General features: G+C 37.5%; 97 protein-coding genes, 2 tRNA genes and 3 pseudogenes (1 of these 102 running past the window's edge). 48 read left to right on the forward strand and 54 right to left on the reverse strand.

Features of this window, described 5'->3' with window-relative positions; all coding sequences use genetic code 11:
* The 10 genes and pseudogenes from B3209_RS10825 to B3209_RS10870 all read left to right on the forward strand — a co-directional run.
* Nucleotides 1–227: pseudogene (locus B3209_RS10825) on the forward strand (hypothetical protein); the annotation flags it as partial.
* Between the two features lie 105 nt (nt 228–332).
* Nucleotides 333–405, forward strand: a tRNA-Met gene (locus tag B3209_RS10830).
* A gap of 185 nt (nt 406–590) precedes the next feature.
* The gene (argF, locus tag B3209_RS10835; protein WP_296663174.1) at nt 591–1,541 is read left to right on the forward strand and encodes an ornithine carbamoyltransferase; all 951 of its coding nucleotides are present in this window, start codon (nt 591–593) and stop codon (nt 1,539–1,541) included.
* 22 nt (nt 1,542–1,563) lie between these two features.
* Complete coding sequence (locus B3209_RS10840; protein ID WP_296663177.1) at nt 1,564–2,007, forward strand: hypothetical protein; 444 nt, start codon at nt 1,564–1,566, stop codon at nt 2,005–2,007.
* A 95-nt stretch (nt 2,008–2,102) separates the two neighbouring features.
* Nucleotides 2,103–3,086: a DHH family phosphoesterase gene (locus B3209_RS10845; RefSeq protein ID WP_296663180.1), complete on the forward strand. Its 984-nt coding sequence runs from the start codon at nt 2,103–2,105 to the stop codon at nt 3,084–3,086.
* 352 nt (nt 3,087–3,438) lie between these two features.
* Nucleotides 3,439–4,353 carry a hypothetical protein gene (locus B3209_RS10850; RefSeq protein ID WP_296663183.1) on the forward strand — a complete coding sequence of 305 codons (915 nt, stop codon included), beginning with the start codon at nt 3,439–3,441 and terminating at the stop codon, nt 4,351–4,353.
* A gap of 60 nt (nt 4,354–4,413) precedes the next feature.
* On the forward strand, nt 4,414–5,064 hold the full coding sequence (rdgB, locus tag B3209_RS10855; RefSeq protein ID WP_296663186.1) for an RdgB/HAM1 family non-canonical purine NTP pyrophosphatase: 651 nt from the start codon (nt 4,414–4,416) through the stop codon (nt 5,062–5,064).
* Complete coding sequence (locus B3209_RS10860) at nt 5,061–6,092, forward strand: glycosyltransferase family 4 protein (protein WP_296663189.1); 1,032 nt, start codon at nt 5,061–5,063, stop codon at nt 6,090–6,092. The genes rdgB and B3209_RS10860 overlap by 4 nt, the downstream gene beginning before the upstream one ends.
* A 59-nt stretch (nt 6,093–6,151) precedes the next feature.
* Complete coding sequence (gene wbaP, locus B3209_RS10865; RefSeq protein ID WP_296091711.1) at nt 6,152–7,591, forward strand: undecaprenyl-phosphate galactose phosphotransferase WbaP; 1,440 nt, start codon at nt 6,152–6,154, stop codon at nt 7,589–7,591.
* A 3-nt stretch (nt 7,592–7,594) separates the two neighbouring features.
* Entirely contained in the window at nt 7,595–9,214 is a 1,620-nt protein-coding gene (locus B3209_RS10870) for a hypothetical protein (protein ID WP_296663192.1), read from the forward strand.
* A gap of 1 nt (nt 9,215) precedes the next feature.
* Here the strand turns inward: B3209_RS10870 and B3209_RS10875 are convergent, their stop codons facing one another.
* The 18 genes and pseudogenes from B3209_RS10875 to B3209_RS10960 form a co-directional block, all read right to left on the reverse strand.
* Entirely contained in the window at nt 9,216–10,331 is a 1,116-nt protein-coding gene (locus B3209_RS10875; protein ID WP_296663194.1) for a tetratricopeptide repeat protein, read from the reverse strand.
* Nucleotides 10,332–10,335: 4 nt separating this feature from the next.
* Complete coding sequence (gene ispG, locus B3209_RS10880; protein WP_296663197.1) at nt 10,336–11,433, reverse strand: flavodoxin-dependent (E)-4-hydroxy-3-methylbut-2-enyl-diphosphate synthase; 1,098 nt, start codon at nt 11,431–11,433, stop codon at nt 10,336–10,338.
* 168 nt (nt 11,434–11,601) lie between these two features.
* Nucleotides 11,602–12,024, reverse strand: a complete 423-nt coding sequence (locus B3209_RS10885; protein ID WP_295799227.1) for a V-type ATP synthase subunit K — start codon at nt 12,022–12,024, stop codon at nt 11,602–11,604.
* A gap of 70 nt (nt 12,025–12,094) precedes the next feature.
* On the reverse strand, nt 12,095–14,026 hold the full coding sequence (locus tag B3209_RS10890; protein WP_296663200.1) for a V-type ATP synthase subunit I: 1,932 nt from the start codon (nt 14,024–14,026) through the stop codon (nt 12,095–12,097).
* A complete protein-coding gene (locus B3209_RS10895; RefSeq protein ID WP_273466703.1) occupies nt 14,026–14,637 on the reverse strand; it encodes a V-type ATP synthase subunit D in 612 nt (203 codons plus the stop codon). Before B3209_RS10895 ends, B3209_RS10890 begins: the two co-directional genes overlap by 1 nt.
* 24 nt (nt 14,638–14,661) lie before the next feature.
* Nucleotides 14,662–15,957, reverse strand: a complete 1,296-nt coding sequence (locus tag B3209_RS10900) for a V-type ATP synthase subunit B (RefSeq protein WP_296663203.1) — start codon at nt 15,955–15,957, stop codon at nt 14,662–14,664.
* A complete protein-coding gene (locus B3209_RS10905; RefSeq protein WP_296663206.1) occupies nt 15,957–17,726 on the reverse strand; it encodes a V-type ATP synthase subunit A in 1,770 nt (589 codons plus the stop codon). Before B3209_RS10905 ends, B3209_RS10900 begins: the two co-directional genes overlap by 1 nt.
* Nucleotides 17,723–18,271 carry a DUF2764 family protein gene (locus tag B3209_RS10910; RefSeq protein WP_296663209.1) on the reverse strand — a complete coding sequence of 183 codons (549 nt, stop codon included), beginning with the start codon at nt 18,269–18,271 and terminating at the stop codon, nt 17,723–17,725. The genes B3209_RS10905 and B3209_RS10910 overlap by 4 nt, the downstream gene beginning before the upstream one ends.
* A gap of 131 nt (nt 18,272–18,402) precedes the next feature.
* Nucleotides 18,403–19,008 (reverse strand): annotated as a pseudogene (locus tag B3209_RS10915) (V-type ATP synthase subunit E); the annotation flags it as partial.
* Between the two features lie 36 nt (nt 19,009–19,044).
* The gene (locus tag B3209_RS10920; protein WP_296663212.1) at nt 19,045–20,085 is read right to left on the reverse strand and encodes an aldose epimerase family protein; all 1,041 of its coding nucleotides are present in this window, start codon (nt 20,083–20,085) and stop codon (nt 19,045–19,047) included.
* A 99-nt stretch (nt 20,086–20,184) separates the two neighbouring features.
* Nucleotides 20,185–20,712: a hypothetical protein gene (locus tag B3209_RS10925; RefSeq protein WP_296663217.1), complete on the reverse strand. Its 528-nt coding sequence runs from the start codon at nt 20,710–20,712 to the stop codon at nt 20,185–20,187.
* A gap of 58 nt (nt 20,713–20,770) precedes the next feature.
* The gene (locus tag B3209_RS10930) at nt 20,771–21,109 is read right to left on the reverse strand and encodes a hypothetical protein (RefSeq protein WP_295798419.1); all 339 of its coding nucleotides are present in this window, start codon (nt 21,107–21,109) and stop codon (nt 20,771–20,773) included.
* 103 nt (nt 21,110–21,212) lie between these two features.
* Nucleotides 21,213–22,508, reverse strand: a complete 1,296-nt coding sequence (locus B3209_RS10935) for a hypothetical protein (RefSeq protein ID WP_296663220.1) — start codon at nt 22,506–22,508, stop codon at nt 21,213–21,215.
* Between the two features lies 1 nt (nt 22,509).
* Nucleotides 22,510–23,298, reverse strand: a complete 789-nt coding sequence (locus tag B3209_RS10940; RefSeq protein WP_296663222.1) for an outer membrane lipoprotein-sorting protein — start codon at nt 23,296–23,298, stop codon at nt 22,510–22,512.
* A gap of 49 nt (nt 23,299–23,347) precedes the next feature.
* Nucleotides 23,348–24,634, reverse strand: a complete 1,287-nt coding sequence (locus B3209_RS10945; RefSeq protein WP_296663225.1) for an ABC transporter permease — start codon at nt 24,632–24,634, stop codon at nt 23,348–23,350.
* Nucleotides 24,634–26,055: an ABC transporter permease gene (locus tag B3209_RS10950; RefSeq protein ID WP_296663228.1), complete on the reverse strand. Its 1,422-nt coding sequence runs from the start codon at nt 26,053–26,055 to the stop codon at nt 24,634–24,636. Before B3209_RS10950 ends, B3209_RS10945 begins: the two co-directional genes overlap by 1 nt.
* 108 nt (nt 26,056–26,163) lie before the next feature.
* Entirely contained in the window at nt 26,164–27,846 is a 1,683-nt protein-coding gene (locus B3209_RS10955; protein ID WP_296663231.1) for a 2-isopropylmalate synthase, read from the reverse strand.
* Between the two features lie 234 nt (nt 27,847–28,080).
* Nucleotides 28,081–30,309, reverse strand: coding sequence for a DUF4954 family protein (locus B3209_RS10960; RefSeq protein ID WP_296663234.1), 2,229 nt, complete (start codon nt 30,307–30,309; stop codon nt 28,081–28,083).
* Nucleotides 30,310–30,392: 83 nt separating this feature from the next.
* Between B3209_RS10960 and B3209_RS10965 the strand changes: the two genes are divergently transcribed.
* Nucleotides 30,393–33,158, forward strand: coding sequence for an insulinase family protein (locus B3209_RS10965; protein ID WP_296663237.1), 2,766 nt, complete (start codon nt 30,393–30,395; stop codon nt 33,156–33,158).
* On the opposite strand, the gene B3209_RS10970 is transcribed toward B3209_RS10965, so the two are convergent.
* Nucleotides 33,134–33,757, reverse strand: coding sequence for a 5-formyltetrahydrofolate cyclo-ligase (locus B3209_RS10970; protein ID WP_296663240.1), 624 nt, complete (start codon nt 33,755–33,757; stop codon nt 33,134–33,136). The genes B3209_RS10965 and B3209_RS10970 overlap by 25 nt on opposite strands.
* Before the next feature lie 77 nt (nt 33,758–33,834).
* On the opposite strand from B3209_RS10970, the gene B3209_RS10975 reads away from it, so the two are divergent.
* The 3 genes from B3209_RS10975 (at nt 33,835) to B3209_RS10985 (ending at nt 36,255) form a co-directional block, all read left to right on the forward strand.
* Nucleotides 33,835–35,118 carry a deoxyguanosinetriphosphate triphosphohydrolase family protein gene (locus tag B3209_RS10975; RefSeq protein WP_296663243.1) on the forward strand — a complete coding sequence of 428 codons (1,284 nt, stop codon included), beginning with the start codon at nt 33,835–33,837 and terminating at the stop codon, nt 35,116–35,118.
* A gap of 14 nt (nt 35,119–35,132) precedes the next feature.
* Complete coding sequence (locus B3209_RS10980) at nt 35,133–35,573, forward strand: YkgJ family cysteine cluster protein (protein WP_296663246.1); 441 nt, start codon at nt 35,133–35,135, stop codon at nt 35,571–35,573.
* Nucleotides 35,574–35,754: 181 nt separating this feature from the next.
* Entirely contained in the window at nt 35,755–36,255 is a 501-nt protein-coding gene (locus tag B3209_RS10985) for a carbohydrate binding domain-containing protein (RefSeq protein WP_296663248.1), read from the forward strand.
* A gap of 66 nt (nt 36,256–36,321) precedes the next feature.
* Here the strand turns inward: B3209_RS10985 and B3209_RS10990 are convergent, their stop codons facing one another.
* Nucleotides 36,322–36,498 carry a hypothetical protein gene (locus B3209_RS10990; protein WP_296690606.1) on the reverse strand — a complete coding sequence of 59 codons (177 nt, stop codon included), beginning with the start codon at nt 36,496–36,498 and terminating at the stop codon, nt 36,322–36,324.
* 47 nt (nt 36,499–36,545) lie between these two features.
* Here B3209_RS10990 and B3209_RS10995 point away from each other — a divergent pair, with 47 nt between their 5' ends.
* From B3209_RS10995 to B3209_RS11005, 3 genes are all read left to right on the forward strand, one after another.
* Nucleotides 36,546–36,836, forward strand: coding sequence for a hypothetical protein (locus B3209_RS10995; RefSeq protein WP_296663251.1), 291 nt, complete (start codon nt 36,546–36,548; stop codon nt 36,834–36,836).
* A gap of 83 nt (nt 36,837–36,919) precedes the next feature.
* Nucleotides 36,920–37,096 (forward strand): hypothetical protein, encoded by a 177-nt coding sequence (locus B3209_RS11000; RefSeq protein WP_296663253.1) that lies wholly within the window; start codon nt 36,920–36,922, stop codon nt 37,094–37,096.
* A gap of 101 nt (nt 37,097–37,197) precedes the next feature.
* A complete protein-coding gene (locus B3209_RS11005) occupies nt 37,198–38,433 on the forward strand; it encodes a glycoside hydrolase family 53 protein (RefSeq protein WP_296663256.1) in 1,236 nt (411 codons plus the stop codon).
* Between the two features lie 290 nt (nt 38,434–38,723).
* Here B3209_RS11005 and B3209_RS11010 read toward each other — a convergent pair whose 3' ends face one another.
* The 7 genes and pseudogenes from B3209_RS11010 to B3209_RS11035 form a co-directional block, all read right to left on the reverse strand.
* A complete protein-coding gene (locus B3209_RS11010) occupies nt 38,724–40,796 on the reverse strand; it encodes a caspase family protein (protein WP_296690611.1) in 2,073 nt (690 codons plus the stop codon).
* Between the two features lie 348 nt (nt 40,797–41,144).
* Nucleotides 41,145–41,831: pseudogene (locus B3209_RS11760) on the reverse strand (WD40 repeat domain-containing protein); the annotation flags it as partial.
* 82 nt (nt 41,832–41,913) lie between these two features.
* Entirely contained in the window at nt 41,914–43,908 is a 1,995-nt protein-coding gene (locus B3209_RS11015; RefSeq protein ID WP_296690617.1) for a caspase family protein, read from the reverse strand.
* Between the two features lie 4 nt (nt 43,909–43,912).
* A complete protein-coding gene (locus B3209_RS11020) occupies nt 43,913–46,564 on the reverse strand; it encodes a damage-control phosphatase ARMT1 family protein (protein WP_296690627.1) in 2,652 nt (883 codons plus the stop codon).
* A gap of 8 nt (nt 46,565–46,572) precedes the next feature.
* Nucleotides 46,573–47,607, reverse strand: coding sequence for a DUF4384 domain-containing protein (locus tag B3209_RS11025; protein WP_296664921.1), 1,035 nt, complete (start codon nt 47,605–47,607; stop codon nt 46,573–46,575).
* A gap of 12 nt (nt 47,608–47,619) precedes the next feature.
* Nucleotides 47,620–49,401: a hypothetical protein gene (locus B3209_RS11030; RefSeq protein WP_296664919.1), complete on the reverse strand. Its 1,782-nt coding sequence runs from the start codon at nt 49,399–49,401 to the stop codon at nt 47,620–47,622.
* 47 nt (nt 49,402–49,448) lie between these two features.
* The gene (locus B3209_RS11035) at nt 49,449–50,543 is read right to left on the reverse strand and encodes a hypothetical protein (RefSeq protein ID WP_296664917.1); all 1,095 of its coding nucleotides are present in this window, start codon (nt 50,541–50,543) and stop codon (nt 49,449–49,451) included.
* A 116-nt stretch (nt 50,544–50,659) separates the two neighbouring features.
* Here B3209_RS11035 and B3209_RS11040 point away from each other — a divergent pair, with 116 nt between their 5' ends.
* A complete protein-coding gene (locus B3209_RS11040; protein WP_296664915.1) occupies nt 50,660–50,977 on the forward strand; it encodes a helix-turn-helix domain-containing protein in 318 nt (105 codons plus the stop codon).
* Nucleotides 50,978–51,127: 150 nt separating this feature from the next.
* Here the strand turns inward: B3209_RS11040 and B3209_RS11045 are convergent, their stop codons facing one another.
* The gene (locus B3209_RS11045) at nt 51,128–51,889 is read right to left on the reverse strand and encodes an ATP-binding protein (protein WP_296664913.1); all 762 of its coding nucleotides are present in this window, start codon (nt 51,887–51,889) and stop codon (nt 51,128–51,130) included.
* 43 nt (nt 51,890–51,932) lie between these two features.
* Nucleotides 51,933–53,249, reverse strand: coding sequence for an IS21 family transposase (gene istA / locus B3209_RS11050; protein WP_296664910.1), 1,317 nt, complete (start codon nt 53,247–53,249; stop codon nt 51,933–51,935).
* A gap of 808 nt (nt 53,250–54,057) precedes the next feature.
* Here istA and B3209_RS11055 point away from each other — a divergent pair.
* Nucleotides 54,058–54,816 (forward strand): DUF4469 domain-containing protein, encoded by a 759-nt coding sequence (locus B3209_RS11055; RefSeq protein WP_295800396.1) that lies wholly within the window; start codon nt 54,058–54,060, stop codon nt 54,814–54,816.
* Nucleotides 54,817–54,887: 71 nt separating this feature from the next.
* On the opposite strand, the gene tkt is transcribed toward B3209_RS11055, so the two are convergent.
* From tkt to B3209_RS11070, 3 genes are all read right to left on the reverse strand, one after another.
* Nucleotides 54,888–56,858 carry a transketolase gene (tkt, locus tag B3209_RS11060; RefSeq protein ID WP_296664908.1) on the reverse strand — a complete coding sequence of 657 codons (1,971 nt, stop codon included), beginning with the start codon at nt 56,856–56,858 and terminating at the stop codon, nt 54,888–54,890.
* Between the two features lie 102 nt (nt 56,859–56,960).
* Nucleotides 56,961–57,437 (reverse strand): PTS sugar transporter subunit IIA, encoded by a 477-nt coding sequence (locus B3209_RS11065; RefSeq protein ID WP_295800405.1) that lies wholly within the window; start codon nt 57,435–57,437, stop codon nt 56,961–56,963.
* Nucleotides 57,438–57,464: 27 nt separating this feature from the next.
* Nucleotides 57,465–58,985, reverse strand: a complete 1,521-nt coding sequence (locus B3209_RS11070; RefSeq protein WP_296664906.1) for a hypothetical protein — start codon at nt 58,983–58,985, stop codon at nt 57,465–57,467.
* 163 nt (nt 58,986–59,148) lie between these two features.
* On the opposite strand from B3209_RS11070, the gene B3209_RS11075 reads away from it, so the two are divergent.
* Nucleotides 59,149–59,673, forward strand: a complete 525-nt coding sequence (locus B3209_RS11075) for a nitroreductase family protein (RefSeq protein WP_296664904.1) — start codon at nt 59,149–59,151, stop codon at nt 59,671–59,673.
* Between the two features lie 102 nt (nt 59,674–59,775).
* Here B3209_RS11075 and ilvB read toward each other — a convergent pair whose 3' ends face one another.
* Nucleotides 59,776–61,512, reverse strand: coding sequence for a biosynthetic-type acetolactate synthase large subunit (gene ilvB / locus B3209_RS11080; protein ID WP_296664902.1), 1,737 nt, complete (start codon nt 61,510–61,512; stop codon nt 59,776–59,778).
* Between the two features lie 150 nt (nt 61,513–61,662).
* Between ilvB and B3209_RS11085 the strand changes: the two genes are divergently transcribed.
* A complete protein-coding gene (locus tag B3209_RS11085; protein WP_296664900.1) occupies nt 61,663–62,295 on the forward strand; it encodes a DUF4912 domain-containing protein in 633 nt (210 codons plus the stop codon).
* An 11-nt stretch (nt 62,296–62,306) separates the two neighbouring features.
* A complete protein-coding gene (locus B3209_RS11090) occupies nt 62,307–63,896 on the forward strand; it encodes a 1,4-alpha-glucan branching protein domain-containing protein (RefSeq protein ID WP_296664898.1) in 1,590 nt (529 codons plus the stop codon).
* Nucleotides 63,897–63,993: 97 nt separating this feature from the next.
* Here the strand turns inward: B3209_RS11090 and B3209_RS11095 are convergent, their stop codons facing one another.
* Genes B3209_RS11095 through B3209_RS11105 form a run of 3 tightly spaced genes read right to left on the reverse strand, consistent with a single transcriptional unit; the run spans nt 63,994 to nt 66,835 of the window.
* Nucleotides 63,994–65,349: a CotH kinase family protein gene (locus B3209_RS11095; RefSeq protein ID WP_296664896.1), complete on the reverse strand. Its 1,356-nt coding sequence runs from the start codon at nt 65,347–65,349 to the stop codon at nt 63,994–63,996.
* Nucleotides 65,350–65,398: 49 nt separating this feature from the next.
* Complete coding sequence (locus B3209_RS11100; RefSeq protein ID WP_295798727.1) at nt 65,399–66,073, reverse strand: DUF4956 domain-containing protein; 675 nt, start codon at nt 66,071–66,073, stop codon at nt 65,399–65,401.
* Nucleotides 66,074–66,121: 48 nt separating this feature from the next.
* Nucleotides 66,122–66,835 carry a polyphosphate polymerase domain-containing protein gene (locus B3209_RS11105; protein ID WP_296664894.1) on the reverse strand — a complete coding sequence of 238 codons (714 nt, stop codon included), beginning with the start codon at nt 66,833–66,835 and terminating at the stop codon, nt 66,122–66,124.
* A 226-nt stretch (nt 66,836–67,061) separates the two neighbouring features.
* On the opposite strand from B3209_RS11105, the gene B3209_RS11110 reads away from it, so the two are divergent.
* The 3 genes from B3209_RS11110 to B3209_RS11120 all read left to right on the forward strand — a co-directional run bounded on the left by B3209_RS11110 (nt 67,062) and on the right by B3209_RS11120 (nt 70,084).
* The gene (locus tag B3209_RS11110; protein WP_296690629.1) at nt 67,062–68,228 is read left to right on the forward strand and encodes a CotH kinase family protein; all 1,167 of its coding nucleotides are present in this window, start codon (nt 67,062–67,064) and stop codon (nt 68,226–68,228) included.
* Nucleotides 68,229–68,324: 96 nt separating this feature from the next.
* Nucleotides 68,325–69,026, forward strand: a complete 702-nt coding sequence (locus B3209_RS11115; protein WP_296090936.1) for an iron-sulfur cluster assembly scaffold protein — start codon at nt 68,325–68,327, stop codon at nt 69,024–69,026.
* Between the two features lie 11 nt (nt 69,027–69,037).
* On the forward strand, nt 69,038–70,084 hold the full coding sequence (locus B3209_RS11120; protein ID WP_295798744.1) for a GGGtGRT protein: 1,047 nt from the start codon (nt 69,038–69,040) through the stop codon (nt 70,082–70,084).
* Between the two features lie 82 nt (nt 70,085–70,166).
* On the opposite strand, the gene B3209_RS11125 is transcribed toward B3209_RS11120, so the two are convergent.
* The 4 genes from B3209_RS11125 to B3209_RS11140 all read right to left on the reverse strand — a co-directional run bounded on the left by B3209_RS11125 (nt 70,167) and on the right by B3209_RS11140 (nt 75,263).
* Complete coding sequence (locus B3209_RS11125; protein WP_296664889.1) at nt 70,167–70,889, reverse strand: DUF6675 family protein; 723 nt, start codon at nt 70,887–70,889, stop codon at nt 70,167–70,169.
* A 3-nt stretch (nt 70,890–70,892) separates the two neighbouring features.
* Nucleotides 70,893–73,298, reverse strand: a complete 2,406-nt coding sequence (gene lon, locus B3209_RS11130) for an endopeptidase La (protein ID WP_296690631.1) — start codon at nt 73,296–73,298, stop codon at nt 70,893–70,895.
* 49 nt (nt 73,299–73,347) lie between these two features.
* Nucleotides 73,348–75,078 carry an adenine deaminase gene (ade, locus tag B3209_RS11135; protein WP_296690633.1) on the reverse strand — a complete coding sequence of 577 codons (1,731 nt, stop codon included), beginning with the start codon at nt 75,076–75,078 and terminating at the stop codon, nt 73,348–73,350.
* A 103-nt stretch (nt 75,079–75,181) separates the two neighbouring features.
* Nucleotides 75,182–75,263 (reverse strand) — tRNA-Leu (locus B3209_RS11140).
* Between the two features lie 132 nt (nt 75,264–75,395).
* On the opposite strand from B3209_RS11140, the gene B3209_RS11145 reads away from it, so the two are divergent.
* Nucleotides 75,396–77,051 (forward strand): hypothetical protein, encoded by a 1,656-nt coding sequence (locus B3209_RS11145; protein ID WP_296690635.1) that lies wholly within the window; start codon nt 75,396–75,398, stop codon nt 77,049–77,051.
* Between the two features lies 1 nt (nt 77,052).
* Here B3209_RS11145 and B3209_RS11150 read toward each other — a convergent pair whose 3' ends face one another.
* The 5 genes from B3209_RS11150 to B3209_RS11170 form a co-directional block, all read right to left on the reverse strand.
* Complete coding sequence (locus B3209_RS11150; protein ID WP_296690636.1) at nt 77,053–78,117, reverse strand: NAD-dependent epimerase/dehydratase family protein; 1,065 nt, start codon at nt 78,115–78,117, stop codon at nt 77,053–77,055.
* Entirely contained in the window at nt 78,114–78,824 is a 711-nt protein-coding gene (locus tag B3209_RS11155; protein WP_296031894.1) for an IspD/TarI family cytidylyltransferase, read from the reverse strand. Before B3209_RS11155 ends, B3209_RS11150 begins: the two co-directional genes overlap by 4 nt.
* A gap of 3 nt (nt 78,825–78,827) precedes the next feature.
* Nucleotides 78,828–79,649, reverse strand: coding sequence for a LicD family protein (locus B3209_RS11160; RefSeq protein ID WP_296690638.1), 822 nt, complete (start codon nt 79,647–79,649; stop codon nt 78,828–78,830).
* A 66-nt stretch (nt 79,650–79,715) separates the two neighbouring features.
* A complete protein-coding gene (locus tag B3209_RS11165; RefSeq protein WP_296690639.1) occupies nt 79,716–80,162 on the reverse strand; it encodes a hypothetical protein in 447 nt (148 codons plus the stop codon).
* Entirely contained in the window at nt 80,162–80,614 is a 453-nt protein-coding gene (locus tag B3209_RS11170; protein ID WP_296690643.1) for a DUF3990 domain-containing protein, read from the reverse strand. The genes B3209_RS11165 and B3209_RS11170 overlap by 1 nt, the downstream gene beginning before the upstream one ends.
* 84 nt (nt 80,615–80,698) lie before the next feature.
* Between B3209_RS11170 and B3209_RS11175 the strand changes: the two genes are divergently transcribed.
* The 11 genes from B3209_RS11175 to B3209_RS11225 all read left to right on the forward strand — a co-directional run bounded on the left by B3209_RS11175 (nt 80,699) and on the right by B3209_RS11225 (nt 90,631).
* Entirely contained in the window at nt 80,699–81,295 is a 597-nt protein-coding gene (locus B3209_RS11175; protein ID WP_296690645.1) for a recombinase family protein, read from the forward strand.
* Between the two features lie 31 nt (nt 81,296–81,326).
* Nucleotides 81,327–82,286, forward strand: coding sequence for a glycosyltransferase family 8 protein (locus B3209_RS11180; protein ID WP_296690647.1), 960 nt, complete (start codon nt 81,327–81,329; stop codon nt 82,284–82,286).
* On the forward strand, nt 82,286–83,263 hold the full coding sequence (locus tag B3209_RS11185) for a glycosyltransferase family 8 protein (protein ID WP_296690649.1): 978 nt from the start codon (nt 82,286–82,288) through the stop codon (nt 83,261–83,263). The genes B3209_RS11180 and B3209_RS11185 overlap by 1 nt, the downstream gene beginning before the upstream one ends.
* Nucleotides 83,264–83,271: 8 nt before the next feature.
* Nucleotides 83,272–83,694, forward strand: coding sequence for a glycosyltransferase family 2 protein (locus B3209_RS11190; protein ID WP_296690651.1), 423 nt, complete (start codon nt 83,272–83,274; stop codon nt 83,692–83,694).
* Nucleotides 83,695–83,834: 140 nt separating this feature from the next.
* Nucleotides 83,835–84,209 (forward strand): hypothetical protein, encoded by a 375-nt coding sequence (locus B3209_RS11195; RefSeq protein ID WP_296690653.1) that lies wholly within the window; start codon nt 83,835–83,837, stop codon nt 84,207–84,209.
* A gap of 91 nt (nt 84,210–84,300) precedes the next feature.
* Nucleotides 84,301–84,726, forward strand: coding sequence for a DUF6078 family protein (locus B3209_RS11200; RefSeq protein ID WP_296690657.1), 426 nt, complete (start codon nt 84,301–84,303; stop codon nt 84,724–84,726).
* A gap of 147 nt (nt 84,727–84,873) precedes the next feature.
* Nucleotides 84,874–86,319, forward strand: a complete 1,446-nt coding sequence (locus B3209_RS11205) for a flippase (protein ID WP_296690659.1) — start codon at nt 84,874–84,876, stop codon at nt 86,317–86,319.
* A 51-nt stretch (nt 86,320–86,370) separates the two neighbouring features.
* Nucleotides 86,371–86,706, forward strand: a complete 336-nt coding sequence (locus B3209_RS11210; protein ID WP_296690661.1) for a DUF2442 domain-containing protein — start codon at nt 86,371–86,373, stop codon at nt 86,704–86,706.
* Nucleotides 86,707–86,719: 13 nt separating this feature from the next.
* Entirely contained in the window at nt 86,720–87,769 is a 1,050-nt protein-coding gene (locus tag B3209_RS11215; protein ID WP_296690663.1) for a capsular polysaccharide synthesis protein, read from the forward strand.
* Nucleotides 87,766–88,902: a glycosyltransferase gene (locus B3209_RS11220; RefSeq protein WP_296690667.1), complete on the forward strand. Its 1,137-nt coding sequence runs from the start codon at nt 87,766–87,768 to the stop codon at nt 88,900–88,902. Before B3209_RS11215 ends, B3209_RS11220 begins: the two co-directional genes overlap by 4 nt.
* Nucleotides 88,903–89,005: 103 nt before the next feature.
* The gene (locus tag B3209_RS11225) at nt 89,006–90,631 is read left to right on the forward strand and encodes an AAA family ATPase (protein WP_296690670.1); all 1,626 of its coding nucleotides are present in this window, start codon (nt 89,006–89,008) and stop codon (nt 90,629–90,631) included.
* Nucleotides 90,632–90,731: 100 nt separating this feature from the next.
* Here B3209_RS11225 and B3209_RS11230 read toward each other — a convergent pair whose 3' ends face one another.
* Together B3209_RS11230 and B3209_RS11235 are read right to left on the reverse strand one after the other, a co-directional pair.
* Nucleotides 90,732–91,757, reverse strand: a complete 1,026-nt coding sequence (locus tag B3209_RS11230) for an acyltransferase family protein (protein ID WP_296690801.1) — start codon at nt 91,755–91,757, stop codon at nt 90,732–90,734.
* Nucleotides 91,738–91,869, reverse strand: coding sequence for a hypothetical protein (locus tag B3209_RS11235; protein ID WP_296690805.1), 132 nt, complete (start codon nt 91,867–91,869; stop codon nt 91,738–91,740). The genes B3209_RS11230 and B3209_RS11235 overlap by 20 nt, the downstream gene beginning before the upstream one ends.
* 102 nt (nt 91,870–91,971) lie before the next feature.
* On the opposite strand from B3209_RS11235, the gene B3209_RS11240 reads away from it, so the two are divergent.
* The 7 genes from B3209_RS11240 to yidC (B3209_RS11270) all read left to right on the forward strand — a co-directional run bounded on the left by B3209_RS11240 (nt 91,972) and on the right by yidC (B3209_RS11270) (nt 100,375).
* Nucleotides 91,972–93,702 (forward strand): ArnT family glycosyltransferase, encoded by a 1,731-nt coding sequence (locus B3209_RS11240; RefSeq protein WP_296690674.1) that lies wholly within the window; start codon nt 91,972–91,974, stop codon nt 93,700–93,702.
* A gap of 31 nt (nt 93,703–93,733) precedes the next feature.
* Nucleotides 93,734–94,867: a dTDP-4-amino-4,6-dideoxygalactose transaminase gene (gene rffA, locus B3209_RS11245; RefSeq protein ID WP_296690676.1), complete on the forward strand. Its 1,134-nt coding sequence runs from the start codon at nt 93,734–93,736 to the stop codon at nt 94,865–94,867.
* 17 nt (nt 94,868–94,884) lie between these two features.
* On the forward strand, nt 94,885–95,811 hold the full coding sequence (locus tag B3209_RS11250) for a glycosyltransferase family 2 protein (RefSeq protein WP_296690679.1): 927 nt from the start codon (nt 94,885–94,887) through the stop codon (nt 95,809–95,811).
* Nucleotides 95,798–96,163, forward strand: a complete 366-nt coding sequence (locus B3209_RS11255) for an EamA family transporter (protein WP_296690682.1) — start codon at nt 95,798–95,800, stop codon at nt 96,161–96,163. Before B3209_RS11250 ends, B3209_RS11255 begins: the two co-directional genes overlap by 14 nt.
* Nucleotides 96,164–96,167: 4 nt before the next feature.
* Nucleotides 96,168–96,512, forward strand: coding sequence for an EamA family transporter (locus B3209_RS11260; protein ID WP_296690684.1), 345 nt, complete (start codon nt 96,168–96,170; stop codon nt 96,510–96,512).
* 52 nt (nt 96,513–96,564) lie between these two features.
* Nucleotides 96,565–97,572, forward strand: coding sequence for a glycosyltransferase (locus B3209_RS11265; RefSeq protein WP_296690687.1), 1,008 nt, complete (start codon nt 96,565–96,567; stop codon nt 97,570–97,572).
* Nucleotides 97,573–97,672: 100 nt separating this feature from the next.
* Nucleotides 97,673–100,375 carry a membrane protein insertase YidC gene (gene yidC, locus B3209_RS11270; protein WP_296665043.1) on the forward strand — a complete coding sequence of 901 codons (2,703 nt, stop codon included), beginning with the start codon at nt 97,673–97,675 and terminating at the stop codon, nt 100,373–100,375.
* A 353-nt stretch (nt 100,376–100,728) separates the two neighbouring features.
* Here the strand turns inward: yidC (B3209_RS11270) and B3209_RS11275 are convergent, their stop codons facing one another.
* The 3 genes from B3209_RS11275 to B3209_RS11285 all read right to left on the reverse strand — a co-directional run bounded on the left by B3209_RS11275 (nt 100,729) and on the right by B3209_RS11285 (nt 104,478).
* Nucleotides 100,729–102,783 (reverse strand): TRAP transporter permease, encoded by a 2,055-nt coding sequence (locus B3209_RS11275; RefSeq protein WP_296690690.1) that lies wholly within the window; start codon nt 102,781–102,783, stop codon nt 100,729–100,731.
* 214 nt (nt 102,784–102,997) lie between these two features.
* Nucleotides 102,998–103,513, reverse strand: coding sequence for a DUF1850 domain-containing protein (locus tag B3209_RS11280; RefSeq protein WP_296665046.1), 516 nt, complete (start codon nt 103,511–103,513; stop codon nt 102,998–103,000).
* A 14-nt stretch (nt 103,514–103,527) separates the two neighbouring features.
* Entirely contained in the window at nt 103,528–104,478 is a 951-nt protein-coding gene (locus tag B3209_RS11285; RefSeq protein ID WP_296665048.1) for a TAXI family TRAP transporter solute-binding subunit, read from the reverse strand.
* 177 nt (nt 104,479–104,655) lie between these two features.
* Between B3209_RS11285 and yidC (B3209_RS11290) the strand changes: the two genes are divergently transcribed.
* Together yidC (B3209_RS11290) and B3209_RS11295 are read left to right on the forward strand one after the other, a co-directional pair.
* The gene (gene yidC, locus B3209_RS11290) at nt 104,656–107,364 is read left to right on the forward strand and encodes a membrane protein insertase YidC (protein ID WP_296665050.1); all 2,709 of its coding nucleotides are present in this window, start codon (nt 104,656–104,658) and stop codon (nt 107,362–107,364) included.
* A gap of 28 nt (nt 107,365–107,392) precedes the next feature.
* A complete protein-coding gene (locus tag B3209_RS11295; protein WP_296665052.1) occupies nt 107,393–108,625 on the forward strand; it encodes a CDP-glycerol glycerophosphotransferase family protein in 1,233 nt (410 codons plus the stop codon).
* A gap of 142 nt (nt 108,626–108,767) precedes the next feature.
* On the opposite strand, the gene B3209_RS11300 is transcribed toward B3209_RS11295, so the two are convergent.
* From B3209_RS11300 to B3209_RS11315, 4 genes are all read right to left on the reverse strand, one after another.
* Entirely contained in the window at nt 108,768–109,742 is a 975-nt protein-coding gene (locus B3209_RS11300) for an extracellular solute-binding protein (RefSeq protein ID WP_296665054.1), read from the reverse strand.
* Between the two features lie 98 nt (nt 109,743–109,840).
* Nucleotides 109,841–111,481: an ABC transporter permease gene (locus B3209_RS11305; RefSeq protein WP_296690692.1), complete on the reverse strand. Its 1,641-nt coding sequence runs from the start codon at nt 111,479–111,481 to the stop codon at nt 109,841–109,843.
* Between the two features lie 37 nt (nt 111,482–111,518).
* On the reverse strand, nt 111,519–112,262 hold the full coding sequence (locus tag B3209_RS11310; RefSeq protein ID WP_296690696.1) for an ABC transporter ATP-binding protein: 744 nt from the start codon (nt 112,260–112,262) through the stop codon (nt 111,519–111,521).
* A 23-nt stretch (nt 112,263–112,285) separates the two neighbouring features.
* The gene (locus B3209_RS11315) at nt 112,286–113,173 is read right to left on the reverse strand and encodes an NTP transferase domain-containing protein (RefSeq protein ID WP_296690699.1); all 888 of its coding nucleotides are present in this window, start codon (nt 113,171–113,173) and stop codon (nt 112,286–112,288) included.
* 183 nt (nt 113,174–113,356) lie between these two features.
* Between B3209_RS11315 and aepX the strand changes: the two genes are divergently transcribed.
* Together aepX and aepY are read left to right on the forward strand one after the other, a co-directional pair.
* Nucleotides 113,357–114,658, forward strand: a complete 1,302-nt coding sequence (gene aepX, locus B3209_RS11320; RefSeq protein ID WP_296690702.1) for a phosphoenolpyruvate mutase — start codon at nt 113,357–113,359, stop codon at nt 114,656–114,658.
* A gap of 126 nt (nt 114,659–114,784) precedes the next feature.
* Nucleotides 114,785–115,343, forward strand: the beginning of a protein-coding gene (gene aepY / locus B3209_RS11325) for a phosphonopyruvate decarboxylase (RefSeq protein WP_296665064.1). 581 nt of this gene lie beyond the right edge of the window; 559 of the gene's 1,140 nt are visible here — the first part of the coding sequence; it begins with the start codon at nt 114,785–114,787; the stop codon falls past the right edge of the window.

The following is a 115,343-nucleotide window of genomic DNA, read 5'->3' on the forward strand; positions in this document are numbered from 1 at the left end:
CAAAGAACATGGCTCAAGATATTGCAAAAAACATGGCTCAAGATATTGCAAAAAACATGGCTAAGGACATGGCACAAAATATTGCAAAAGAAACTATTGCTAAAAATTCGACTTTAACTGCAAAAAAACTTATAGAGATGAATCTTTCTATCGAAAATATAGTAAAAGCCACAGGACTTCCATTAAAACAAGTACTAGAACTAAAAAAAGAATCAGAAGCATTTTAAAATGCATAAATGATAGATATTTTACTTAACTTTTACAAAAGTTGATAAAATTTAAAAACTGGTATTGACATATTTTTAGTGGCGTGCTATATTCTGTTCATTCGTGGTGGCATAGCCCAGTCGGTAGAGCAATGGACTCATATTCCATGTGTCATAGGTTCGATCCCTATTGCCACTATAGAATTAAGCACTTCAGTTTTCTGAGGTGCTTTTTTTATTTGGGCTAAAAACAGCTTAGCGCAATCTGTTTCAGCATAGAATAAAAGATGTATAAATATACATAAAAACTGTACCATTTTGCATAAACAGTTGATTTTATACACAATTAATCTTATAATCATAATTCAAAATGGAGGAAGCAAGATGAAGGCAGAAAAATTCAAAAGCCCTTTCAAAGGAAGAAGCCTTTTAAACTGGATAGACTGGAAGCCAGAGGAAATCAGCCAGATTTTAGACTGGGCCTTTCAAGTAAAAAAAGAATCCCATGCAGGCGAAGTCCACCAGAGATTTTTAGGGAAAACAATCGCGCTCATTTTTGAAAAACGCTCAACACGCACAAGATCTTCATTTGAAACTTCATTCGGCGAAGAAGGCGGCCATCCTGTATTCATGTCAACTGACGATATTCAGCTCGGCGGAAAAGAAAGCGTGCAGGACACAGCGAGAGTTCTTGGAAGAATGTTCAGCGCGATAGAATTCCGCGGATTCAAGCAGTCCCATGTTGAAGACCTTGCAAAATATTCAGGGATTCCTGTTATAAACGGACTTACAGACGACTTCCACCCTACTCAGGTTCTTGCAGATATTATGACGCTAAAGGAAAATTTTGGGCATTTAAAAGGACTTTCACTTTGCTTCTGCGGAGATGGACGAAACAATATGGCTCGTTCTCTTATGCTGATTTGTTCTAAGTTCGGAATTAATTTCAGCGTATTTGCGCCAAAAGAACTTTCGCCTGATAATGAAATACTAAAAATCTGCGCGCCATTTGCAAAGGAATCTGGAGCAACTATAACTGTTTCTGATAAAATTTCAGTTGTCAAAAATGCAGATTGCCTTTATACTGATGTTTGGGTTTCCATGGGTGAAGAATCGCTTAAAGAAGAGCGCGTAAAATTGCTTCAGCCATACCAAGTGAACAAGGCGCTTATGGAAGCAACTGGCAAGCCTGAAACTATATTCCTGCACTGCCTCCCTGCTGTAAAAGAACAGGAAGTTACAGAAGAAGTCTTCGAAAGCAGCGCAAGCAAGGTTTGGGATCAGGCGGAAAACAGAAAGCATACCATAAAAGCCATTATGCTCGCGCTTATATAATAGAATAAATTCGGAGGAATTCATGAAGAAGTTTTTTGCCGCGGCAGTTCTTGCTCTTGCAGTTATGTTGCCAGTAGTTTCACAGGAAAACAACGAGCAGACAAAGCAGCCTGTATGGAATCACGGAGACAATGTATCTACAATTTCTTATCAGAATGTAAGAATCTTCAAAATTTATGACCAGAAAGACGCTTATGTTGTGCTTTACGAAAAACAGGGCATAGACATCGGAACTGCGGTTCTTCCAAAAAAATGGTTCAAAAATGAAGACGGAGCTAGAAAGCTCAATTTCAGAACTATGCCAAAAGGTCTTTCTCCATACATGACTGTAATAAGCCAAAACGGTGAATTCCTAAAAGTATGGATTACAGCTCCTACAAACCGTTTCAATTCACTTTGGGCAATTGCACCTAGCGGAATGCAGATTGACGGAACTGACGCAGACTCGCTTACTCTTGACTACTAGAAAAATTAGCAAGTAGAAAAACACATTTTTTAGTAAGGAGACTTGATTCTGGAAATTTCAGGGTCAGGTCTTTTTTAATTTCAGGCAGGAAAAATATGATTCTTATTTCAAAAGACCAAATTTCAAAATTTAAAAGTTTTTTAGATTCCCATGAGAGTTTCATTATTGCAGGACACAAAGAACCGGACGGCGACTGCATTTCAAGCTGCATAGGACTTTCATTTATTCTGGACAAATTCAACAAGCCTTACATAATGCTTAACGCCGGACCTTTTAAAAGAAACGAAATAAAGAAATTCGCGCCAAAATTTAAAAATGCACTGCCCTTTATGACGCAGAACGAAAGAAATTCATGCGGACTTATAATCGCGGACTGTTCGGAACTTTCAAGGCTCGGCGATATTGATGGAGATTTAAAAGGATTCAGCACATTTATAATCGACCACCACAAAACAGCCGATGTAAAAAATTCAGACAACATAATAGACCCGACTTCACCGGCGGCAGCTTGCCTTGTCCAGCAGCTTTTTGAAGCGATTGTCGGAAAACCTTCGAAAGAACAGGCGGATATTTTTTTCTTTGGAATGGCGACTGACACAGGATTTTTCAAGTATCTTACAGAAGACAGCGCAGAAGTTTTCAAGGGAACGGCAAGGCTTGTTGAATCCGGCGCAAACCCAAGAAAAATTTATCAAGAAATGACAGGCGGAAAGCAATGGAACACAAGAAAACTTCTGGGAATTATGCTAGACCATGCGGAACGGCATTTCAACGGAAAACTTGTTGTAACTTTTGAAACAATGGACGATACAAGAAAATTCGGGCAAGACGGCCGGGACAGCGATGCTTTTTACGCGCTCATGCTTGAAGTTGAAAATGTAGAGGCTATTTTGTTCATTCGGCAAGAAACAGAATTTTCATGCACACTGGGATTCCGTTCAAAGGAAAAATGCGACGTTAGCGCAATTGCTTCTAAATTCGGCGGCGGCGGACACAAAAATGCTGCCGGAGCGAGCACAGAAGGAAAAATTGAAACATTGTTGCCTTTAATCCTAAAAGAATTCTCAAAAGTGCTTTAATTTTTCTTCCATAAGATAATAAGACAAAAGAAAAAGCTTCCAGAAATGGAGGCTTTTTTGTTAGTTTTTCTGCAATATTTTTTTATCAAATAACAGAAAATAACAAAAATCCTGTTATATTTTGAAAAAACTTACAGCCGCTAGTTATTTTTTCAGCTATAAAATAGCAAAAAATCAAGCAAAACACGCAAATTTCACGTAATTTCACTTGGCATAAATATTGCTATTTTTCTTTCACAAGTTTGCGTCGCAAACTTCCTTATCAACTGCATATTCTCATTTCATTGCGAATATGCTTAAAAAGTCAAATCGGAAATTGGAATTTCCTCATTGACTTTTTATAGGAGAAATTATGAGTGAAAAAACTACGGCGGAAGTAAGAAAAATCTGGAAGGATTTCAGCGAAAAAAAGACAAGTGAAGAGGAAGCAAAGAATTTGCTTTTGGAATTTATGTTCAGGCGGAAATTTGAACTGGGACTTGCAAGCATGAGCGAGGATGATTTTTCAGATTTTCTTGTTTATATGGCAGAACATTTCATCCATATCCTAAAAAAGTACAATCCAAAAATAAGCGATTTTTCCACTTACATTTATGGAGTTTTGCAGGCATCGGCTTTTTGGCGAAAAAGGAAACAGTTCTTGGCAAACGAAAAAAAATCTTTTTGCGAAACTTTAGTTGTCGAAGAATCTAGTTTCATTCTTGAGAATGAAGAAATTTATTTTGAAAATGAAATGACAACAGAAGAACTTTACAAAGTTGCAAAGAAAAATCTTGAATATTCGGCTTGTTCAAGGCATTCTGAAAGAAAAACAAAAATCAGCGAAAGTTTTACAAAAGAACTCTGTCTTGTTCTTGCGCTAAAATCTTGTTACAGCATTACGGATCCGCTTGTTGAAAAAGTTTCCGCCGCCACAGGATGCAGCAAGGAAAAACTTAGAAAAATGATTATGAGCGCAAAAGAATCAATTGAAAAAAAGGAAATGCGTTTTCATAATTTATTTAAAAGACGAAATTTTGCATATTATCATAGAAAGAAATTTTCAATGCAAAAACAAAGAGAAGCGCAAAAAGAATCAGCATGTACTGAATACGAACTGCAAAAATTCAACTCGCATGACCAAAGATGGCGAAAATCGATTGAAGAACTTTCAAGGCAAATTCCTGTTCCCACAAACATAACGGTTGGCAGGCTTCTTTCAATGAGTCCGCGCCATGTTGCTTTCCTTGTCTCAAAGGCAAAGGAAATTTTCAACGGAGACGAATAGAAAACTACAGAAAACTGCCATTCTCTCGACAACAAGCATTTAAAATGCTATTCTTTTGGAATGAAAATTTATCTTGCAACCGGAAATTTTAATAAAAAACGTGAAGTCTCGGAGCTTTTTCCAGAGCATACAATTGTAATTCCAAAGGACGAGGGAATTGACTTTGATCCAGAAGAGACCGGCTTGACTTTTTACGAGAACAGCCTTATAAAAGCAAAAGCCTTGTGGGAAATTGTGCGCTCCCCTGTTCTTGCTGACGATTCTGGAATTTGCGCAGATGCACTGAACGGTGCTCCAGGAATTTTTTCTTCGCGTTATGCAGGACCGGATTTTATGAAAGGAAAACCTGATGGAAAGAAAATTCCTCAGGAAGATCAGAATAAATTTTTAATTCAGCAAATAACAGATTCAATTTCCTCTGGAAAATTTCAAAAGCGGACAGCGCATTACACTTGCTCAATGGTTCTTTACATGGGAAATGACAGGCTTTTTGTTGTGCAGGAAACAATGGAAGGTGAAATTGTTGAGAAACTTGAAGATGCAAGAGGAACTGGCGGATTCGGATACGACCCGATTTTCTATCTTCCTGAACTCGGAAAGACTGCCGCAGAACTTACAGCAGAACAAAAAAATGCGATAAGCCACCGCGGAAAAGCTTCACGCCTCATAAAAAAAATAGCAGAAAATATTATTTGCGACGAGGGAAAATGAAAATTGCAGTTGACTGCCGAATGAGCGGAAAAAGCGGAATCGGAACTTTTTTAGACGAAATTCTTCCATATTTGAAGAGCAGCGAAAACGAATTGTTTTTATTCGGCACAAAAGAAAGTACTCCTTGCAATGTAAAAACTTTTTCACTGAAAGAAATGTTTCTATTTCCGAAAGAACTTTTAAAAAAAATAAATTTGTGCGATGTTTATTTTTCGCCATATTGCAATATTCCGGGCGGAATAAAAATTCCTGTTTTTTCAACAATCCATGACATCGTTTTTCTTGATGTAAAAGGACTCTGCGGAAAAGCTGGAGTTATTGCAAGAAAATTTTTCTATAAACGCGCTATAAGAAAATCCAAGGAAATTTTTACAGTTTCAAATTTCAGCAAGGAAAGAATTGAAAAAGTTCTAAAATGCAAGAAAAAAATTTCGGTTGTCTACAACGGTCTTCCAAGTTATATGGAAAAAAAATGTTCAAATGTGAAAAAGGACAACTCCATAATTTTTATCGGAAACATAAAAAAGCATAAAGGACTTTCTGTTCTGCTTGAGGCTTTTGAAAAGTTTTATCAGCTTGAAAACATTGCGGAAAAGCCAAAACTTTTAATCGTTGGCTCTCAGGACAATTTCAGAACAAAGGACAACAGCATTTCAGAAAAAATCAGCGAGCTGAATTCAAAATATTCTAATTCAATTGAATTCACTGGATTTGTTGAAAATGAAAAATTGCTGTTGCTTTTAAGCCAGGCAAAATTCTTAATTCAGCCATCGCTTTATGAAGGATTTGGAATTCCGCCGTTGCAAGCACTTTACTGCGGAACAAAAGCCGTTATTTCTGACATTCCAGTTTTCAAGGAAATTTATGATGGATTTCCAGTTGTCTTTTTTGAAAGCGGAAACAGCAATGATTTATGCGAAAAAATGCAAAGAACTTTTTGCGATGAAAGTCCGCTTGGAGAAATTCCTGAAAAATATTCCTATAAAAAAACAGCATCTTTGATTTTAAGTGAAATAACTAGAAAATAATGCGTTTTTATGTGTAACAATAGACAATTTCGCTTTTTTCCTTTATATTAGATAGACTTATGATTTCTAGTATCAACGCAGACGAATTAGAAAAATACTTAAAATCTCAATATAGGCACACAAGTTCATTCGTTTCTGGTGTCTCACTTGGCTTTATAGATGCATTGCTTTTTATGCTTTCAATCTGCATTGGATTTTTTATTGTAAATGCGTTCGACCCTTCCTGTATAAATTTCAGATCTTTTTTGAAATATTCAGTTTTCTTGCCAGCAGTTTTCATTGTTTTCTATTTAAATGGACTTTACCCAGGAATTCTTTTAGCTCCAGAAGACGAAGTAAGAAGATTTTCACTTTCATCATTTTTCATTCTTATTGGAGAAGCTTTTGCGCTTACAACTATAAAGTCCACAAAAGACCTTATTCCAATTGCAGTAGCACTTGTGCTTTCATGGCCGTTTGCAACAATTTTACTTCCGCTTGGAAGAGAATTAAGCAGAAGATATTTTGCAAAATTCTCATGGTGGGGAGTTCCAGCGGTAGTTTACAACAAAGATGACAGGGCAAATTTAATCGTAGAGCGGCTTTTGAAAAAAAAATATCTTGGCTATAGACCGATTCTCATTGTAACGGACTCAGTCATTCACAAAGATGAATTTCTTGGAATAAAAATTGTTGAGCAGTCTGCTGAAATTTCCGCAGTTTTAAAAAAAATCAACATAAAAGTCGGGATTCTATGCGGATTCAATAAAAACCTTGAAGAACTTCAGACAAATTACAGATATTTAATCCGTGTGCCAAGAGAGCAGTTGAACACAACAATGTCTTTGCACATGAAAGATTTCGGCGGAATTCTTGCGTTCTCTTCAACAAACTATCTTACAAAAAAAAGTTCCTTGTTTTTAAAAAGAGCAATCGATATTCTTGCCTGCATTTGCGTTGCGCCGATTTTGCTTCCGCTTACGTTAATTATTGCAATCGCAGTAAAAATAAGTTCGCCAGGACCAGTTTTCTACGGACATAAAAGAGTCGGAAAAAATCATTCAGTTTTAAAATGCTGGAAATTCCGTTCAATGTGCATTGACGCAGACAAAAAGTTAAAGGAAATTCTTGAAAATGATCCTGTAAGAGCCGCGGAATGGGAAAAAGACAGAAAATTCACAGATGATCCGCGTGTAACAAAGCTTGGAAAATTCCTTAGAAAAACCAGTCTTGATGAAATTCCGCAGCTTTGGAATATTTTTGTCGGAGAAATGTCCTTAGTCGGCCCGCGCCCAGTTACAGAGCCTGAACTCATAAAATACGGAAAATATTCAGACTATGTGCTTTCTGTAAAGCCTGGATTAAGCGGAATGTGGCAGATTTCAGGACGAAGCGACACTGGCTACGAGGAAAGAATCAATTTAGACACTTATTATATCCAAAACTGGTCTGTGTGGCTTGACATTTGGATTTTGATAAAAACAGTCGGAGTTGTAATAAAAGGCAAAGGAGCCTATTGATTTATGCTTAAAAATTTAAAAAAAATACTTGTCTTCGTTGTGCTTTATTGCGCATCAGCAGTTTTTGCACAGGAAGAACTTTTTCAAATAAAAAAAGTTGACTTTATTTCAAAAGGAAAAACAAAAGAGTCTGCGTTAAGAAAAAATATCTCAGATATAAACTACAAAAGAGTTTTTACATCTCAGGAAGAACTTGAAGAATATCTTCATGACATATATCAGAATATAGAAAACACAAGGCTTCTTACAGACATTGAATATTCATACAACATAGCGGAAACAACAGACGACGGAATAAATCTTATTGAAGCGCAGTATACTTTTAAAGATTCCCATTCAATGCTGATTTTTCCAAAGCCGGCTTTAGACACGAACTCAGGAATAGAAATCAAGCTCAAGCTCAAAGACAATAACTTTCTAGGACTTATGAATGATCTGAATGTTGATTTGAATTTGAACTTTGGAGATGATGACGAGCCAGACAATTATTCAAAAGTAACAACAGGATTCAATTTTAGCTATGATTATCCTTTTGACATTGGAATTACCGAAAACACTTGGAGCAATTCTTTTGATTTCAATTGGACAATAGGAGACAACGCTCCGGAATACGACTACACAACAGGAATTGCCGTTGTAGTTCCAATCGGTCAGCATAAAATTAAATTTGAATTTTCACAGTCAATAATAAAAAATCTTGACTATGAAAAATATGACGATGAACTTTACTTTGTAGAAAATGCGACAATTTCAGTTCCATTTTCAATTGGTTACATAGGAAACACAACAGAAGTTACTTATACGCCTTCTATAAATTTTACGTATAACTGGGATAGAAACGGAATCAACAAAAGCAATGACGACTTGAACCAAACACCGATGATAAAACCGGGGCAAACAATAAGTTTCAGTAATATAAACTGGGTGGGCGTAAACAACTTTAGAACTGGATATTCATTTTCTGCATCTCAATACATGGGCTGGGACATAACAGCAGATACAATCGATGAGAAAGTAGTTCCATCAGTTGAAGCAAATTTAAAATTATTCAAAAGTTTCAAATATGTTGGCTTTGCAATCAATGCAAACGGATTTGCAGGCTATAACACAAATTTTTCAATCGGCGAATACTTAAGAGGCGCGCCAGACAAACAGGAATTTGATGACTACGAAGTTGACGCAGATAACTACGCATTAAAAACTCCAGCTGCGATAGTTTTCAACTTTGATATGCCGATTCACATTGTTACCGTCCGTTGGCTTGACTGGAGCTATGCATTGTTTGGAAGTTATGACACAAAGCCTAAAGCTGTAAAAGCAATTGCATTTTTACCACATAAAATTTTCAAGTACCTGAACTTTGAATTTCAGCTAAGCCCATTCTTTGATGCCGCATTGATAAAAAACAGAGGCACTGGCTCAAACTTGAACTACAAAGAAGGAATCTATACGGGCGGTCTTGAAGCCCTTGTTTATCCTGAAAAATGGAAGAGTTTTGTTGTGCGCGCAAGTCTTGGCGTAGACCTTTCCAAAAAGATTCTCAATGGACGCATGGACTTTGACAGCTCATGGAGAAAAGGAAAGGCTTGGGAAGCGTATTTTGGTTTAGGACTTCAATTCTAATTCAATTTTCAGCTTTTACAATTTTTTCTGAAGCGTAAGATTTCCAATATTCAACAGGTGCTGATTCTGAAAGAGACTCAAAGAGAGAACGTGAAAAAACAATTCTTCCAGAATTAGCAGCAGAGTCCGCAAGATCACAAAACAATTCCCACACATCGTTTTTTATGCCCCACTCCACAATATCGCTGTAGTTGGAAGATTCCGCAAGAAGTGTCTTAAAATTTAAATATTTAAAGCCGTTTATTCTTTGCATTAAAACGGATTCAATTTTTGTTACAGCCAAAATTCCTGCAAAAGCATTAAATTTCAACGCCTTGTCAGTTTCAGCTTCTGACATATACAGTTTGCCGAGTTTAACAAATGCTTTTAGCCCTGTTGCATCTTCTGCGCGGTACAAAAGAAAAAATTTTTCAAGACTGTCAGAAGAATCAGAATTAACAATATGAAGGAGCGCATCTATATAGCTAGAATTCGTAAAAACAGAATCATCGCTTGCAATAACAAGAAGATATTTTTCATAATCATCTTTGTTTCCCAAGTCATAAGAAAGCTCGGCAAGTTCATAAAGCAAATCATATTTTTCCATTGGAATATCAAGATTCACTGAATAATCATAAGCATCTTTCATATAATCCAAGGCAACAGAATACTCACCTTCAAGCTTATAAATTTTTCCAAGAAGAAAATCAGCCTCTGGATAGTGCGCATAAACTGAAATAAACTCAATCAATTTTGAATAGCTTCCGTTGAAAAAATCTGCGCCATGTTTTTCAATATGCATTGAAACAATTTTTGAGGCTTCTGTAAATTTCAATTCATTTAAAACTTGGGAAACACGTTCAATTGAATCTCCCGCCCGTCGGACTCTTGAATTTTTTAAAGTTTCATCAAGAATATAAGTTTGCCACTGGGCATTTTGAGAACGTATAAACTTTGCTTGCTCTGCAAATTTTACAGCAGTTCCAAAGTCATTTTTTTCAAAAAAATCTTTGGACTTTTGCAATGCCCTCCAATCTTCCTGCCCCTTTTGAGGCTTTTTAGGAGCGGCAAAAATATCAAAGCAAAAAAACAAAGCAAACGAAAAAACAGCAATAAATTTTATAGCAAACTTTCTCATTGAATTAAAGATTCTCCAAGACCTTTTTAAATTCTATATCGGCATCTTTTTCATCAATTGTTTGCACTATTTTTCCTTTTTTGAAAATTATGCACTTTCCGCCGCCGCCAGCAATTCCTAAATCAGCGTGCTTACCTTCACCAGGTCCATTAACAATGCAGCCCATTACCGCAACCGTAATATTTTTATCAAGTGCAAGCAATTTGTTCTGCCATCGCTCCATAAAGCCATGGACATCAAAGCCCAAACGTCCGCATCTAGGACAGCTTATCAAGGTAACGCCGCCATTTCTAAGTCCGCATTCATGCAGAATTTCCCTTCCTGCAATAACTTCATTCTCTGGGGAAGATGATAGGCTGACACGGATTGTAGAGCCAATGCCTTCATTTAAAAGATGAGAAAATGCCAGTGTGGATTTCACAACGCCAGTAATCAAAGGACCTGCCTCTGTTACTCCAATATGCAAAGGAATATCTGAGTGACGAGCAAAGGTTTCATTTGCATCAATTGTTTCCTGAACAGACGAAGCTTTCATGCTGACTGCAAAATTTTCAAATTTAAGCGACTCAAAAACTTCAGATTCCCTTAATGCAGTTTCCGCCAAAGCTTGAGCCCTCGTAATTTCTGAACTTTCAACTTTTTTTTCCAAGTCTTTTGGCAAAGATCCTGTGTTCACACCAATTCTTATGGCCGTGCCTTTTTCTTTGCAAGCCTCTACAACAGCTTTTGTCTTGTCAAAGCTTCCTATATTTCCAGGATTGATTCTTATTACAGAAATATTCCCCTTTAAGCACTCCAATGCAAGCCTATAGTCAAAATGAATATCAGCAACAAGCGGAACATCCGTGTTCTCGGCAATTTTGCACAAAGAACGCGCGCTTTCCATGTCAGGAACAGCAAAACGAATAATATCGCATCCAAGTGATTTCAAATTGTCAATGCGCTTTATAACTGAATCCAGACCGGTTTTGTCAATTTCAGTTATTGGCTCTTTCCACATTGTCTGAACTGTAACAGGATTTTTTCCGCCAATATATATTTTTTTTGTTCCGTTATTTCCACCGATTTGAATTACACGCGGGATTTTAAAATTTTCTTCCATAGAATCTATTATATCATATTGGAGACTTGTGTAAAAGCATTTATTTTTTATAAGTTTGCTCAGAATCTTGAAGCAGGCGTTTTTACAATTTAGCATAAATTCCTGAACAAAAAAAAGCCCGGAAGCAATCAAGCCCCGGGCATTTTAGTTTCTATAGAATGAAAAATTTTAGCAAACAATCATTCCGAATACCATAGAGAACAAAGCGATTGTTTCGCAAAGACCTACAACCATAATGTACTGTGCAAATCCTTTTCCTGTTTCCGCCAAAGCATCAGAACCAGCAGCGCCAGCTTTTCCCTGAGCAACAGCAGACATGCACATTGAAAGACCGCAAGCAATTCCAAGTCCAAGAAGGAACAAAGGATCAGCTGAAGAAGTTCTCATTGTGTTCATAAGAAGGAAACCGTAAATTGTCTGTGTAAGCGGAGCACCTGCAAAAACAACCAAAAGGAAAGGCGCAGGCTTATTGTTCAAGTAGCACCTTTTCCAAGCTCCAATTGCTCCCTGACCTGCAATTCCAATACCGATTGCGCTTCCAATCGCAGCAATTCCCATTACAACACCAGCACCAATCATTCCCCAGTTCATAAATACTCCTTTACGCAAATTTGCGTTGTTAATCTAATTTTTTAGGCAGAAAACTGCCGTAATTCAAATTTTATTTTTCTTCACGGAACGGAGAATATTTTGTTCCGCTCCATGACATTCCAAGATGCTGACTGAATTCAAGAGTATTCAGACGCACACCGTGAACAATAACAGACAAAAGGTTCAGCACAATATTCAGTCCATGGCCAAAGCACAAAAGAATAACGCCAAAACCAACCATAATCAACTTGCCAAGCATAGGACCAGCCATTGTATTTATCGTACTGCTTATAGCCGCACCTGCAAGCGCAACTGCCCACAAACGTATATAAGAGACAATGTCGCTGAAAACATTTACAATTCCCAAAAGCACACTGATAATGTTCTTTAGACTTTCAAAAATCGAATCCTTAATACTTCCGTCATAATTTGAAAATACAAAATTCAAAATAAATCCAAAGAAAAGCACACCAAGCGCAACATAAGGAATTGGAAGCCAGCCGATTCCAAAGAAATACAAAGTTTCTTCTGTAATTCCAAGCGGATATTTTACAGCATCAACAACCATGTCCATTACAACGTAGTACATTCCCCAAAGCTCAAGCAAAGAGCCAAGTTCTCCAAGGCACTTTAAGGATTTTCTGTAACGAAGAATTCCTTTTATATGGGCAATGCTAAGCTGAATAATAGCAAGGATAAAACAGAAAATCTGCTGGTTAGTATTAGAAACATCAGATCCCACTTTTGCGGGTGAAATTGGTGCAAAAGACAAATTCACCATCCATTTTGGAAGTCTTGTTGAATCTATTCCAAACCAAGTGCAAGTCAAAACACCCCAGCACATTGTACTGAATCCAAGCAAAAAGACAAGCACGTTTACAGATGAAAATGCCTTTCCATTTTTTGCGCCTTTAGCCATAAGTCCAATTGAAAGCGCACAGATTAATGCTCCATATCCTGCATCGCCAAAAATCATCGCAAAGAAAATGCAGAAGAAAAGCAAGAACCAGCCCGAAATGTCATATTCATGGTAGCCCGGCGTAACATCAAGAAAATTTGTAAGCGGATAAATAAGTTCCACAAGCTTATTGTTCTTTAACTTTGTCGGAACAGGATCATCATCCGCAGGATCAGAAGCCACAAATGCCCAGCCGTTTTCTGCACATACAGATTTGAAACTTTTCATTGAGTCAACTGGAACATATCCTGTAAGCCATGCAAGCTTTGTCTCTTCATCATCGGAAGTTTCATTTGAAGATTCTGATTCCATGCCGCTGTACAAATTCTCAAATTCAATATCAGAGGCAAGCTTCTTTTTATAATCAAGCAAAGCAGTTCGGAATTTTTTCTCTGCAAAAATCTTCTTATTGATGGCTTCAATTTCATGCTCGTCATCTACGATGTTTTTCTTCATCTGGCGAGTAGAAGATTCAGGCAAAGGAACAGCATAAGCTTCAGCAGGAAGACCAGCAGGACGCTCTTCAAGTTGTACTTCTGATTTCAGCAAAAACCTAGAAACTTTGTTCAAGGAATTTACAAGAACAGTTTTGCAATCCTCTCCAATCAACTGGTACTTTTCAGAAGGAATTTCATACATATATAGGAAAATTCCTTTTTCTGCAAAAGCCTTGAATTCTTCAGGATTAACGTCACCCCATTTTTCAAGCCGAGCAAGCTCATTTTTATTTTGGGAAATCAAATCAAAAAGTGTCTTTTTTCTATCACTTAAAGATATTATTTCCTTTACTTTTTCCCGGGCAGCATCTTTATCCAGTTTTTCCTGAATCAAAGCAGAAGACTTTTTTGGCTCTTTTATTTCATCAAGAATAGAAATAGCTTTATCAGTTTCCGCAGCCGATTCTTTGTAAGCAGAAAGGGTTGGACTAGAGCCTTCCACAGCTTCCAAATGCAAAACTCCAGCTTTTCTAAGCTGCTTTAAAGAAGCCTTTCTTGTTGAATCAAGAATAACCAAAGAGACTTTTTTCATCTGCACAATAGCCATTATTCAGCCTCCTTAGCATCAGCCTGAAGTTTTTTCTTGGAAATTTTTGAGCGTACAACCGCATTGACCTGTTCGTCTCCAAGAAAAATTCCTATGCGCTTGATATTAGCTTTTGTTTCAGGAATTTTTACTTTTTCAAACAGATTTACACGCTGAGTTGTTGTACGAAGTTCTTTTGCTAAAAGCCTTACTTGCTCATCCAGAACTTCCGCCTCCAAATCAAGCTCAAGGGCTTTTTCCATTCTATCCGCAGCCATATCAATCCAAAGCGGTGTTGAATAAAGATTATAGTCGCCACGTCCAAAATCTGCGCCTTCATAAACAGGAATCTTTACACCGGCAATATTGCCCCAGCCCTTTTTGATGTTTTTTACAGTAACCATATCAGGCTTAAAGGCATCTTTTTCACCGAAAACCGAAATCCATTTTTCAAAATCCTCTTCCAAAGCCTTTTTTTCAGCCCTGACAGATTTTGCTTTTTCGTCTATGGCGCGGATTTCTGACTGCAGTTGCTGCTTTTTAAGCGTAAGAGTCGGAAGATAACGCTGATACATTTTAAGCGCATCTTTTTGAGTCTTTTGCTCGTTTTTAGTCAGTTTTAATTTTGCCATAAAATAAATCCTTAATATTCAGGTTTAGTTTTTTGGCCAGAACTGCTCTATCAATTCAGACTTCAAGCCAGTTTCCGCCTTGTCAAAACATTCCGCAAGAATTTTCCATCCATTGTCCAAGGCTTCTTCAAGAGGAATGTTTACCGTAAGATCCATCATCTCTGATTCAAAAAGCTCTCCATATTTCAAAAGCTTTTCGTCCCAAGCACTCATAATAAAGCCCATTGACTTTTTTTCAAGAGTATCTTTGTACTGGGAATAAAGACGAATCATCGCATCCATAAGAGAACGGTGATCTTTGCGTGTTTTGCTGTTAACCTGCTGCTTTAAGCGAGAAAGAGAACCAAAAGGCTCAATGTGTCCGCCCTTAAGATAATACTGACCTTCTGTAATATATCCAGTGTTGTCAGGAACAGGGTGAGTAACGTCATCGCCAGGCATTGTTGTAACAGCCAAAACCGTTATAGAGCCTGAATCAGCAAAGTCAACAGCCTTTTCGTAACGGCTGGCAAGCTGAGAATACAAGTCTCCTGGATAACCACGGTTAGAAGGAACTTGCTCCTGAGTAATTGCGATTTCCTTCATTGAATCAGCGAAGTTTGTCATGTCTGTAAGAAGAACAAGAACGTCCTTTCCCTGAAGCGCAAACTGCTCTGCAACAGCAAGCGAAAGATCCGGAATTTTAATGCATTCAACAGTTGGGTCAGCAGCAGTATGAACAAACATTACAGTTTTGCTCAATGCGCCGCCTTCTTCCAATGTTTTTTTAAAGTAAAGATAGTCATCGTATTTCAAGCCCATTCCGCCAAGAACAATAACATCAGCCTGAGCCTGCATAGCAATACGAGCCAAAAGTTGGTTGTAAGGCTCACCGGAAATTGAGAAAATCGGAATTTTCTGACTAACAACCAAAGTATTGAAAACATCAATCATTGGAATGTTTGTACGCATCATTCTATTTGGATTAATACGTTTTGCAGGGTTTACAGAAGGTCCTCCGATTGCAACAAGATTTTCAGTCAATGCAGGTCCATGATCTCTTGGTTCTGCTGAACCGTTGAAAATGCGACCAAGCAAATTTTCACTAAAAGAAACACGCATTTCGTGTCCCAAAAAGCGGATCTGGTCATTTGTAGCAACACCGCGTCCGCCCGCAAAAACCTGCAACGAAACAGTTTCGCCATCAATCTTATTTACTTCAGCAAGGGATTTTCCAAACCTTGTGTTTATTTCAGCAAGCTCATTAAGCTTTACACCTTTTGCTTTTACAGTAATAACGCTTCCGTTTATGCTTTCAATTTTGCTATATACTTTATTCATTATTCACCGTCCTTGAGAAGCTTCTTTGCCTCGTTAGATACCTGCGCATTTTTTGAAGCCAAAGTACTTTCTATGACTTTTTCAGCTTTTGTAAAGTCTGCGCTCTTGAATTCCTTATAGTTCATATCAATGAAATTCTGGCGCAAAGTATTAAAGAAATTGCGGGCATCGTCTTTCTCTTCAAAGTCAAAGTCAGATCCAAGAATTTCAACAATTTTATTGAAAACGTATTTCTGACGTTCTACAGAAGATGCGCCTTCAATTTCATCAAAGCTATCCTGCTGCATATAGACGGCATCAAGAAATTCACTCTTCAAGTAAATAACAAAATCTGAAAGGCTTGTTCCTTCTTCGCCAACAACTTTCATCATTTGGTTGACTTCTGCGCCTCTTTTATAGACATTACGAGCAAATTCAACAAGATTGTGTCCAATTGTAGATTTGTACTTTGACCAAGAATCAAGAGGATCAATAGAAGGATAACGGCGCGCATCGGAACGTTCTCGGCTAAGACCATGGAATGCGCCAACAACTTTCAATGTTGCCTGAGTTACAGGCTCTTCAAAGTTTCCACCTGCAGGAGAAACAGTTCCACCAATTGTAACAGAACCGACATTTCCATCGCGAAGCTTTACAATTCCCGCACGTTCATAGAAAGAAGCGATTGTTGACTCCAAATATGCAGGGAAAGCCTCTTCACCAGGGATTTCTTCCAAGCGGCCAGACATTTCACGCATAGCCTGCGCCCATCTTGAAGTAGAATCCGCAAGAAGAAGAACATTAAGTCCCATCTGACGGTAATATTCTGCAAGAGTAACGCCTGTGTAGCACGAAGCTTCGCGGGAAGCAACAGGCATAGAAGATGTATTGCAAATTATGATTGTGCGCTCCATAAGAGAACGTCCAGTGCGAGGATCCTTAAGCTCCGGAAATTCTGTAAGAGTCTCTACAACTTCACCAGCGCGTTCTCCGCAAGCAGCTATAATTACAATGTCAACATCGGCATTGCGGCTTGTTGTGTGCTGAAGAACAGTTTTTCCAGCGCCAAACGGACCTGGAATACAATATGTTCCACCTTTTGCAACAGGGAAAAATGTATCAATCAGGCGGACTTTTGTAACCATAGGCTCATCTGGACTAAGACGTTCTGCATAGCAATTTACGGCTCGCTTTACAGGCCATTTAAAGCTCATGCTAATATTTATAGATTTTCCTTTTTCATCAGCAAGAGTTGCAATGGTATCATGAATTTTATATTCACCAGCTTTTGCAATTTTTTTGATTGTATAAGTTCCAAGGAATCCAAAAGGAATAAGAATTTTATGAGTAAAAGGTCCTTCTGGAACAGATCCTATGCTGTCTCCTGCAAAAACTTTGTCGCCTTCTTTTGCAGTAGGAGTAAATTCCCATTTTTTATTTTCATCAAGAGCAGGAAGATAAACACCGCGCTCAAGAAAGTAGCCGGATTTTTCAGCAAGAAGAGGAAGCGGATTCTGCAATCCATCATAAACCTGACCTAAAAGACCAGGGCCAACTTCAACGCTAAGCAAATCTCCAGTAAATTCTACAGAACAATCTGTTGAAATACCATTTGTCATTTCATAAATCTGCATCTGCGCTGTATTTCCGCGGATACGGATTACCTCTCCTTTCAGGCTTTTTCCGCCAACTTTAACGTAGCCTACTTCATTGAGAGATACCTTTCCATCGAATTCAACAGAAACCATGTTTCCATTGACAGCAACAACTTTGCCTTTTGTATCAGTCATTTCTTTTCTCCAAGAATTTCATCATAAATTTTGTGGTAAGAAGCCAAGCCCTCATCCTTGTTAAACTTCTTCATCCGCTCGGCAAGCATCAGTTTTAGTCCATAGCTATAGACCGCATCAGCCGAAAAACTGTCCATAGGCGCAATCCGATCCAAAATTCCAAGACGGTACTGATTCAGATACTGTTCCGCTGCCAAAGGACTGTCCATTCCAGTAGCAGTCCGCGCGGCCTGAACAGATTCACCATCACTTGCAGAAGGAAGATCCTTTATATCTTTCTTCATTTTTAAAGCCCTGATTTGGGCCAATGCAAGTCGAAGGCATCTTTCTTTTGCGTACCATTCATCAAGGAATACGGAACCTGTCGAAACAGGTTCAACAGGAGGTTCCAGCGTAAGTTTTTCAGCAAGCTTCGCAGATTTTTCAGACATAAAACGGCTGCACAAATCCTTGAAATATCCAACTGTAAGCGGAAGTTTTTGAGAACTGTCATCATTTACAGAAATTGCCGGAAGCTGGGCAACCAAATAATAGAGATGTTCCACTATTTTGTTTCCTTTGTAGTTTTTGCACGTGATTTTGCCGCCGGCTTTGCAACAGTTTTCTTAGCTTTTGAAGCCGCTGGTTTCTTTTCTTCTATTACAACAGGCTTTGGCTCTTCCTCTGCAATTCCTGCAGCCGCCTTTTTCATAATTTCTGTTGTTTTTGGATTCAAATAGGCACTGAACAAAGCCGCAACTTCTTCCGCGCTGAAATCATAAAATGCAGAGCCATTCTTCGATCCAATTCTAAAACCTGCTGAAAGAGAGGCGTCGCTTTTTATTACAAGACCTTTTGAAATTTTTGCTTTTAATGCAGTTTTAAGGCTTGCTTCAAGAACTTTTAAATCCTTTGCAGGCAAAAGAACAGAAATATTATCCGCATCTGGATTGGCAGACCAAGCTTTTACAGTTTCAGGAATCAATTTTTTGAGCAAATCCTTATCCATTGCTTTTTCTGTTTCGGAATTTACAATAGCAGAAAGCTCCTTGTTTATTCCATCACGGAATGAAATGATAAGGTTTCGTCCAGCCTGAGCAATAGCATCTTCGCTGGCCTTTTCCATGCGTTCTGTTTCAGCCTTTGCAGTTTTTATTATGCTGTCAGCTTTTACTTCAGCATCGCTTACAATTGAAGCGGCTTTTTTTTCCGCATCGGCAATAATCTTGCGGGCGGCAGATTCGGCACTAGAAACACCGTCCTTTTTGATTTTTTCGATTAATTCCTGTAATTGAATGTCCATCACAACCTCTTTATATTTTTCTATAATTGCTGAAAACTAAAAACCAAATTTATAAACCGTAGTTTCATGGTACGGCTTTTCTGGAGTTACTATGCAGCTTGGAAAATTCTCATGGTTCGGAGCGTCAGGATAAGCCTCGGTCTCCATGCAAACAGCATCATGAGATTTTAAAGGATAACCGTTCTTTCCAAATCCATCAATGAAATTTGCTGTATAAATCTGGCAGGCAGGCAACGTTGTAGAAACAGTCATTGTACGTCCGCTAGCAGGATCTTTTAACACGGCAAATTCAACTAAACTTCCATTGTGCGAATCTATGCAATAAGCGTGATCATATCCAGAGCCAGTTTCTTTCATATCTTTGCCGATAAGCTTTGGAACTCTAAAATCAAAAGCTTTTTTTTCATCAACAGAACAAAGTTTTCCAGACGGAATGAGATGCTCGTCAACTTCAACAAATTTTGAACAATCCATCTTGAGTTCCTGATCTTCAATAGAACCGCCATCATAGCCTTTCAAATTGAAATAGGCATGGTTTGTAAGGTTTACTGGAGTCGGAGCATCTGTCTTGGCAGAATAATCCAAAGTAAGCTCATTATCTTCATTTAATGTGTAGGTAACTTTTATTTTTAAATTGCCAGGCATATTTTGCTCGCCTGCCAAACTTACTCTTGAAAATTCAATTCCAAGTCCTTTGTCAGTACGGATTTTTTTTGCAGACCACAGCTTCTTTTCGTATCGGTCAAATCCGCCGTGAAGACAGTTTTCACCGTCATTTTTATCAAGCTGGTAAGTTTTTCCATTGAGAGAAAAAGATGCGCCGCCGATTCTGTTTGCAAAGCGACCAACTACAGTTCCAAAGCAACTTCCACTAGAAGCATAGCCTTCCAGAGTTGAACAGCCCAAAAGAACATCAACTTTTTTTCCGTCTTTTGCAGGTAAAAGAATGCTTGTAATTGTGCATCCATAATCTATAACAGAAAAGCTCATAGAGCCGTTTGAAACTGTGTACAAATGAACTTTTCTTCCATCATACAAAGTTCCAAATTTGACCTTTTTAAATTTCAAATTACTCATAGATAAAAATATACTCTGATTCTTTTCAAAGTTCAAGAAAAAAAAGCTGTTTTGAGAAAATATTTATTAAAACAAGTCCGTAAAAAGTACAAAAAAAAATCAAGAAAACTCGATTACAAGTTTTACTTCCTGAATGCTTCTGCCTGTTTTTCTTGCAATTTCTTCTGATGGAATTCCAAGGGCGCGAAGTTCCAAAACCTGAGCTTTAAAGTCCTTTTTAGGAACAATTGGGTTTTCAGCCATAAAAAGCTCAGGCTCAACTACAGGAATTTTTCTAACTTCAACTTCCGGCTTAGGCAAATTTTTTATTCCAAGCTCATTTTTTGCCTTTTCTGTAAAAAACAAGTCGCCTTGCATAAAAGAATTTTTTGAAGCCGAATCCAGTTTTTTTTGAAATGATTTTGATTTTTCAGCAAGAGAAAGCTCTTTTTTTAACATTCCGATTTTTCGTTCGGCTTCCGCAGAAATAGCCTTAAGCTGCTTAATTTTATCTTCTATTAAATCAATGCTTCTTCCTGCGTTGAAATTTATGCTTTTGATAATTTCTTTTGCCTTTTCATTAGTCTCTTCAATAATTTTATCTGTGGAAAAAAAAGTGTTAAACTTCTTAAAAAAGACAACCCACATGAGTATATTGAAAAATATTATAAAAACAGCAATGGTCAACGCAAACGGCATTTTTTTTTCAACTTGTAATATCAATATGCTGTCCAAGATTTGGATCTTTTATTTCATAGACAGTAGGCTTTTTAATTTCCGGCTCTTGCTTTGCGGATTTTCCATCTCCCTGCAAAAGTCCTTGTCCAGCGCCTCCGCCCTGACTCACATCAGCCTTGATTTTTGCAGAATCCTCGCTTTGTGAAGTTTCTGTAACAGTCTGGGCTTTTTGAGTTTGCTGTTGGGCTGTTTTTTCCAGATGCTGCCTATTCGCCATGCTTGCATTCTGGACTTGCGAAGCATTAAACTGCCCAATCTTATCCATCTGAGAATAAATGGTAGAAAGATCTATAGGCTGAACAGCCATAAGCACCTCGCATTTTATAATGTAGAAAATCTGAAAAAAAAACAGAAATATTCTATAAAATAATATTATATATATTTCCGCAGAAAATCAACACAAACACAGTTTAATAGTCCATTTTTACTTGAATTGAACTTCCAAGCCGGATCATGTAAATTTTATTTTCATAGTTTGCATCAAGCTGATGATAGCGCACTTCAATTCCTGTGTTCCATTCCGCGTTCGGGAAAAGCCCTGATTTTATAAAACCAAATTTTACAAGGCCGCTTTTATCGTCTTCTGTTTCACTTTTTATAATATGCTGCCACTGCAAGCCAAGCTTCATGTCTTTATTTTTTCCAAGCCGTTTTAAACCCAGATCAAGGTAAATGCGGCAGCTGTTTTTTTCAAGTTCTTTGTTATAAGAATCCTGAAATTCAAAATTCAAGCCAAAATTCGGATCATGTCCGTCCCACAAATGATAAAATCCGCCCGTAAAAACATACTTTGAAATATCACGGTGGTCATCTGTAAGTTTTCCGATTCCCTGAACATAAAGGTCTGTTCCAAAAATGGTCCGTTTTGCTTCTGCGCCGACAGTTACCGGTGTTGAGCCTGTTTCTAGCTTTGGATTTTTTCTTCCGAAAATATTAAAAGTCGTATGAAAAAATGTCATTTCAAGAGAGCCAGCCGCCGAAATGTCTTCAAATGCAGGCTGCGTTGAAGTTCCGCCGTATAAAATAATTCCAGACAAAGTTCCAGTCCAAAAAGGAATGCGCAAAAGTCCGGAAACAGCATCAGAACTGTCGCTTAAAATATTTGTGTAAAGATAACCTTGCTTTTCAATTTCCTGCCGTATTTGCTCCTTTTCTTCTTCGGTAAGCTTGTCATAGTCAGTATCTGTATAAAGGCTATATGCGTTTTCTCCGCTGAAAAGTCTTGTATATCCCCAGGCGGTCGCTTTTTTTCCTGCCGTAATATAAATTCTATCCCAAATCAAATAGTCAAAATAAAGCTCGTCAAGTTTTATGGCATCTTTTTTGGGCGGAAATTTTACGCTGGTTGTTCCGCGCACAGAAAGTGTTTTGTCAAGACGCGCCATAAAATAAATATAATTCGCCAAGTCAAAATAAACTGAATTTTTAAATTCATCATTTTCAGAATTCTGATTATGCTTGGTTCCGTAGTATCCAAAGTCAGACTCAAAATGGCCTGTAAATTTCAAAGGAATAAAATATTCAGAAGTTCCAATTTTCACCGACTGCTTGGAAGAAACAAATTCCGACGCATCGGACTGCTCAACAACAATGTCTTCTGAATCTGAAAAAAGCAAATCGTCATCAAACGAAATATCGTCTTCCGCCTGAGAAAAAGCAACCGAAATGCAAAAGCAAATCGCCGCTATAAAAAAAATCCGCTTCATTTTACTTTTCACTCATCATTTCAAGATAAGGCTTTGTATAAACAGAATTTTCCAGACGATCAAAAGTTATATTTGTAATCGTAATCTGCGTGCGCTCGAACTGAGTTTTTTCACCGATTTTCTTTCCGCGCAAATTGTCCGTGATAAGCATTTTTACAGGAATATAATAATTTTTATTTGAAGTCTGAACTATCTGATATGAAGGAATAGCAGTTGTTCTAAGTTTTTGCCCTGAAAGGCTGTAATCTTCCTTTTTGCGCACAAGCCCGTCATTTTTTGTAACCCAAAGACGTAATTCAGGATAATCCACATTTTGAACTTTTGCCTTTAGAACAAACATTACGCATTCAAGTTTTCCAAGCATTACTTCTGAAGAACTTTCTATTGAATAATCCCTGTAATAAAACTGCGGCGCAAAGTCTGAATTGTTCGCATTTGTATTCTGAAATTTGTCCCGTGCACTTGTAAATGTGAATCTGTGGTCAGCAGGATCGTAGAACCAAATATTGTTGTCATACTGAAGATAACCTTTTCCCTTGTCTTTTGCAGGACCTGTAACAAGAATTGTCCATTTTGCCTCGCTGTCCCTACGATACATAATTGCCTCTGTAGCATTTTTTCCTTCGCCAGGCTTTTCCTGAACAACTGAATAAAATCCTTTAAAGTCAGTTCCGTAAAAAGCTGTATTTTCCTGCGCCTGCTTTAAAAGCTCATCATGGGAAAATGAAAAAGCAGAAATTCCTGCAGAAACAAAAAAAACAAAGCTGACAATTTTCTTAAAATTTTTCATAGCACATCCATAAAATATCTTAACTTTTTAATTATTAACAAGCAAAAATTCATTCTGTTACAGTCAATGCCTGGACCGGAGTAATTCTTATAGCGGTTCTTAGCGAAAACAAGATTGCAGAAATTGTAGTAAAAATTATAACTGCAAAAATCAGCATTGCACCGCCAAAAGAATTCATTGGAACAATATATCCGTTCGTCAAAAACATATCAAACGCAGGAATAAAAGAAAAATTGAATTGTCTTACAATAAATTCCAAGAGCAAACAAAATCCCCAGCCGCATACACAGCCGGAAATTAAAAGCACAAGAGCTTCGCTAAGCAAAAGCAAAATCACAGAGCCGCGCTCCATTCCAATTGCCTTGTAAATTCCAATTTCATTTATGCGCTTCATTACAATAACTTTGTAAGTGCTGCTGATTCCAACAACAATTATTATTACAAGAGCCGCAATTACAAGAGAAGTTATTATTTTCATTGCGTCAATTATAACACCCAAATCTTCCATGTTTGCGTCCAGAACTATAAACGCGTAAATCGGCTCGCTAAATTCCCCGGCTAAAAGCGGCTCATAAAAGTCATACTTATCATTAACCAGCTTGTACATATTGAATTTTTTTTCAAGAAGAGACTGATATTTTAAAGTGTCTTTTGAAGATGGCAGTGAATCAGGGAAAAATATTCCAATTCTATTTGCATAAAATTCCGGAGAGCAATAAGCCTTCCGCAGAAAATCAATATCAATATAAGAAGTGTAAGTTCCAAATACGCTTGAATCTTTGAAAATGCCTTTTACAACAATCTGAACAGTATTTATGTAGCCGGGACCTGTTCTAAGCATAAAGGTTATAGAATCTCCAGTTGAAACTTCCAGCATGGATGCAATTTTTTCTGAAACCAGAACGCCATTTGTTCCTGCAATTCCGTCTGCACTTCCCTGCACATAATTGAATTTTGAAAATAGAATTTTTTCTTTTTCAAAGTCAACACCTTTTATTACACGCTGACGGACTTCAACGCCTTCATAATAAAAAGAAGCGGAATCCGCATCAAAATCAAATCTTGGGGAAATAACAGTTTCAGCTGGAAAAACATCAGAAAGTTTTTCAACAAATTCCCGGCAGTCATAAAATTCCAAATTGCTTCTTCCGCCTAAGAATTGATAGTTTCCACCGTAATAAATTTCAGCCTTCGTAGAAAGAGAATGCAACATTCCGTTTATTAGAAAAAAAGAAAAAAGTGAAACTCCAGCCCCAATAGCGCAAACAAAAAAAAGAGAAATGTACTGACGCCACCTTAAAAGCAATGAGCGAACCGAAAGCTTAACATAATTCATTAGACTGCCCCCTGCATAGCCTGAACAGGATTAACTTTTAAAGCGGTTCTAACAGGATAAATCCAGCCCAAAAGCCCAAGTAAAACAGAAAGAATCATCGACTTACACATAATTGAAAATGATGTAGAAACAACAAGATGGTCAGTTCCAAAAAGTTGAATCAGAAAAACATTTTTAAATTCAATATTCATGGAAGACAATGCGGCTGTGCATACAGTTCCCAAAATGCAGCCCAAAATTCCAGCCGTTATTGTAAGCATAAAAGTTTCGGTCATGCACTGAAGCGAAACAAAAGCTCTTGAAGCTCCCTGCGCTCTTAAAGTTCCAATTTCCTGCGTTCGGTTCAGGACATTTACAACAAGCGTATTGTTTATGATTATAAATCCTGCCACAAGAATAACAATTACGCCCGCATTAAAAATTACCCGCATCCAGTAAAGATACAAAGCCGTGCTTCCGGCGGCAGTTCTCCAAGCAACAGCACGCACTGGCCAGGAATTCTTCTTAAAAATTCTATTTAAATTTCTTATTGCCTTTTTTGGATTTTCACCTTGAGCAAGCGAGCAAACCATATAGTTCCATGAAGAACTGTCAATCGTTTTTTGCTCTTCCAAGGCAGGCTGAATTTTTTCAAACGGATTTTCAACAACAACTGCGCCTACATCTTCCGCATCATCAAAAAGAGATTCTATATCCAAATCGCTTTCAAGCAAATCTGTTTTTTCTTCTCCGATAAATGAAGTGTCCGCGACAGATTCAGACATATCCATAAGCGAACGGACTGTAAAAGCATCGGCAAGAACAATTCTGTCCAGCGTGGAATTCTCAACAGGATATTCATAAATGCAGGAAAGTTTTGCAGCACGGATTCTAAAAGTAGGACCGTCAACAACAAGAAATTGGACTGTGTCTCCAATAGAAATATTCATTTCCTGCGCATATTTTTTTGAAAGCATCACGCCTCTTTCAGAATCTGGAAATGGAGAGCCTTCAAGAATTTTTATAGAAGACATGCATTCAAAATACTTTGCGGCAGGAACTCCAAAAATCCAGACGGGCGTTCTTTCCCCGTTAAATTCCAAAGCGGCTGTTCCTGTTACTTGCGGAACACTTTTTTCTATTTCGGGAATTGAATTCAGGCAATCGGAAATTTCATTGAAAGGAACAAGCGCATTTATTTTTGTAAGAGTTCCCGTTACTGGAGTTTCATCCCCAAAAAGGCTCATCGGAATATCGCTTTTAGGAAAAATCGCAAGATCGCCTGTAAAGCTTTTGGAAAAAACTTTTTCAATTCCGTTTTCAGTGCTATCAAAAACTGAATTTATAACAGCCATAAGCATAATGGCAAACGCAATAAAAAGAACAATAACAAACGAGCTTTTTCTTGATACAATATTCTTAAAAGCCAAATAAAAAAGCATTTTCAGTCCCAGAAAAAAAATTACAGCCGCCCCAAAATAAGAGCGACTGTATTATAACAGATTTTTCTATGCAATTCAATGAAGAAAAGTTTTTGAGTTCTCTAAAATCTATTTTATCTGATTCAAGGCGCTTACAACAGCATCAACACCGGCGCGTCCAACGTTAGTTGATTTTCCAGCTCCCCAGTACTGGTTGCCATCTTCGCACGTAATCTGGACATAGGCGACTGCAGAAGTATCATTTCCTGTTCCAATGCTATGCTCATGGAATGCCGTTATGCTGAATTTAGGAGCCGGAATTTCAGAAAGCGCGCCCGCAAATGCATCAAGAGGTCCGTTTCCAGTTTTTCCGATTGAATAGCGTTTTCCTTTCCATTCAACAACAGCGCGGCAAGAAGTAGATTCTGAATTTTCTTTGCCTTCAAGATGAGTTTCAGCCAAATCAACAATCGAAAGATTTCCTTTCGCTTCAAGCCAATGTTTAACAAAAAGATTGTAGATTTCAGATTTGTCAAGTTCACGCTGGGATTCATCGGCAGCTTTCTTTATCAGCTCGCCAAGAGCAGGGTGCATTGCCTTTGGAAGACAAATTCCGTACTCCTGCTCAAGAATGTAAGCCGCACCTCCTTTTCCAGACTGGCTGTTGATTCTGATAATTCCCTCATACTGCCTTCCAATATCGTGCGGATCAATGAGAATGTAAGGAACATCCCAAATTGCGTTTTTAGGCATTTTTGTACGTGCTGCCATACCTTTTCTGATTGCGTCCTGATGGCTTCCGCTGAACGCAGTAAACACAAGCTCGCCAACATAAGGACTGCGCGGATTTATTTCCATTTCTGTAAACTTTGTATAAAGCTCGCCGACACTCTGAATGTCATGAAAGTCAAGCTGAGGATCTATTCCTTGGCTGTACATATTCAATGCAACATTCACGATGTCAAGGTTTCCAGTCCGCTCTCCGTTTCCAAAAAGGCAGCCTTCAACTCTGTCTGCTCCGGCAAGCAAAGCAAGCTCACATGAAGCAACACCAGTTCCCCGGTCGTTGTGGCAATGCGTGCTTATAATTATATTTTCTCGGTCTGAAATATGCTCTGAAAAATATTCAATCGCATCCGCATAAACGTTTGGTGTGTAACATTCAACAGTTGTCGGAAGATTCATAATTATCTTGTTATCCGCAGAACAGCCCCACTCATTTTTTACAGCCTCGCAAACTTCAACTGCATAGTCAATTTCAGTATGCGAAAAACTTTCTGGAGAATATTCAAGACGGATTCTTTTTCTGTCCTCATCGGAAAGGCAGGACTTTATGCACTTTACGCCGTCAACCGCAATCTGCTTGATTTCTTCCTTGGATTTATTGAAAGTATATTTTCTCTGCGCCGGTGAAGTTGAATTATAAATATGAAAAATCGCCTGTTTGCAACCTTTAAGAGATTCCATAGTTTTCTTTACAAGAGCCTCTCGCGCCTGGCACAAAACCTGAATCGTAACATCATCAGGGATGTGGTTTTCTTCAATAAGACGGCGAATAAATTCATATTCAGTGTCGCTTGAAGCAGGAAATCCAACTTCAATTTCCTTGAATCCAAGCTTTACAAGCAAGTCAAAAAATGCAAGCTTTGTATCAATTCCCATTGGATTTACAAGAGCCTGATTTCCATCTCTTAAATCAACAGAACACCAGACAGGAGCCTTGGTTATTTTGCTTGAAGGCCATTTTCTGTTCGGAAGGTCAATGTCGCCAACGCGCGCATACTTTCCGTTTGGATTCATACTTGCATTCATAAATACCCCTTGTTTTATAAAAAAACGTTTTAATATAAAAAAAGACCTGCCGCCAAACGACAGGTCTGTAATTTACAATATAAGCAACTTACTAGCAACCGTCAGCTCGGCAAACAAAAGAGAAATCTAGTGCTAGTAGAAGAAGTGCTTTTTTCATATAAATAGACTTTACAGCAAAGCGCATAACGATGTCAAGAGAATGAAAAAATTTACAAATATTGACTAAAACAAAACTCAATGCATAAGCACAAAAAGCTTATTCAGCGAGTTTATAAAATCCTCAGTTGATGCCTTAAGTTTCTTAAGAAACTCATCATCACACAAAGTTCCAAGCACAGCATTTTTTTCCTCTTCATTTCTAAATGTTATAGAACGGAAATAATCTGTAAAATCTTTTTCACGTATAGAAATTGAAGACTCAAGCATATTCATTGCAACAAAAGCAACATCCTGCAAAATATCTTCAAAGTCATCCGAATTAAATTCTGTGATTTTCTTGGAATAAAGAAATTCTATTATGTAAACTGAATAGCGTGCCTTATAGTCTGTATAGTTTTTTTGGCACTCATCGTAGTAAGCGTGAACTTGCTGCCAATTGTTTATGCAGCGTGATTTTATTTTTGCAAAAAGCTCTTCAACCTTTTCTTCCGGAATCAACTGGCCGCCAACGTTGAACCATTTCGTGTAAAGCGGAATTTCTTCAATCGTTTCAAAATCAACCATGCAAAGACTTTCGCGGTTGTTTTTTAAAACGTATTCCATCAAGCATTCAGCCGCAAAATATTTTAAAACACGGCGGTATTCCTTGTAGCCTTGCGCAGGCTTGTAAATAATCGCTCCAAATTTTTTCTGGCAGCGGTCATCAGTAAGAAGAAATTTGGAGTCTGGATTCTGGTGAAGATAATCTTTGGCAATCTGAAGAAGAGATGCCGAATCTTTTGCAGACTTTGCCAACTCCCGGAATTTTTCAAGAAGCTCAGGATTGGAATTTTCCTTTGTCATCTTCCGGCAGTCATCAGACGGAAGCTTTAAATATCTTGAAGTAAGCTCAACAAGCCTGTTAACAGAAAAAATAATTTCCTGCACAGTATCCGGGGCAAGCGGATTCGTTTCAATATGCTGAACTTTTATAAATCTTTTGTCACGCGCCTGAAACTTATATTTATTGCGGACAATTGCAAACATATTATACAAAAACCAGTAAGCAGGAATAATGTGAACAGTACAGTCTTCGTAGCTTGGAGCAACCAAAGAAAATGGATAAGTTATATTCAGTTCATTTACATAGCTTCCTTTTGAAGCAAGAACAAATGAAGCGAATTTTGAATCAAACTTAAAATCCGAGCAAAGTCCAGGCCAGAATCCGCGGCCAGCAATCATTTCGCAGTCAGGGCTTCTTGAATTGTGGTTAGAGCCAATTGTCGCAGCCGAAGCTATATTGCTCTGCCCCATTACAGTTGAAGCAATCAAGAACGAAGAATTGTGATGCTGCTCATGGAAAGGAAAAATCAAGTTATTTAAAAGCTCGCAGCATGAAACAGTGGAATTGTCTCCAAGCACAGAATTTAAAAGACGCGCGCCATATTTCAGGTGGCAGTTTCTTCCAATGACAAAACGGACTGCTATAGCCTGATAAAAAACATGGCTTCCAAAGCCCATTATTCCATTGACCATCTCCACGCCTTCTCCAATCTGGCTAGGCTCGTCCTCCGAAGAAAGAATGGTAATATTTTTAAGTTTAAGAGCGCCTTTTATGTAAGCGCATGAACAGACTTTTACATCTTTTAAAAGCGTTGAATTTTTAATGACAACATCATCTTCTACAATTCCATAAGTTCCAAGCTCTTTTGATTTTTCAAATTCAGTGAGCTCAACAAAACGCTGCATAAGTTCTTTGTCTTCACGGAATCTTGACCATAAAAAAGCGTCAGCCGGAATCATATCAGAAAAAGGAAGAACTGCACGTCGGTTATTTTCGTTGCCAACACCAATCCATATCCTATTTAACTCAGGTTCACCTTCCTTTAAAAGCCCTTCTCCAAACTTTGAATGCTCCGTGCAGGACATTTCCATTATATTGAAGAGAATTACACGTGATCCGATTTTGTAATTTTCAAGATACCTTACATTTTGAACAGCGCAGTTATCACCAATGCAAACATTCTTTAAATTTGAACTGTAAATTCCTGTCCGCAACTTTAAATCATGGAACGAAATTTCAGAATCGAAAAGTTCTCCAATAATAACAGTTCCAGAAAAATCGCTTTGCCGAATTTGAGATGGATTAAATTTTCCATATTCAGAACTTACAAAAAAATTTTTCCATTCAGGATCGGATGAAGAGTTTCCATTTTTTTCCAGAATTGCAATTTCTTCAGATGTAGGATTTCGCTTTCCTTTTATAAAATCAGGATTTATTTTTTTTAAATTATCTATTTTAGAAGCCGGAGTTATTTTTAGCATAAATTCTATTATATACGACAAGTTAAGAAAAGCCAAGAAATATTTCAATTGGAAAAAGCAAGCATGAATGTTATAATAAAACCATGATAAAAAAGTATTTTTTATGCGCCGCATTTTTTTTCTGCATTGAGTTTGTTTTTTCCCAAGCCGAATCAGCAAAGGGAAACAAGCCGGTACTCAGTATTTCAACACTTCAAAACGGACTCACAGTTTTTATAATCCCTGACGAAACAAGCGCGCTTTTAAATGTTGAGCTTGTTGTAAAAGCAGGCTTTTCAAGTCAAACTTCATCCACTGCAGGATTTTTTCCATTGTACACAAGGCTTTTTTCAAAATCCGGAAAAGCAAAAGAAATATTAAAAGCGTTTTCAATGCAGTCAGAATGCAACGCGGATTCTTCTATATTTAAAGCAAAAGTTCCGCCTGAAAATTTAAAGCTTTATTTAGAGCAAATTGCACAATGCGCCTATTTACCAAATTTCAGCGACAAAGACATTGAATATGAGCTAGCGCAAATGAAAAAAGAAAGCCTTGCATATTCAAAAAGCACAACAGGATTTATAAACAGCGCAATTGACTCGCGTATTTTTTACGAAGAGCCATGGAAACACGACTCTGGAATTTACCCGGCAATTTTTTCAGGCTACAATGCAAAACAAGCAAGAGCAATTTTATATAATTTTATCTTGAAAGAATTTTACACACCATACAACAGCGCGCTTTTTATCACAGGAAATACAACAGAAAAAAAAGTGCTAGAAATTTCTCAAGAAGCATTTAAAGACTGGAATTCAAAAAGCACAGATTCAGCCTTTAAAAAACTCAAAACTGAAGATTCGCAGCAAAGCAAAAGTAAAAAATTTGTTCTTGCAGCAAATGAGTTTTCACCAGAACTTACGCAGATTGTTGTTCAATACACTTCACTTTCTCAAAGCCAGGCAGATATTTTATCATGCGCTTTCAACAATGAAAAATCAAAATACAAAACAACAGTTCCACAAATTCCAGAACTAAACATAAGAAGCGCAGATTTTATAACAGCAGCCTCTGCAATAAAAAATGGAAACACAAGATTTATTTTGCAAGCATTAATCGAAGAGCCTCCGAAAGAAAAAAACATTGCAGACCAAGCGCAGAGTTTTTTAGCTGGAACAGCAGAATGCGCAAGTCTTACCGAAGATGAAATAGAACTTGCTCAAGATGAAATAATAAAAAAATACCAAGAGCTTGCAGGAAATTCCAGCAATTTAATTTCCAAACTTGCAGAATTCTGGGCAATGAATAAATTTGAATCACCTGAAACTTTTTATCAGAACTTTAAAAAATCCGTTTTTCAAGTAAAAAATGAAACATCGGAGAATATTTTTAAAACAATTTCAAAAGAAGAGCCTTATATTTTTTTGCTCGTAAACAACACTGTTTATAAAAAAAACAAAAAATCATTTGACGAAAACGGATACGAACTTGTAACACAAGAAAACGCTTCCTGGTATACAAATGAGCTTCTTGCAAAAAAAGCAAAGCAAGAAATGCAAACAGCACTTGAAAAATCCAAAGCAGACAAAAACCCAACGATAGAAATAAGGCCAGCAGATTTCTTTTATTTTAACAATATAGAAACCATAAAACACCAAGAATTAAAAAACGGAATTCCTGTTTCAGTTAAAGAAAATCCAAACTCAAAAACTGTCGCGGTTTGCATTTCAATTTCAGGTGGAAAATCGGCATCTCCAGAATCAGAAAAAAATTTAAGAGCTGTTTTAATTTCTGCACTTGCAAAAAACTCTAAAATAGAAAAAATAGCAAGTCAAACAAACGAAGAGACTTCTTACATTTCATTTGAAGTATTTAAAGAAGAACTAGAAAATGCACTCAAAAAAATTTCAAACGCACTGATTTATGAAACAGTTTCTCCAGTTCAAGCTGATTTGCTTTTTAGAGAAGAAGAATATGAACAGCGTATGAAAAATGCAGATTTGGGCTTTCAAATGAAATCAAATGCACTCTCATATCTTTACCGCTCAACTCCATTCAGCAAACTTTTTAAAATAGATGAAAAAGAACGCAGCTCATCGTCGTACCAAGCATTGCTTTTAGAATACACAAAGCTTTTGGACGCTTCATTGTATTCGATAGTAATTTGCGGCGATATTGAATTTGATAACGCCATAAAATATTGCCAAGGCACATTTGAAATTCTAAAAGAACAGTCCGAGCGAAAAACACAAGAAATTCCAAAGCCTTCATTCAAAAACAAAGAAAGAAAGGTTCAACTCAAGCACATTTACACAACAAATCTTCCTGCGAAACTTGCGCCCAAAGAATCTCCAAGACTTGTTCCAACAAAAAACTTTTTTGACCCAGCTCAGATTTATTTTAACTCGCCAGACAACACAGATGAAGATGTAGAAATTTTCAACTCGCTGCTTTCAACGCTGTGCACAGAAATTCAGTCTGTTCTTGGAAACGAAATTTTATGCAAGACAGAAGAAGCTTCAATAAAAATTCCAGTCGGAATAATTCAAGCAGACAAACTAAAAAGGACAGGAATATTTTTTGACGCTTACAAAATTGCAAGAAAAAAGCTCATCAAAGAACTTTCTGAAGAAGAACTCAAGAAATGGGCTTGCGAAAAAATAAAAATTCAGTGGAAGCAAAAAAATCTTTCCGCAACACAAACCAACAGCGGAACAGCAAAAGCCATGGCCATGTTTCAGAAAAAAGAACAGTACTTGACAAATTATCTTTACATTGAAAATTCTACGCCGCAAGACTTTTTAGATGCAATGGAAAAATATTTTCCAGAAGAGCCATTGATGAAAGTTTATTCCGCGGACTCAAAGAAATAGCATTTTCTATCTGAAAAAACTGAATCCATAAAAGTATCATTTTCATCAACAGGGATATTTTCCTTAATCTGAAAATCGAAGCAAAATCCAGCTAGAAAAAGCTCACAATTATTCTGGGCGCACTTCTTTTTTAAACTAGAAAGGTAAATATCGTAAAACCCCATTCCATGCCCAAGCCTCTGTCCATTTTTTCCAAAAGCCACGCCCGGAACAACAACGCATATTTTCTTTTGCGCAAAGTTTTCAACATTGAACAAGTTTTGTTTTTTTTCAATCGGCTCGCTAATTCCAAATGCTCCAGTTTCAAGCTGTTTAAGAATTTTTATTGAATTGTCAAGAATGTAGAAATTCATCTTTTGAGTTTTAGGAACAACTTTTGGAACTGCAACGATTTTATTTTTCATCATAAGCGCGCAGTTCATTTCTTGTGGAGAAATTTCATTTTTTAAATCTATATAAGAAAGTATAATATCAAAATTATTTTTCAAGACAAATTTAAAAAGCAAGTCGCATGCTTTTTTTGACGCGGCAAACTTTTCATCTGCGCTTACTGTAGCCAATTCAGTTTTCAAAAACTTTCTAAGTTCATTTTTTGTCATGCCAAAATATTAAACTATTTAAACATAAAAAGTCCAGTTTTCTTGTAAAAATCCAAAATAAAATATAAACTTTTTTTATGAAAGATTCTTTTGCTTCTGTAAAAACCGATGAAAAAAATCAAAAGTGGCAGCAATGCATAAAACGAGAAAACACACTTTACAACCGCGGAAACGACATAAGATCAGAATTTGAGCGCGACTACACAAGGCTTCTTCACTGCGAAGCATATCGCCGCTTAAAGCACAAGACACAAGTTTTTTACGCTCCACAAAATGACCATATCTGCACAAGAATTGAACACGTAAATCACGTTGCCAGTGTAAGCGCAACAATTGCAAAATACTTGGGACTGAACCAAGAACTGACGGAAGCAATTGCAATTGGACACGACATAGGGCACGCTCCGTTTGGCCACACGGGAGAAGATATTTTAAATTCTCTCATAAAAAATCAGAAGGAAGGAAAAAACGCTCCAAAGAAATTTTGGCATGAACGCAATAGCCTTTTTTTTGCAGACTTTATAGAAACACTTCAAGATCCCGACGGAATTTCAAAAAACCTTGACTTGACTTATGCAGTGCGCGACGGACTTATTTGCCACTGCGGAGAAATTGACCAACAAGGACTCAAGCCGCGAGAAGAAGCAATTGACTTGTATTCAATAAAGCGGCCGGGAATTGTGCAGCCATTCACTTGGGAAGGATGCATTGTAAAAACAAGCGACAAAATAGCATTTCTTGGCAGAGACATAGAAGACGCACGGTCATACCATATTTTGGACATGGCAGCATACAGGCAGCTACGCGAAATTGTAGGCGCAACGCTCGGTCTTGGTCCAAACAAAAAATATTCCCTGCATACAACAAATGGAGCATTCAGATCAGGCAGAGCCGTAAACACAACAGTTTTAATAAACGACATGATTGTAGACTTGTGCGCGCAAAGTTCCCCAGAAAACGGAATTTGCTTCAGCGAGCCGTATTTTAAATTTATACATGAACTTAAAAGATTCAGCCTTGCAAACATTTACAGCAACTGGCGGCTTTTGGAATTTCAGCGTTATGCGGAAAACGTGCTTTCGTGCATTTACAGAACGCTTATAAAAATTCAAGTTTACGCCCAGAACAGACGAGTTGAAAATGTCCTGCGCTATTCCCCGGAACTTCAAAAAACTTTTTCGGACTGGCTTGTAAAATACACAAACTACAATCCGCAAAAAAAAGAAATCATGCGGTACAAGACAAAAGAAGTGTTCGATGTAAACGACAACGAAAGCTGGGAAAAGTGCATTGTCGAATACATAAGCGGAATGACCGACCAGTACGCAATAAAAGTTTTTGAAGAAATAATTTCATTTTAGAGCATAAAAATAAAATGGCATACACAGAAAATTTAAAATTCAAATGCGCGCAATGCAAAAACTGCTGCTGTCTTGAAGGCGGAGTTGTTTTTTTAAGCAGAAAAGATCTTGAAAAACTTTGCAAATGGGCTGAACTCACAGAAGAACAATTCACAAAAGTCTACTGCCGCAAGTTAGAAAATGCAGACGGAAAAACATACTTGTGCCTAAAAGACAAAAACAAAACTGAATGTATTTTCTGGAACAAGGAAAAAGGCTGCGAAGCATACAACGCGCGTCCGGTTCAATGCAGAACCTACCCTTTTTGGACAAAAATCCTAGAGACCAAATCCTCTTGGAAAGCTGAAAAAGTTTTCTGTCCTGGAATAAATAAAGGCAATGAGATTCCGCAAGAAGAAGCATACATCCAGTTAAAATTATATGAAGAAAACAAAAAACATCTGATTACAACTTAACCTACCAGCCAACACTAAAAAAATTGCAAAAAAAATTGAAAATTTTTCTTGACAGCACAAAAAAGTGGATTTACACTTTTTATATCAACACGTGTAAACAAACCGTGCACAATTACTCAATCAAACTGTTCCTAGTGCACTCACTTCACAACTTCAACTTCATTTTTTTATAGGAGGAAAAATGAAAAAAACACTTACTGCCATTCTGACGCTCTTTTTCGCAGCAGAACTTTCCTTTGCTCAGAATTTTTTAAACGACAGTTCCTTTGAAAGCGGAAATTTAAGCACCTGGAACTTAACAGGAGACAGCGCAGACTGCTATGCTGAAAAAAACAAAGGAAATGCGCATTCAGGCGAATGGAGCTACCACTACTGGAAAAAAACAGCATTCACGGCTTCACTCGAGAAAAAAGTTACAGGACTTTCCAACGGAACTTACAAGCTTTCTGTGTGGTCGATGGGCGGCGGCGGCGAAAACACAATAAAACTTTTTGCCCGAGGATTTGACAATTCCCAAAAAGAAATTTCAGCGCAGATAAAAAACACTGGCTGGAAAAAGTGGAAGCAATATTCAATTGAAATTCCAGTCCAAAACGGAGAAGTCGAAATTGGAATTTTTGTTGACGCGAATAAAGAAAACTGGGGAAATTTTGACGACATAGAGCTTGTAAAGCTCAACTAATTTTTTTTAACAAGGAAACAGACTATGAAATCTATAAAGAAAAACATTTTAACTGCGGTATTTTTTTCAGCCCTTACAATTCTTCTGGGGGGGGGCACTCATTTCCTGCAGCAACGGAAGCTCAAGCAGCGATGATGATGACGAAAGCTCATATGGAACAAAAATATACAGCGAAAGCGTAATATTCAATGCGGAAACACCAGCGCAAATAGTTTCAGCTGAAAAACTTGCAGACCTAAGCATAAAATCACTTACAATAAAAGTAATAAACGTAAACTATTCAGGAAGCGATGACTGGTGGTTCACGGCCTGCTCTGACGTTTCCTGGAGCAATGAAGCAAAACTTGAATGGCAGTCAGGCGAAGGAACAAACTCACTTTACCTTGCGACAATCACAGACGCAGCAGCAATCGCCGCATACAAAGCAAATGGAATCTACATCGCAGGAACAAACAGCGCAACAGCCAGCGTTTCAGTATTCTATATTGAAGGAGAAGCAGAGGAATCTGGTGATTCTGGAAGTGAAAACAGTATTACATTTGACGGAGAACCAAAAGAACTTGTTACAAAAAGTAATTTAGAAAATAAAACAATTTCATCCATTACTATAAAGTTATCAGAATTAACATATTCTGGTTCTGAATCAAGTTGGTGGATTAGTATTATGACTGATACATCTTGGAGTAATGAAGTAAAAATTTCAGACAAAGGCACATGGGATAACAATAATGTAACTTACACAACAACAGACTCAACAGAAATTAACTTATATAAAAAGAATGGTATATTTATTGCAGCTCTTGAAGGTCTAACAGGCACAGTAACAGTTTTCTACGAGTAAAGCAGATTTTTCATTCCCATGTCATTCCCCGGCTTGACCGGGGAATCCATTGAAGCAACTTCAGTTTGAATCTATAATCACAAACACTTTAGAGGTAAAAAATGAAGTTCAAAAGTATTTTTTCAGTTTTTATAGCACTGGTTTTATTTTTATCACTAGCCTGTTCAGCTCCTTCCGAAAGCGCAGATGAAACTCTCTGTCTTAGCTCAGACTTCATGCGCGGATTCGATGCGTCCATGGTTTCACAACTAGAAGAATACGGAAGCAGTTTCTACAATGAAAACGGAACAAAAGAAGACATATTTAAAATTCTAAAAGCGCACGGAGTAAACTGGATTCGCCTTAGAATCTGGAATGCGCCTCAAAACACAACTCCGGGACAAAATAACTACGAGCGCACACTCGCAATGGCAAAGCGCATAAAGCAACACGGCTTGAACTTCCTGCTTGACTTTCATTATTCAGACAATTGGGCAGATCCTGCAAAACAAAGTCTTCCCGCTGAATGGGACAACGTTTCAAGCATAGAAGAACTTTGCAGCAAAGTCAGCGAGTATACAAAGAAAATTCTTACAGACTTAAAAAGCGAAGACTGCGCGCCAGATTTGGTTCAGATTGGAAACGAAATAAATTCTGGAATGTTTCTTACAAAATCAGACGGAACAACAACTTCCAGCATTGACTGCTACTCTTGGACAGAGCACACACAAGGAAACAAAAATCTCCTAAAAGTTTTGCAGTCCGCATCCAGCGCAGTTTCAGAAATTGATTCAAGCATAAAAAAAATGATTCATCTTGCAAGCAGCAAAGGAGACAACTTTGACTGGTGGTTCAAAAACCTGCAAAACCTAAAAGGCATAGACTACGACTACATAGGCTTAAGCTACTACCCTTTTGAAGAGCACGGAACATTAAAGCAGCTGCGCGAAAACATAGCATACTTAAAAAAGACTTACAAAAAGCAAGTTCTAGTTGCAGAAACTTCATGGGCATGGTCAATGGAAGCCTATGGAGACAGCACAAACAACATAGTATGGTACGAACCTGCCGGAATACAAGCTGCAAAGAATCTTGTGGACTCCAAAAGCACACAGCTCAAGAATTTAAAGACACAGACTTACAGCGGAAAAAAATGTGTTCAAGCTTCTGCGCAAAACCAAGCAACAGTTGTAAAAGCAATAATGGAAGCCACTTCCAATGCAGGAGGCTGCGGAGTCTTCTACTGGGGCGGCGACTGGATTCCAAATTCAAAAATCCAAGACACTTGGGAAAACCAGACTCTCTTCGATCTTAAAGGAAAAGCCCTAGAAAGCCTGAATGTGTTTTTAATAGAATGACATTGCCATTGCCGGAGGAACATCCGGATTTTTTTTACTGAATTTACAGAAAGGACTTCACACTCTCTTTTTTTTATTGTTAGGCTCAATTTCGAGTTTTAAATTTTAGTGTCATTACGGGCTTGACCCTGCGATGTTTCTGAAAGAAACTCGATTGATAATCCGTTGGAAAAATTGCTAACCGAGTTTGCTATGCAAACATCGCGGTGTCAAGCACGGCAATGACAGCCTTGTTAGCATAGGAACAACTGTTTAGTATCTGTTTTTATTAAAACTCAACATGCGACCTGTTAGTCTGACAACTTTTCTGCAATAGGGAAATCCTGCCGGCGCAGCTCTTTCTGCGGAACCTGCTCGTAGCCCCATTTTTCATAGCTTAACTCAGGGACTTGATTTTCCACATAGCTTGAAAGTTCTGTCAAAGTTACAAAACCGTCGCTGTCAGAATCCGCTTTTCCTGCAAGTCCGTCCAAGAGAACATAAGTAAAAACACCATGTCCGTTGTAGCCTTCCATTGCAGACTGACTATCCGAAGCCGCCGCCAAAATTGCGTGTCCAGTTGCCCTTGAAAGACGCTCGAATATTCCCTTGTCTCCCATTCCACGTTTATTTGAATCTGCAAAGAACGCGCCAGAATTGCAAGTGTCCAGCATCATCAGAGTTTTGCCAGCTTTTATAAGCGAAAGATTTTTCGTCAAATCGCTCTTTGAAATTGCCTTGAGCGGAATGTCGCTTTTATTCGTGTAGCGGAAATTAACAGGAATAAAATAATAGTCGCCGTCATCATAAGCCGTTCCGTGTCCTGAAACAAAGAAAACAAAAACATCATCGGCAGTTACAATTGAAGAAAGCTCCTTGAACTTTTGCTCCAGACCTTCTTTTGTAACCTCGGCATCTTTTAGCGAATAAACGCAAACATTCTGATAAAGCCCGCTTTGCTGTTTTTTAAACGATTCTTCAATTGAAGTAGCATCCGGCACGCAATAATTAAGCCACAAATCTTTATCGCGGTATTTGTTCACGGCAACCGTAAGAACATACAAATTCGGCTTGGAAGTTTTTCCCTGCCAACTTACATCTGCGCTAGCACGACGGCTTTCTATCATTCCTGCAGAATTCATCGCAAAAGCTTCAATTTTATTCTGCCCATTTTGCAATGTAACTGTATGCCTGAATATTTTATGCTCGCCTTTGCTTGACACAACGCCTTCAGAAAGCCGGATTGTTTTTCCGTTCAAGACAATGCTGACATTCCCGATTCCACCGCCTGTATTCTGCACGCAAATATCAAAAGTAACATCGCGGCTATCAGACAGTTCCGGCAGATTTTCTATTGCAACAGCAGGAGCATTTCCGCTACGCACAATCGAAGCAAGATTCACTTCCTTTGCATATTCTGAAATATCCTCGCCACGCATTTTAGCCGCAACCAAGTCCGGGCGGTAAAGCTTGTCATAAACCTGATCAATGCCAATTACATCCATGCCATCAACAATATGAACAAGATTCTTCATAGCCCATTCCGTGCCAGTAAAGAAACCTTCGGGCGTGTATGTGATGTAGTCATAATCAGTCCTTACAAGATGATAATTAGCACCCCAGTTTTCAACAAAAAATGTATCAAGTAAATTATTTTTATCTATTTCATAATTCCATATTCCAGTTTTATTACATAGAATAGTTGTATATTCTAGCTTACCCGTATAATAATTCCAAAATTCTATAGAAGTATCTTTTTCTACAGCAATATATGGATTCTCTCTTAAAAAAATACAGTCATCAAATATATCAACATTATCTATAAAACAAACTTGTTTATCTGTTGAAACTTCTTTTACAGAAATTTGACCAAACTCATGAATAAAAAAATATTTTCCATCAGGGCTATAATTTTTTTCATATGCACTATTACTACTTATAGATTTACATAAATTTTGAGTTTCTCCTGAATAGTTAGATAAAATTTTTCCTGTGGCAGAATCAACTAAAAAAAAACGAAACTCACCTTTATCATAGTATCTTATAACAAACTTCTCTCCATTCGAAACAAATCCTAAAATTGATGCATCATCAGCATAAAACATAGCCCATTCTATTTTTTCTTTTTCTATATTTATGGAAAAAAAACGATTATGATCACGAAAAAACACTCTCTTTCCATCAGGTGAAATCCAATTCTGACCACCTTGCCAATCATCTACATCAAAATGTAAAGTTTTTTTTATTTTTCCTTGTTTTATATCAAAAATAGAAATGTCCGATCTACCATTAGAAGAAAACACAAAATCAGAATCACAAGACAATATATTACTTATAAGGCTACTAAGATAAGTGCCTTTTGTAACAACTATTTCAGATATCAAGTTCCCACTAAGATTAAAAATAGAGATTGTATCTATACTTGCTTTTGAATTATAAATCAAACAAATAATTTTTTTTCCATCTGGACTTAAAACAGATTTATAAAATCTTAAACTTTTTTTCCACTCATTGATTGTCTTTTTAGTTTTTAATTCAACAAGTTTTAATAAAGTTCCTTCATTATCATAATTAAAAGTTATAATATGTTTTCCATCTATACTAAAAATACCATAATCAAATTGTTCTTTATTTTCTAATTTTATTTCATCATCTATTTTTATATCATATATTTTACTTTTGCCGAATCTAAAGTTTATTAATAAACGACTATTCAATACATTATAATATATACTTTCCACAGGTTCTTCATAAATAATTTTTTTCATTTGTTTATTTTTTTCTATATTTAAAATTACAACAGTTCCATTTTCAGCACCGATAACTAAACATTTTCCATCAGGAGTATATATTATAGAGTTTATTTCTGTCTCATATTCATCATTTGTGTTAAATATACAAACTTTGCATTCATTTTGAATATTCCAAATTTCTATGAAACCATTATAATTTCCTACTGCTACAAAATTTCCCTCAGGACTATAAGCAATAGACTTCACCATAGAGCTGATATAAAATCTCTTTATTTCTTTACTTTTTTTTATATCCCATATTCTAATAGTAGAATCCTTACTTCCACTTGCTATAAATTTACCATCAGAACTGTACGTAATAGAACTTATCTCATCTGTATGACCTTTTAAAATCCTCACTTCTTTTTTATCTAAAATACTCCAAATTCTAACAGTTCTATCCTTACTTCCACTTGCTACAAATTTTTCATCAGGGCTGTATACGATATTACTAGTAATATCATAATTGTGCTTAGAATCAAAGAGCACAACAGGCTCTTTGCATTCTTTAATTGTCTTATTATCAATCTTTTCCGCAGCAATTCCTCTCGTTGTATTTTGGGCAGAACAAATATTTGCTATCGACACAAAGAAAAACAATGTCAGCAATACTTTAGAAATCTTCATCTTTATACTCCAATTTAACTTCTGAACTTAGTTCTGCATAAAACAGCCAAGGCAAACTTTCTTTCTCAAGAAAAAACTAAAGCTACAAACGTAAAAAATTGTATTGGACACCAACATTCACAGCATTTGATTTTATGCAATAATCTCCATAGAGTAGGAATTTATTGTTTATTCTTAATTCCAAATTCAATGGAAAATATATCGAAGTATGTTGCACAGATATGTCTCCACCCACACCAGCAGAAAACGCAATACGCTTATTATTAAATAAATAAATTTCACCACATGGTGAAAACTCAAAAACACTTTCTGCATTATCATTTATATAATAATTAAATCCACCTTTTACCTTTAAAAAATTAAAATATTCCAAATAAACTCCTGCATTAAATCCTACATTATCATTGTCAAGACTAGTTCTATAACCGCCAAATACTCCAACTCCAATAGAAAGAGTTGCCCAAGAATAAGAGTCCACATTAAAGAAAGAATCGTTTTTATAATCCTTTAGCTTAACAGAATATGACTTTCCGCTTATATACGAATTGCTCCAGTTTCTTGTTTTTCCAGATACAACTTCTATATTATGCTTTCCCTCAAACAAAGGAGAGTCAACCTCAAAACTTCTATTTTTAGTTACATAGCCACAGTAAATGCCGTCAATATAAAGCCTTCCATCAATAAGGCTCTCAACAGTAAGTTTTGTAGTCTTGAAGTTTATTTCAAATGAACTTTTATTAGCAGTAGAAATTTTCTCTTCTTTAGGCTTTTGTTTTCCAATAGTAAAAGAAAACTTATATTCACCATTAGGCAAAAGAACAACCTTATCTTTTTTTATTTCTCCAAAGTCTTTTCCATTTATAGTCAATTTTCCAAGACTGCTTACCTGAACAGTAGCTTTTGCTGCCTGAATCTGCACAGAAGTTTTCTCACCAGTTTTTACCTCTGCATTTTTTGTAAAGATAAATCCATCAGCAGATTTTATTTCAACCTTATAGATTCCAGAACCAAGTTTTGAAAGTTCCAGTTCCTTTTCTGCCTCTACGTATCCATATCGTTTTCCGTTCAAATAAACTTCGCCAGAAACATTGCTTAAAAGATTAATTCCTCCTGACTTTACAAAAACATCCAAAGTCTTGTTAGCCTCTACCAAAATATTCTCAAAGAATTTTTTTTCACCAGCACGGATTTCAAGATAATATTTTCCAGACTGCAACTCTTCTATTTTTTGAGGACCGTTTTCCCTTATATGACATTTAAAATCACTGTCAAGATATAAATCACCCTCGATGTCGCTAGTAACAATTATGCTGCCTGTCTGCTTAACTAAAGAACTTGAACGTCCTGCAAGATAAACATCACTTACAAGCTGGCGGTATTCTCCTGGAAGCTGCTGACCTGCCGTGGTTCTAAGAACATCATTTCTAACTTCCTTTAAGACTTCTTCAATGGACTTGCCTTTCTCCGTAATCCTTTTTGTGAGCGCGGGAGTGTAAACACCGTCAAGGGCTGTTTCTCCAGCTTCGGCGGAATAAACGATAATCGAATTCTTGGGTTTGCGGCTTACGGCTGCAAGTCCTCGGGTGTCTCCGCCACGATGTTTGCCGTTCGGAAACGGATCATTTCGGCACGAGTCCAAAACAACCACATTGGATTCCCCAACCATAAAGTCCATGACTCTATTAAGGTCAACACTGCTATCGGGAATCTGCTCTTCATCATTAATCATTTCATTAACAGGAATAAGGTAATTTGCTCCCTGAATCTGAACCGCATGACCACCATAATGAAAAAAGGAAATTCCACCTTCTTTTTCTACTTTATTTTTAAATTCACGTAAGCTAGCAAACATTTCATTTCTGTTTGCATTTTTTACAAATGTTACAGAAAAACCGATACTTTCAAGCGCAGCTTTCAAATCCTCACCTTCCGGCACAGGCTGGCTCAAAGATTTTATCTCGCTGTAATCACCGTTGGCAATGAGCAAAGCGTTTTTGGCTTCTTGAGAGAAACAAGTACCAACTGCTATTCCAAATATGCATAATTTTAATAAAGTTTTCATAATCTTTCTCTTCATCTTTCTACTCCAATTTGAATTCTGCGCTTGGCTCTATATAAAACCGTTCGTTTTTAAAATCTTTTTCTTTACCGTTTAAATCTTCTTTAGAATATATTTCTTTGCAGATTTTAAACTCATCATCTTTTTTAAAATTTCCTTTGCTAGATACACCGTGCATTTTTATCTCGGCAATTGCCGCTTTCAAGAATTTCTTGTATTGCTTTGAATATTTTTCTTCATTGCAGTAACGAGAAATTTTAAACAGTTCCTTAAAAAGATTTTCTTCTTCACTCAAATCCATTTCGTTTCTTTCTTTTTCAAAATATTTTAAAAACGAAACCACTAAATATCTTGCAAAGCTCCCTGCATAAAAAGAAACAGAATTTGCAACAGTTTGAATTTCAGAATCAACTTTTGAACAAAGAGAATTTGTGTGCATAAAAAATTCAACATCAACAATGTCTTTTAAAGCTCGCAATGCAGGACGAACAATGTCAGTTTCTTTGTACTTATCAGCTTCTGTTTTTAAATATTCTTCAAAAACAAGTTCGTCTGGCTTGAAAAACAAAGTCATGTTTTCTTTCAATATTGTGCATCGTATAAACTTCAAAAAATCGCAGGTTTCTTTTGAAGTTTTCATTTGAGAATAATCAATGTATCGTTTTACAGAATGAAAGCACCAGCCTGTAGACCAGATGTATAATTCTTTTCCAGATAAAAAAAATGCAGTCATCCTAGCCCAGTCCGCGGCGTGTCGTTTAGAACTGCTTATAAGCTCATCAATTTCATTTTTGCAGCTTGCCTTTATTTCATATTTAAGTCGTTCATCAAGCTGTATTTTTACTTCCTCGCTTACTTTTTCCTTTAAAAGAAATTTCGGAACTAGAATAGTTCCTGCAAAAAACAGAGCGTAACCTGCAAGCAGAAAAGTAAAATCAACAGAAGATTTTCCATCAAATGCAAAAGAAGAAAAATATACCTGATTTTTTGTATCATTAATCTTATTAGCTATAAAATTTATAGCAGAAAAAATTGGAGATGCTGTACAAAAAATAAAACTAACTAACAGCAAAGCAGAAATTAATGAGATAACAATTATTACGCCTTTTGAATAAATTTTCTCTTCTACTGTTTTTTCTTTCTTTTTCTTTTTTTGCTCAGAAACATTTTTTTTGTCTTTTGACGCGTTTTCATCTGACTTACCATTGTTTTTTTTCTTGCAAAAAGACAGTATTTTCTCCTTCAGTTTTTTTTTAGGATTGAAATGAATTACAGCCCACTTTCCGTTTGCCTTAAAGCTGTTCTCAATAGAAGAATTTACACTTTCCGTGCTTTTTGCAAGGTGATACATAGATGAAGACACACCGACTAGAACATCAGACTTTATGACACGTGGAGCCAGAATCGGAACATCTCCGAAAACATTTTCTGTTAGCTTTATAAAAGACTCGTCATAATTCCAGTTTTTATCTTCAACAAGCCTTCTATAATTCAAATCTCCCTTTACAATTATAAGACTGCTTTTACTTAACTCTTTATATAAATCGCTATCTGCCTCTTTTAGTTCATTAAATGTTCTTGGAGAAGTCCAAAAATCATTTGTTTCAACTTTTATTTTTCCTGAATTCAGATAATCACGACATTCTTCTATATCTTTATCTTTTGTTAAAATAGACTGAAGCAAGAATCCAAAGTCATTTTCTGTAGCATCAGAAACAAAAAACGGATATTTTTTTACATGAAATACAACTTCGTTAGCAAGACCCAAATACAAAAAATAACAGGCTAAAAACAAATCTGAAAAAAGTTCTTTTCCGCAATTGTCGCATATTATATCAAAACGCTTATGTTTCTCTTTCTCATTACTAAGTATTTTTAAGAATTCATAAATATTTTCGCTATCATCACAAAGAACTGTAATATCATTCGCCTTAAAATCAAACCTATCTTTTGAATTAAGCTGACTTAAATCGCTTGTATTTGCAGAAAGACAATACAGAAGGCTTTTTTTGAAATATTTTTTTCCATCATCAGTATCAAATTCTTTTTCTCTGTCTTTTCTAGAAAACAAATTTTTTAACTGCTGTATAAAATCTTCATTTCCATTTATTATGCTGAATTTTTTTCCAGATGCAAAAAAATCATTCTTGTTACTAAAATATTCTTTCTGTGCAAGCAAAGCATGATAAAAAAGAACTTCCGCCTCAAAAAACGGAGCATTATAAATACAGTCTTTCAAAGTAAGTTCATTTACCTTTTTAAGCGCATCACATTTTTCATTATCACCTATTCCACATATAGCTTGTTCATCTAGTTTCTGTCTGAAAGACTTTAAGAATGCCACTACTATATTCGAAAAAACTTTATATTCTTCTTTGGTTTTTATTTTTCTAAAATGATTTATTACAATTATATTGCAGTTTTTTCCTTTTTCATTAGAATCATTATTTTCTTTTCTCTGATTTATATTTTCAGTTTCACAAGATATTTGTGAACCTAAAACTTCATCATCAAAGAATATTTCCAACATGGGAGTTTCTATAAATTTTTCATAATTTCCAGAGCAGTAGTCTTCAAATATTTTCTTAAACCTTTTTTCTACTGTGAATTCCGCAAACGAGCCTTTTTCTGCCGCTGAAAAATATTTTTCTTTTTCCTTACTTTTATTCTTCATTTTTCCTCTTACTCCATCACAGTATATGTAATCTTGAAAACACTGCTTTCGTAGTTTTCGGCGGAACTTTGTTTTACAGCCATGATTCCGCGTGCAATTTTCTGAATGTCGTTTCTTGCGTATTTTCCAGTCGAAGTCTGCTCAGGAAGACCTTTCTCCGAAGTTGAAGCGTAAATCAGAATCTGCTCCGCTCCGTAAACGCCGTCAACAACCTTAAAAACCGTGTCTTTCAAATCAGGAAAAGTGCGGACTTCACCTGCTCGAATAAAATTATATGCGACAGGAAGCCAGTTCTTGTCCCCGTTAGCGTCAATGCACAGAATCGCAATATAAGAATCTTTTTCCACAGAAATCATGAACTTTACAATGTCATTCGGATAAAGCATATTCACAAGATTGTCCCCGCTGTCGAGCATCGCCGCAGTTATGAGGTAATCAGGCTTTGGGATATTTCGTTTTTCAGATGAGCTGTTTTTTACAGAAGAAATATCTTTTTCAACTACAGAAGCAATTTTTGCATCTTCAAAATCCTTAAGAATTTGATTTGCCTGCATGGAATTCTTTGGGAATAAAGTCAAATTTAAGGATTTTATCTTTGACATTGAAATGATAATTTTTTCAGAAGCAACAAGTTCGCCTGCAGAATCCTTCAAATCCAAAAACAGCTCAAGATTTTCTGCATTTGGAAAATAAGTACCCGAAATAATATATTTTTTTTGTTCTGAAGACTTTTTCATCTGTCCAAAAGAAACTCCACGAGTTGCAACAATCTGTCCTTCAGAAGAAAGCGAAGATGTATCTATAATTTTTATACGCATTGTTCTTGCAGCCGCTCGTTTTATTTCATTTTTAATCCATGGAACAACAGAGCCACAGGTTTCAGAATCAGAATAATAGATAAAGCCGATTGCTGTTTCAGCTCGCTGAATTTGTTTTTCAAAAAGCACATTGTCAAACCGACGTATTCCGTCAGAAATAGAATTCTGTGCAAAAGTTGAAACTGCCAAAATCATAAAAAAAACAAGACTAAAATATTTTTTCATAAAATCCTCCAATTATTTTTTTAGAACACTTCCGTTTAATGTCATTCTTTTTAAAGCAGATGGAGATTTAATAACTCCATTCTCATCCGTATAACAGAAAATTCCTGCAAAGCCATATTCAGAAAGTAAAGAAAAATTCGTTAACAACATATTTTGTTTTTTTTCATATTCAGTAAACCAAAGCTGTTCAGCAGAATTAGAATCCATACCAACAAAAAATGATTTTCCACCATGTCCGTAAGAATCAGATGCATTTTGAACACCAGAAACAGCAATAAAGTCTTCACTTTCAGAAAGACAAAGAGATGTTATAAACGATGATGGATTTTCATTACGGTAAAAATAATTCCAACTTTCATTAGGCAGAAGTTTTATTATAACAGCAGATGTGTTTTCACTTTCAAAAGTTTCCGCTCCTGCAAAAACCTCCCCGCTATTATTTAGAACCACGCATGATACAGACTTTATACTTTGTACAAAATCTTCTTTTGAAATAAGTTTTCCGTCATAAGAAAATTTATATAATACAGAAGAAAGAACTTCTCCATTTTCATTTTGTCTGTTGCAGAGCAAAATGATTTTCTCACATTCAGTGTCATACAGACATAATGCATGATTCACAAGATTTGATTCTGCTAAAGGAAGTTCCAATGGCACTAAGGAAAAAATCGGATGGTCATTTTCAAAAGAAATTTTTAGAACAGTAAGACTACCAGCAGAGCCGAATCCAGTTGCAAGAATATTTGATCCGAATGAGCTTATAGAAAAAAGTCCTAAAAGTTCGGGAATCTTAAACGACTCAATATGACCATTTTTAGAATCTGCAACAAGCACAAGACCAGACTCCGATTTTTCGTTCATGCTCTGTCCCACGCAGATTATCTTGTTTTCAAGTAAAACTCCGTCATAAATTTTGTTATCAGCATTTTTTTCAGAAAAACTAGACTCCCATTTTTTCGTTCCAGTATTTTCAAAGCATCCAAAACATGCACTTAAAAACTTATTTTTGTTTTTATCCTCTTCTATTTTATTTCCAATGCAAAATATAGAATTTTCATTTTTTGAGCCAAATGTTTTTAAAAGTGCCGTATCAGAATAATCTTTATTCCACAGAGGCTCATTTATTTTCACAATCGGGCGAGCATCTTCAAAAACAACTTTCTCTCCATCAAAAGTATAAGTGTAAACAAAACCTGTCTTATTTTTTTTACTTAAAGGTATTTTCCAACTGCTAGACATTTTATTTCCTTCTTGAACAAACAATTTTGTGTTATCAGAAGGAACTTTTAAAGCTGCAACATCTCTAGAAGAAATATAATATTCGGGATTTGAATTTCTGCTATTTACCTGACCGTTCAAAAAACACGGAAACAAGGATATTCCGTTTGAGATTTGAACAGAAATTTTGGAATTGTTTTTCAAAATCAAATAATTGTCAAAACTTTGATTTTCAATAGGTTTTTCTATTAGTAATTCAACTTGATTATCTGTTATAGCTATTTTATTACGCAAATAGAAAAAAATATCTTTTGTAAAAGGAATTTTATATAAAACTTCCCATCCATCATAAAGAGCAGAATCATGAAGTGGGAATTTATGAGCCACGCTAGACTTTGCAGAAACTTTAGTTTCATCAATTTCAATATCAAAGTCAGAATTATTCTTTATTAAAGTTTCAAAGCAATTATCGATGTATACATTTTTCTGAGCTACAGAATTATTCGCTGTTGCACAAGCAGTTAGTAAAACAAGAGAAAAAATGTATATAGTACAAGCAAAAGTAATTCTTTTCATATAGAAAAAGTTTTCCTTTCTAAACAAGAAAGGAAAACTCTACAATTTTATTCCATAAAGAGCTGGATGCGAGCATCCTCAACAAGGCTCTTCTTACCTACTTCGCGGATGTCATACTGATAATTGCCATCAAGTTCTGTAACAATCACATCGTATTTATACCCTGGAAGGAATGTAAAAGGAGATATTTTCTTCTTTGTAAAATTATCAAATTCAAAAGTGAGAGATGTATAAAGTTTTCCAGCCTCACCATTCTGAGATGAAATCTCATATACATCAGTCCTGCCAGAAGCTGTAAATCTTCTACCCTTTTGATTTTTTAAAGGAGTTCCGGCATTTCTAAATTCAATTCCAGAATTTGTATCATTCTGAACACTTACAAATGCAACATCATATCCAACATTTGAAGCAGACGGACCTTCAAATCTAATTGGAGTTATATCACCACCAATAGGCTCTGGATACGCTCGCTTTCTATCTGCTTTTCCAGGATTATTCATTGAAGTTTTTTCATTTGTTTTGGGATTTACATAAATAAAAGTCGGATAAAAATCATAAGAAAGACTATCATCTCTTGCGCTCAAATAGATTCTTTTATTTGTTGTTAACGGAGCTAATGTTGCAATAACTTCACCTTGGGAAGGATTACCCAACCTAAGTTCAAGAACAAAATTTTCTGATTCATTGCTTACATAAATGCATTCCTTCTGGCTAGCATCAACACCTCTGTAAATCGACAAAGAAATCTTGTCCCCAGAGTCATTCAAATCATATACAACAAGACCTGTATAAATAACATCTTCTTCTGTAATTCTAGCCTTTTCTTTATATAAATTAGCAGTAGCAACACGAACCAATAAAGAACCACTAGAAGGAATTCCAGGAATCTTTGAAATATCAAATGACCTTGATGTGTTAGCATGAATTCCACCGATTAGATTTCCTTTCTCAACCTTACCAACAAAAACCACAACATCTTCAGCCGTATTATTCGAAACAAACAAAGAGCCTTTTTCAGAATTAAAATTAATGTCCTTGTTTTTTAACTCAATTGGTTTGTTTTCTTTAGAATTAGTACTCGCACATCCGACAACCATCAATCCAAGCACAGCGGCAAGCGCCAGGCATCCAATTTTTTTCATTTCTTCCTCCAACAACCATGGATTTTTCCCAATATAGAATTATATCAAAAATAATATACTACTATATCAAATTAATCAATTAAAATTATATATAAATATATCTATCTTGATATAAAATGGATTTAGAAAAGACAGTAATCGACAACATAAAAAGAATTCGCAAGGAAAAGCACATCACGCAGGAACAGCTGGCAGAAGCATGCAACACGGCGACAAGCTATATCGGGCTTATGGAAACCTACAAGAATGTGCCCAAACTTTCCACAATCGAAAAAATCGCCGCAGCCCTGAACGTTGAGCCTGAAGTACTTTTCAAGAAATCAGAAGTCGAAAAAAAAGATGAACAGAAAATCCGCATAATCACAGACACAGTCATAGAAAGCATGAGAAAAGAGCTTTACAAGGCAATCAGGGAAAACTGGCACGCGGAATAAAGACAAATCTCAGGTAGACTTATCGGCATATTATCTTCATTACCAATGGAGTTGTTAGCGTCCGGCGAATTTAACCATTACGAGTCGGGAGAAAATCGCCAATTTTAGTCAGACGAAAATGACCAAAAATCCCATCTCACAATTCAAATTTTATTCGATTTCCTGAATGCTGTCAGTAACAGTTTGCACTTTTTTCGTGGTCAGGTTGAATGCTTCCCGCTTTTGACCACGATGGCTTGAACCAGAAAAATTGAAAATCATCACATCATCAAAGATTCTGTCCATTGCACATTTCAAAGTATCTTCTTCTGCAAAGCACTGCTTCCAGAATTTCGGCTGCTTGTTGCTTGTGAAAATAATGTTGAAATTTCCTTCCTTGTTGTAACGGCGGTCAATCATGTCGAAAAACAACCTTGTGTTTTCGGTGTCAAAATTGCAGTAACCGACCTCATCAATTACGAGGCAGGACGGTTTTACCAGAGAACTAATGACTCTGTTTTCACGGCCATATTTCCTGGCTTCTGTGAACATGTCGTTCAGTTCCGTCATCTTGATAAAACAAGTCTTCAGCATTCTCTTGCAGCATTCATACCCAAACGCCATTGCAAGATGAGCCTTCCCGGTTCCTGCAGGCCCGATGAATGCAAGATTCCTGTGTGCATAAAGCGGTGCCAGGGTCGTTATCGACTTGAGCTTTTCGAGTCCTTTTCCCGAGAGTTCCGAAAAATCAAAGTTCTCGAAAGTCTTGGAATTCTTCATCGGAAGACGGGAACATTTCAGAAGAAAGTTTACGGAACCCTCTTGTTTCCTTTCTGCAAATTCTGCAAACACATCTGCTACGGCCTGCATCTGTAAGCCAGAGAATTCTCTTTCAATCATGTAATCGGCAATTTCCTGCTCTGTAATCTTCATTTTCAGAACATCAAGACTGTTGCCCAATTAGGAAATAATATCGCTATTCATCATCTCCTCCGCTGAAATCGAACTGGTCAAAATAGTCTTCTTCGTCTGGCTGTATAATCTGCTCTATCAGAGTCTTTACATCTGCCGTAGGGAATTCTTCAGGCTGGTCAGGCCTTGCATACTGATCCTTGCAGTAGCTGTCATAACGGCTCCAGGTTACTTCATGCGTAACAAGCTTTTGCTTCATATCTTCAGAATAAATCAGAAGTTCATGGCCATGCCTGTATACATGTACCGTTTTCTGCGTGTATATGTACGGAACACCGAATCGTCTGCCTTCATAGTTCACAAAACCGTCAAAGGAAATACGTCTTTCCGGGCATAGATATACAAACAGCTCCTCGCGTTTCTTAAGTTCTGCCGCTACCAGAAGGCATTTTTCCGCATGAACATCATTTGGAATAAGGTTCAATGATTTCTGGTATCTTGAATTCTGTCTGTTGCACCAGTCCAGTGCCTGTTCATTCAGGTCAGTGACATTCATGAATGTTCTTCCTGCAAGAAAATTTCCCTTCACGAACTGTACAAGCCGTTCAACCTTTCCTTTTGTGAAAGGATGGTATGGCTTGCACAATCTGGTCTCGAATCTGACGGTCTTCATGAAAACTTCATAGTCATGGTTCCAGACAGGTCTTCCGTTGCAGTCTCTTTTTGTAACGACGGACTTCATGTTGTCTGTAAGAACAGTTTTTGGAATGCCCATATACTTGAATGCATGAAGCATTCCGATGAACAGATTTTCCTGCTTTGCGTTTGGAAAAAATTCAATGAACCGTTGTCCGCAATGATGGCAAATCATGGCAAAGCAGGCTGCCTGGATTATTTCGCCGTTCTCTGCAAGAACATCAACAAATCCCCAGTCCATCTGATAGCTCTGTCCCGGTTCTGTTGAAAACCTTCTGCCACGGTTTCCCTGCGGGGAAATTATCTGCCGCGGTGCAGGCGCAAGATTCTTGTGCTTCTGGATATAAACTTTTATCGATGTGAGTCCGCCCTCATATCCAAGTTCCTGCAATCGTTCAAAACAGACCTGGGAGTTAGTTATGTTTGTCTTGAGGAAATTGTTCAGTACGGATTCGTAACCTGAAAGAACATTTACTGCAGCTGATTTTCCCTTGTTTCCATTTGGCTTTTCTTCAAAACTGTTCTTTTTCAGCCGCCGGAGTTTTCCACGCGTTATTCCGGTCATTCGATGAAGCTCAGCAAGATTTACTTTTTCATTTGAAAAATTTTCACCTTCGCGGGTCTTAATTACTTCTAGCGCCTGTGGTAAACTCAGTTTGCGGTCATTATCAATTCTGTCATTCATTTTTCTCCTTCGATGGGATTTAGGTCAAACACCATTCTAAGGATTATGGCTAAAATTGATAATGGCTTTTTTCTTTTGACTTTTTTTGGTTAATTCCGCCTGACTCGTGGCGGTTGTTTTCTCCCGACGCTAACAGAGTATACGTTCCATAGATTATAGGCATATCTCTTTCTCAACTTATAATACACAATTTATACAACTTATAAGAATAGCTCTCAGCCAAGTTGTATGTAATGAAGTTCGTCATGCTATTTTCACAACTCTTTGTCAGACTATTCATACAAATCATTACAGCGTATCTATGAGAATGCGTATAGCTTATATGCATCCTCATAGATAAGTTATCCAGCAATTTATATACAGCAAGCAGTAAATATTGCGGATACCCTAACAATAAAAACAACCATAACCTAAATAAACCTTACTCAATAGCTTATGAATTATTTCATCTGCAAATTAGAAAAAAAAATAAAAATTTCTATATTTTTATCTAAAAAACCGGCATTTTTTTTTAATTTAAGGCAATAACATAGTTATAAATAAAAAAAACAAACAGCATTTTCAAGTTTTTATTGAAAATGTAAAAAAAGGAGGAAAAGAAAATGAAAATAAAAAATAAGACTTCTTAACTGACACTATGCAGTAAAAAAGTCTAAAAATCATGTTGCGGAAAACAGGCTAGAAAAATTCTATAAAAAGTAAAAAACTTCCGCAGATCTTTCAAACCACCAAAAGAAAAAAGACGTTGTCTAAAACTATAGTGGTAAAAACAACAGACAAATAAAAATAATACAAAGGAGTCAATATTATGATAAACATCGACACAAAGCGTAAAACAAACTTCGCTGTAACATTAACACCTTGCTATTTCAAGGAGCACACATACATTGCCCGTGTTCCAAGAAAAACAGTAACAACAGATCAAATTCTAGATCTTGTTTCTGCTCATAATCAGGGAATTGACCGTTATCAGGTAGGTCATGCCATGGAACTGTTGAAAAAGGAAATTCTTGAGCAGGCAGAACTTGGTTTTGCAGTAGACATAATGGAAATCTGCAAGCTTTACATTGCCCCTTGCAATGGAATAAAGTCACTTACACCAGAGGCAGAAATCATAACAGGCTTTGAAGCGCGTTTTTGCGCAAATGAACAATTAAACGAAAAACTTAAAACCATAAGTGCATCTGTAACCTCTGTAACAACTCCATCTCCTCAAATTTCACAAATCGAAAATCCTGTAGACGGAACAAAGGATAAGACACTAAAAGCCACATTCAGTGCACGTCTTATTGGGAAAAAACTAAAAATCGGAGGCGCAGAAAGCGGAATATGGTTTGTTCCAGAAACAGAAAATAACGAGCCAACAGAAGATGAATCTACCTGGATAAAAGTTCCAGAAGAATTTATAACAAGAAATACATCTAAAATGCTTGAATTTCATCTTCCTCGTTTGCTTACAGCAGGAAAGAAATACTTTATACAAATCTGCACATCAGAAAGAAGTGGATATGAGTTAAAAACTCCAATAACAGGAATAAGTAAAATTCCTATTATGATAGAGGAATAAACAAAAAAGTCCCGGAGTATATCTGCATTATGGCTCCGGGACTTTCGTTTATAAATTAGTCTAATGAGAAATTAGCATTCCAAGACTTTTGCCAAATAAGCAGAAGTAAACTTGAGATCTTCAGCTACTTTTGCAGCAGGACCAGACTCGCCAAAACGGTCAATTGTAAACAAGTCCTTTTCGCTTGAAACATATTTTTCCCAGCCAAAACTTACACCGGCTTCTGCAACAACAACACGCTTTGCATTACCGATTATTTCTTTCTGGAACGATTCATCCTGTTTTTCAAACAAAGTCTTGTCCATAACAGAAACAACACGAATATTTTTGCCAGAAATAATCTTTGCAGCATTCAAAGACATTTCAACTTCAGAGCCTGTTGCAAGGATTGTAATATCAGGATTCTTCGTTCCTTCCTGAACTATATACGCGCCTTTTCTTACAGTATTCTTCCAATCTTTGTCTGCCTTTTCATATACAGTGATTGCCTGTCTTGTAAATGCCATGCAAACCGGATGATTTGTGCTTTCAAGCGCCATTTCCCATGCAACAGCAGATTCTTCTGCATCGCCCGGACGCAGGAACTGCACATTAGGAATACAGCGCAAAGCCGCATTTGTTTCAACAGGTTGATGTGTAGGACCGTCTTCACCTACATAGATTGAATCATGTGTGAAGATATAGATGTTAGGAAGCTTGCTCAAAGCTGCAACACGCAAAGAAGGACGCAGATAGTCGCTGAACACAAGGAATGTAGCCCCGAAAGCTCTAAGTCCTCCATGCAAATTGATTCCGCTCATAACCTGGCTCATCGCAAACTCACGGATTCCGTATTCAATTGTGCGGCCTTTTCTGTTTGACTTGCTATAAACACCGTCATCGTCAGCAACTTTTGTCTTGTTAGGTCCCTGCAAGTCAGCAGAACCGCCCACAAGCCATTCATAGCGTTTAGCCATGCAGTTAAGGCTTTTTCCACTGGCATCACGTGTAGCAAGCTTGTCTCCAGCCTTATAAGAAGGGGATTCACACTCGCCTGTTGCCTTGTGATTCCAATAGGAATCCCATTTCTTTGCAAGTTCTGGATTTTCTTTTGCCCATTCAGCAAATGTCTTGTTCCAGTTTTCTTCAGCTTTTGCCCATTCAAGTCTCTTTTCTTCAAAGTACTTATACGCTTCAGGAGCAACCCAGAACTGCTCATCAGATGGAATTCCAAGAGCAGTCTTTGCAGCCTTGCAGCCTTCCTCTCCAAGAGGAGCGCCATGCACATCAGCAGTTCCCTGCTTTGGAGCGCCTTTGCCAATCACAGACTTAAGAATAATTAAAGAAGGTTTTGAAGTGTCGCGCTTTGCAATTTCAACGAGGTCTGCAATTTCACCTACGTTATACATAGAGCCACGCAAAACCTGCCAACCGTAAGAAAGGTAGCGTTTTTCAATGTCATCTGTGAATGTTATATCTGTATTTCCATCAATTGAAATCTTATTTTCATCATAGAATACGATAAGTTTTCCAAGACCAAGATTTCCGGCAAGAGAACTGGCTTCTGATGAAACACCTTCTTCAAGGCAACCTTCGCCAACGAGAGTATAAGTATAATGGTCAACAATTGTGTGCTTTGGAGTATTAAAGCGTGCAGCGAGCATTGTTTCAGCAATCGCCATTCCAACTGCGGCTGCAATTCCCTGTCCAAGCGGTCCAGATGTGCATTCGACACCATCTGTTTCGCCATATTCAGGATGTCCAGGGCATTTTGAGCCAATCTGACGGAATGTCTTTATATCATCAAGTGAAACTTTATATCCTGAAAGATGAAGAATTGAATAAAGCAACATCGAGCCATGTCCAGCGGAAAGAATAAACCGATCTCTATCCGCCCATTTTGAATCAGCAGGATTATGCTTTAAAAGCTCACCATAAAGAACAGCAGCGACTTCCGCAGCACCAAGAGGAAGTCCTGGATGACCTGAATTTGCCTTTTGGATTGCATCCATAGAAAGGCTTCTGATTGACAAAGCGACAGCTTCGATAGCTTTTGTGTCCATAGTTGTTACACTCCACTAAAATTAAGGAAAATTTTAGTGGTATTCTACAACTAAGCGTATGTTTTTTCAATCATCTAAAGGTTAAAAAACAAAGGCTGTTTACTATAAGAGTTCAGGACGTGAAATTCTTCTAAGCAAGTCCAAAAGCTCGCCTTTTGAAGGACAAGCCTGAATTCCCTTGCGGAATTTTTCATTCTTAAATAAAGTCGCCAAGGCAGACAGAACTTTTATATGGAACTGCGCAGAATCAGAAAGAATAATAAACATCACATAAACTTTTTTTACATCAGGAGCCTGCATATCCATAGGCTCTCGTAAATATGCGACAACAATCTTACTTTCAGAGCTGTCTTTTACAAGAGGATAACGAGGATGAGGAATTGCAATTCCATTTCCAACAGCCGTGCTAAGAACTTTTTCACGCTCAACAAGTTCTTTTTGAAGCTGGTGAGCAGTAAGACCAGAAGGCACAACAATTCGGTCGCATATATACTCAAAGATTTTCGCACAGGAATTTCCCGGCACATTCTCTAAAACTTCTCCACGCTCAAAAAGAATACCAATATCAAAATCTTCCATAAACAGTACACTCCTTGTAACCCACTTTTACTTTTTCTTAAAAGAACTCATTCTGCCAGCAACGCATGAACCGCCTTTTATAACCTTGAACTGGCTTTGCTTTTCCTTTGCAAGAGAAGACTCAAGAATTCCCTTTATATCCTCAAAGTTCCATTCCATTCCGTCTAATGAAAGAAGCAGCGCATCTGCAGTTTCTTCTGCAGTCGGATCAGAAGCTATAGTTTCAAGCATACGCAAAATATGTCCATGAAGCTGAGCCAAAACCACAACTTCCTGGCTCGGGAGGTTCAGAATCAATTCACCAAGAAAATCGATTTTCCTTACTAGGGAAGAAACATTTCCATAAAGTTCCAGTGTCTTCTTTCTGACTGCTCCAAGAGTCTGATCTGCAAACCAGTTGTAATCTTTCTGAAGAATAGCATATCTTTCTTTAAGCGACAAGATAATTTTTTGAATCTGAATGTCGTCAAGAGAAAAGTCATCTCGGCATATAAAGTCTATCGCATACTTTGCATAGTCTGTTTTTTTTTGATAAAGAGCATCAAGTATGATTTGGTCATACACAAACTCTGGGATAGAATTAAGAGTGTATTCCGCAAATGTAATGTTTTTTTTCAACTCATTATTTAACAGTGCAAGCGTAGAATTCCATTTTCCGAACGCAGGAACTTCTTCTCCTTTTCTCCACAGTCTTGTTTCCACTCCGTAATGCTCAAAAGAAATCTTATTTGTATGTTTAAACAGAAGTTCTTCCGTTGAGCCGCAGTAAGGAACGCACAGTGTCCTTCTATTTTCAAAAAAAACTGTAACAAGCTGCTCTTCTATTGAAGTCATTGGTCCACGTTTTTCAAAACAGTCAAGAAGCCTTTTTTCAAGCTCCGCAAACCACTCAATCCGCTTTTCCCCAATTTCGCCCTTGTCAAAACTAGTTTCATCGCTATGCAGAATCATCATATTAAGTTTTCCAGCATTCCAGTCAGTAACACAGCAAAGAATTCTGTCGCCTTTTTTATATCCGTACTTTTCTGAAAGGTAGTCCAAGTCAAGCCCAGTAAGATTAACTGTATTTGAAAGCTCAAAGTCGCGCGAAACCAAATCCAAATCTTTGTTCGCAGGGTCGGCGGCTATATACTGGGGAGCATATTCTTCTCCATAAAGCATGAACATATCGATAGCATCATCGCTATCAAAAACACCAACCTTGGACGGAACTTTTTTTCCTTTTACATAAAAACGGAGCGTTGAAGAAATTCTATCTGTTTCCACAAAAGGCATACATCTGTCGCCAGGAACAAAAACGCCCTGCTCTGCTTCTTTAGCTGTAGGAACTATGCTGAAAATCTCACCAGTAAAAGCTCCTGCATGGGTAACAAATCTTCCGTCCTCAAGCTCAAGAACATTAGGGCTTGAGCAAAGAAAATCCACTGCATCCTCTAGCGAAGCTGAAAAGCCAAGGGTGTTCAAGACTTTTCTCATATCCTTTGCGGTGAAAGGCTTTACGTAAGTCCTCAAAAATTTTTCCGCTAATTCTTCTCTTGAAAATCCCATGTTACAATATTAATACTTTTTCAAATAAATAAAAAGATTTTAGAAAAAAAATTGAAAATAATAATCAATAAGTTTAATATACTTTTATAGATAGTCTGAAGTTCGACTTTTTAAATATTAAAATGTCATTATCGGGCTCGACCCGATAATCTTAGGAGGAAAAATGGATTTCATTGAGCTTTCAAAAAAAAGGTATTCTGTAAGGAAATTTTCAAGCCAGAAGATTGAAGATGAAAAACTTGAAAAAATTCTTGAGGCAGGGCGTCTAGCTCCAACAGCAAAAAACAGCCAGTCGCACAAAATATTCATCATAAAAAGCAAGGATGCATTAGAGAAAATTTACAATGCAACACCAATGTCTTATCACGCGCCTGTTGTACTTATGGTTTGCTATGATAAAAAAACAAGCTACAAAAATACTGCGGACATTCATTATCCAGACTATGATGGAGGAGAAGTTGACGCAGCCATAGTAACAACAGCAATGATGATGGAAGCAACAGAGCTTGGGCTTGGAACGTTATGGGCAAGAGGATATGACAGTCAAAAAATCTATGAGGCTTTTCCGCAGATAAAAGATTTTGAGCTTGTATGCCTGCTGGACATTGGCTATCCGGCGGAAGATTCTTCCCCAAGTGAAAGGCACTTTATGAGAAAAGAACTTTCAGAAACCGCAATGGAACTTTAAGGCAAGAAACTACATTTTTATCACGCAACATGAAAGTTTTACATTCCCATGCAACAAGCAAGCGGAAAGACAAACTTAGAACATGGGAATATTTTAGTTTTTTCAGTTTCTTATTGCATCAATATTGGCACTTCCCGCCTTTACAAACGGAAGAACGTTTTCATCTCTTTCTATTCTAAGCCGCACGAACCTAGGACCTTTTGAAAATGCCTTCTCTGCCCATAAAGAGTCTGAATTTGCATCAATAGATTCAATTCCGAATCCCTCCGAAATTTTCAGCAAATCAGGATTCTTTATAAACTCACTTGCACTGTAGTTCTTTTCAAAAAGATATTCCTGCTGCTGATGAACCATTCCAAGCACGCCGTTTTCAAGAACAATAACTGTAACATTTAAGTTAAGCTCGCTCAAAGTCGCAAGCTCCTGAAGATTCATAAGAATGCTTCCGTCTCCAGAAATACACACAATCTTCTTTTCAGGATTTGCAATAGCAGCTCCAATAGCAGCAGGCAAACCAAAGCCCATAGTTCCCAAAGAACCGCTTGTTAAAAACTGACGAGGATATTCCACAGGATAATACTGAGCTGCCCACATCTGGTGCTGTCCTACATCCGTTGTAACAATTATATCTTTTGAAGAAAGCCCCGCTTTTTTTGCATTCAAAGGAATTTCATTTATAAACTTACGCGGATTTACTGAATCTGTTTTTTTTCCACGTCCAAGCTCAAAGCTTTCTGTCTGCTTAAAAATAGAACAAAGAGATTCCAGCCACGACTTCCTTTGAGTGGCAAATTTCTTATCATCATATTCTTTTATTCTTGAAACAAGAAGAGGAAGAGCTACTTCAACATCGCAAACTAAAGAGCAGCTAGAAGGGAGTATTTTATTTATTTCAGCAGCGTCAATATCTATATGAAGAATTTTTGCTTCCGGGCAGAATTTCGCAATCACACCTGTAGCTCTGTCATCAAAGCGCACTCCCATTGCAAGAACCACATCAGCATCATGCATTGCCTTGTTTGCCGCATAAGAGCCGTGCATTCCAACCATGCCAAGATTGCTTTTAAAGTTCTTAGGCAATGAGCCAATGCCCATAAGGCTTGTTACAGCCACAGCATCAAAAGACTCAAGAAGATTTTTTATACTAGATGAAGCCACAGGTGAATTACATCCGCCTCCAATATAAAACACAGGACGTTCAGCAGACAAAAGAGCCTGTGCCATTTCTTCAACAACACAAGGAATTTTATCTTCTGGAGTAGAAAACTTTCTTGCAAAAACAGATTTCTTTACTTCCTCAGAGGAGCGGATTTTAGGCCATTCTTCAAATTCCGCAAATCCAGTCTGAACGTCGCGCGGAACATCTACAAGAACCGGTCCAGGACGTCCGCTAGAAGCAATTTCAAATGCAAGAGGAATTGCTGTAAGAAGTTCTGAAACAGACTTTACCATCATGCTGTGCTTTGTAATAGGGAAAGAAAGACCGAATGTATCAGCTTCCTGAAAAGCATCCGTTCCAATTAAAGATGTATTAACCTGGCCTGTAATTGCAACAATTGGAATTGAATCGCACCTTGCATCCGCAATGGCAGTAAGAAGATTCATTGCGCCAGGTCCGGAAGTCGCCATGCAAACAGCGGGAATCCCTGTTGAACGAGACATTCCCTGAGCAATAAAGCCAGCAGCCTGTTCATGGCGCACTAAAATATGTTTTATAGAAGATTTATTCAATTCATCGTACAAAGGAAGAATCTGACCTCCCGGAATTCCTGCGACAAACTTAACGCCTTCCATTTCAAGAAGCTTTAAAATAATCTGTGAACCTGTAGCTTTTATCATTCCGCCATTTTATAAAAAAAGACGCCTATTTTCAACAACTTTTATTGCCACTAGTTACCAATGAACATCGGAATCTACATTGACAAAAGTTTCTTTTTTAGCGATTATTAGCAGGTTATGAAATTTGTATCCCGACAGCAACTAGAGGCAATGTCAACATCACAACTTATCGCCTTTGCTGATAAATATGGAATAGATATTCCTGGCGACCTTGACCGCCGTTTTATAATTGGAGAGCTTTTAGAGGCGGAAGAAGAGTCTGAATCAACAGAAAAAAAGCCAGAAGTTCAAATTTCAGACGATGATGAGCCAGTTCCAGACACTCTTCCAAAAACATACAACAATACTTGCATAGATGCCGTTATCAGAAATCCAGCATGGCTTTTTGTGCTTTGGGACATAAAGGAATCTGACGTTTCAACACTGTCTCAAGATTTTTCATTTGAAAGCGCATTTCTCCATATTTCATTTTTTGACTCTGCTGAATCAGAAAAATCAGACGATTCTTTTGATGTAAAAATTCCTCTTGAACCAAACGAGCAGTATATTATGATTCCAGGCGGAAAAAAGTTTGCAAGAATAGACCTTGCAGCTTCTTTCAGCGGAAAAAGCGCAGAAATTCTTGCATCAACTAGAATGATTGAAATTCCAGAAGAAAGCAAAAAAATTATTGAAATGCAGCCGGGAAAAAAGTTTGACTTTCCGCCGCTTGTACAGCTTTCCGGAATAAAGAAAATTCTGCATGACAACTTCCTGAACCATAGACAGTCATTTTCAAACTAAAGGAATCAACAATGTCTGAAAAAAAACTTGTTTTAATAATTGAAGCGAACCAAGGTTATATTCCACAGACCGAAGATAAAGAAGGTTTTCAGGTTCAATATAGCCTGCTTTTTTCCGCAATAACAGAAACTTACATTCCACTTTTGAATATGTTCTGCCAGCTTGAAAAAGAAAATATTCCCTTCAAGCTCGGGCTTGTAATTTCACCATCAATTTGCACGCTTCTTTCTGATTCAAGAATTCAAGACAAATATATAGAATATCTTGACGAGCTGATCAAGCTTGGAGATGCAGAAGTTTTAAGATGCAAAGATTCCAATTGCCTTGAGCAGGCAAAAAACTGTCTTGAATTTATAGAGAAAACTAAAGCAGACTTTACAGAAACCTATGAGAAAAATCTTCTTGGAAAAATAAAATACTTTGAAAAGCTCGGCATTCTTGAGCTTATTCCAACTGCCGCAACATTTTCGTATCTTCCACACTATAGCGATTACGCAGAAGCCATTAATGCTCAAATAGAAACAGGACTTTATTCGCAGAGAAATTTTTTTGGTGACACAGGAGACGGATTCTGGCTTCCATATATGGGCTGGGATAAGAATCTTGAAAGACCGCTACGTTCTTATGGAGTAAATTATACTATTCTTGACGCAAGGGCAATTTTATTTTCTGAGCAGTGCCCGCAAGAAGGAATATTTTCGCCTGTCAGAACAAAAAGCTCGCTTGTAATTTTCGGAAGTGATCCAGACACTCTGCAAGACATAGCAGGCGAAGAGGGGATTTCTACGAATGAAGCCTATCGCTCACAAATCCGCGATATAGGATTTGACCTTGAGCAGGAAAAACTCGGCGATTTCTTTGGAAAAACAGACGCAAGAATTCCAACCGGATTCAAATATTGGAGCAACGAAAGCGAAGATAACAACCTTGTTCCTTATAATTCTGCACAAGCAAAAAAACAGATTATAAAAGACGCTCTTAGCTTTTACAGTTCCAAGGCAGAAAAACTTGAACAAGCAGCAAATATAATGGAGGAAAAAGACGCAGTTCTAGTATGCACAATTCCAGCTGAATTTCTTGGGCAGAAATGGCATGAAGGCGTTGAATGGCTTGAAAATGTAATCAGATGCCGTGCAAGCAAAAGAGGATTTGAATTTGAACTTTGCAAAAATCTTATAGACAAGCAGTTTTCCTTGCCTAAAATTGAGCCTTACCAATGCTCTGCAAATGGCTTGGGATACGGAGAAGATCTTTTGGACAATTCCAACAGCTGGATGATACGCTACACAAGAAAAGCAACACAGCGCATAATAGACCTTGCAGAAAGATTTCCTTCTGAAACTTCACTAAAAGAACGTCTTTTGAATATGGCGGCAAAACAAGTGCTTTTAGCGCAAAGCGGAGACTGGCCAGCAATGATTCATGACAGAAAAACACCAGATTATATAAAAGAAATATTCAAAGATGAAATTCTTTCTTTCACACGTGTGTTTGACTCACTAGCAAGCAACACTGTAAGCACAGAATGGCTAACTTCATGTGAAAGAAAAAATACAATATTCCCATGGCTAAACTACAGAATTTTCAGCAAAAAGAAATAACAAAGAATACTACATTGGATGAAGTTGATTTTTAAGAAACTGTATTTTGAGTTATTTCTATGTGGTGCAAAGAAACAAAAAAAACTCAAAATTGAATCTATTCCATAAAAATCATATCGAACCATTCGAATCTTTTTTCACACCAGTCTACAAGAAAATCAACTTCGCTCTTGTAAGTCTTTCTTGAGCGGTAGCCCGGCGCGCGTGGCCAGTTTGCGCTTCCTATTATGTGCCATACAGAATCATTAAGTTCTGCGGCTTCATCCAAAAACTCACCTTGCTCACGGAGCCATTCAAAGGAATCTTTTAGTTGACCTCTTGTCTCCACCCAGCGTTTTTTTACAAGGGCAACAAATTCGTCATCACCAAACATTCTGTTGTACCAGCTGCCCTGGTTAATTAAAAATCCTTCATAGTCTTTTGCCGCAGATGAATTCTTTAGAGGATCGAAAAAGTTGAACATCTGAATCCAGGCATTATTACTTAAAAGCGAACCATAGCTTTCTGGAGTAGTTGTGCTTTTTGAGGTATTTCCAAATCCGATGTCGTGATCCCATGCAGGTCCCATATAAAGCGTTTCCGTCGAATAATCATAGTTCATAAAGATCGAATTGTAGAAATTCGCATCGTAGTTCTTGGAGAATTCCGCAAGCAAGTACCAATCAACGAACGAATCCATGTCAAAATACTTCTTGTATCCATCAACTTCATTCCAATCATCTGAATAAAGAAGCTTTTCAAGCGACTCAATTTTTGCCGCCCATTTCTTGTAATTTTCCAAAGTCGATTTTGGTGAACGAATATTAAAATTCAGCCTTGAATTAGTTGAAAAAGAGTACGGCCGTCCTGAATGGCTGTCGATTTCAGCAAGAAAGCCTTCGCTATCAAACTCAACGCGATTTTCTACAACTTCAACTTTTTCAGTTATTCCATAAAGTCCACGATATTTTCCATTTATAAAAAGCGTTACATAGCGAGACTCAGGATTCCACCGCATATTGTTCCAAACATTGTGCGTAAGATATTCGGCGTAATAATTTCTGAGCATTGAACGGTCGGCAGCATTTGCCATCAAAATCCATTTGCGCGCGCCTTTCATTCCAAGAAGACTTGCTGGACTTTCAAGTTTTAAAAGATAAGGCTTTTTTTGCGTGAAAGTTGTTTTCCAAGTAGAATTTCCGTGTCCGCGCAGCTTGCATTTGCCTGAAATCTCTTCATATTCTGTAGAATTTTTGAGCGTAAAAGTAGCTTTTACATATTTTTCCTTGCTTTTTATTTCCTTAAGTTTGTCTGTGGAAATTTCAAGAATCGGAAACCCGAGTTTTTCACATTCAGAAAGTGTAATTTTTCTGTCAGAAGAAATAAGAAATGCAAAAAGAGCTCCAAACGCAAGCAAGAAGAGCGAAAGACCAAAAGCATACGAATATCTTCTTATTCCGTGAATAATTTTCATTTTCCGCTCTTCCTAGTTAAAACATTGCAATAAAAGTACAAAACTGAATCTAATATGTAACTTCGCCGTCGTGCGCAAGAATTGTCGAAGAGGCGACATTTTCCGTACCCGCAACTTTCTGCAAGAGCGCGGAGTCGTCTTTCGAGCGGATTTCAACAACGAGATTCACTTTTCCGTTTGAAAGCGCGCGGCTTTTCACAGTGTAGTATTTGCAGAATTCCTTAACAATCGCCATGATTTTCTCTTCAAGCTCGTAGCCGCTTCCGCTCACCATAAGGATTTTTGGAGCTTTTGCCACAGGAAGCCGGTCAAAAACAAAAAGCGCGACAGTCAGGACAAACGCAAGAACGCAGGAAATCTGGGCAAGCCCCGCTCCGCAGATGATTCCGGTTGAAATCGCCCAGAAAAGGAAAACCAAATCCATCGGGTCTTTAATCGCTGTCCTGAAGCGCACGATAGAAAGCGCGCCGACCATACCAAGTGAAATCACAACGCTCGACTGTATCGTAAGGATAACGCCGGCTGTAATCAGAACAAGGGCCGGAAGCGCGATGTTGAACGACTTCGAGTAAAAAGTCCTTCTCGTCAAAAGCCTGTACGCAAAGAAAATGTAAAGCGCGAAAAACGCCGCAATCAAAAACACAACAATGATGTTCTCAGGCGTCGCGTCGTATCTCGTGAATCCCTGAATAAACGACTTCTTAAAAATATCCTTGAATCCCATAAAAACTCCTTTTTGCTTTCTATAAATAATTAAATAAAGTGTTGCACCTTAAGCTCTGAATCCGCAGCGAAGCCCCTGAATGTCGAACTTTCTGCAGATGTAATATTTTGAGAACGAAGTCCACTGCAGCGCGCTTGTTTGGAGAGCCTCGTTTATAAAATCCGGCAGAAGCTCGTCGTACTTCACCTCAATCATATTCGTTCCGAACGGAAAGATTGAGCGGAAAGCCGCATCCTCGTTGAAAAAATCCCCGATGTTGCTTGAAGAGCGAAGATTCCTGTCAAAAGTGATTCTCACATTTCCGTCGTCATAAGTAAAAGGAACTCGCTCGTAGGAGACAATCTCAACGGGTCGGAGCGCGCGGAACTGCATCTGGCAAATCAGCTTTTTAAGAAGATAAGGAGTCTCGCCCGTAAAGTCAGGGATTTTTCCCGCCATAATCTCCTCGAGCGTCTCAAGCTTAACCGGACAGGAAGTCTTCAGACACATTCCGTTTTCCTTTCTCTTCAATTCAAGCGAAATTCTATTTTTCTGGCAGTTGTAGATTCTGATTCTGAATTTCTCGCGCGGGTCTGTGCCGTTCTCGTTTTCAAGATAGCACGTGTTGAAAATGTCGTCGAAATAAATGCTTCTGATTGCGTACTCGCCCTTCTCTCCGGCGTTCTTGTCGCGCGGAAGAATCGCGTCCAGCCGCTGCTCAATCGCAGAAAGCGTGATTTCAGGAGAAAGATACTTAAACTCGTGGCGGTATTTTTTGCCCATAAAGCTCCTTGTAAAACTGACAGTTAACGAACAGACGGTAACTAAATCTGATATTACAACTATTATACTTTATTGTCAAGAGAAAAACTTTATCCGGGGGGGGGGTAAAAACAGTTAAAAAGTTGAAGAAAACTGCAAATAATGGTATAAAAAAAATATGCAACTAAAATCGAACTCTTTTTTGCATTTAACAATTCTAGCAATTCTTTCTGTTCTTTTAATTCTGATGTTTTCAAATTCATCAAAAAATCAGATTACGCCTGAAAAATGCGAAGAAATAGGACTTCCTGTAATGCACATTGACACGATGGCAGGGAAAAAAATAAATTCAAAAATAAACTATGTTACGGCAATGTATGAAGCAGAAGGTCTTTCAGGCTCATGCAAAATCCGCGGACACGGAAACACAACATGGCAGACAAGGGAACTTTACAAAAGACCATACCTTCTAAAACTAAACAAGCCTGCTCCACTTTTTGGAATGGAACAGTCAAAAAAATGGATTTTAATGGCAAACACTGCTGACAAAACTTCGCTTAGAAACGAATATTCATATTTTCTTGCAAGAAATGTCTGGAACAAAATGAAGTGGACTCCAGATGCAAGGTTTGCCGCAGTTTTTATAAACGGAAAATTCAACGGACTTTATCAAGTTACAGAAAAAATCGAATATGAAAAGCTTTCTCTTCCAAACGGCTCATTTCTCGCAACTGTAAATTCAAGGCTTAACAAGGAATGGAATTTCCGCACATCACGTGGAACAAAAATCAGCATACGGATGGAGCAAAAATCCGAATCTGAATACAAGCAGATGGAGCAGATAATACAAAATGCCGAAGATGTGATTTTTTCACCTGATTTCAAATCTGCGGAAAAAGGTTGGCAAAGTGTAATTGATGAAGATTCTTTTGTTGACTGGTATCTTATAAACGAATTTACCAAAAACCACGATGCAAAATTTCAGGCTTCCTGCTATTTTTATTACGATTCACAGGTAAAGAAAATTTTTATGGGACCGCTTTGGGACATGGATATTTCATGCGGAAACATAAGCTATGACGGTTGCCAAGATCCAGAAGGATTTTGGGTGAGCCAAGACCAATGGTACAAGCGGCTTTTTGAAGATGAATATTTTGCAGGCAAAGTCACAGAACGATGGAACGAAACCAAAGTAAAACTTCTTGGCTCATTCACCTGGATTGAAAACGAGTCAAAAAATGTAAAGCCTTTTGTAATGCTGAATGATTCTGTCTGGCACAATCTTGGAAAACGGCAATGGCCTCACGCTCCCGGCTGGAAAAATCGCAAAACTTACGAAAGCGAAGTTGACTATATGATTGACTTTCTTAAAAAGCGTGAGCAATGGATGAGCAACGCATATTCCAGCAATTGAATTTCCGTTTTCAAAGTGATATAATTTCCGCCAAGATTCCGGCAGGCTTACATTTTTAGCCGGATTCATATTTCTACATATCTCGAGGTAAACGGTATGAAGTACACTGCAGAAGTGGAGCACATGTGCCCGTTGGCAAAAGGTGCTTATCACGGACCTGCTCCCATCCCTGAGGAAGGCGCATGGGTTCAGGCAAAGACTCAGGAAGATATTTCCGGTTTCACACACGGAATCGGCTGGTGCGCACCGCAGCAGGGCGCCTGCAAGCTGACTCTCAACGTCAAGAACGGAATTATCGAGGAGGCTCTTGTCGAGACAATCGGATGCTCAGGAATGACACACTCGGCAGCTATGGCCTCTGAAATTCTCATCGGAAAGACAATCATCGAAGCCCTTAACACGGACCTTGTATGCGATGCTATCAATACAGCAATGCGCGAGCTTTTCCTTCAGATTGTATACGGACGCACTCAGTCCGCATATTCAAAGGACGGTCTCAAAGTCGGAGCATCTCTTGAGGATCTCGGAAAGAACCTGCGCTCACAGGTCGGAACAATGTTCGCGACACGCAAGACTGGTCCGCGCTATCTTGAGATGACAGAAGGATATGTTGAGACTTGCGCCGTTGACAAGGACAACCAGATTATCGGATACAACTGCATCAACTTCGGAAAGCTCATGGACGCTCTCAAGGCAGGAACAGATCCGAAAGAAGCGATTGAAAAGGCACGCACACACTACGGACGCGTTACAGAAGATCAGGGTATGGTCAAGCTAATCGACCCTAGAAAGGAATAAGGAGGAATACAATGGCAACATTATTTGAAGATTTTGAAGGTCGCATTCCTCAGGTAAACAAGGCTCTCAAGGAATACGGATTCGCGGAAGGAGAGGCCGGACTTCAGGCAGCGCGCGATCTGTGCAAGTCAAAGGGCTTTGATCCTTATGAAATCTGCCAGTCAACACAGCAGATCTGTTTTGAAGATGCAAAATGGGCTTATGTCCTCGGCTCTGCAATCGCTCTCAAAAAGGGTGAGAAAGCCGGAAGCATGACAGGAAGCGAAGCCGCCGCCGCAATCGGTGAAGGACTTCAGGCATTCTGTCTTCCAGGCTCAGTAGCCGATGACCGCAAAGTAGGCCTAGGACACGGAAACCTTGGAGCACGTCTTCTTTCCGAGGAGACACAGTGCTTCGCATTCCTTGCAGGACACGAGTCTTTCGCAGCCGCTGAAGGCGCAATCAAAATCGCTGCGAACGCAAACAAGGTCCGTAAGAACAAGCTTCGCGTAATCCTGAACGGTCTTGGAAAGGACGCAGCGCAGATTATCAGCCGTATCAATGGCTTTACTTATGTTCAGACAAAATTCGACTACTTCAACGGAAACGGAACTGACAAAGCTCTTACAGTCGTAAAGGAAGTTCCTTACGGAAACAATCCTGACCGCCTCATCGTAAAATGCTATGGTGCTGACGATGTGCGCGAGGGAGTCGCAATCATGTGGCACGAGAATGTCGATGTCTCAATCACAGGAAACTCCACAAACCCGACAAGATTCCAGCATCCGGTTGCGGGAACATACAAGAAGGAACGCCTCCTTGCAGGAAAGAACTACTTCTCTGTAGCTTCAGGCGGCGGAACAGGACGCACACTGCACCCTGATAACATGGCAGCAGGACCTGCTTCCTACGGATTCACAGACACATTGGGTCGTATGCACTCAGACGCTCAGTTCGCAGGATCTTCATCTGTTCCGGCACACGTCGAGATGATGGGCTTTATGGGAATGGGCAACAACCCGATGGTAGGCTGCACAGTAGCTTGCGCAGTTGCAGTTGCTGAAGCTTTCAAGAAATAGAAAGCAATTTTTAAGAACAAAGCTACAAAAGCCGTTTGGAAAATTCCAAACGGCTTTTCTTATACTTATAAATTTTATTGATTCAATCTAAAAAAGATGTCGCAAAAGAGCAAAAGGATTTTACTCGAGAAATAAAGGCGACCTCAATTCTATGCGTAAAAAATTTTATTTTTGGTGCTTTTGCCGCTCCAATTCCATAAATAATCCAATATTCATTATATCTAAAGGCTGCAACAACAGATCTAAGATTATTTTCTTTTACACGCACAAAAGAAACACAAGCCATATCATTTAAGTTTTTTGATTTATAAAGCAGAAAATTTTCATAATCTGTCTTTATAGAAATTTCCGCAGTATAAACTTCAAAAGGAGGCATTTCCATATCAACAGTAAAATTGTGAATTTCGCCAGACTGAAAATCAGAAAGAATTTTGCAGTAAGAATAAAGCGGAGTTGTAATCTTGTGCCGCTCCGAATAATAAGGAATTTCTGTATAAGACTCAACATTTGAAAGAAGCTCAGAAAGCTTTTTTATAACCTCATCGCCATCGATTGATTTCCTAATCTGAAGAACTTCAACAAAATAACGCGGATTCAAGTCTTTCAGTTCATCAAGACAGGAATTTATTTCCGCATTTTCCACATCAAGACAAATATTTTTGTACGAACTGATATTCCGAATAAGAATTTCACCATTTAAAGCTGAATCAAGTTCCTGCTCCGAAAGCTTTGAATTAAACGGAAAAGCAAACGAAGCAGAAACAAGAACAAAAAATCCGGCAAAAAAAGCGAAAGCAAATTTCATACACTAAAAGACAATGTCAATCACTTCCTGAACATGGGACACTGGAATAAATTTTATTCCGCTTTTTACGTGCTCTGGAATTTCATCAAGGTCGCGGACATTCGCTTTTGGAATTATAATCGTCTTTATCTTGTTGCGTTTTGCAGCGACAGTTTTTTCCCTAAGTCCGCCAATCGGAAGCACCTGCCCTGTAAGGCTAAGCTCCCCTGTCATTGCAAGATTCGGCTTAATTTTCTTTCCCTTTAAAAGCGAAGTAAAAGTTACTGCCATTGTAATTCCTGCGCTAGGTCCGTCCTTGGGTGTTGCACCTTCAGGAATATGCAGATGAATTGTGTTTTCCTCAAACCACTTGCTGTCCTTGATTTTATTTTCTATTGCAAACAAACGGCTCCAGTTCATGGCAATCTGCGCGCTTTCCTTCATGACATCGCCCATCTGTCCTGTAAGCTGAAGCCCGCCTTTAGAAGACTTTATCGCAATTGACTCCAAAAGCAAAGTGTCGCCGCCCATGCTCGTCCAGGCAAGACCAATTGCGGTTCCAGGCACAGAAGCTGTTTTTATCTGGCTTTCATCAAAAACCGCCTTGCCAAGATATTTTCTGACTTCTGGAATATCGATGCTGAAAATTTTCTTTGCAACAGCCTCGCCAATTTTTGCAGAATCAGATGCTCCATTTTTTTCAAGCTGGCTTACTTCCACGGCAGCAAGTTTTCTGTTTATCTTATCAATGCACTTTTCAAAATTGCGGACTCCAGCTTCCCTTGCATATTCTGTTGCAATCAAAGCCAAAGCCTGTTTTGAATATTTCACTTGATTTTTCTTGAATCCGTTTTTAACAAGATTTTTTGGAAGCAAATATTTCCGCGCAATTTCAATTTTTTCCTGATCTATGTAGCCTGAAAGTTCAATTATTTCAGCGCGGTCAAGCAAAGGACGAGGAATTGTGTCTAAAGTATTCGCAGTAAGAATGAAGAAAACCTTGCTCAAATCAAACGGTAAATTCAAATAGCTGTCGCGGAAAGTTGAATTTTGTTCAGGGTCAAGAACTTCAAGCAATGCGGCTGAAGGATCTCCCTGCGCGCTTGCATTCATTTTGTCAACTTCATCAATCATAAAAACAGGAGCTTTCGACTTTGTAATTTTCAAGCCTTCGATAATCTGCCCCGGCATAGAACCAATGTAAGTCCGTCTAAAGCCTTTTATCTTTGACTCGTCATGCTCGCCGCCTACGCTGAATCTAAAAAATTTTTTGTTCATAGCATTTGCAATTGAACGTCCAACGCTAGTTTTTCCAACTCCCGGAGGTCCAACCAAAATAAGCACAGAACCTTTTCCGTCGTTTTTGAGCATACGAACCGCAAGATATTCTATGATTCTTTTTTTTACATCTTCAAGACCATAATGGTCATTTTCAAGAATTTTTGAAGCTTTTTCAATATTGTAGTTTTCAAGCGGCTCGTCATTCCACGGAAGAGAACAAACCGTTTCAAGATAATTGCGGCTCATATTGTAGTCAGGGTCATGCGGATCAAGCAAATGAAATTTTTCAAGCTCGCTATCCAAAGCTTCTTTAACCTCGCCTTTAAAATTGAATGACTCTATTTTTGACTTGAACTTCTGATAGTCGCTTGTCTTTGAATCCCCGGCAATTCCAAGTTCTTCCTGAATACTTTTCATTTCCTCGCGCAAAAAATATTCACGCTGATTTTTTTCAACTTTTTCATTTAATTCAGTCTGAATTTTTTTCTGAACACGGAAAATTTCCTGCTCTTTTTTTATAAAGACAAGAACCTGCTCCATTCTTTTGTGGACATTTGTCATTTCAAGAACTTTCTGCTGTTCTTCCTTGTCAATATTCAAAATTGAAACAATGAAGTCAGCGATTTTTCCAGGATGATCAATGTTCACCATATTAAGGCGCATTTCCTCGCTGAACATCGGATTGTTTTCGCTGATTTCCTTCATTTCGCTTATAAGAGCGCGCGTAAGAGCTTTGACTTCAAAAGTATTGTCCTCTTCGTCTTCAAGATATTCAACAGCCGCAACAATAGGATTTGAGCTGTTCAAGACCTTGCGGATTTTAAAACGCTGCAAAGTTGAAACAAAAACATTCACGCCGCCATCCGGCAAATTTATTTTTTTTATAATGCGGGCAACAGTTCCAACTTTATGAAGATCAACTACAGTCGGATTTTCTTTGTCCTCTTTTAACATGACGATTCCAATGAAACCGTCGCCTGCCAAAGAATCTTCGATAACTTTTATGTCCTCGGAATTATTTATCATAAGCGGCGTAAAAATTCCCGGAAAAATCGGACGGCCGCCAATAGGAAGAATATTAAGTTTTAAAGGAAGCTGAGTTTCAGCTGGAAGTCCTAGAATTTCTTTTTCGTTTGATTGTTTTTTCATAAACTATAATATAATCAAAAATTTAGAAAAATACAAATGACAAAAATTATCAGTCAGCTTCAATCGGCGTAAAGTTAAATTTGCAAACATCAAAAAGTCCGCGCGGAGTAAGCTTTATTTCAGGAATTACAGGCAGGCTCAAAAATGAAAGTGTCATAAAAGGTTCAATTTCACGGCTGATTCCAAGTTCATTCCAAGCAAGCTCCAAAAGATTTTTCAGAGTCTGGCTCACTTCCACAAAGCTCTTGTCAGACATCAAGCCCGCAATCGGAAGAGGCAAAGAGCCAATGACTTTTTTATTTTTTATAAGAATAATTCCGCCGCCCATTTTGTTAAGCTCATTTATAGCAACAAAAATATCGTTGTCGTTGTCTCCCGCGGCAATAATATTGTGGGAATCATGGGCAATTGTAGTGGCAATCGCTCCGCCGCTGATTCCGTAGTTTTCTATAAGTCCTTTTCCGATTTTGCCAGTTTTCTTATGCCGCTCCATTACAATAAGTTTTTGAATCTGCGGATTTTTTTTGCAGTCAAAAATTCCGTTTGTCAAATTCACATTTAGAATTTTGCATTTAGTTACAAGCTCATGATTTTTTAAGCTTATGACTTTTGCTTTTTCAGAACTCAATTTTATTGCTAAATCTTCTATTATAAACGGCTTAATATGAACTGAATGAGTTACAGCCTTGTCTACCCTATTTAGAATTTCAAAAACAGCCTTTCCGTTTTCCGCAACTAATTTTCCGTCTATAAAAACTTTTTCAGCATTAAAGTCTTCAAGATTATCAAAAAGCACAATGTCCGCAGAATATCCAGGCGCAATCAGACCAACATCATTCAAGCCGTAACATTCCGCAGCGTTTACAGTCGCCATTGCAATTGCCGTAAAACAGTCGAGGCCGTTTTTTACAGCAAGCCTAAGATTTGCGTTTATATGCCCGAATTCAATTATATCCTGTGGATGCTTGTCGTCTGTGCACATTGCGCATCTTCTGGAATTTTCTTTTGTTACAGAAGGAAGAATTTCCGTCAAATTCTGAGCAGCAGAACCTTGACGCAAAAGAACATACATTCCGTTTTCAAGCCGCTCTAAAACTTCCTGCGGAAAACTGCACTCATGGTCAGTTTTTATTCCTGCCGCAGAATACGCATTCAGAGCAAAGCCATTCAAGCCAGGCGCATGTCCGTCTATAATTTTCTGAGCATTTTTTGCTTCGCATATTTTTTCCAGAACTTCAGAATCGCAGGAAAAAACTCCGGGCGCATTCATCAATTCACCAAGTCCCAAAATTTCAGGCTCTTTTAAAAGATTTTCAACTGATTCTGAATCAAGAACAGCCCCGGAATCTTCAAAGCTAGTGGCGGGAACACAGGACGGAATCATAAAATGAACTTTTAGAGGAACCCGGCGCGCAGAATTAATCATAAAGTGAATTCCCTCAGAGCCGCTGACGTTTGCAATTTCGTGAGGGTCGGCAATTACCGTTGTCGTTCCTTTTGGAACTACAAGCTGCGCAAAAGATTCTGGTGTGCACATTGAAGATTCTATATGAACATGAGAGTCTATAAGTCCTGCGACCGCAAAAAGCCCGTGCGCGTCAATTTCAGTTTTTCCACGGTACAAGCCAATACCGGCAATCAAGCCCTGCTCTACGGCAATGTCCGCATTTTTTACAGTCCGCGTTATTGGGTTTACAACACGGCAATTTTTTATTACAAGCTCCGCCTCGCATTTTCCAGAAGCGGCATTTATAAGGAGCGAAAGTTTTTTTGCATTCATGCTGAAATTGTAAAACCCGTCAAAAAAAATAGCAAGAAGTTTTCTCTAGTTGAAACAGCAATTCAAGGCATAAAAAAAGGACTGCAATCTAGCAGTCCTTAAGTGCGGAGAACCTGACTTGAACAGGCACAGCTTGCGCCACCAGCACCTCAAGCTGGCGTGTCTACCAATTCCACCATCCCCGCATTGCTTTTTGCAAAGCGTGATAATACTATATCAAGCTGAATAAATTATGTCAATAGAAAAACTTCAATTTTTTAAGTTTGTAAGAAAATTTACAGTTGATTCTATCACTCCAAAAAAGCTATAATATGCACATGAAAAAAATCAACTTTATAATGCCAATTGTACTTTCTGTTGTTTCATCCCTTTTCTCCCAGGAAGCCCTAAAATCAACAGAAGAAGAATACTACGACTTTTTAAGCCTTACAGGACAGGCAGAACGCCCTACGCTCAACTACCGCACTTTAAGCGACAGCGAATGGCAGATTACGGACGAAAATCATCTTTGGAAAGACAACAATCTCGGAACAAAGCGCACATTGTATGAATCTGACACAACAGAAACAAACTGGTTTACAGCAGGAATTGACCGCAGCGTAAAACTCAAGCTCTACGGACCAGAATGGTTCAATTCCTATAACACAAAAGCCCCATACGGCCAAAACGACGGTGCGCTCTGGCAAGGAAAAGGCTACAACACAAGCCTTACAGCCGGCGCAAGACTTGAAGCCTACGGACTGGAGCTGACATTCAAGCCGCAGTTAAGCTGGAGCCAGAACAGGGAATTTGATTATATGCCAGGAGTTTATGGCAGCGAATATTCATATTTCTGGAAAGGCAACATAGATCTTGTACAGCGTTATGGAGACTCTTCATTCTGGACATTTGACTGGGGCGACACAGAAATCCGCTATTCATGGAATAATTTTACAGCAGGCTTTGGATTTCAGTCTCCGTGGCTAGGATCGGCTTGGCTCAATCCAATGCTTGGAAGCAACAATGCAGGAACATATCCGAAATTCGACATAGGACTAAGAAAAACAAAAGTCTATATGCCATACACAAACTGGTATATTGGAGAAATAGAAGGGAGAGCCTGGCTTGGGTATTTGACAGAATCAGACTATTTTGACAACGACGGCACAAACGACCATCGCCAGCTTACAGGATTTTCAGTCGCATACTCACCGTCTATTTTGCCGGAACTTACGCTATCAATAAATAAAATCAGCCTTGCACGTTGGGATGAAAAATCAGCAAAATATTTAAATCCTCTTTATGATTCAAACGAGTTCGAAGATCAAAAAGCTTCTTTTGGTGCAGACTTGCTCTTCCCTACTGTAGGATTTGAAGTCTATGGCGAGCTTGGAGTTGACGACTATAATGCAAGAGGATTCGCAAATCCTTTTCACACAGCAATTTATACTGTTGGGGCAAAAAAGGAACTTTCATTCTTTAGAAGATTTCAGAAGTTTAACATAAGACCAGAAATTATATTTGAGTGGAGCAACTTTGAAATGTCTCAGGATTTTCAGCTTCAATGGAACTATATGGGGTATTATTCTCATAGTCTTATAGCTCAGGGGTATACACAAAGGGGACAGATACTCGGAGCTGGCAGCGGATATTTTGGAAACAGTCAGTACATTGCGCTCCGTACACATTTCTCAAAAGGAAGCGTTACCCTCTTTTTGCATTACAACAGACCTGACACAAATTATTTAAACAATTTCGGAGTAAACACAAAAGACAAAGACTGGTTAGATAAAGAAAAAAAGCAACATGATCAGTGGGGATGCTATAAAGCAATAAGAACTTATGGAATCAATGCACAATATTTTGTAACTCAGTCATTTCTTATAGGCGCAGAATTCAATACTTCATGGATTATAAATTCTGAATACAAAAAAGAAAAAGGAAGTGGTTACAGAAATAGCTATGGGGCTTTGAGAATAAAGTATAACTTTTAGGCTAAAAAAAGTAATTCCTATCTTGAAGAATCTTAATTGTTCTTTTTATTCCTTCTTCAATGCTGACTTTTGCAGACCAGCCTAAGGTATTTATTTTTTCTGTATTTAAAATCGCCCTTACAGATCTTGAATACCCGGCTTTTTCAGTTTCTTCTGGAATATCAAAAGCAACTTGCACGTTGCAATTTTTTGCAACCAGTTTAGCCAAGTCTTTTAAATGAATATTTGATTTTTTATCCGCAATATTATAGGCCTCTGTGCATTTGCCTTTCAGCATTAGAAAAACAAGAGCGCAGGCGACATCTGAAGAATAAATGTAAGAAAAATACTGTTCTCCGCTGCTTTTTAAGATTATGTTTTCGTTATTCAAACCGCAGCGCAAGAATTGACTTAAAGCCTTTGTATCATTCTTTTTTAAAGTCGCACCATACGAACGGGCAATTCGGGCGATAACCACATCGAAGTCTTTTTCTGCCTTATACGCCTGACAAAGAGTTTCAGAAATTCTCTTTGATTCATTGTAGCAGGCACGCATTGTGTTGCAGTCCAGATATCCAAAGTCTGATTCCTTAAATCCACCAGAAAGCTTTTCCTTATCATCTCCGTAAACTTCAACTGAGGAAGCAAGTATAAACCGGCACGGAAGATTTTTTGAAGCAATGTCTAAAAGTCTTTTTGTCCCATTAAAATTTATAAGAATCGTTTCAATTGGATATTTTGAATAATCATCAGGATGAGTATTTGAAGCAAGATGAAATATAAAATCGATTTTTTTATCTAAAGGAATCTTTTCTGTTAAATTTTCATTTGCAACATCGCATTTTATGTGCTGAATAAAAGTATCTTCAAATTTTTCAGAGAAGTTTTCCGCCGTTCTGGAAATTAAAAGCAAATATAAATCTAACTTATAAGTCTTAGAAAGAAAAACAAACATATCAACAAGTACAGATCCGATTAAGCCAGTTGCGCCTGTAATCAAAATCGTTTTTTTCTTCAATTCAAAAAAATTACAATTCAAATTGAGAACGCTTTTTATGTCTTCCTGATACAATCCGTTGTTTTTCATTTCAGCCACCCATCTTTTTCCATTTTCAGGTACGCTTTGAAAATCTCAAGATTGTCCTTCGTTGTGAGCTTTATGTTCCTGTCAGAGCCGGCTGCAAAATAAAGAGTCTCTCCAAGGTCAACCATCATCGTGTTTGTGTAACTTGAATTTCCTATTCCGATATTTTCTTCAAACGCTTTTTTGTAAGCCCAAATAAGTTTTGAGTATTTATAGGCTTGCGGAGTTGAAACCCTGCGCAAAGTATCACGAGGAATATATTTTTCTGTTGTTTCTTCAGTTTGTTTTACAAAAATCTGCTCATTATAAGGCATGGAAGTTACGGCATTTCCAAATTCTTGAGCTTTAGCGATTACATCTGAAAGGACAAAATCATCCACAAGAGGACGGACCCCATCATGGATTACTATTATGTCATCATCAGAAGCCTTGATTTCCATGATGCCGTTCCGAATTGACTCCTGAGCAGATGCCCCACCGTTAAAAACCCCCTTTAGCTTTGTGATTTCAAACTGTTTTGCATAAGCCCGGAGAATATCATGCCAGCCTTCAAGACAGACAACATAAATCTCGTTTATATTTGGATGCTTTTGAAAAGCCTCAAGTGTATATATAATCACAGGCTTGTCATAAACATTTATAAACTGTTTTGGAATATCCTGCCCCATGCGGTTTCCTACTCCGCCGGCAATTATCAAAGCTATGTTCATATTTTATTTCCAATAAGCTCTAAAATCATGTTTTGGCACCTGATTTTCTTTAGGAGGAAGTTTCATGTAGTCGCCATAAATGTTTTTAAGATAGGTTTTGTAACCACACATAACATTATATTTTTTTCCCTCGAATTCTAACTCAAAACAAGAATTAAACACAGATTTCGGCATTTCTTCTTTCTTTCCATATCCGAAAACCGAGCAAGCTACATAATCAGATGAAAAATATTTTTTTGTCGCAAATTTGTTTATTTTTTTTGCGAAAATATTTGCAGGAAGAAATCTAAATAAATAAAAAAGAACAATTCTGAAAATTCGCTTTACAAAACCTTCGTTTTTATTTCTTTTCTGATAAATTACTGTTGCAAAATTTCTTTTCTTAAAGATTTTTTTCCAATATTTTTTTCTTTCTATAAAGCTATTCGGCAAAAAGTCAACAGGAAAAACATCAACGTAAACTCCAAGATTATCAATAGGTCTGTCATAAGACTCAACAAGTTTAGTTTGTGTGTCAACAACTTTTGCAAAAGGCTGAAAATATTGCCTATCATTAAAACAAGTTAAAACTTTAAATTTTGAATAATTCGTATTACAGTTAAAAGAGGAACAAAATTTTTCATAATCAGCACGTGGCATAATTATATCAATATCATCATCCCATGGAATGTAGCCCTTGTGACGTACCGCTCCAATTAATGTTCCTCCGCACAAAGAATACCTTATATTATTTTTCATACAAAAAGTATGAATATAATCAAGTATAGATAATTGTATTGTTTTTAATTCATCAATATTAATTTGCTGCATTAAACTTATTTCCACAAAAGTACAGATTTATGGAAATACTATAGCATAATTATCTGATATTGTCTAACAACTTAATGGTAGCTATAAAGACTTATAAAAAAGATAGATATTCTCAGGAGTGTCGTAGTATAGGCTGGAATTGAAATCCTCGATTTTTTTGCATATTTTTGAAGTGAAAATTCTGACCATCGCAGTAAATAGGTCAAGACTTTCTTTTTTCATAAGAACTAGAATCAGCCTTTTGTAGACTTTGCCAATATCAAACACTGATGGAATTTCAAAATGGACATCTTTTTCTGTGTCGTAGCTTCCTGTTTTTATGCCTAGCTTTTTTATAAACTCCATAGCCACATCTTTTATGTTTTCGCAATGATAAACATCTGCCAGCTCATAAATTTTCTTCAAGTTTTCCATCCCAAGAGATTTTATTACAATGTTTTTCTCATTCTTTGAAATTCTGCTTATACATTCAATCAGGCTGCATAAATAAAACAAATCGTTTTCGCTTTTTGATTCTCTGTACTCCATTATTTTACCTCATAGCTTTCAATAAATTTTATGCATGACAGGGAGTTTTCTGAACAAAAGCAAATTTGGTTTGTCGGATACTTAAATTTTGCCAATGCCCAAAACTGCTCCCTTGAGATATTCCCCTCCAGAAAGTCAAAGACATAGTTATATATTTGGTCGTCAGCCATAGGACCGATTACAATGTCGTAACTGTGTTTTTGTCCACTTCTGCATGATGCGATAAAATCAAGCCATTGGTCATTCATTTCTTTGAATTCAAGAATTTTCAATTTTTCATTAATTAAGAAGTGATATGAGGAAACGACTTTTGTATCGTATCTTTTTGCCCAGCGTTCAGCCTGTTCTTTTATTACAGTGCAATAAAATCCGTCTCCAAAATCTTTATTTTTGGAAGAGCTAATAATCAAAGGCTTTATGACTGCACAGTAACTGCCATGATAGATTCTCATTGTAACTTCCTGCTCTAGTTTTATCATAATGTAGCATAAAAAAAAGTTTTTGTAAGAAATAAATTCAAGAAAGATAATATAAAAATGAAAACAAAATATTTTGGTTATATGCGGGTTTCCACAAGAGAGCAAAATGAGGACAGGCAGAGAATTCAATTGAAAAAAGCTGGAATAAAAGATTCAAAGTTGTATTTGGATAAACAGTCTGGAAAAGACTTTAACAGAAGAAATTACAAAAAACTGATTGGCGAGCTTGATGAAAATTCAGTCTTATTTATCACGTCTATTGACAGGCTTGGAAGAAACTACAAAGAAATAATCGAACAATGGAAAATAATAACACAAACAAAAAAATCTGACATTGTTGTCCTTGATATGCCTCTGCTGGACACACGACGTTCAAAAGACTTGCTTGGAACGTTGATAAGCGATCTGGTTCTGTCACTCTTAAGCTATGTTGCGGAAACAGAACGTACATTCATAAAAAAAAGACAAAAAGAAGGTATTGAAGCTGCTAAAAAACGTGGTGTGAAATTTGGAAGACCAAAGGTAAAACTGCCAGAACTTTTTCTGCAAGCTGTAGAGGCATGGAAAAACAAAGAAATAGTTTTAAGAGAAGCTTCTGCATTATGTAAAATGCCAATTTCAACATTTCATAAAAAGGCAAAGGAATTTATTTAGATTTCCATAAATCTGTACTTTTGTGGAAAATATGGAATCATTAAATCTCGTTTTATGCTCTGATAATAATTTTATTCTTCCTAGTTTGGTAACAATTAATTCTGTTTTGCAACATAATTCGGATTCTTTTTTTTCAGTTTTTATTGTTACAACAGGACTGTCTCAAAAAAATATAGAAACAATAGAGGATTTTTCAAAACAGAGAAATAAGCAGGCAAAAATAGAAATTATCACAGCAAACAAAGATATTCTAAAAGACTGCCCGATAAAGAAAGGCGACCATGTTTCTTTATCTGCATATCTACGGATTTTTCTTCCGTCAATCCTGCCAAAAAATATAAATAAAATTCTCTACCTTGACGGCGACATTCTTTGTGTATCTTCTATTTTGGATTTTTACAATGCAGCTATACAAAGCAAATCTTGCTCAGCTGTAATAGATGAGCGGAACAATGATGAAGAGATTTTTAATCGGCTGGAATATCCAAAAGACTGCGGCTATTTTAATTCAGGGGTAATCCTAATAAATCTTGAGTATTGGCGGAAAAATGACTTTCAAAACAAGACTTTGAATTATATTTTCAGCAACAAAGAAAAATGCTTATGGCATGACCAAGATGCGCTCAATGTAACTCTTGCAGGAACAGTTGACTTTGCAGATTTCAAGTACAATCTTACGCAAGGCTTTCTTTTTGACAAAAACCAGCTAAAAATAGATTCAAAATATTATCCAAAGATTGACAGCGCAATTAAAACTCCCTGCCTGATTCATTATTGTGCGACATATAAGCCTTGGCATATAGAATGCAACTCGCCCTTCAAAAAACTATGGCGGCAAAGCTATAAAAAAACATTCAAAAAAAACTGCCGTTTGCAGTTCAAGAACAAAGGCGCAGAAAGAATAAAATGGTGCATAAAATTGATTTTGAACACACTCAAGATAAAAAAGTATGCAGATTTCAGGAAGAGTATTATTGGAATAGAAAAGTGATGAATATATGTTTTGCAACTGATGACAATTATGTAAAGGCAACTTCAATCGCAATAATGACAGTTCTGCTCACAAACAAAGACGAGGAAATTTCTTTTTATATTTTATCGCAGTCATTAACAGAAAAAAACAAACAGGCTTTACAAAATACAGTTTTTAAATATTCATCAAAATCCCAGATTTGTTTTTGCATCTTAACAAGTTCAATAATTGATAAGTTTTATTCAACAATAAAAAAGGAAAATCATGTTTCACTTGCCACATATTTAAGGCTTTTTATTCCAAGTCTCCTGCCAAATAGTGTCCAGAAAATTCTTTATCTTGACGGAGACATAATCTGTACCGATTCTTTGCGCCCACTTTACGAAACTGATTTAAAAGACTCTTCGCTTGCAGCTGCTCACGATGAACGAACCTGTGATTCTGAATGTTTTGAAAGATTAAATTATCCAATGAAGAATGGATATTTTGGAGCTGGAGTTCTTCTGATAAATGTTGACTACTGGAGAAAAAATAATATTCAGAAAAAATGTATTGGTTTTGTTTTGAACAATAAGAAAGTCTGTGTATGGCACGATCAGGATGCGCTGAATAAAATCCTTAACGGAACAGTAAAGTTTTGCCATATAAAATATAATGTTTATGAGCATCTTTATGAAAATGAAAACAATTATCCTGCTTTATTTAACACAGAAATAAAAGAAGCCGTTGAAAATCCTGTGATAATCCACTTTTGCTCCGGAAGAAAGCCATGGACATTTGAATCGCGGTGTCCTTTTACTTCCTTGTGGCTAAAACTATACAAACAATTATTTGATAAAAAATGCCGTTTGGTTCACCGCTACAAAGGAAAGACAAGATTTTTATGGGGCATAAAAAAAACTCTTCATAGGCTTGGAATAAAGAAGTATGAAGAGTTTGAATATTCAAGAGGATATTTTAATTTGAAAAAGAAAATTGAGGAAAAATATTTCTAGGATAAAAAATGAATAACAGTCCAATTGTTTCTATATTAATGCCGACATACAACCATGAAAAATATATTTCACAAGCAATCGAATCTGTTCTCGCTCAAGAAACAAGTTATCGCTATGAATTATTAATCCATGATGACAAGTCAACTGACACCACATTGAAAATTGCCCAAGAATATGCAAAAAAATATCCAGACAAAATTTTCTTGCTAACAGAAAAAGAAAATCAGGGCCTCTTAAAAAGTTACAAGAAATTAATTGGATATTCAAAAGGAAAATACTTAGCAATTTTGGAAAGCGATGATTATTGGATAGATAAAAACAAGCTTCAAATGCAGATAGATTTTCTTGAAAATAATTATGACTATGGAATAGTTGCTGGCGACATTAGAAATATTGATGAAAATGGCAACACAATCACCCCCCCTGCATAAACACGCATATACGGAATACAAATCGATGGTACGAAAAACTTCTAGGAAATAATGGAATTCAAGGCGCTTGCTCCGTTGTATTTCGAAAATCAGACTTTTTGTCATATTGTGATATAGACAGCTGGATTGAAAATAATTTTGTGACATTTGACCATTTAACATGGCTTTCCATTTCATTTCATAAAAAATGCAAATATTTTGCAAAAACTCTCGCTGCTTACAGAATCGTCTCAACTTCAATTTCAAATAATGCAAATAAAGAAAAGCAATTATATTTTGCCATCGGAATTGCAAAAATAGAAGAATTTATTATCAAGAAATATGGTTATGGAAACCTTTCGTCTTTAGATTACAATCAAAAAATCTGTTTAAATATAATAGGCAAAGCATTAAAAAGGGAAAACGAAAAAATATTCTGCGAATATGCAAAAAGACTAACCCCCATTTCTCTAAAGCAAAAAATTATGCACTTTTTCCCGCATTTGTATTACTGGCAGTTTATTATTAGACACTAAAATTCTCATATTAGAGAACGAAACCTTTCAGAATGGAAGATTGTGGAAGAGTAGCTTCTTTTTACGCATTTTTTAGTGTATAATAGTCGCAATGAACCTTGTACCTCCAGAACAATATAAATTATGCTCAAACTCAGCCTGCAAAAAGTCTGAACATTGCCTCAGGCAGCTTTGCTACAGGCAGCTAACAAAAAATGACATTGGAATCTACGTTTTAAATCCGATGCTTTTCCCAAAGGAAAATGAGGAATGTCCCTATTTTAAGACAGACAAGAAAATAAAACTTGCCTGGGGCACAAAGAATATTCTTGATGATATTCCCAGCAAAAAAGCCGTGGAAATAAAAAAAGAGCTTCTTTTAAAATACGGAAGAACAAAATACTATCAGTTCTACAGATGCGAGAAGCCTCTTTTCCCGTCCGACCAGCAAATATTCATAAAAATCTTCAAAAAACACGGAGTCGAGGCAGAAATCAAATACGAAAGATTCACAGAAGACTATGACTGGAGCTATTAAAAATAGAGAAAAAAGTTTTACCAAAAGAAACAGAGTGTTTTTCTTGGTAAAACAAAGTGTTTTATTGGGAAAAACAGTCTGTTTTATCTGATAAAACGGCAGAATCGATAGAAGTATAAGAAAATGGAGTAAAATAATAATAGTAAAATGGTGCAAAAATCTCTAAAAAAGAATGCTGTCTACAGTTTTATAAAAGCGCTTATGAATCTTGCTTTTCCGCTTATATCTTTTCCTTATGCCTCAAGAATTTTATTGCCGGCAGGAATTGGAAAAGTAAATTTCGCAAATTCTGTAATAGAATACTTTACACTTGCCGCAAGCCTTGGAATTTTTTCGTATGCTGCACGCGAAGCTGTACGTGTCCGTGATGACAGGCATGCCTTGAACAAGATATTCCGCGAAATTCTTACTATAAATCTTATCTCTACTGCATTTTCTTACATTCTCCTTTTTATTTCACTTGTATTTGTCAGCAAATTTTCTGAATACAGAGTTCTTCTTATCGTATGCTCCACAAAAATTCTATTCACCACAATTGGTGTGGACTGGATTTTTAATGTGCAAGAAGAATATAAATATGTGACAGTGCGCTCTGTTATCTTCCAGCTCATAAGTCTTGTTATGCTTTTTGTTTTTGTGCGCACTCCTGATGACTATGTCGCCTATGCTTTTATGGGAGTGTTCTCAAGCGTAGGCTCAAACATCTGCAATATCTTCTATGCACGAAAGTTTGTAAACTTTTTTGAAAAAACAGCTATAGAAATCAAACGGCACTTAAAACCGATATTTACTTTTTTTGGAATGTCAGTTGCCTCAAAGATTCATACAGCCCTTGACTCTGTAATGCTCGGATTTATGTTAAGCGACAGCGCGGTAGGTTATTATTCTGCCGCGAATAAAATCAAGGGGCTTGTGGTCGGTCTTATAACAGCAATTCTTGCTACACTGCTGCCGCGCTCTTCTTATTATCTTGGACAAAACAAAAATGACGAATACCAGAAAATTGTTTCAAAGGCTTTGAATTTTTCACTATTCTTTTCACTTCCGTCCGCAATTGGAATAATGCTTCTGGCAAAACCGCTTATACTTCTTTTCAGCGGAGAAGAATTTTTAGCCGCACTTCCGGCAATGCTTATAATGTCGCCTGTGATAGTGTTTATAGCAGTGGCATCGTTTGCAGACAATATGGTTCTTATCCCACAAAGAATGGAAAAAGTTTCGCTTCAGTCGCAGATTATCGGCTGCATAGTGAATGTAACCTTAAACGGTCTTCTGATTCCTGCGTGGGGAGTTTTTGGAGCGGCATTCTCTACTTTTATTGTAGAAGGAATTATAACCGCCTACAAAATTTTCTTCAGCTTACAACATATAAAGCACAGGGGATTTGTGAATAATTTTATAAAAATTTGCGTTTCCTGTATTTTTATGGCAGCCGCTGTTTTTGCAATTCTTCTTCTTATAAAAAATGTCTTTCTGCAAATTCTGCTTGGAATTATTTCAGGCATGGCAGTTTATGCGGCTACAAATCTGATTTTACGGACAGATACAGCCTTAATGCTGGCAGAAACTATCAAGAAGCGGATTAAAAGATGACTTCTGTCTATACATATGATATAGTTTCAGTAAGTTGAAACGTTCTATTGATTGGTATATAAAAAAAGGGTTCTCAAAAAAATGGCAGAGTACTTCGTAAAAGGAAGAAGGAAAATCGCATATGTTCAGCCAAATAATGATTTCACACTCCTTTTAACATTCGATAACGGAGAGAAGCGAATTTTCAATGTAAAACCTCTTATAAAGAAAAACACTGTTTTTGAAACTTTATTAGACTGGAATAAATTCAAGCAGGTATATTTGGACTCTGACGGAACTGTCTGCTGGGACAAAGACAGCTCTGTTGACAGCAATATCTTTTGGAATAACAAAATAGACCTAAGCACAAACAGCTTATACATTGAAAGCCTGCCGCAAAAATGCTAGCAAGGAATGAAAAATGTTAGATATAATTACTAAGACAAAAATTCTGCTAAAAGAAAATAAGCAGAAAGAATTTTTTGATACATTGAAAGCATATATCCGCTATATATTTCTTTCTATATGGTTTAAGTTAACATTAAAAGAAAAAGATCCGGAGCTAAAAAAGGTAAACAAGAACTGGATTATTTACACATACCTAAAGCATAAGTATTCAGGCTTTTTAAATAAATATGAAATCAAAGAAAACAAGGCGCACGAGTATCCAGACGTAATATGGTGGTGCTGGTTTCAGGGAGAGGAAAATGCCCCTGATATTGTAAAAGCCTGTCTTGAAAGCGTCCGCAAAAATATGCCGGATAAAAAAATAAATATAATCACCGAATCAAATATGTGGGATTATGTTTCAATGCCGGATTTTATAAAGGAAAAATATAAAAAAGGAATTATCTCGCGCACTCATTTTTCGGACTTGCTCAGGCTTGAGCTTTTAATAACTTACGGCGGAACTTGGATTGACTCGACTGTTTTGTGCACGGCAGAGCCGAACTATGCTTTTAACACACCACTTTTTGCATTTAAGACAAATGAAAAAAACGACCCGGCAACTGCAGCTCAAAGCTGGTTTTTGTCTGCAGAAAAAAACAACCCGATTTTATGTTTAACAAGAGAGTTGCATTATAAATATTGGGAAAAATACAACTACCAAATTCATTACTTTATTTTTTACTTTTTTATGAAACTCGCCGCAGAAAAATATAACAAAGAATGGAATTTAATTCCGTTCTTTTCTGATGTTCCGCCTCATATTATGCAGCGTGAACTTTTCACAGAATATTCAAAAGAACGAATGGAACAGCTAAAACGAATGTCCGACATTCATAAACTGACATATAAATTCAAAAAAGACTCTGACCTTCAAAAAGAAAATACAATTTACAAGAAAATAATTGAGGAATACAAAACTCACGCTAATAAAAGCAGTGTTGTAAAAACCAACGGGGGGGGGTACAGAAGTAGAGTAATTTTTGCGTCTAAGGCGTTCTCCCATAAAGGAGAATGCGCATGATTGCAATTGACACAACTTTTTTTGCCCATTCAGAAGCAAAGAACAAAAAACTCAACTACTCCACTTCAATCTTCACAGCTGATTTACTGGACGCTTTTGTCCAGCTTGGAGCGGCAGACAACTTCTGCCTTATTGTTAATTTTAACCATGTTGATTTTTTTAAAGAAAGATTTCCGGCTTATAAAATTGTTGCTGCAAAGTGGTGGCCCGTCACTCTTCTTTACAAACTTACAAGGGGCAAAAAGACCGCAACAAAACTTATAAAAAAATGCGGCGCTTTCAGAAAAATTGCAGAGAAATGTGGCGCAAAAGCAATATGGTTTCCTTATGCTATGAACGAGACTTTTGTGCGGACAAATCTAAAGACATTCGCAACTATCCACGATATTTACAGAATTCACCACGGCACACAAAAGGAAGCAGCAAAATTCACAGAGTTCATAAATGACAAAACAACTTCCCTTATAACAATAAGCAATTACACAAAAAACGACATTGTAAACACAACAGGAGGCAAAAAAGATATTCCTGTAATTCCAAACTCTATTGTGTTTGATGTTTCAAGACAGCAGAAAGTTCCTGGGCTTGAACAAAAAAAATATATTCTTGATTTGAATGCATATATTGAAAAGAAAAATCCAATGACCTTATTAAAGGCCTTCAATCTGATAAAGGACAAGACAGACCTAAATCTAGTATTTTGCGGCGGATACAGAGAAGATAGCATTTGGAATGGAATGCAAGAATACATGCAGGCTAACCAAATTTCAAGCCGTGTAAAACTGCTGTTCCGTGTAAAAGACGAAGAGAGAAACTGGCTACTGGCAAATGCGGCGCTGTTTGTAACTCCGTCTTTATTTGAAGGATTCGGCCGCACGCCTGTTGAAGCCGCAATATGCAAAATTCCTGTAATCTCAACAAAAGAAACATCTCTTTTTGAGGCAACACAAGGACTGTGCAACTATGTGGAAAACGCAACAGATGAAAAAGAACTGGCGGAACTCATGCTGAATATAATAGAAAATCCGCAAGAAGAAAAACAGCTTGAAGAAATTGCGAAAAAGCTTGCCTGCATATACCAAGCGGAAAACTGCGCTAAGCTGTACATACTTAGTTTCCGCTCCTATGTCTGACAACACCACGATGTGCAAAACTTGAATCAATATAATTTTATTTGATTCAAGCAAACAGTTTTGATAGTGTAAAAAACAAAAATATGCTATTATTTATATCGCTATGGGCATATACTTAAATCCAAACAATGCGAATTTCACAGAAACCCTAAAACGTCCGATTTTTGTTGACAAGACAATGATTTTAAGGGAGCTGAACAAATTCATTGACTCTGACAATCATTATATCTGCGTTTCACGTCCACGACGATTTGGAAAGACTATCGCCTCGAATATCATTACCTCATACTATTCAAAAGGTTGTGATTCTAAAGAACTTTTTTCGGGATTAAAAATCAGCAGAGATAAAAGTTTTTACTCAAAACTGAACAAGTATAATTTTATAAAAATTGACCTTAACAGTGAATTCAGAAATTGCCGGACAAAGGATAATGTCCTTAATACTTTACAGGATTTTATAATCGAAGAATTTCAGGAACAGTTCCCGTCAATAAAAATCAGCAGTGGACTTTCTGTTGCACAGGCCATACAAAAAGTTTTCGACAAGACAGGAGAACAATTTATAATTCTTATTGATGAATATGATGTCCTTGTTCGCGAACAGATAAATGGTTCTGTTTCTGACAATCTTTTTACAGAATATCTGGACTTTTTGAATGGTTTGTTCAAGAGCGACACTTTGAAGCCTGCCATAGCGCTCGCCTATCTTACAGGAATCTTGCCTGTAGTCCGAGATAAAGTCCAATCAAAACTTAATAACTTCAGAGAATACACAATGCTGAATGCCTTTGACTTGTCAGAATTTGTCGGTTTTAATTCGGACGAGGTTGAGGCATTGTGCAAAGAATACAAGATTGATTTTTCAGAGTGCAGAAGATGGTATGACGGATACAAGCTTTCAAGAAATGTGACAGATAAAAACGGAAATATTTCAGAAATCAAATATGAAGTCTATAATCCGGAATCTGTTATTCTGACTTTGGAAACAAAGGAATTCGGCAACTACTGGTCAAAAACCTCAAGCTATCAGGTAATTTCAGATAGGCTTAGACAGAACTTTGACGGAACAAAAGATGCAGTAATAAGAATGTTGGGCGGTGAAAGTGTGGATGTGGATGCCGGCTCTTATCTTAACACAATGACAGATTTCAAAAATGCCGATGATGTAATGACATATCTAATCCATCTTGGTTATCTTTCCTATGACAAAGACGAGAAAAAATGCAGGATTCCAAATGGCGAAATAAGGGATGAATGGCAAAGGGCTATTGGAGACTGCGATGAATACAAGGCAACTGACAAAATAATAAAACATTCAAGGGAACTGCTGCAGGCAACGCTGGACGGTGAAGAAGAAATAGTTGAAAAAGCCCTAGATGAAAGCCACATTCATGTAACTTCAAACAGAAGCTATAATAACGAAGATGCGCTTCAATGTGCCATTTATCTTTCATATATCTATGCTCTGAACAAATATACAATTGTAAAAGAAATGACAGCCGGGAAAGGTTTTGCAGATGTTACATTTATTCCGCTCGCACAAAATATGCCAGCGATTATTATTGAATTAAAGCATGACAAAGATGAACACACTGCCCTGAACCAGATAAAAGAAAAAAAGTATTTTTCATCTCTTGAGCAATATTCAGGAAATTTGCTTTTTGTTGGAATAAATTACAATGAAAAGACTAAAAAACATAAATGTAAAATAGAGAAATTTAAAAAATAAACGCTCTGAGACAGAAGCACAGCTTTCAGAATGTTATAACAAGGAAAGCTGTGCAAAAAAGCATATGTTTGTATGCAGAATGAATCAGATACACAGACTTTCATTCTTCATGATAAAAGTATCTTGACAAGCAGTTTCTAATATAACCAACAAAGACAGTTAGCGGCTGTCTTATGAACAAATCTATTAGAGAGCAAACAATAAAAACAATCAAGCTGGAAGCTAATAAATACAATGGATATGCAGGGGAATCCGCAAAAGAATCACATAGCAAAATTTTATGCCAAATAAAAATTTTCAAAAAACCATTGACGTGTATAAGATAAACACCAAAAGTTGTTGACGCAATAAGGTTTATTATTCTATTAGAAAATGGCTTCATTTTTACAAATCCGCAAAAAATAAACACACTAGCAAGCAGAATAGGAAATTTGTTAATATTCCCAAGCAAAAGCCATTCCTTAAAAAAATCAACAGCTTTATAACTTTCCGAAAAATAATTCAATGCGCAGTTCCACAAACCACAAAAAACGCATATTAAAAATCCAATCAAAATATTTTTGACAGGATTATTGAATATTGGCGGATTGTATTTTTTTATATAACTTGCTATAAAATAAGCAGTGATAAAATAGTAAAGATTGCTTGGATGCAACATTCCCTGCCCTGGAACAAAAGAAACAACAGTGCCCAATATTGCCATAACTGCAATTAAATAAAAATGTTTTTTTCTTTCAATCACAGATGTCAAGTCATTTAGAATCGGAATAAAAAGGCAAAAAACTATATAACAAGTTGCAAACCAATTATTTCCCATTAGAACAGGAAGAAAAGAACGGATAAGATCTATTTTTCCAATAGGCTTTGCGGCATTGAAAAAGCCTACAGAATCATACAGGTCTCTATCATAAAAACCTATAGTCGGGATTTTTTTGATAAAAAAGAAAACACCTATTATTATCGAATAAAATAAAACCTGCTTCCAAATTTTTAAAAGTCTTTTTAACGAAAATGGTTCTTCACACAGAAACCACGCAGAAATAAAAACAAAAAGATAATTTCCTACTCCTCCACAAAAAGCGCCTATAAAAATTGAAAAGAATTCATTAAACGTCCCCCCCCCCATGGAATTTAAACTGCACTCCAAAATAGACACTGTGCAAAAGAACAATCATAAACATCGCAATAATCCTCAGTAACTCGAAATTCGAGTTTCTTTCCGCAATCTTTGAATTCATAAAATCTCCTAAAATATAGATATTTGTCATATCGGCAAGCTACAAAATGCCTCTTATCATTATATTTACTTATATCAATTTTTGGAATATACTTATTCAATTATGTTTTATTATCTAAAGAAGAATTCTTTTTTTCATATAAGTTTTCTTATCCTGTTTTTTATTGTGCTTATAAACAACGCATATTACGGTTTTGGCTGGACTGATGAAGCATTATATACAGCAACAGCAAACAGCCTTTATCATGAAAACAGACTGTTTTTTGATATTTTTGAGCCGACGCAGATATACTCTGTACTAGTTTATCCGCTATTTTACATTTTTGTAAAACTGACAGGTTCTACTGACGGCATTTATCTTTTTATGCGGATTGCGACTTTAGTATTGCAGTTTGCAGCAAGCTTTTTTATATATTATGTTCTTTCAAAAAAATACAGCAGGGCAATATCACTTATATCTTCTTTGGTGCTGCTTATATTCTCTAGGGCTCAACTTTTTGGTCCTTCGTATTACACTTTTGTACTAATAAATTTTACAATAGCAAACATTCTTATATTTTATGTCTTTGAGCTAAATGCAAAATCTGTTTGGCTTTTTGTCTCTGGAATTTTTCACGGATTTGCAATCTTGTGCAATCCGTACCTTGTGCTGCCGTATATTGCATTGTCATTATGCTGTGTTATTTTGCCGTCATTACGAAAATATATAAAAAAATATATTCTTATTTGGGCAGGAACTGTTCTTGTTGGAGTTGTTTTTCTTATTTTTGTTCTAAAAAATGGAAAAATAAATGAATTTCCAGCCGCGCTAGCCTGCTTTTTTTCAAGTCCTGAATATTCATCTAAAACCATACTGCAAAGAATAAAGTGGCTATTAAAATTTCCGCGTCTGCTTGCAACTCAGTTTATATACTTTTTGCCATTCACTGTGATTGCGGCTGTCTCTTTATTTAAGCAAAACATAAAGGATAGAATAGGCAGCTCAAAAACAGCAAAAACAGTCCTTGTAATATTGCTTGTTCTAAACTATGCCGCACAGATATTCTTGATAGACAAAGACAATGTAACGGTAGTAGGTTTCTTTGCTTTTTCCATTTTAAGTTTAATCCTGTTTAACAGTAAAAAACTTAAAGACTTCAAAAAAGAAATGTCATACTTTCTTATTCCTGGACTGTCCTTGAGCTTTATGGAATGTCTGGCTTCTGACACAGGTTTTGGTGTATTTTCAATAGGAATTGCCGCCTGCACACCATTTGCAGCAAGTGTTTATTTTGACACGTTCTGCTCAAAATCTTTAGGCAAAACAGAAAAATATTTTTTTGCAATTCCATTATGTCTTTTAGTTTTGGGGACTCTTTATTACAGGGTAAACATGACATATAGAGATGAACGAATTTCTCCGCACTATGTTTTTATTCCGTCTATTGAAAAAAACATTGAAAAAATAGACAAGGGACCTGCAAAAGGATTATGGACTCATAATAAAAATAAAAAACAATATGACTCTATATATTCAATTGTAAAAAATATAAAATCAGACAAAGATGATTATTTTATGGTCTTAAAGCTTTGTCCCTGGGCATATCTTGTAAACAGCAATTTAAAGCCATTTTCAATGACAGCTTGGCGAGTTTCTGCAAATGATTTGCGTTTAAAACCATTTTTTGAAGAGTTCGGACACCGCTTTCCAGAGCATATCCTTATTTTAAATAAAAACATTAGGGACAATAAAAATAATGAAATTGAAAAAAACTCATACTTAGTGGAAGAATTGGAAAGAAGAAATTATGATTCAACAGAAGTAGACTGCGGCACGCTTTGGGAAAAAAGATAGAAAAAAAATTAGATACATAGAAGGAAAAAAAATGATTCCATTCAATATACCGCCTGTAACAGGTAATGAGGAAAAATACATAGCAGAAGCTATTGCAAGCCACAAGATTTGCGGTGATGGTCAATTTACAAAAAAATGCCATGAGTGGTTTGAGACACGCCTAGGGGGGGGCAAGATACTCCTTACAACATCTGGAACTTCAGCACTTGAAATGGCAGCCATTCTTTGTGATATAAAACCAGATGATGAAGTAATTTTACCGTCATTTACTTTTTGTTCAACAGCGGATGCTTTTGTTCAAAGAGGCGCAAGGCTTGTCTTTGTTGATATTAGAAAAGATACAATGAATATTGACGAAAACAAAATAGAACAGGCTATAACAGAAAAGACAAAAGCTATATGTGTTGTCCACTATGCAGGTGTTGCCTGTGAGATGGATAAAATCATGCAGATAGCCAAAAAATACAATCTCAAGGTTGTAGAAGATGCAGCTCAGGCTGTTTGCTCTTTTTACAAGGGAAAACCTCTTGGTACTATAGGAGACTTTGGTTGCTATTCATTTCATGAGACAAAAAATTTCTCCATGGGTGAAGGCGGCGCAATTGTAATAAACCATAACGAAGACTTTGATATGGCCGAGATTATCCGGGAAAAAGGAACGGACAGAAGCCTTTTCTTGCGAGGCATGGTCGACAAATACACCTGGAGAGAATACGGCTCATCTTATCTTCCAAGCGATATGCTTGCGGCATATCTTTATGCTCAGCTTATAGATGCAGACAAGATACAAAACTTTAGAATGAATATTTGGAATAAATACTTTGAGGCTTTTAAAGTGCTTCAAGAAAAGGGACTGGTTACGCTTCCTGTTATTCCGGAAGATTGTGTCCATAATGCGCATATGTTCTATCTTATTTGCCATTCACTACAAGAAAGAACTGAGCTTATCGCATATCTTAAAAAAAATGGAATTATCGCCGTATTCCACTATATTCCGCTCCACTCTTCTCCTGCTGGATTAAAGTTTGGTCGTTTTGACGGAAAGGATGAAATTACGACAGAATACAGCGAACGCCTCATAAGGCTCCCCTTATATTACGGTCTTTCAGATAAAGAGCAAGACTTTGTAATTGAAGCAGTTAAAAACTTCTTTCTCTCAAAATAAAAATAGGAAAGCTGCAAATGAAAGAAATAAGCGTTGTAGTGCCAGTTTATAAAAGTGAAAAATGTATTCCTGAACTTACAAAACAGATTTCAGATGCATTAAAAGATTTTAACTGGGAACTCATTCTTGTAAATGACTGTAGCCCAGATAACAGCTGGGCAGAAATAAAAAAGGTTGCCGCCGAGAACAATAACATAGCAGGAATAAATCTTCGCAAGAATGGCGGCCAGGATCTTGCTATTCTTGCAGGACTTAATCATGCAAAAGGCAAATGGATTGTAATCATGGATGATGATCTCCAGCATTCCCCTTATGATATTCCAAAACTTTATGCACAAGCACAGAAAGGCTTTGATGTAGTCTATGCAGACTTTAAACAAAAAAAACAAAAACTATGGAAAAACCTTGGGAGCTGGCTTAATGGAAAAGTAAGCGAGATTACACTAGGAAAGCCGAAAGGAATTTACCTCTCTCCATTTAAGATCATAAGCGGAGCTGTCGTAAAGGAAATGTGCAAGCTAAATAATCTTTTTCCGTACATTGACGGACTGATTTTTCAAGTTACAAAAGACATAACTCAAATAAATATTGAACACCACAAAAGAGAGTATGGAAAAAGCAATTTTACTCTCGTAAAATCTATGCAAGTATTCTTTAGAATGATGTTCGGTTTTTCAACATTCCCACTAAATTTTGCAACTTATATAGGCTTTTTTTCTTCCACGATGGGATTTGCCCTGGCAATTTATTTTCTTGTAAAATTTTTGCTAGGACTAGAACCTTTAACAGGCTGGACATCACTTATAATGGTCATTTTGATTCTTGGAGGTCTCATATTGCTTGCGCTTGGAATAATTGGCAAATATGTTGGCCAAATGTACCTGACAATAAATAATTCTCCAAAATATATAGTTAAAGAAACTGTCGGCTATGAAGAATCATAATATTGCTCACCTATTCTACTTTATCCTCATGCACATAGGTTTTTTAATCTATGCTTTCTATGCGGTGCTGGGTAAAATTGCCGCTGCAAAACAAATATTTTCTCCCACTTTTATTGGAATTTACTGTGCGGTTTTTCTAGTCCTTATAATTTATGCGATTATATGGCAGCAAGTCCTTAAAAAAATTCCGCTTATAATAGCTACTGCCAATAAGACAATAACTATTATATGGGGAATATTATTCGGACGTATTTTTTTCGGGGAAAAAATAACTCCTAATATGATTATTGGCGGCGCGATTATTTTGGCAGGCATCCTGATTTTAACTATTGAAACACAAAACAAAGAGTAAAAATATGATAGAAATGATTCCTTATATTGGCTTTCTTTTTATTTCTGTTATAATAAGCGCGTATTCTCAAATTCTTTTAAAGAAATCTGCTCAAAAAACATACAAAAGTTTTTTCAAAGAATATATAAATCCTTATGTCATATGCGGATACGGAATATTCTTTATAGCAATTTTTCTTGATATGCTCGGACTGAGAAAAGTCCCTGTATCGTATATTCCTATTATCGAAAGCTCAAGCTATGTATTTATAATAATTTTCAGCAGGATATTCTTAGGCGAAAAAATAAACAGGCGAAAAACAGTTGCAATATCAGCAATTCTGCTAGGAATCGGAATTTACATATTATAGATTTTTGCTTTCGATGAATAGCCAAATTCAATAATAAGTGATATAAGTATATATGATGAAATATGTTTACGTTTTAACTTCCACACCAAATGATTTCTATTATGAACAGTGCCTTATGTCAGTTTTTTCACTAAGACATCATACTCCCGATGCACAAATATTCATTTTAACTGATAATAAGACTAGCAGTTCCTTTTCTTCGTCAAATAAAAGGCTTGGATTGATAAACCAGGGCGCAAATATCATAACAGTAAATTTCGATGACTCTGTATCAAATATACAACGCTCAAGAATACTAAAAACTACAATTCCAGAACATATATCAGGCGATTTTCTTTTTATAGACTGCGACACAATCATCTGTGATGATTTATCTTCAATTGAAAACAATCTTCAGAATTCAAAAATTTCAGCCGTTTTGGACGGTCATGTTCCTTTATCAGAACACAAGCACAAAGACTACTTTATAAAGCGTGAAAAAAAACTTGGCTTTTCTGCAAGCGAAAAAACTGGCAAACACTATAATAGCGGTGTTATGCTTTTTAAAGATTGTCCAGAAAGCAGAGAATTTTTTAAAAAGTGGAATGAACTATGGACATGGTGTTTCACAGAAAAGCATGACCATCATGACCAGCCAGCATTTAACGAGGCAAGTCTTGAGTGTGGAGCAATAATAAAAGAACTTGACGGAATTTGGAACTGCCAGTTAAGCCAAGGCGGACTTGCATACCTTGAAAACGCAAAAATTATACATTATTTTTCAAGCGAAGGCGGTAAAAATTACATTCCATACTACAAACTTGCAGAAAAAAATATACAGCAAAAAGTAAAAGATTTTGGTGGAATTCCAGCAGATGTTTCTAAGATGATATTAAATCCTAAATTTCAGTTCAATAAAGTCCATTTGATAAACGACCAGAGAATTGTAAGCATAATGCAGTCCCCCCTCATTTTTACGATTGCAGATATAAAATCAAAATTGCCGTGGCTTTTTAATGTTCTAGAAAGTATTTGCAGGGCATCTAGGAATTTTGCTAAAAAATTAAAGAAAAAGAAATAGTGTAAATTTCCAATCTTAAGTTCACCTTTTGGAATAATCTAAAACTTTAGAGATTCGAAATATCTAGTATTAAAACCAATAATTTACTATAATAAAAATTATGTTTTCAGCTCTTTATCAGATTTTTATAACCCCGCTGGTTCAGTTAACGGAATTTTTTTATTCATTATTTTTTGAAGTAACCGGCAATCAGGGAATTGCGGTAATCGGTCTAAGTTTTATTGTCACAATTTTCACACTTCCGCTTTATATGGTTGCAGAACAATGGCAGGAAACCGAAAGAAATATCCAGAAAAAACTAAAGCCTGGCGTTGAACGAATAAAAAGCACATTCAAGGGTGACGAGCAGTATATGGTTCTTTCTACTTTTTACAGGGAAAACCATTATCATCCTATTTATGCTTTGCGTTCGTCTTTCAGCCTTTTGATTCAGATTCCGTTTTTTATTGCGGCATATAATTTTCTTTCAAACCTTGAGCCTTTGAAAAATTATTCTTTTCTGTTCATAAAAAGTTTCGGCGAGCCGGATGCGACTTTTCACATTGGTTCTTTTGCAGTAAATGTTCTTCCGGTTGCAATGACAATAATAAACTGTGTTGCAGGTTTGATTTACTCAAAAGGGCATCCGCTTTCTGAAAAAATACAGATTTACGCGTGTGCGGCAGTCTTTCTGCTTCTGCTCTATAATTCTCCGGCGGGGCTTGTTGTTTACTGGACAATGAACAACGTTCTTTCTTTAGTTAAAAATATTTTTTACAAGATAAGAAATCCTAAGAAAGTTTTATATATAATTGCTTGTATTGTAAGTATTTGCTTAATTTTATGCGGAACAGTTTTCTTCAGGCATACAAAGTTGATTTTCCGCATTATGCTCGTTTTTACTGGAATTTTGATTCCGCTTGCTCCATTTGCAGCCAAGTTCTTGGGTTCATTTTTTGAAAGCCACTTTTATATCCTTGATGAAAATCCAAAGCTACGTCTTTCAGTCTTTTTGATTTCGGCATTTATACTTGCAGTTCTTACAGGACTTGCAATTCCTTCTATATTAATGCAGTCTGAGCCGGAACAGTACAGCTATGTTGATTCCTACACTTCTCCGCTATATTTTATATGGCACACATTCTTTCAGTCTCTTGGATTTTTTGTTGTATGGCCATTTTGTTTTTATGCGTTATTTTCTTCAAAGACAAAGAAAGTCCTTACATTCCTGTTCACTTTTGTGGCTTTTTCCGCACTGCTGAACTGCTTCGCTTTTTCAGGAAACTACGGGCCTGTAAATCCTAATCTTCTTTTTATGACTCCGCAGCATTTTATGCCTGGCATAAAAATTGTTCTTGTAAATATTCTGTGCATGGCGGTAATATTGTCATTGGTGGCCGTAGCTTTTTCTTTTAAGGCAAAAGTTTTAAATTCGCTCTGCACAATTTTCTTGATTTCCCTTGTGGCAATTTCTGGAAAGAATATTATTTCTGTGCAAACTTCGTTCAGAAAAATGGAAGCACCTGATTTTTCAAGAAAAATTGAGCCTATTTTCCATCTTTCAAAAAAAGGAAAAAATGTTATTATTCTTATGCAGGACAGATTTTTTTCTCCACTGATTCCAAAAATACTTGAAAACAATCCTGAGCTAAGGAAACGGCTTGATGGTTTTATATGGTATCCAAATACGGTATCATTTGGAAAACTTACTATGATTGGAACCCCTGGAATTTTTGGAGGCTACGACTACACTCCTTTTGAAATGAACCGAAGAACGGATAAAACTCTTCAGCAGAAACACAACGAGGCAATTCTTACAATGCCAATTGTTTTTAACCAGAATAATTGGAATGTTACAGTTGCAGACCTTCCTTACGAAAATTATCTTGAGCAGCCAGTTACGTATATGTACAAAGGATATGACTTTATAAATCGCATTACAACTCATGGAGCGTATTCAAATATTTGGTATGCACGTAACAATATGAAGAAATCTCCGTTCATGAGCGAAGGAATCAAACGAAATTTTATCTGGTTCAGCGTTTTAAAGATTGTTCCACCTTTCATGCGCCAGATTATTTACCACAAGAAATACTGGATTTCTTACAACAAATTTGAAGACAATGCGAAATTCATTGATAATTATTCAGAAATTGACTTATTTCCAGAACTGTTTGATTCTTCCTCTGAAAAAAATGCATTCTTCCTGTTGGACAACGAGGCAAACCATGAATCAATTCTTTTGCAGGCACCAGATTATATTCCTGTGGAAAATGTTACAGATTTCGGTCCAGGTGGAAAAGATGAAACCTATTCTTCTATGGTTGGAGTCTTAAAGCGTTTTGCAGACTTTATAGATTTCCTAAAAGAAAACAATTTGTACGATAATACAAAAATCATCATTGTTTCTGACCATGGAATGAGTCGCGATACAGGAGTTTTTGATAATAAAACTCAAAACTTTCCATTCTACAAAGAGAATATGACTGCCACATTACTTGTAAAAGATTTTTTTAGCCGTGGCAATCTAAAAGAAGTCTACACATTTATGACGAACGCCGACACTCCTGCCCTTGCATTAAAAGACATTGACGGAAAAGCAGTAAATCCGTTCACAAAAAATCCTCTTGATGTAAATTCCGTGGGGGGGGGAATAACAAAGAACGACTTTATAAAAATGTCAAACGCCCCTGCTGAAAGCACAAGAATCAGGAAAAACACACGGTTCAATATAAAAGATGATGAATGGTACACCGTAAAAGATAATATTTTTGATGACAAAAATTGGTCGCATTATATTGTTAGGTCGAATGTCGAGTTTTAAATTTTAGTGTCATTATCGGGCTTGCCCCTGCGATGTTTCTGAAAGAAACTCGTTTGATAATCCGTTGGAAAGATTGCCAACCGAGTTTGCTGTGCAAACATCGCAGTGTCCAAGCACGGCAATGACAACCTTGTTAGCATAGGAATAACTGTTTAGTAGCTGTTTTTATTAAAACTTGAAATTGAGCCTATTAAAGACAAATAAAAAAAACGGTACATTGAAAATGTTTTAGTACCGCTTTTTTTTATAACTTTTATGGATTTTTCCTTTTCCCCATTTTCTTTTTATCTTTTACTTTCAAAAACATCCCATGTCTTTCTAGCAAACATGGGATATGCTCATCTCTTCAAACTTTATACAGTCGCTTTTGCGCCGCGCACTTTTTTTAGAATCAGCTGGTATGCAATGAGGGCTGCAAGCAGACTTACACCTATGATGTCGGTTTTTGCTTCCGGGATTACACAGAGCAAGCCTGCGACGGCGAACAGAATCCTTTCAAGCGCATCAAATGCAATTCTTGTCGTCTTGCCTTTTCCTGAATTGTAGAAGAAGCCTGTGTTGTTGAACCCGTAGCCTTCAAGCGCAACACTGATTCCAAACATTCCGAGTATCGCGGTTACAATTATCATGACAACAGAAAGCGCGGAGGCGTTTATCATAAGCATTTTGCTGTTGTAGACAAACATGTAAGGAATTATAAACGCGCCTATGGCAAGCTTGGTTGCATTTATAGCGGTTTTCATAGGTTTGGCTTTTGCGATTGCGGCTCCGGCTATTGCGGCAAGCGCTACAGGAGGCGTAACGTCGGCGATAATTCCAAAATAGAATGCGAACATGTGCGCCGCAAGCGGCTCTATTCCAAGGCTTATGATTGCTCCTGCTGTGATTGTGGAGGTGATAAGGTAGTTCGCAGTTGTAGGAGCGCCCATTCCAAGAATTATGGAGGCAACCATTGTAAAGACCAGCGTCAATAAAAGTTTTCCGTGCGCCAGCATGACAAGACCGTTTCCAAGCCTGAGCCCAAGTCCTGTAAGCGTTACGATTCCGATTATGATTCCAGCCATTCCGCAGGCGATTGCCACGCTGATAATATTTCTTGCGGCAGTGCACATGATTTCAACAATGTCTTTTCCGCCGAAAGAAGGCTTGTGTCCATGCGCCAAGTCAGAGACAGAAACTCCGAATCCGACCAGAACGCAGGCGATGATTCCCATTAACGCCGCAAAAACCGCAGTCTTTCCGGCGCAGAGAAAATAGATAATCACAACGAGCGGAAGAATCATATAGCCTTTTTTAAGAAGAAGAGGCATAAAGCGCGGAAGCTGATCTTTCGGAAGTCCTTTGAGCCCGAGCTTTTTCGCCTCAAGGTGAACGGTTATAAAGATTCCTGTAAAGTAAAGAATCGCCGGAACAACCGCCGCCTTTACAATCATGATGTACGGAAGTCCAAGGCTTTCCGCCATAAGAAACGCTGCGGCTCCCATGATTGGCGGCATTATCTGACCTCCTGTGGAAGCGGCCGCCTCAACTGCGCCTGCAAATTCGCCCTTGTATCCAAGTTTTTTCATCATCGGAATTGTAAACGAGCCTGAGCCTACAGTGTTTGAGACAGACGAGCCTGAAACTGTTCCCAAAAGAGCTGAAGACAAGACCGCAACTTTCGCAGGTCCGCCGCTCGCTCCTCCTGCAAGCGCATTGCAAACGTCAATAAAAAAGTGTCCGATTCCGGTTTTTTCAAGAAGCGCACCGAACAGAATAAAAAGGAAAATGAATGTAGAGCAGGCGCCAATCGGAGTTCCCATGATTCCTTCTGTGTTGTAAAAAAGATGGCATACGACACGCTGAAGCGAATATCCCCTGTGATGCAAAAATCCCGGAAGATATTTTCCGGCGAACGCGAACACGATGAACGAGCCGGCTATAATCATAATCGGAAGCCCTACAATTCTTCTGCAGCTTTCAAAAAGCACAAGGATTCCGACAATTCCGACTGCCACATCCAACGGCGTGTTGTTTCCGGAGCGTCTTACGAGCAAGTCAAAATTCACGACAATATAAAGCCAGCACGCCGCTCCAATCAAGCCAAGAACTATGTCGTACCAGGGAAGCGTATTGCGCGGACTGTTTTTTGTAGGCGGAAAAAGAAGAAACGCCAGGAGCTGCACAAAAGCCAAGTGGGTCGCGCGAAGAACCTGCGCCGTGATTGCTCCGGACAAAGTCGCATACAACTGGAAAATCACAAAAATAACAGAAATAAAAACTGTAATATACTGACGCCAGCATTTATGCTCACGGTAAGACTGCTCGCGGTCCAGCTCCTTCATCATTCTCTTCATTTCTTCTTCGTTTGAAGTAGGAAGAATCTGCTCGATGTAGTCATTAGAGTTTTTGTTTTTGTCGTTTGCCATTCAAACCTCCTATAATTTATTTGATTCAATTTCGAGTTTTGTAAATTTACTGTCATTGCCGTGCTTGACACCGCGATGTTTGCATAGCAAACTCGGTTAGCAATCTGCTGAAAATTTCCAACGGATTATCAAACGAGTTTCTTTCAGAAACATCGCAGGGGCAAGCCCGATAATGACTAGGAATTTCAAGAAATCCTAAAACTCGACATTCGACCTATTTTATATGATGAAAAATATAATCAGCAATCGAGACGTTTTTTATCTGAAAGACTATGCTTGTCTGCGGCTCAAAAAAATCAGCAAGAAAATAATCTGTGTATTTTCCGTTTTTATCTTCAATAGAAACCGCGTGGTTCGCAACAATTCCTACAGCCATCACAAACCTTTCAACAGTCCTGTTTATATTTGAAATCTCGTAGCCTTCATCAGTTGATGCAAAAACCGCGCCGGGCATTTCCTGCGGCTCAGGAATTCCAGCCCCGTAAGAAACAAAAACAGTTCTGCCGCACACAAGATTGCGCCCTTTCGCCTTGTAGAAATCTTTTACGCGGCCTTTGTTAACCGAATGTGTATAGGAAATCGCAAAGCCGTTCCTAAAGCCGTTCATAGAATAAAATCTTTGCGATGTTTCTTTTCTATTGCTGACTGAAAGAACGGGAAATGCAGGGAAAATAAAAATTCCCCCTGCAAAAAGAACTGAAATAAGAACTGTAAAAAGCCTTTTAGACAAATATTTCCGCCGGATTAGTTCAAGCCAAGCTCGCTGAAATATCTTTTTGCGCCCGGATGGAAGGGAACAGAAACTCCTGTTACAGCAGACTGAGCGGAAACTTCTTTACCTTTTGCGTGGGCAGTCGCAAGGTCCGAAAGATTTTCAAACAATGCCTTTGTCATTTCATAGACAATTTCCTCATCGAGTTTTGCGCTTACAGCAAGTGTCGCCTTGATTGCAAGCGCCTGGGTGTCGGAATCAGTTCCTTTGTATGTTCCGCCAGGAATTGTTGTCTGAGTGTAGTATCCGTATTTTTCGCAGATTTCCTTTGCAGCCTCTCCGTCAACCGGAACAAGAGTAAGTCCTGCCGTGAATGCAAGTTCCTGCAATGCCGCGTTTGGAACACCGGCAGTGATAAAGCAGCCGTCCAAAGTTCCGTTCTGAATTCCTTCCGCGGATTCCTTGAACGAAAGGTTGCTCTTCTTGATGTCGTCGAATGTGAGTCCGTAGCCTTCCATAATCTGCTTTGCGTTGAATTCAACTCCAGAGCCGGCGTCTCCAACAGAAATACGTTTTCCCTTGAAATCTGCGACAGATTTTATTCCGCTGTCCTTTGAAACCGCAATCTGGACAACCTCAGGATAAAGTGTTCCGATTGTCATGATGTTTTCAAGCTTTTCGCCTTCAAAAAGATCTGTTCCGTTGTAAGCGTAGTCCATTACATCGTTCTGAACAATCGCATATTCAGCTTCGCCTTTGTTTATAAGACGAAGATTTTCTGCTGAAGCTCCGGTCGCCTGAGCCGTAACGTTCATATTCTCAATTTTTGTATTCCAGATATTTGCAATTGCGCCGCCGAACGGATAGTACGTTCCTCCAGTTCCGCCGGTCGCAAGGATGTAGTCTTTTTTAGCATTAGAGCAGCCTGAAAGCACAAGCCCCGCGCAAATCAACAACGCGCCAAGTTTTACAATTTTCTTCATAGAAACCTCCAAAAAATCAACAAAAAATACGCTGAATTATACTATAGAATTGCATTTTTTTTCAATTAGCTTGAAAAACTTTAATATCAGTGTAACAAAAAAAAACACATCATCTAGTCTAAAAAGAAATTATTCATTATAATTTTCTTTCAAATCTTTAATTAAAGGTTTTTCTTTATGTTAAATTTTCTTTACACGGTAATAATTTATCCGCTTATTCAGATAATCGAGTTTTCCTTTGTACTTTTTGACAGCGTTTTCAAAAACGAAGGAATTGCGGTTATTGGAGTAAGCCTTGCAGTTTCTATTCTTTGTCTTCCGCTTTATATTGTGGCCGAGCATTGGCAGCAGATTCAGCGTGACACAGAGAAAAAACTTGATCCGGGGATCCAGCGAATCAAGTCTGTTTTTAAAGGCGATGAGCAGTACATGATTCTTACAACTTTCTACAAAGAAAATCATTACCATCCGCTTATGGCATTGCGCTCATCATTCGGACTTTTGATTCAGATTCCGTTTTTTATGGCGGCATATTCTTTTCTTTCAAACCTTGAATCTTTGCGCGGCTATTCGTTCCTTTTTATAAAAGACATGGGCGCACAGGACGCGCTTTTTTCAATCGGTGGATTTCCAATCAATGTGCTTCCAATCGCGATGACGCTCATAAATATTGTTGCTGGTGCGATTTACACAAAAGGATTCAAATTCAAGGACAAGATCACAATTTACGCAATGGCGCTGATTTTCCTTGTAATTCTTTATTCATCTCCAGCAGGACTCGTTCTTTATTGGACGATGAACAATGTTTTCTCTCTTGTAAAAAATATCTTCTATAAAATTAAAAATCCTGCAAAAGTTCTGTATGTTGTTTTTGCGGCCGCAATCTTCGGTTTAGACGGCTACGTTCTTTTTGTTCATCATGGATTTTTACACAAGCGAATTCTGCTTGCAACAGTTGCAACTTTGCTTTTGGCAGTACCTTTTGTTGTAAAATTCATCTCGCATCTTTTGGACACAACTTTAAAACCGCTCACAGAAAACAAAAAAGCACGGTTTGGAATTTTCTTTGTTTCAAGCATTGCGCTTTGCCTTTTCGCAGGAACTGTAATTCCTTCATTCATAATAGGTTCTTCCCCTGTTGAATTTTCAAATATTGACGGACACGGCTCGCCGCTTTATTTTATCTACAATTCCACAACACAGACTTTCGGGCTTTTTGTGTTCTGGATGAGCTGTGTTTACTTTCTGTTCAACGCACGCATCCAAGCCGGATTCGCAGTTGTAATGCCGGTTCTGCTTTTTGTTGCCTTGATTGACGCATTTGTTTTTTCAGGCAACTACGGAACTCTTTCGCGTCTTATAACTTTTGCTGAAAATATTGATTCCGCACAGTTTTGGCAGATAATCATTAATTTGTTATGCATAATTTTTGCGGCCTGCATTCCTTTTCTTCTTCTTAAATTTAAAAAAGAAAAAGTTTTGAACGGAATTCTTGCGGTGGTTCTTATCGCAGAAGCAGGACTTTCGCTTGTTCACATTGTGCAGATTCAAAATGGATATTCAGAATACAAAAGAACTGTTGCCGATGATGTGCAGGAAGTTGACACAATAACTCCGCTTTACCACGTTTCAAAAACAGGAAAAAATGTGTTCGTAATCATGCTTGACCGCGCAGAAAATTCTTATGTTCAACCGATTTTTGAAGCCTTCCCAGAATTGTATGACATTTACGACGGATTCACGCTCTACCACAACACAGCCTCTTGGAACCAAGGAACATTACTTGGTGCTCCACCGCTTTTTGGCGGCTACGAATATACTCCTGCAGAAATAAACAAACGCAAAACAGAACGTCTTATTGACAAACAGAACGAAGCGCTTCTAACGCTTCCACGAATCTTTACCGAACAAGCAGATTTTACAGCGCAAGTTTCGGACTTGAGCTGGGCAAACTACAGCTGGATTCCTGATATGTCAATCTGTTCACCTTATGAAAAAATCGAAGGTTTCAATGTTGAGCGAAAATACACAGATCTTTGGGTAAAACAAAACCCTGACAAAGTGCGACCAAATATCACAAGCACATGCCTTAAACGAAACCTTGTATGGTTCAGTCTTTTTAAGGCAGTTCCACTTTTTGCGCGCGACAGTGTATATGATGATGGCGCATGGTGGTCTTCCGACGAACAGACTTCTGACATAATGGAATTTATCGATTATTATTCGGCGCTTGACTATATGCCAGAACTTACAGATTTTACAGCTGAAGGAAACAAATTCTTTGCAATAGTAAACGACACAACCCATTCAGGGCAAAAACTTCAGGCACCGGATTATGTTCCTGCAATCAATATTGAAGACAAAACTCATTCTAAAGTTGAAAAATACAGCTGCGCTTCTGGAAATATTGCCGCATTCAAACGGTTCGGAGAATGGATTCAGTATTTAAAGGAAAACGACTGCTACGATAATTCGCGCATTATTTTTGTTGCTGATCACGGAATCGGAACTTCAGAAGGATTCAAACTCGACTTTGAACAGGCAGAATTTCCTCAAGGATACAATCCTGACCACAACCATCCGCTTCTTTTGGTAAAAGATTTTAATGCAAAAGGAAAACTTACCGTAAATAAAGATTTTATGACAAACGCAGATGTTCCAGCGATTGCGACAAAAGGAATTATAAAAAATCCTAAAAATCCGGTAACAGGCAAAGAAATCAAGGAAATTCCACCAGCAGAAAAGAAAGCTTCTGGAATTGTTCTTACACACAACTGGCATCCTGGAAAAAACGGTCTGAACATATTTACAGTTCCAGAAGATGACTGGTACACAATTTCAGAAAATCTCTTTGAAGCCAAAAACTGGCAGAAAGGAATCAAATAGTTTTGCAAATTTTTATTAGGAGATAAAAATGATTTTACCACTTTACATTGATCCTGGCACGGGCTCAATGCTTTTTAGTATTTTAATTGGAGCAGCCGCAACACTATTTTTCTTGGCAAAAGCACTTCTTTTAAAAATCAAGCTTTTTTTGTCAGGAAAAAAAGATGGCAAAATTCAACTTGACTCTTCTTACAAGCCGTATGTAATTTACAACGAAGGAAACCAGTACTGGAATACTTTCAAACCAGTTGTGGAGGAATTTGAAAAAAGAAAAATTCCTCTTGAATATCTTACTTCTTCTAAGACAGACCCGATTTTTGAGCAAAAATACAATTATGTAAAAGCCGAATTTATCGGTGAAGGAAATACTGCTTTTGCAAAATTAAATATGCTAAGCGCAGGAATTGTTCTTATGACAACTCCAGGACTTCAAGTTTATCAATTAAAAAGAAGTAAAAACGTAAAGCACTACTCGCACATTCTTCACATGCCGAACGATGCCACAACCTACAGACTTTTTGGCTTGGATTTTTTTGACTCAGTTCTTCTTACCGGCGACTACCAGGCGACAGACATTCGTTATCTTGAAGAAAAACGTGGAATCACCAAAAAAGAGCTTGTTACAGTTGGATGTCCTTATCTTGACGTGTACAAACAGAATATCGCGGATATTCCGGCGGAAGAAAACCATCCGTTTACAGTTCTTGTTTCTCCAAGCTGGGGAGATGTGGGAATTCTTAAAAAATACGGTGAAAAACTTCTTGACCCGCTTGCTAAAACTGGATGGCGAATCATCGTACGTCCACATCCGCAGTCAAAAAAATCAGAGGCGGAAATGCTCGACCGCCTTACAGAGCGCTATAAGGACAATCCGAATGTTGTGTGGGACTATGAGCGGCAGAATATTTTCTCTTTGAAAAAAGCCGATATAATGATTTCTGATTTTTCTGGAATCATTTTTGACTACACATTCCTTTGCGACAAGCCTGTTATGTACGTAAATGCCGGAATTGACTTGCGCCCATATGATGCCTACGATTTGGACGGAAAAGAATTGTGGCAGTATTCAGTTTTGAAAAAGTTCGGAACAGAATTAAAGGAAGAACAATTTTCAAACATAAAAGAAGTCATTCAGTCTGTAAGCGACAGCAAGGAACTTGAAGAAGCCCGTCACGCCGCAAAAGCCGAAGCCTGGATGCACGAAGGCGAAGCTGGAAAAAATATTGTTGATTTTATGATCAGCAAGATTGAAAATAAATAAGTAAAAAATCCTGCAGACAACTAAAAATTCCGCAGGATTTTTTTTGGGTTTTAGGGGCAAAGCCCCTAGGAGAGTGGGTAGGCCGCAACGAAGTGCGGACGTAGGGCGAGACTTCGCCCTTATGGATTTTTTAAGTAAAATTTTATTTGCAGCTTTCGCTTAGTTCCTGGTGCTTTTTAAGAAGTTCTGTTGTGAGTGTTTCCGGGAATGTTTTGCTGTTTGTCGCCTGATTTTCTGCGTCAACGGTTTCACCTTTATACAGAACCACCGGGTAATCCTTTATGATGTCGGCACGAGCGTTTTTTATGATGCATTCGGCCATTTCCATTGCAAGAGGATTGTATTTTTTCTTGTTGATTACGGCTACTGATTCTGTAAGAGAAAAATTTCCTTCAGTCGGGTCAACAAAATCAATAGGAAGGCCGGATTTTTTGTCGCGAACAGCCTGATGTCTTAGTCCAAAACCCACAGCAACTTCACCGGAACGGATTTTCTTTATCGGGCCAGAACCTGAAAGTTCAAGGTGCGGACCTGCGTTCTTATAGATTGCCTTTAAGGCTTCTTTTGCACCGTCTTCCCCATATTCTGAGACAAGAGCCTGAACCATAAGCCATGCAGTTGTGCTTCCCATAGGGTCAACAACGCTAACAAGATTTTTGTATTCAGGATTTCCTAAATCTTTTATACTTTTCGGGCAAGGAATCTTGTCTTCATTCAAAAGTTTTGTGTTCACAATCACAGCGCCTTGAAGGGCAAGTAGCGGAGTATAAAACGCTGGATGCGCAACTGTTGAATCTGCCGCAAAAGTCAAATCCTTGAACATATTGTTCATCTGCTGGGCACTTTCAATGTAGAAAGAGCTCATTGTAACAAGATCTGCCTCAATGTCTGAACCTTCAGCAAAAAGTTTTCCGCCAAGCTCGCTTGTTCCAAACGACTGAAAAATGTATTTTCCAGCAAATCCATTTTCATCAAGTGCCTTTTTTACAGAAACAACAGCCTCGTCATCAGCATTTGAATAAATAATAACCTGCTTTTCCGCCTGATTTTTCTTTGTACAGCCAGAAAACAGTGCAGCGCACGCCAAAAGCGTGGCAAAAAATCTGATTTTTTTCATTTTTCCTCCATAAAGTTTTTTTTATTATTGCTACAAAATGTTAAATCAATATAACGATTTATTCACATTCTTGTAAAATTCAGTTTGTAAATTAGAATTTACTGTTTTCTGTTAACAATTCCTTTTACGCTTTTTATCACAAGGTTCACTGCAAGAATCAAAAGTGAAAGTATAAAAATCTCGTTGAATTTTGCGAAATGCTGAAGTTCCTGAATTTTTGTGGTGATTACCATTGTTCTAGCTCCGGCAAGAAAAACCACTGCGCTAACGGTGACCATTCCGTTTATAAAAAGATAGCAGAAAATCTCAAGATGAGTGCGCATAACGTTCGGCGTAATAATCCGGGCAACAGTCTTTATCCAGTTGTCGCCAAGAATGCGCGCGGTCGTTTCCCATGAAATGTTCATTTTGTCGAGAGACGCTTTCATCATCAGATATGGAGTCGCAAAAAAGTGAACCAAGTTACAGCAGACAAGAATTGCAAGCGTGTTGTGCAGAGGAGTTTTTCTGAATGCGAGCAAAAAACTGATACCAAGAACCATTCCTGGAATCGTGTTTGAAACCTGAGCAATTGCCTCAATAATCTTTGTTCCGTGAATCAAGCCTTTGTTCCGGGCTGAAACCAGCGCGCTAGCGTAAACAAGAATAGTTCCAAAAACTGCGGTGAAAAAACTCATCACAAGGGAATTTTTGAACACGCGCACAAGAGATTTATCATTAAAAACAGAAACAAAATGATTCAACGTAAAAGTGTTGTTATACGGCCATTCTGCAACAAATGGAGCCACAAAAACCACAACAAACGATGAAAGAATCAGAACGCAGATGACAACAGAAACTAACGTCCACAAAATATCGCTGAAAATATCCGGCTGATTGTCGTTTATTGCGATTTTATTATAACGAACGTTAAAACGCTGGAGATAATTCAAAAGAAGAATGCTTACAATCGAAGGAAAGAGCATACATAGCGCAATCACCGAACCTTGATGAAAATCCGGCAGGCTTCCAAGCATTGTGTTGTACAAAAGCCCTGCGACAACCGTATACCGACCGCCGATAGAAGCCGGAATACCAAAATCAGTGAACGCAAGGAAAAAACTCTGCACAACAGAAACCGCAATCGTTCCCAAAAGCGGCTGGATTACTGCGGTAAAAAAACTGCGCAGGCAGCTGTCGCCCATAAGCCGGCACACAACAATATATCGTCTGTCAATATAAGCCATTGTGTTTGTCAAAAGCGTGAACGAAATCGGAAAAGTATAAATCACATAGCCAAAAATCAGTCCTTTAAAGCCATAAAAATCAAAGAACTGCCTGCCAATCAATTTTGTAAGAAGTCCGTTTTTTCCAAATGAATAGATTATCGCAAAGCCATAGGTGATTGTAGGAATCAGCATTGGAAAAACCGCAAGAGTGCGCAAAGTCTTTTTTGCCCAGACTGGAATATTTGTAAAATTAACTGTGTACGCAAGGACAAAGGCAAGAATCGTTGTAATAAGCGCACTTAAAAGAGAAACATTCACGCTGTGAGCAAAAGCCGTCTGAAGTTTTCCGCCGGCAAAGACAGAAACCACATTCTTAAAGCTGAACGCCCCGGAATTCAACGTGAACGCATTCTTGAAAAGCACAATTCCCGGAATAAAAATAAAAACGAAAAAGAAAAGAAGCACAACGTAAAAAGCCGCGCGCATCTGCTTGTTTCTTATTTCCTTGAACATATCTTTTATTTTTGTCATTGAAAATTCCTTTTTTATGTTCCAGCCCGAACGGCTACTAAAGACTGAAAAGCTTGTAGATGTTGTTCTTTTTTACTTCAAGCTGCTTTAAGATAAAATCGTTCACAAACTGGCTTTTCGGATTTTTGATTATTTCTGAAGGCTCAGCGAACTGCTCGATTTTTCCCTTATTCAGAATAAGAACTTTGTCACTGATTGTAAGAGCTTCTTCCGGATCGTGGGTAACAATAATTGTTGTAAGGTGGAATTCCTTTGCGATTGTAACGATTTTTTCCTTTATTGATTCCTTGATTACTCCGTCAAGAGCAGAAAGCGGCTCGTCTAGAAGCAGGATTTTTGGCTTCATAACCATTGTTCTAGCAAGAGCGACGCGCTGCTTCTGTCCGCCTGAAAGCTGATCGATTTTTTTGTTCAGATGCTCGCGCAAATCAAGAAGGTCAATCAAGGCCTCAATTTCCTCTTTCGATGAGCGGTCCGGATAATTGCGCAAACCGTAGACAATGTTCTTGTATGCGGTAAGATTCGGAAAAAGCGCATAATCCTGGAAGACAATATTGAATCCGCGGCGTTCCATCGGTGTGTTCGTGATGTCGCTTCCGTTAAAAATAATTTTTCCTGAATCAGGCTGAAGAAGCCCAAGGATTATGTTAAGAAGCGTTGTCTTTCCGCCCCCGGAAGAACCTAGAATTGAGACAATCTGAGAGTCGCCGATTTCAAGAGAAATGTCATTCAAGACCGTAGTTCCATCAAAAGATTTTTTTATTCCACTGATTTCTAACATTTTCCGTACTAATTCCTTTCGTTTTATATATTATATGCGCCGTCAACCGCCCTAAGTTCATTGTAAGTGTCAATTTCTGTAAAATCTTCAAACGAGCAGCTGCGCACAACCAGATTAAAATCCTTGTTGCAATATGTTAAAGGAACTGAATCCCAATAACGTTCTTTTCCGCCTGGCATTTTGTACACTTTTTCAAGGCATTCGCCAAGCTTTTTTCCGTCCTCTTCCGTCCAGTATGAAATTCCGACCATCCTGAAACCGTCAGTTCCACCAACGCTTACTCCGCTGATTCTGCCCTTTTCAACAGAAAGACACCAGTCGTCCGTGCGCTCGCATGGAACTCCGCAATAATTTGACTGATACTGATATTTTGAGACAAGCCGCGGATTTTTCAAGATTATGTCGGATTCCAGAATATACGCATTTTCCAGATAATTTTTTGCCGCCAAAAGTGAAGAAATATTGTTTCCTTCGTTGTAAACCGGATTTTCCACAAATTTTATATCTGGATATTTGTATTTAAGCTGATCAAACTGGGCGGAAAGATAACCGCGCACAAGAACAATTTCTTTTATTCCTGCGGAAACAACCGCGTCCAGCAAAGATTCTATAATCATTTTTCCATGAACGCGGATAAGAGGCTTTGGAGTGTTCAATGTAATCGGCACAAGACGCGAACCAAACCCTGCCGCCAGAAAAACCGCCCGCCGAACCCTATAAGGCTCCAACGCATTCAAGCCGTTTTCTGAAATTTTGTCGCCATCAATAAAATGTTTTTCCACAAGCTCAGAAAATGTTGTGTTCACTGTTCCAACAGAATAACCTGTAAGTTTCGCAATCTGACGCTGAGAAAGTTTCTTTTTTTCTGCCTCGACAAGACTTAAAATGTCGAATTCTTTTCTTGAAAGCACAAAAACCGCCGTTTTTTTTATTTTTTGTTCAACAGATTCTGCTTTTTGTGTATTTTAACACATTTTTTGCACATATTTCTTTGTTTTCTGTTCAAATAATATACAAAAATTTTGATTTTTGAACAAGTTGACTTGACACTTTTTTATTAAAAATCTATTTTGGAGCAGAAAAGAGGAATTCTTATGCCAAAGACAGTTTATTTAGGAATCACAGGCGATATTATTCATCCGGGAATTATCAATATCATCAAGGAAGGCGCAAAACTGGGTGAGCTTACGATTGGACTTTTGACGGACAGCGCGATTGCTAGCCACAAGAGACTTCCGTATTTGACTTACGAGCAGCGAAAAGAAGTTGTTGAAGACATAAAAGGTGTTGAGCGTGTTGTTCCGCAGGATGACTGGAGCTACGTTCCGAACCTGAAAAAATACAAACCTGATTTTATGATTCACGGCGACGACTGGAAAACGAATTATCTTTCAAAAATCCGCGAGGAATGTTTTGAGACAATGAAGGAATGGAACGGTCAGATTGTCGAGATTCCGTACACAAAGGGAATCAACTCGACCGCGCTTGCTGAAAACGCAAAGGATATTGGAACTACGCCGGATATTCGCCGTGCGACTTTGCGCAGACTGATTGCGGCAAAGCCGGTTGTTCGCATTCTGGAAGCTCATTCGGGGCTTTCGGGGCTTATTGCGGAGCATGCAAGCGTTACAAAAGAGGACGGAATCCACCAGTTTGACGGAATGTGGTCTTCTTCGCTGACGGATTCAACAAGCAAAGGAAAGCCGGACATTGAGGCGGTTGACCTTACAACGCGAATGCAGAGCCTTACAGACATCCTTGAATGCACAACAAAGCCGATTATTTATGACGGCGACACGGGCGGAATTCCTGAACATTTTGTCTTTACAGTCCGCACTTTGGAACGAAACGGTGTTAGCGCGGTAATTATTGAAGACAAAAAAGGGCTTAAAAAGAATTCGCTTTTTGGAACTGAAGCAAAGCAGGTTCTTGCAACAGAAGAGGAATTCTGCGAAAAAATCAGTGCAGGAAAACGCGCGCAAGTTACAAAAGATTTTATGATTATCGCAAGAATCGAAGAAATTATCGCAGGATATTCTGTTGACGAAGCTCTTACAAAAGCTTTTGCCGCAGTGCGGGCAGGTGCGGATGGAATTATGATTCATTCAAAGGACAAGAGCGGAATGGACATAAAAGAATTCTGCCAGCGGTTCAGGATAGAATACGACAAAATTCCGATTGTGCTTGTTCCTACAACTTACAACCAGTTCAAGGAAAAAGAACTTGCAGAATGGGGCGCAAACGTGATTATCTACGCGAACCACATGCTGCGTTCATCATACCCGGCAATGAAAAAATGCGCAGAAACAATACTAGAAGCTGAACGCTCACTTGAAACAGACGGAATGTGCATGCCAATCAAAGAAATCCTTGAGCTGATTCCGGGAACAAAATAGGAATTGGAATAGAAAATTTTAATGCTGAAAAAATAAATTGAATAAGCGAGAAGAAAAAGAAAGCGGCAACCGATTCTTTCTCAATTATTAAAATCTGAAATTCAAATTATAAAAAAGGAAAATTTTATGATAAAACCTTCAACTTTATACAACGACCTTTTGAAAAACGGAACAGACTTTTTTGCCGGCGTTCCAGACTCTCTCTTAAAATCTTTTTGCGCATACGTCACAGACAATGCGCCCGCCGAAAAACACATAATCTCCGCAAACGAAGGAAGCGCGACTGCCCTTGCGGCTGGCTACCATTTTGCCACAGGAAAGATTCCGCTGATTTATATGCAGAATTCCGGTGAAGGAAACATGATAAATCCGCTTCTTTCGCTTGTTGACCCGGACGTTTATTCAGTTCCGCTTTTAATTTTTATTGGTTGGCGCGGAGAACCTGGCGTTCACGACGAGCCTCAACACGTAAAACAGGGCAAAGTAACCTGTGCGCTTCTGGACGCAATGCAGATTCCTTACGAGATTTTAACCGAAGACGAATCAAAACTTTCCGCCCAGTTGAAAAAAGCATACGATTACATGAAAACAAACAGTGCGCCTTACGCTTTTGTAATCCGCAAAGGGACTTTTGAAGAATATACGCTCAAAAACAATATTCCTGTTGTTGCAGAAATGAAGCGTG

Source organism: Treponema sp. UBA6852, assembly GCA_002449305.1.
In the GTDB taxonomy this organism is placed as follows: Bacteria; Spirochaetota; Spirochaetia; order Treponematales; family Treponemataceae; genus Treponema_D.

Excerpts from the sequence above, each read along its gene's own strand:
- argF (WP_296663174.1), top strand. The coding sequence starts at position 591 with ATGAAGGCAGAAAAATTCAAAAGCCCTTTCAAAGGAAGAAGCCTTTTA.
- B3209_RS10840 (WP_296663177.1), top strand. The coding sequence starts at position 1,564 with ATGAAGAAGTTTTTTGCCGCGGCAGTTCTTGCTCTTGCAGTTATGTTG.
- B3209_RS10845 (WP_296663180.1), top strand. The coding sequence starts at position 2,103 with ATGATTCTTATTTCAAAAGACCAAATTTCAAAATTTAAAAGTTTTTTA.
- B3209_RS10850 (WP_296663183.1), top strand. The coding sequence starts at position 3,439 with ATGAGTGAAAAAACTACGGCGGAAGTAAGAAAAATCTGGAAGGATTTC.
- rdgB (WP_296663186.1), top strand. The coding sequence starts at position 4,414 with ATGAAAATTTATCTTGCAACCGGAAATTTTAATAAAAAACGTGAAGTC.
- B3209_RS10860 (WP_296663189.1), top strand. The coding sequence starts at position 5,061 with ATGAAAATTGCAGTTGACTGCCGAATGAGCGGAAAAAGCGGAATCGGA.
- wbaP (WP_296091711.1), top strand. The coding sequence starts at position 6,152 with ATGATTTCTAGTATCAACGCAGACGAATTAGAAAAATACTTAAAATCT.
- B3209_RS10870 (WP_296663192.1), top strand. The coding sequence starts at position 7,595 with ATGCTTAAAAATTTAAAAAAAATACTTGTCTTCGTTGTGCTTTATTGC.
- B3209_RS10875 (WP_296663194.1), bottom strand. The coding sequence starts at position 10,331 with ATGAGAAAGTTTGCTATAAAATTTATTGCTGTTTTTTCGTTTGCTTTG.
- ispG (WP_296663197.1), bottom strand. The coding sequence starts at position 11,433 with ATGGAAGAAAATTTTAAAATCCCGCGTGTAATTCAAATCGGTGGAAAT.
- B3209_RS10885 (WP_295799227.1), bottom strand. The coding sequence starts at position 12,024 with ATGAACTGGGGAATGATTGGTGCTGGTGTTGTAATGGGAATTGCTGCG.
- B3209_RS10890 (WP_296663200.1), bottom strand. The coding sequence starts at position 14,026 with ATGGCTATTGTGCAGATGAAAAAAGTCTCTTTGGTTATTCTTGATTCA.
- B3209_RS10895 (WP_273466703.1), bottom strand. The coding sequence starts at position 14,637 with ATGGCAAAATTAAAACTGACTAAAAACGAGCAAAAGACTCAAAAAGAT.
- B3209_RS10900 (WP_296663203.1), bottom strand. The coding sequence starts at position 15,957 with ATGAATAAAGTATATAGCAAAATTGAAAGCATAAACGGAAGCGTTATT.
- B3209_RS10905 (WP_296663206.1), bottom strand. The coding sequence starts at position 17,726 with ATGACTGATACAAAAGGCAAAGTTGTTGCTGTCAATGGAAACATGGTT.
- B3209_RS10920 (WP_296663212.1), bottom strand. The coding sequence starts at position 20,085 with ATGAGTAATTTGAAATTTAAAAAGGTCAAATTTGGAACTTTGTATGAT.
- B3209_RS10925 (WP_296663217.1), bottom strand. The coding sequence starts at position 20,712 with ATGTGGGTTGTCTTTTTTAAGAAGTTTAACACTTTTTTTTCCACAGAT.
- B3209_RS10930 (WP_295798419.1), bottom strand. The coding sequence starts at position 21,109 with ATGGCTGTTCAGCCTATAGATCTTTCTACCATTTATTCTCAGATGGAT.
- B3209_RS10935 (WP_296663220.1), bottom strand. The coding sequence starts at position 22,508 with ATGAAGCGGATTTTTTTTATAGCGGCGATTTGCTTTTGCATTTCGGTT.
- B3209_RS10940 (WP_296663222.1), bottom strand. The coding sequence starts at position 23,298 with ATGAAAAATTTTAAGAAAATTGTCAGCTTTGTTTTTTTTGTTTCTGCA.
- B3209_RS10945 (WP_296663225.1), bottom strand. The coding sequence starts at position 24,634 with ATGAATTATGTTAAGCTTTCGGTTCGCTCATTGCTTTTAAGGTGGCGT.
- B3209_RS10950 (WP_296663228.1), bottom strand. The coding sequence starts at position 26,055 with ATGCTTTTTTATTTGGCTTTTAAGAATATTGTATCAAGAAAAAGCTCG.
- B3209_RS10955 (WP_296663231.1), bottom strand. The coding sequence starts at position 27,846 with ATGAATGCAAGTATGAATCCAAACGGAAAGTATGCGCGCGTTGGCGAC.
- B3209_RS10960 (WP_296663234.1), bottom strand. The coding sequence starts at position 30,309 with ATGCTAAAAATAACTCCGGCTTCTAAAATAGATAATTTAAAAAAAATA.
- B3209_RS10965 (WP_296663237.1), top strand. The coding sequence starts at position 30,393 with ATGATAAAAAAGTATTTTTTATGCGCCGCATTTTTTTTCTGCATTGAG.
- B3209_RS10970 (WP_296663240.1), bottom strand. The coding sequence starts at position 33,757 with ATGACAAAAAATGAACTTAGAAAGTTTTTGAAAACTGAATTGGCTACA.
- B3209_RS10975 (WP_296663243.1), top strand. The coding sequence starts at position 33,835 with ATGAAAGATTCTTTTGCTTCTGTAAAAACCGATGAAAAAAATCAAAAG.
- B3209_RS10980 (WP_296663246.1), top strand. The coding sequence starts at position 35,133 with ATGGCATACACAGAAAATTTAAAATTCAAATGCGCGCAATGCAAAAAC.
- B3209_RS10985 (WP_296663248.1), top strand. The coding sequence starts at position 35,755 with ATGAAAAAAACACTTACTGCCATTCTGACGCTCTTTTTCGCAGCAGAA.
- B3209_RS10990 (WP_296690606.1), bottom strand. The coding sequence starts at position 36,498 with ATGCTTAGGTCTGCAAGTTTTTCAGCTGAAACTATTTGCGCTGGTGTT.
- B3209_RS10995 (WP_296663251.1), top strand. The coding sequence starts at position 36,546 with ATGACTGGTGGTTCACGGCCTGCTCTGACGTTTCCTGGAGCAATGAAG.
- B3209_RS11000 (WP_296663253.1), top strand. The coding sequence starts at position 36,920 with ATGACTGATACATCTTGGAGTAATGAAGTAAAAATTTCAGACAAAGGC.
- B3209_RS11005 (WP_296663256.1), top strand. The coding sequence starts at position 37,198 with ATGAAGTTCAAAAGTATTTTTTCAGTTTTTATAGCACTGGTTTTATTT.
- B3209_RS11015 (WP_296690617.1), bottom strand. The coding sequence starts at position 43,908 with ATGAAGAGAAAGATTATGAAAACTTTATTAAAATTATGCATATTTGGA.
- B3209_RS11020 (WP_296690627.1), bottom strand. The coding sequence starts at position 46,564 with ATGAAGAATAAAAGTAAGGAAAAAGAAAAATATTTTTCAGCGGCAGAA.
- B3209_RS11025 (WP_296664921.1), bottom strand. The coding sequence starts at position 47,607 with ATGAAAAAATATTTTAGTCTTGTTTTTTTTATGATTTTGGCAGTTTCA.
- B3209_RS11030 (WP_296664919.1), bottom strand. The coding sequence starts at position 49,401 with ATGAAAAGAATTACTTTTGCTTGTACTATATACATTTTTTCTCTTGTT.
- B3209_RS11035 (WP_296664917.1), bottom strand. The coding sequence starts at position 50,543 with ATGAAAAAAATTGGATGCCTGGCGCTTGCCGCTGTGCTTGGATTGATG.
- B3209_RS11040 (WP_296664915.1), top strand. The coding sequence starts at position 50,660 with ATGGATTTAGAAAAGACAGTAATCGACAACATAAAAAGAATTCGCAAG.
- B3209_RS11045 (WP_296664913.1), bottom strand. The coding sequence starts at position 51,889 with ATGAAGATTACAGAGCAGGAAATTGCCGATTACATGATTGAAAGAGAA.
- istA (WP_296664910.1), bottom strand. The coding sequence starts at position 53,249 with ATGAATGACAGAATTGATAATGACCGCAAACTGAGTTTACCACAGGCG.
- B3209_RS11055 (WP_295800396.1), top strand. The coding sequence starts at position 54,058 with ATGATAAACATCGACACAAAGCGTAAAACAAACTTCGCTGTAACATTA.
- tkt (WP_296664908.1), bottom strand. The coding sequence starts at position 56,858 with ATGGACACAAAAGCTATCGAAGCTGTCGCTTTGTCAATCAGAAGCCTT.
- B3209_RS11065 (WP_295800405.1), bottom strand. The coding sequence starts at position 57,437 with ATGGAAGATTTTGATATTGGTATTCTTTTTGAGCGTGGAGAAGTTTTA.
- B3209_RS11070 (WP_296664906.1), bottom strand. The coding sequence starts at position 58,985 with ATGGGATTTTCAAGAGAAGAATTAGCGGAAAAATTTTTGAGGACTTAC.
- B3209_RS11075 (WP_296664904.1), top strand. The coding sequence starts at position 59,149 with ATGGATTTCATTGAGCTTTCAAAAAAAAGGTATTCTGTAAGGAAATTT.
- ilvB (WP_296664902.1), bottom strand. The coding sequence starts at position 61,512 with ATGATAAAAGCTACAGGTTCACAGATTATTTTAAAGCTTCTTGAAATG.
- B3209_RS11085 (WP_296664900.1), top strand. The coding sequence starts at position 61,663 with ATGTCAACATCACAACTTATCGCCTTTGCTGATAAATATGGAATAGAT.
- B3209_RS11090 (WP_296664898.1), top strand. The coding sequence starts at position 62,307 with ATGTCTGAAAAAAAACTTGTTTTAATAATTGAAGCGAACCAAGGTTAT.
- B3209_RS11095 (WP_296664896.1), bottom strand. The coding sequence starts at position 65,349 with ATGAAAATTATTCACGGAATAAGAAGATATTCGTATGCTTTTGGTCTT.
- B3209_RS11100 (WP_295798727.1), bottom strand. The coding sequence starts at position 66,073 with ATGGGATTCAAGGATATTTTTAAGAAGTCGTTTATTCAGGGATTCACG.
- B3209_RS11105 (WP_296664894.1), bottom strand. The coding sequence starts at position 66,835 with ATGGGCAAAAAATACCGCCACGAGTTTAAGTATCTTTCTCCTGAAATC.
- B3209_RS11110 (WP_296690629.1), top strand. The coding sequence starts at position 67,062 with ATGTTTTCAAATTCATCAAAAAATCAGATTACGCCTGAAAAATGCGAA.
- B3209_RS11115 (WP_296090936.1), top strand. The coding sequence starts at position 68,325 with ATGAAGTACACTGCAGAAGTGGAGCACATGTGCCCGTTGGCAAAAGGT.
- B3209_RS11120 (WP_295798744.1), top strand. The coding sequence starts at position 69,038 with ATGGCAACATTATTTGAAGATTTTGAAGGTCGCATTCCTCAGGTAAAC.
- B3209_RS11125 (WP_296664889.1), bottom strand. The coding sequence starts at position 70,889 with ATGAAATTTGCTTTCGCTTTTTTTGCCGGATTTTTTGTTCTTGTTTCT.
- lon (WP_296690631.1), bottom strand. The coding sequence starts at position 73,298 with ATGAAAAAACAATCAAACGAAAAAGAAATTCTAGGACTTCCAGCTGAA.
- ade (WP_296690633.1), bottom strand. The coding sequence starts at position 75,078 with ATGAATGCAAAAAAACTTTCGCTCCTTATAAATGCCGCTTCTGGAAAA.
- B3209_RS11145 (WP_296690635.1), top strand. The coding sequence starts at position 75,396 with ATGAAAAAAATCAACTTTATAATGCCAATTGTACTTTCTGTTGTTTCA.
- B3209_RS11150 (WP_296690636.1), bottom strand. The coding sequence starts at position 78,117 with ATGAAAAACAACGGATTGTATCAGGAAGACATAAAAAGCGTTCTCAAT.
- B3209_RS11155 (WP_296031894.1), bottom strand. The coding sequence starts at position 78,824 with ATGAACATAGCTTTGATAATTGCCGGCGGAGTAGGAAACCGCATGGGG.
- B3209_RS11165 (WP_296690639.1), bottom strand. The coding sequence starts at position 80,162 with ATGGAGTACAGAGAATCAAAAAGCGAAAACGATTTGTTTTATTTATGC.
- B3209_RS11170 (WP_296690643.1), bottom strand. The coding sequence starts at position 80,614 with ATGAGAATCTATCATGGCAGTTACTGTGCAGTCATAAAGCCTTTGATT.
- B3209_RS11175 (WP_296690645.1), top strand. The coding sequence starts at position 80,699 with ATGAAAACAAAATATTTTGGTTATATGCGGGTTTCCACAAGAGAGCAA.
- B3209_RS11180 (WP_296690647.1), top strand. The coding sequence starts at position 81,327 with ATGGAATCATTAAATCTCGTTTTATGCTCTGATAATAATTTTATTCTT.
- B3209_RS11185 (WP_296690649.1), top strand. The coding sequence starts at position 82,286 with ATGAATATATGTTTTGCAACTGATGACAATTATGTAAAGGCAACTTCA.
- B3209_RS11190 (WP_296690651.1), top strand. The coding sequence starts at position 83,272 with ATGAATAACAGTCCAATTGTTTCTATATTAATGCCGACATACAACCAT.
- B3209_RS11200 (WP_296690657.1), top strand. The coding sequence starts at position 84,301 with ATGAACCTTGTACCTCCAGAACAATATAAATTATGCTCAAACTCAGCC.
- B3209_RS11205 (WP_296690659.1), top strand. The coding sequence starts at position 84,874 with ATGGTGCAAAAATCTCTAAAAAAGAATGCTGTCTACAGTTTTATAAAA.
- B3209_RS11215 (WP_296690663.1), top strand. The coding sequence starts at position 86,720 with ATGTTAGATATAATTACTAAGACAAAAATTCTGCTAAAAGAAAATAAG.
- B3209_RS11220 (WP_296690667.1), top strand. The coding sequence starts at position 87,766 with ATGATTGCAATTGACACAACTTTTTTTGCCCATTCAGAAGCAAAGAAC.
- B3209_RS11225 (WP_296690670.1), top strand. The coding sequence starts at position 89,006 with ATGGGCATATACTTAAATCCAAACAATGCGAATTTCACAGAAACCCTA.
- B3209_RS11230 (WP_296690801.1), bottom strand. The coding sequence starts at position 91,757 with ATGGGGGGGGGGACGTTTAATGAATTCTTTTCAATTTTTATAGGCGCT.
- B3209_RS11235 (WP_296690805.1), bottom strand. The coding sequence starts at position 91,869 with ATGAATTCAAAGATTGCGGAAAGAAACTCGAATTTCGAGTTACTGAGG.
- B3209_RS11240 (WP_296690674.1), top strand. The coding sequence starts at position 91,972 with ATGTTTTATTATCTAAAGAAGAATTCTTTTTTTCATATAAGTTTTCTT.
- rffA (WP_296690676.1), top strand. The coding sequence starts at position 93,734 with ATGATTCCATTCAATATACCGCCTGTAACAGGTAATGAGGAAAAATAC.
- B3209_RS11250 (WP_296690679.1), top strand. The coding sequence starts at position 94,885 with ATGAAAGAAATAAGCGTTGTAGTGCCAGTTTATAAAAGTGAAAAATGT.
- B3209_RS11255 (WP_296690682.1), top strand. The coding sequence starts at position 95,798 with ATGAAGAATCATAATATTGCTCACCTATTCTACTTTATCCTCATGCAC.
- B3209_RS11260 (WP_296690684.1), top strand. The coding sequence starts at position 96,168 with ATGATAGAAATGATTCCTTATATTGGCTTTCTTTTTATTTCTGTTATA.
- B3209_RS11265 (WP_296690687.1), top strand. The coding sequence starts at position 96,565 with ATGATGAAATATGTTTACGTTTTAACTTCCACACCAAATGATTTCTAT.
- yidC (WP_296665043.1), top strand. The coding sequence starts at position 97,673 with ATGTTTTCAGCTCTTTATCAGATTTTTATAACCCCGCTGGTTCAGTTA.
- B3209_RS11275 (WP_296690690.1), bottom strand. The coding sequence starts at position 102,783 with ATGGCAAACGACAAAAACAAAAACTCTAATGACTACATCGAGCAGATT.
- B3209_RS11285 (WP_296665048.1), bottom strand. The coding sequence starts at position 104,478 with ATGAAGAAAATTGTAAAACTTGGCGCGTTGTTGATTTGCGCGGGGCTT.
- yidC (WP_296665050.1), top strand. The coding sequence starts at position 104,656 with ATGTTAAATTTTCTTTACACGGTAATAATTTATCCGCTTATTCAGATA.
- B3209_RS11295 (WP_296665052.1), top strand. The coding sequence starts at position 107,393 with ATGATTTTACCACTTTACATTGATCCTGGCACGGGCTCAATGCTTTTT.
- B3209_RS11300 (WP_296665054.1), bottom strand. The coding sequence starts at position 109,742 with ATGAAAAAAATCAGATTTTTTGCCACGCTTTTGGCGTGCGCTGCACTG.
- B3209_RS11305 (WP_296690692.1), bottom strand. The coding sequence starts at position 111,481 with ATGACAAAAATAAAAGATATGTTCAAGGAAATAAGAAACAAGCAGATG.
- B3209_RS11310 (WP_296690696.1), bottom strand. The coding sequence starts at position 112,262 with ATGTTAGAAATCAGTGGAATAAAAAAATCTTTTGATGGAACTACGGTC.
- aepX (WP_296690702.1), top strand. The coding sequence starts at position 113,357 with ATGCCAAAGACAGTTTATTTAGGAATCACAGGCGATATTATTCATCCG.